This window comes from Acinetobacter sp. ANC_7635 (assembly GCF_056779945.1).
In genome coordinates this window covers 1-115,343 of sequence record NZ_JBWYIS010000009.1, presented here as the reverse complement: position 1 = coordinate 115,343, position 115,343 = coordinate 1, and the positions used below count along the sequence as shown (strand labels likewise).

Annotated in this window: 102 protein-coding genes, 1 tRNA gene and 1 pseudogene (1 of these 104 running past the window's edge); 38 read left to right on the top strand and 66 right to left on the bottom strand. The window is 38.0% G+C overall.

The annotated features are described in order from the left end of the window. The 3 genes from fba to AC1M89_RS10820 all read right to left on the bottom strand — a co-directional run. Positions 1–919: the 5' portion of a class II fructose-bisphosphate aldolase gene (fba, locus tag AC1M89_RS10830; protein ID WP_481614214.1), read on the bottom strand. 119 nt of this gene lie to the left of the window's left edge; 919 of the gene's 1,038 nt are visible here — the first part of the coding sequence; its start codon is at positions 917–919; its stop codon lies off the left edge, out of view. A gap of 132 nt (positions 920–1,051) precedes the next feature. After that, positions 1,052–1,300: a hypothetical protein gene (locus AC1M89_RS10825; RefSeq protein ID WP_481592481.1), complete on the bottom strand. Its 249-nt coding sequence runs from the start codon at positions 1,298–1,300 to the stop codon at positions 1,052–1,054. 120 nt (positions 1,301–1,420) lie between these two features. Beyond that, positions 1,421–2,608, bottom strand: coding sequence for a phosphoglycerate kinase (locus AC1M89_RS10820; RefSeq protein WP_035269172.1), 1,188 nt, complete (start codon positions 2,606–2,608; stop codon positions 1,421–1,423). A gap of 138 nt (positions 2,609–2,746) precedes the next feature. On the opposite strand from AC1M89_RS10820, the gene AC1M89_RS10815 reads away from it, so the two are divergent. From AC1M89_RS10815 to AC1M89_RS10795, 5 genes are all read left to right on the top strand, one after another. Beyond that, on the top strand, positions 2,747–3,130 hold the full coding sequence (locus AC1M89_RS10815; protein ID WP_035269188.1) for a DUF2237 family protein: 384 nt from the start codon (positions 2,747–2,749) through the stop codon (positions 3,128–3,130). Next, positions 3,130–3,741 (top strand): Maf family protein, encoded by a 612-nt coding sequence (locus tag AC1M89_RS10810; protein WP_481592480.1) that lies wholly within the window; start codon positions 3,130–3,132, stop codon positions 3,739–3,741. Before AC1M89_RS10815 ends, AC1M89_RS10810 begins: the two co-directional genes overlap by 1 nt. Positions 3,742–4,233: 492 nt before the next feature. Further along, positions 4,234–4,698, top strand: coding sequence for a hypothetical protein (locus AC1M89_RS10805; protein ID WP_481614213.1), 465 nt, complete (start codon positions 4,234–4,236; stop codon positions 4,696–4,698). Positions 4,699–4,932: 234 nt separating this feature from the next. Continuing rightward, the gene (locus tag AC1M89_RS10800; protein WP_481614212.1) at positions 4,933–6,099 is read left to right on the top strand and encodes a ribosomal protein uL16 3-hydroxylase; all 1,167 of its coding nucleotides are present in this window, start codon (positions 4,933–4,935) and stop codon (positions 6,097–6,099) included. A 110-nt stretch (positions 6,100–6,209) separates the two neighbouring features. Continuing rightward, positions 6,210–7,880, top strand: coding sequence for an FMN-binding glutamate synthase family protein (locus AC1M89_RS10795; RefSeq protein WP_481614211.1), 1,671 nt, complete (start codon positions 6,210–6,212; stop codon positions 7,878–7,880). Between the two features lie 36 nt (positions 7,881–7,916). Here AC1M89_RS10795 and AC1M89_RS10790 read toward each other — a convergent pair whose 3' ends face one another. The 4 genes from AC1M89_RS10790 to AC1M89_RS10775 are packed head-to-tail and all read right to left on the bottom strand — an operon-like array spanning position 7,917 to position 11,654. After that, complete coding sequence (locus tag AC1M89_RS10790; RefSeq protein ID WP_481614210.1) at positions 7,917–8,945, bottom strand: alpha/beta hydrolase; 1,029 nt, start codon at positions 8,943–8,945, stop codon at positions 7,917–7,919. Continuing rightward, a complete protein-coding gene (locus AC1M89_RS10785; protein ID WP_481589292.1) occupies positions 8,945–10,075 on the bottom strand; it encodes a YdcF family protein in 1,131 nt (376 codons plus the stop codon). Before AC1M89_RS10785 ends, AC1M89_RS10790 begins: the two co-directional genes overlap by 1 nt. A 10-nt stretch (positions 10,076–10,085) precedes the next feature. Continuing rightward, on the bottom strand, positions 10,086–11,120 hold the full coding sequence (gene murB, locus AC1M89_RS10780) for a UDP-N-acetylmuramate dehydrogenase (protein ID WP_481592122.1): 1,035 nt from the start codon (positions 11,118–11,120) through the stop codon (positions 10,086–10,088). A gap of 12 nt (positions 11,121–11,132) precedes the next feature. After that, positions 11,133–11,654 (bottom strand): low molecular weight protein-tyrosine-phosphatase, encoded by a 522-nt coding sequence (locus tag AC1M89_RS10775; RefSeq protein WP_481592115.1) that lies wholly within the window; start codon positions 11,652–11,654, stop codon positions 11,133–11,135. Positions 11,655–11,767: 113 nt separating this feature from the next. Here AC1M89_RS10775 and AC1M89_RS10770 point away from each other — a divergent pair, with 113 nt between their 5' ends. Further along, on the top strand, positions 11,768–12,928 hold the full coding sequence (locus tag AC1M89_RS10770) for an iron-containing alcohol dehydrogenase (RefSeq protein WP_481614209.1): 1,161 nt from the start codon (positions 11,768–11,770) through the stop codon (positions 12,926–12,928). Between the two features lie 37 nt (positions 12,929–12,965). Then, entirely contained in the window at positions 12,966–13,409 is a 444-nt protein-coding gene (locus AC1M89_RS10765; protein ID WP_481597809.1) for an acyl-CoA thioesterase, read from the top strand. On the opposite strand, the gene dnaX is transcribed toward AC1M89_RS10765, so the two are convergent. The 7 genes from dnaX to AC1M89_RS10730 all read right to left on the bottom strand — a co-directional run bounded on the left by dnaX (position 13,406) and on the right by AC1M89_RS10730 (position 22,344). Beyond that, positions 13,406–15,532: a DNA polymerase III subunit gamma/tau gene (dnaX, locus tag AC1M89_RS10760; RefSeq protein ID WP_481614208.1), complete on the bottom strand. Its 2,127-nt coding sequence runs from the start codon at positions 15,530–15,532 to the stop codon at positions 13,406–13,408. The genes AC1M89_RS10765 and dnaX overlap by 4 nt on opposite strands. 118 nt (positions 15,533–15,650) lie before the next feature. Next, positions 15,651–16,109 carry a copper resistance protein NlpE N-terminal domain-containing protein gene (locus AC1M89_RS10755; RefSeq protein WP_481614207.1) on the bottom strand — a complete coding sequence of 153 codons (459 nt, stop codon included), beginning with the start codon at positions 16,107–16,109 and terminating at the stop codon, positions 15,651–15,653. Positions 16,110–16,169: 60 nt separating this feature from the next. Further along, complete coding sequence (gene cpaB / locus AC1M89_RS10750) at positions 16,170–16,787, bottom strand: metalloprotease secretion chaperone CpaB (protein ID WP_481596369.1); 618 nt, start codon at positions 16,785–16,787, stop codon at positions 16,170–16,172. A 3-nt stretch (positions 16,788–16,790) separates the two neighbouring features. After that, entirely contained in the window at positions 16,791–18,521 is a 1,731-nt protein-coding gene (gene cpaA, locus AC1M89_RS10745; protein ID WP_481614206.1) for a metalloendopeptidase CpaA, read from the bottom strand. A 108-nt stretch (positions 18,522–18,629) separates the two neighbouring features. Beyond that, positions 18,630–19,889: a serine hydrolase domain-containing protein gene (locus tag AC1M89_RS10740; RefSeq protein WP_481609142.1), complete on the bottom strand. Its 1,260-nt coding sequence runs from the start codon at positions 19,887–19,889 to the stop codon at positions 18,630–18,632. 68 nt (positions 19,890–19,957) lie between these two features. Beyond that, positions 19,958–20,812 (bottom strand): MaoC family dehydratase, encoded by an 855-nt coding sequence (locus tag AC1M89_RS10735; RefSeq protein WP_481609124.1) that lies wholly within the window; start codon positions 20,810–20,812, stop codon positions 19,958–19,960. 140 nt (positions 20,813–20,952) lie between these two features. Beyond that, positions 20,953–22,344 (bottom strand): 3-oxoacyl-ACP reductase, encoded by a 1,392-nt coding sequence (locus tag AC1M89_RS10730; protein ID WP_035266061.1) that lies wholly within the window; start codon positions 22,342–22,344, stop codon positions 20,953–20,955. A gap of 240 nt (positions 22,345–22,584) precedes the next feature. Here AC1M89_RS10730 and AC1M89_RS10725 point away from each other — a divergent pair, with 240 nt between their 5' ends. Further along, positions 22,585–24,114 carry an acetyl-CoA C-acetyltransferase gene (locus AC1M89_RS10725; RefSeq protein ID WP_481614205.1) on the top strand — a complete coding sequence of 510 codons (1,530 nt, stop codon included), beginning with the start codon at positions 22,585–22,587 and terminating at the stop codon, positions 24,112–24,114. Between the two features lie 53 nt (positions 24,115–24,167). On the opposite strand, the gene aceI is transcribed toward AC1M89_RS10725, so the two are convergent. Further along, positions 24,168–24,599: a chlorhexidine efflux PACE transporter AceI gene (aceI, locus tag AC1M89_RS10720; protein WP_092767850.1), complete on the bottom strand. Its 432-nt coding sequence runs from the start codon at positions 24,597–24,599 to the stop codon at positions 24,168–24,170. Positions 24,600–24,696: 97 nt separating this feature from the next. Here aceI and aceR point away from each other — a divergent pair, with 97 nt between their 5' ends. The 4 genes from aceR (at position 24,697) to AC1M89_RS10700 (ending at position 28,612) form a co-directional block, all read left to right on the top strand. Continuing rightward, a complete protein-coding gene (aceR, locus tag AC1M89_RS10715) occupies positions 24,697–25,581 on the top strand; it encodes an HTH-type transcriptional regulator AceR (protein WP_092767852.1) in 885 nt (294 codons plus the stop codon). 94 nt (positions 25,582–25,675) lie between these two features. Then, complete coding sequence (tal, locus tag AC1M89_RS10710) at positions 25,676–26,662, top strand: transaldolase (protein ID WP_481587645.1); 987 nt, start codon at positions 25,676–25,678, stop codon at positions 26,660–26,662. 67 nt (positions 26,663–26,729) lie between these two features. Beyond that, entirely contained in the window at positions 26,730–27,380 is a 651-nt protein-coding gene (gene leuE / locus AC1M89_RS10705; RefSeq protein ID WP_481587646.1) for a leucine efflux protein LeuE, read from the top strand. 53 nt (positions 27,381–27,433) lie between these two features. Beyond that, complete coding sequence (locus AC1M89_RS10700; protein WP_481609141.1) at positions 27,434–28,612, top strand: benzoate/H(+) symporter BenE family transporter; 1,179 nt, start codon at positions 27,434–27,436, stop codon at positions 28,610–28,612. Between the two features lie 19 nt (positions 28,613–28,631). On the opposite strand, the gene map is transcribed toward AC1M89_RS10700, so the two are convergent. Then, a complete protein-coding gene (gene map / locus AC1M89_RS10695) occupies positions 28,632–29,426 on the bottom strand; it encodes a type I methionyl aminopeptidase (protein ID WP_481597802.1) in 795 nt (264 codons plus the stop codon). A gap of 344 nt (positions 29,427–29,770) precedes the next feature. On the opposite strand from map, the gene brnQ reads away from it, so the two are divergent. Continuing rightward, positions 29,771–31,063, top strand: a complete 1,293-nt coding sequence (gene brnQ, locus AC1M89_RS10690) for a branched-chain amino acid transport system II carrier protein (RefSeq protein ID WP_481609123.1) — start codon at positions 29,771–29,773, stop codon at positions 31,061–31,063. A gap of 420 nt (positions 31,064–31,483) precedes the next feature. Then, on the top strand, positions 31,484–31,735 hold the full coding sequence (locus AC1M89_RS10685) for a hypothetical protein (protein ID WP_035266079.1): 252 nt from the start codon (positions 31,484–31,486) through the stop codon (positions 31,733–31,735). A 91-nt stretch (positions 31,736–31,826) separates the two neighbouring features. Here AC1M89_RS10685 and AC1M89_RS10680 read toward each other — a convergent pair whose 3' ends face one another. Both AC1M89_RS10680 and AC1M89_RS10675 read right to left on the bottom strand, forming a co-directional pair. Continuing rightward, the gene (locus AC1M89_RS10680) at positions 31,827–32,282 is read right to left on the bottom strand and encodes a hypothetical protein (protein WP_416224324.1); all 456 of its coding nucleotides are present in this window, start codon (positions 32,280–32,282) and stop codon (positions 31,827–31,829) included. Positions 32,283–32,426: 144 nt separating this feature from the next. Next, positions 32,427–33,959, bottom strand: a complete 1,533-nt coding sequence (locus tag AC1M89_RS10675) for a TerC family protein (protein ID WP_092767773.1) — start codon at positions 33,957–33,959, stop codon at positions 32,427–32,429. A gap of 556 nt (positions 33,960–34,515) precedes the next feature. Here AC1M89_RS10675 and AC1M89_RS10670 point away from each other — a divergent pair. After that, positions 34,516–34,980, top strand: a complete 465-nt coding sequence (locus AC1M89_RS10670) for a MarR family winged helix-turn-helix transcriptional regulator (protein WP_035266085.1) — start codon at positions 34,516–34,518, stop codon at positions 34,978–34,980. Positions 34,981–34,997: 17 nt separating this feature from the next. On the opposite strand, the gene AC1M89_RS10665 is transcribed toward AC1M89_RS10670, so the two are convergent. The 5 genes from AC1M89_RS10665 to AC1M89_RS10645 form a co-directional block, all read right to left on the bottom strand. Further along, entirely contained in the window at positions 34,998–35,663 is a 666-nt protein-coding gene (locus AC1M89_RS10665; RefSeq protein ID WP_481592103.1) for an SOS response-associated peptidase, read from the bottom strand. Between the two features lie 59 nt (positions 35,664–35,722). After that, positions 35,723–37,171 (bottom strand): aldehyde dehydrogenase family protein, encoded by a 1,449-nt coding sequence (locus tag AC1M89_RS10660; RefSeq protein WP_481596380.1) that lies wholly within the window; start codon positions 37,169–37,171, stop codon positions 35,723–35,725. Between the two features lie 91 nt (positions 37,172–37,262). Continuing rightward, positions 37,263–39,425 (bottom strand): malate synthase G, encoded by a 2,163-nt coding sequence (locus AC1M89_RS10655; RefSeq protein ID WP_481614204.1) that lies wholly within the window; start codon positions 39,423–39,425, stop codon positions 37,263–37,265. Positions 39,426–39,779: 354 nt separating this feature from the next. Beyond that, the gene (zapE, locus tag AC1M89_RS10650; protein ID WP_481587652.1) at positions 39,780–40,922 is read right to left on the bottom strand and encodes a cell division protein ZapE; all 1,143 of its coding nucleotides are present in this window, start codon (positions 40,920–40,922) and stop codon (positions 39,780–39,782) included. A gap of 100 nt (positions 40,923–41,022) precedes the next feature. Next, the gene (locus AC1M89_RS10645; RefSeq protein ID WP_481592100.1) at positions 41,023–42,033 is read right to left on the bottom strand and encodes an AraC family transcriptional regulator; all 1,011 of its coding nucleotides are present in this window, start codon (positions 42,031–42,033) and stop codon (positions 41,023–41,025) included. A gap of 155 nt (positions 42,034–42,188) precedes the next feature. Between AC1M89_RS10645 and AC1M89_RS10640 the strand changes: the two genes are divergently transcribed. Next, positions 42,189–43,709: a flavin-containing monooxygenase gene (locus tag AC1M89_RS10640; protein WP_481609121.1), complete on the top strand. Its 1,521-nt coding sequence runs from the start codon at positions 42,189–42,191 to the stop codon at positions 43,707–43,709. A 38-nt stretch (positions 43,710–43,747) separates the two neighbouring features. Here AC1M89_RS10640 and AC1M89_RS10635 read toward each other — a convergent pair whose 3' ends face one another. Continuing rightward, entirely contained in the window at positions 43,748–44,230 is a 483-nt protein-coding gene (locus AC1M89_RS10635; RefSeq protein WP_035266096.1) for a glutathione peroxidase, read from the bottom strand. Then, positions 44,227–44,646 carry a peptide-methionine (R)-S-oxide reductase MsrB gene (gene msrB / locus AC1M89_RS10630; protein ID WP_035266138.1) on the bottom strand — a complete coding sequence of 140 codons (420 nt, stop codon included), beginning with the start codon at positions 44,644–44,646 and terminating at the stop codon, positions 44,227–44,229. Before msrB ends, AC1M89_RS10635 begins: the two co-directional genes overlap by 4 nt. 151 nt (positions 44,647–44,797) lie before the next feature. Here msrB and AC1M89_RS10625 point away from each other — a divergent pair, with 151 nt between their 5' ends. The 11 genes from AC1M89_RS10625 (at position 44,798) to AC1M89_RS10575 (ending at position 60,488) form a co-directional block, all read left to right on the top strand. After that, the gene (locus AC1M89_RS10625) at positions 44,798–46,033 is read left to right on the top strand and encodes a pyridoxal phosphate-dependent aminotransferase (protein WP_481609120.1); all 1,236 of its coding nucleotides are present in this window, start codon (positions 44,798–44,800) and stop codon (positions 46,031–46,033) included. Positions 46,034–46,219: 186 nt separating this feature from the next. Beyond that, complete coding sequence (locus tag AC1M89_RS10620) at positions 46,220–47,278, top strand: type II asparaginase (RefSeq protein WP_481609119.1); 1,059 nt, start codon at positions 46,220–46,222, stop codon at positions 47,276–47,278. Between the two features lie 173 nt (positions 47,279–47,451). After that, positions 47,452–51,030 (top strand): DNA polymerase III subunit alpha, encoded by a 3,579-nt coding sequence (dnaE, locus tag AC1M89_RS10615; protein WP_481614203.1) that lies wholly within the window; start codon positions 47,452–47,454, stop codon positions 51,028–51,030. Positions 51,031–51,043: 13 nt separating this feature from the next. Next, positions 51,044–51,886 (top strand): RNA methyltransferase, encoded by an 843-nt coding sequence (locus AC1M89_RS10610; protein ID WP_092767753.1) that lies wholly within the window; start codon positions 51,044–51,046, stop codon positions 51,884–51,886. Beyond that, complete coding sequence (gene cysE, locus AC1M89_RS10605) at positions 51,879–52,691, top strand: serine O-acetyltransferase (protein ID WP_035266113.1); 813 nt, start codon at positions 51,879–51,881, stop codon at positions 52,689–52,691. Before AC1M89_RS10610 ends, cysE begins: the two co-directional genes overlap by 8 nt. Positions 52,692–52,801: 110 nt before the next feature. Then, the gene (locus tag AC1M89_RS10600; protein WP_481597795.1) at positions 52,802–53,719 is read left to right on the top strand and encodes an ABUW_2363 family tetratricopeptide repeat lipoprotein; all 918 of its coding nucleotides are present in this window, start codon (positions 52,802–52,804) and stop codon (positions 53,717–53,719) included. 116 nt (positions 53,720–53,835) lie between these two features. Further along, positions 53,836–55,839: an esterase/lipase family protein gene (locus AC1M89_RS10595; RefSeq protein ID WP_481614225.1), complete on the top strand. Its 2,004-nt coding sequence runs from the start codon at positions 53,836–53,838 to the stop codon at positions 55,837–55,839. A 230-nt stretch (positions 55,840–56,069) separates the two neighbouring features. Next, positions 56,070–57,506, top strand: a complete 1,437-nt coding sequence (gene antA, locus AC1M89_RS10590; RefSeq protein ID WP_035266117.1) for an anthranilate 1,2-dioxygenase large subunit — start codon at positions 56,070–56,072, stop codon at positions 57,504–57,506. Between the two features lie 2 nt (positions 57,507–57,508). Further along, on the top strand, positions 57,509–58,000 hold the full coding sequence (antB, locus tag AC1M89_RS10585; RefSeq protein WP_035266119.1) for an anthranilate 1,2-dioxygenase small subunit: 492 nt from the start codon (positions 57,509–57,511) through the stop codon (positions 57,998–58,000). 11 nt (positions 58,001–58,011) lie between these two features. After that, on the top strand, positions 58,012–59,046 hold the full coding sequence (gene antC / locus AC1M89_RS10580) for an anthranilate 1,2-dioxygenase electron transfer component AntC (RefSeq protein WP_481614202.1): 1,035 nt from the start codon (positions 58,012–58,014) through the stop codon (positions 59,044–59,046). 98 nt (positions 59,047–59,144) lie between these two features. Beyond that, a complete protein-coding gene (locus tag AC1M89_RS10575) occupies positions 59,145–60,488 on the top strand; it encodes an MFS transporter (RefSeq protein WP_092767747.1) in 1,344 nt (447 codons plus the stop codon). A gap of 44 nt (positions 60,489–60,532) precedes the next feature. Here AC1M89_RS10575 and AC1M89_RS10570 read toward each other — a convergent pair whose 3' ends face one another. Next, entirely contained in the window at positions 60,533–61,513 is a 981-nt protein-coding gene (locus tag AC1M89_RS10570; RefSeq protein WP_481614201.1) for an AraC family transcriptional regulator, read from the bottom strand. A gap of 458 nt (positions 61,514–61,971) precedes the next feature. Between AC1M89_RS10570 and AC1M89_RS10565 the strand changes: the two genes are divergently transcribed. Then, complete coding sequence (locus AC1M89_RS10565; protein ID WP_092767742.1) at positions 61,972–63,009, top strand: AraC family transcriptional regulator; 1,038 nt, start codon at positions 61,972–61,974, stop codon at positions 63,007–63,009. A 48-nt stretch (positions 63,010–63,057) separates the two neighbouring features. Here AC1M89_RS10565 and AC1M89_RS10560 read toward each other — a convergent pair whose 3' ends face one another. From AC1M89_RS10560 to AC1M89_RS10540, 5 genes are read right to left on the bottom strand one after another with little or no spacing between them, the layout of a single operon-like run. Continuing rightward, a complete protein-coding gene (locus tag AC1M89_RS10560) occupies positions 63,058–64,002 on the bottom strand; it encodes a SphA family protein (RefSeq protein ID WP_481614200.1) in 945 nt (314 codons plus the stop codon). A gap of 53 nt (positions 64,003–64,055) precedes the next feature. Then, positions 64,056–64,580, bottom strand: coding sequence for a flavin reductase family protein (locus tag AC1M89_RS10555; protein ID WP_481609115.1), 525 nt, complete (start codon positions 64,578–64,580; stop codon positions 64,056–64,058). Between the two features lie 19 nt (positions 64,581–64,599). Next, complete coding sequence (locus AC1M89_RS10550) at positions 64,600–65,838, bottom strand: styrene monooxygenase/indole monooxygenase family protein (RefSeq protein ID WP_481609114.1); 1,239 nt, start codon at positions 65,836–65,838, stop codon at positions 64,600–64,602. 21 nt (positions 65,839–65,859) lie between these two features. Beyond that, the gene (locus tag AC1M89_RS10545; RefSeq protein ID WP_092767734.1) at positions 65,860–66,645 is read right to left on the bottom strand and encodes an SDR family oxidoreductase; all 786 of its coding nucleotides are present in this window, start codon (positions 66,643–66,645) and stop codon (positions 65,860–65,862) included. Positions 66,646–66,666: 21 nt separating this feature from the next. Then, complete coding sequence (locus tag AC1M89_RS10540) at positions 66,667–67,917, bottom strand: dienelactone hydrolase family protein (protein WP_481609113.1); 1,251 nt, start codon at positions 67,915–67,917, stop codon at positions 66,667–66,669. A 298-nt stretch (positions 67,918–68,215) separates the two neighbouring features. Between AC1M89_RS10540 and mutS the strand changes: the two genes are divergently transcribed. From mutS to AC1M89_RS10520, 4 genes are all read left to right on the top strand, one after another. After that, positions 68,216–70,867 carry a DNA mismatch repair protein MutS gene (mutS, locus tag AC1M89_RS10535; protein ID WP_481614199.1) on the top strand — a complete coding sequence of 884 codons (2,652 nt, stop codon included), beginning with the start codon at positions 68,216–68,218 and terminating at the stop codon, positions 70,865–70,867. A gap of 235 nt (positions 70,868–71,102) precedes the next feature. Further along, positions 71,103–71,426 carry a ferredoxin FdxA gene (gene fdxA, locus AC1M89_RS10530; RefSeq protein WP_035266386.1) on the top strand — a complete coding sequence of 108 codons (324 nt, stop codon included), beginning with the start codon at positions 71,103–71,105 and terminating at the stop codon, positions 71,424–71,426. A 131-nt stretch (positions 71,427–71,557) separates the two neighbouring features. Next, a complete protein-coding gene (locus tag AC1M89_RS10525) occupies positions 71,558–72,277 on the top strand; it encodes a D-Ala-D-Ala carboxypeptidase family metallohydrolase (protein WP_035266384.1) in 720 nt (239 codons plus the stop codon). Positions 72,278–72,413: 136 nt separating this feature from the next. Next, positions 72,414–73,079, top strand: coding sequence for an O-methyltransferase (locus AC1M89_RS10520; protein WP_035266381.1), 666 nt, complete (start codon positions 72,414–72,416; stop codon positions 73,077–73,079). Positions 73,080–73,358: 279 nt separating this feature from the next. Here the strand turns inward: AC1M89_RS10520 and AC1M89_RS10515 are convergent, their stop codons facing one another. From AC1M89_RS10515 to AC1M89_RS10465, 11 genes are all read right to left on the bottom strand, one after another. Continuing rightward, positions 73,359–74,201: a universal stress protein gene (locus AC1M89_RS10515; RefSeq protein WP_035266378.1), complete on the bottom strand. Its 843-nt coding sequence runs from the start codon at positions 74,199–74,201 to the stop codon at positions 73,359–73,361. A 110-nt stretch (positions 74,202–74,311) separates the two neighbouring features. Beyond that, positions 74,312–74,929, bottom strand: coding sequence for a DapH/DapD/GlmU-related protein (locus AC1M89_RS10510; RefSeq protein WP_092767727.1), 618 nt, complete (start codon positions 74,927–74,929; stop codon positions 74,312–74,314). Continuing rightward, positions 74,916–75,518, bottom strand: coding sequence for an IMPACT family protein (locus AC1M89_RS10505; RefSeq protein WP_481614198.1), 603 nt, complete (start codon positions 75,516–75,518; stop codon positions 74,916–74,918). The genes AC1M89_RS10510 and AC1M89_RS10505 overlap by 14 nt, the downstream gene beginning before the upstream one ends. Before the next feature lie 109 nt (positions 75,519–75,627). Continuing rightward, positions 75,628–76,815: an HlyD family type I secretion periplasmic adaptor subunit gene (locus AC1M89_RS10500; protein WP_035266373.1), complete on the bottom strand. Its 1,188-nt coding sequence runs from the start codon at positions 76,813–76,815 to the stop codon at positions 75,628–75,630. Beyond that, the gene (locus AC1M89_RS10495) at positions 76,812–78,947 is read right to left on the bottom strand and encodes a type I secretion system permease/ATPase (protein WP_092767723.1); all 2,136 of its coding nucleotides are present in this window, start codon (positions 78,945–78,947) and stop codon (positions 76,812–76,814) included. The genes AC1M89_RS10500 and AC1M89_RS10495 overlap by 4 nt, the downstream gene beginning before the upstream one ends. Then, positions 78,944–80,350: a TolC family outer membrane protein gene (locus tag AC1M89_RS10490; RefSeq protein ID WP_481596411.1), complete on the bottom strand. Its 1,407-nt coding sequence runs from the start codon at positions 80,348–80,350 to the stop codon at positions 78,944–78,946. Before AC1M89_RS10490 ends, AC1M89_RS10495 begins: the two co-directional genes overlap by 4 nt. 1,425 nt (positions 80,351–81,775) lie before the next feature. After that, entirely contained in the window at positions 81,776–82,522 is a 747-nt protein-coding gene (gene lptB, locus AC1M89_RS10485) for an LPS export ABC transporter ATP-binding protein (RefSeq protein ID WP_481592089.1), read from the bottom strand. Then, positions 82,522–83,052 carry a lipopolysaccharide transport periplasmic protein LptA gene (lptA, locus tag AC1M89_RS10480; protein WP_373683313.1) on the bottom strand — a complete coding sequence of 177 codons (531 nt, stop codon included), beginning with the start codon at positions 83,050–83,052 and terminating at the stop codon, positions 82,522–82,524. Before lptA ends, lptB begins: the two co-directional genes overlap by 1 nt. Before the next feature lie 25 nt (positions 83,053–83,077). Further along, a complete protein-coding gene (gene lptC / locus AC1M89_RS10475; RefSeq protein WP_481609110.1) occupies positions 83,078–83,623 on the bottom strand; it encodes an LPS export ABC transporter periplasmic protein LptC in 546 nt (181 codons plus the stop codon). A gap of 39 nt (positions 83,624–83,662) precedes the next feature. Further along, entirely contained in the window at positions 83,663–84,202 is a 540-nt protein-coding gene (locus AC1M89_RS10470) for a KdsC family phosphatase (protein WP_481587672.1), read from the bottom strand. A 3-nt stretch (positions 84,203–84,205) separates the two neighbouring features. Then, positions 84,206–85,198, bottom strand: coding sequence for a KpsF/GutQ family sugar-phosphate isomerase (locus AC1M89_RS10465; RefSeq protein ID WP_481587673.1), 993 nt, complete (start codon positions 85,196–85,198; stop codon positions 84,206–84,208). Between the two features lie 195 nt (positions 85,199–85,393). On the opposite strand from AC1M89_RS10465, the gene cysS reads away from it, so the two are divergent. From cysS to AC1M89_RS10450, 3 genes are all read left to right on the top strand, one after another. Beyond that, on the top strand, positions 85,394–86,815 hold the full coding sequence (gene cysS / locus AC1M89_RS10460) for a cysteine--tRNA ligase (protein ID WP_481614197.1): 1,422 nt from the start codon (positions 85,394–85,396) through the stop codon (positions 86,813–86,815). Between the two features lie 64 nt (positions 86,816–86,879). Then, positions 86,880–86,955 (top strand) — tRNA-Gly (locus AC1M89_RS10455). Between the two features lie 228 nt (positions 86,956–87,183). Beyond that, positions 87,184–87,876, top strand: a complete 693-nt coding sequence (locus AC1M89_RS10450) for a cupin domain-containing protein (protein ID WP_481609108.1) — start codon at positions 87,184–87,186, stop codon at positions 87,874–87,876. A gap of 13 nt (positions 87,877–87,889) precedes the next feature. Here the strand turns inward: AC1M89_RS10450 and AC1M89_RS10445 are convergent, their stop codons facing one another. Beyond that, the gene (locus AC1M89_RS10445) at positions 87,890–88,966 is read right to left on the bottom strand and encodes a nitrilase-related carbon-nitrogen hydrolase (protein ID WP_481609107.1); all 1,077 of its coding nucleotides are present in this window, start codon (positions 88,964–88,966) and stop codon (positions 87,890–87,892) included. 98 nt (positions 88,967–89,064) lie between these two features. Continuing rightward, positions 89,065–89,514: a MarR family winged helix-turn-helix transcriptional regulator gene (locus AC1M89_RS10440; protein WP_179999575.1), complete on the bottom strand. Its 450-nt coding sequence runs from the start codon at positions 89,512–89,514 to the stop codon at positions 89,065–89,067. 173 nt (positions 89,515–89,687) lie between these two features. Here AC1M89_RS10440 and AC1M89_RS10435 point away from each other — a divergent pair, with 173 nt between their 5' ends. Further along, entirely contained in the window at positions 89,688–91,049 is a 1,362-nt protein-coding gene (locus AC1M89_RS10435) for a spinster family MFS transporter (protein WP_481609106.1), read from the top strand. Positions 91,050–91,653: 604 nt separating this feature from the next. Here the strand turns inward: AC1M89_RS10435 and AC1M89_RS10430 are convergent. From AC1M89_RS10430 to AC1M89_RS10350, 17 genes are all read right to left on the bottom strand, one after another. Further along, positions 91,654–92,640: a TauD/TfdA family dioxygenase gene (locus AC1M89_RS10430; RefSeq protein ID WP_481611785.1), complete on the bottom strand. Its 987-nt coding sequence runs from the start codon at positions 92,638–92,640 to the stop codon at positions 91,654–91,656. Between the two features lie 17 nt (positions 92,641–92,657). Next, positions 92,658–93,401 carry a class II aldolase/adducin family protein gene (locus AC1M89_RS10425; RefSeq protein WP_228143120.1) on the bottom strand — a complete coding sequence of 248 codons (744 nt, stop codon included), beginning with the start codon at positions 93,399–93,401 and terminating at the stop codon, positions 92,658–92,660. Beyond that, positions 93,391–94,392, bottom strand: coding sequence for a ketopantoate reductase family protein (locus AC1M89_RS10420; protein ID WP_481587678.1), 1,002 nt, complete (start codon positions 94,390–94,392; stop codon positions 93,391–93,393). Before AC1M89_RS10420 ends, AC1M89_RS10425 begins: the two co-directional genes overlap by 11 nt. 38 nt (positions 94,393–94,430) lie before the next feature. Then, on the bottom strand, positions 94,431–95,204 hold the full coding sequence (locus AC1M89_RS10415; protein WP_481614196.1) for an ABC transporter ATP-binding protein: 774 nt from the start codon (positions 95,202–95,204) through the stop codon (positions 94,431–94,433). After that, positions 95,201–97,003 carry a branched-chain amino acid ABC transporter ATP-binding protein/permease gene (locus AC1M89_RS10410; RefSeq protein WP_481614195.1) on the bottom strand — a complete coding sequence of 601 codons (1,803 nt, stop codon included), beginning with the start codon at positions 97,001–97,003 and terminating at the stop codon, positions 95,201–95,203. The genes AC1M89_RS10415 and AC1M89_RS10410 overlap by 4 nt, the downstream gene beginning before the upstream one ends. Continuing rightward, the gene (locus AC1M89_RS10405; protein ID WP_481597782.1) at positions 97,000–98,037 is read right to left on the bottom strand and encodes a branched-chain amino acid ABC transporter permease; all 1,038 of its coding nucleotides are present in this window, start codon (positions 98,035–98,037) and stop codon (positions 97,000–97,002) included. The genes AC1M89_RS10410 and AC1M89_RS10405 overlap by 4 nt, the downstream gene beginning before the upstream one ends. An 85-nt stretch (positions 98,038–98,122) precedes the next feature. After that, positions 98,123–99,265, bottom strand: a complete 1,143-nt coding sequence (locus AC1M89_RS10400; RefSeq protein ID WP_481597781.1) for an ABC transporter substrate-binding protein — start codon at positions 99,263–99,265, stop codon at positions 98,123–98,125. A 35-nt stretch (positions 99,266–99,300) separates the two neighbouring features. Continuing rightward, complete coding sequence (locus tag AC1M89_RS10395; RefSeq protein WP_481587681.1) at positions 99,301–100,536, bottom strand: OprD family outer membrane porin; 1,236 nt, start codon at positions 100,534–100,536, stop codon at positions 99,301–99,303. Positions 100,537–100,762: 226 nt separating this feature from the next. Continuing rightward, on the bottom strand, positions 100,763–101,725 hold the full coding sequence (locus AC1M89_RS10390; protein ID WP_481590753.1) for a p-hydroxyphenylacetate 3-hydroxylase reductase component: 963 nt from the start codon (positions 101,723–101,725) through the stop codon (positions 100,763–100,765). Between the two features lie 49 nt (positions 101,726–101,774). Beyond that, positions 101,775–102,728, bottom strand: coding sequence for a PDR/VanB family oxidoreductase (locus AC1M89_RS10385; protein ID WP_481614194.1), 954 nt, complete (start codon positions 102,726–102,728; stop codon positions 101,775–101,777). A 30-nt stretch (positions 102,729–102,758) separates the two neighbouring features. Beyond that, positions 102,759–103,496: an SDR family NAD(P)-dependent oxidoreductase gene (locus AC1M89_RS10380; protein WP_092767689.1), complete on the bottom strand. Its 738-nt coding sequence runs from the start codon at positions 103,494–103,496 to the stop codon at positions 102,759–102,761. Between the two features lie 9 nt (positions 103,497–103,505). After that, entirely contained in the window at positions 103,506–103,991 is a 486-nt protein-coding gene (locus AC1M89_RS10375) for an aromatic-ring-hydroxylating dioxygenase subunit beta (protein ID WP_092767687.1), read from the bottom strand. Between the two features lie 10 nt (positions 103,992–104,001). Further along, a complete protein-coding gene (locus tag AC1M89_RS10370) occupies positions 104,002–105,279 on the bottom strand; it encodes an aromatic ring-hydroxylating oxygenase subunit alpha (protein ID WP_035266339.1) in 1,278 nt (425 codons plus the stop codon). Positions 105,280–105,309: 30 nt separating this feature from the next. Continuing rightward, positions 105,310–105,846, bottom strand: a complete 537-nt coding sequence (locus tag AC1M89_RS10365; RefSeq protein WP_481614193.1) for a nuclear transport factor 2 family protein — start codon at positions 105,844–105,846, stop codon at positions 105,310–105,312. A gap of 10 nt (positions 105,847–105,856) precedes the next feature. After that, complete coding sequence (locus tag AC1M89_RS10360) at positions 105,857–106,216, bottom strand: hypothetical protein (RefSeq protein ID WP_035266405.1); 360 nt, start codon at positions 106,214–106,216, stop codon at positions 105,857–105,859. Positions 106,217–106,240: 24 nt separating this feature from the next. Then, the gene (locus AC1M89_RS10355) at positions 106,241–107,398 is read right to left on the bottom strand and encodes an acyl-CoA dehydrogenase family protein (protein WP_092767682.1); all 1,158 of its coding nucleotides are present in this window, start codon (positions 107,396–107,398) and stop codon (positions 106,241–106,243) included. After that, positions 107,395–108,528, bottom strand: coding sequence for an amidase (locus tag AC1M89_RS10350; protein ID WP_481614192.1), 1,134 nt, complete (start codon positions 108,526–108,528; stop codon positions 107,395–107,397). Before AC1M89_RS10350 ends, AC1M89_RS10355 begins: the two co-directional genes overlap by 4 nt. Before the next feature lie 138 nt (positions 108,529–108,666). Here AC1M89_RS10350 and AC1M89_RS10345 point away from each other — a divergent pair, with 138 nt between their 5' ends. Continuing rightward, a complete protein-coding gene (locus tag AC1M89_RS10345) occupies positions 108,667–109,134 on the top strand; it encodes a MarR family winged helix-turn-helix transcriptional regulator (protein ID WP_092767678.1) in 468 nt (155 codons plus the stop codon). Between the two features lie 30 nt (positions 109,135–109,164). On the opposite strand, the gene AC1M89_RS10340 is transcribed toward AC1M89_RS10345, so the two are convergent. The 5 genes from AC1M89_RS10340 to AC1M89_RS10320 all read right to left on the bottom strand — a co-directional run bounded on the left by AC1M89_RS10340 (position 109,165) and on the right by AC1M89_RS10320 (position 114,781). Then, positions 109,165–110,151 (bottom strand): 3-hydroxybutyryl-CoA dehydrogenase, encoded by a 987-nt coding sequence (locus AC1M89_RS10340; protein ID WP_481609139.1) that lies wholly within the window; start codon positions 110,149–110,151, stop codon positions 109,165–109,167. Beyond that, positions 110,142–111,257 (bottom strand): NAD/NADP octopine/nopaline dehydrogenase family protein, encoded by a 1,116-nt coding sequence (locus AC1M89_RS10335; protein WP_481614191.1) that lies wholly within the window; start codon positions 111,255–111,257, stop codon positions 110,142–110,144. Before AC1M89_RS10335 ends, AC1M89_RS10340 begins: the two co-directional genes overlap by 10 nt. 88 nt (positions 111,258–111,345) lie before the next feature. Then, the gene (locus AC1M89_RS10330) at positions 111,346–112,338 is read right to left on the bottom strand and encodes a helix-turn-helix transcriptional regulator (protein ID WP_481587688.1); all 993 of its coding nucleotides are present in this window, start codon (positions 112,336–112,338) and stop codon (positions 111,346–111,348) included. Positions 112,339–112,374: 36 nt separating this feature from the next. Beyond that, positions 112,375–113,721: a spinster family MFS transporter gene (locus tag AC1M89_RS10325; RefSeq protein ID WP_481609099.1), complete on the bottom strand. Its 1,347-nt coding sequence runs from the start codon at positions 113,719–113,721 to the stop codon at positions 112,375–112,377. A 169-nt stretch (positions 113,722–113,890) separates the two neighbouring features. Further along, on the bottom strand, positions 113,891–114,781 hold the full coding sequence (locus AC1M89_RS10320) for a LysR family transcriptional regulator (protein WP_035266330.1): 891 nt from the start codon (positions 114,779–114,781) through the stop codon (positions 113,891–113,893). A gap of 114 nt (positions 114,782–114,895) precedes the next feature. Between AC1M89_RS10320 and AC1M89_RS10315 the strand changes: the two are divergent. Further along, positions 114,896–115,343: pseudogene (locus tag AC1M89_RS10315) on the top strand (muconate/chloromuconate family cycloisomerase); the annotation flags it as partial.

Here is a 115,343-nt window from a genome sequence, read left to right as displayed (position 1 = left end):
GAGCAAAGAATTTACGTGGATCAAATTCGCTTGGTTTTTCAGCCATCATACGACGCATAGCACCTGTTGAAGCTAAACGTAAGTCAGTGTCGATATTGATTTTACGTACACCGTGTTTAATTGCTTCAACCAACTGCTCAACAGGAACACCGTAAGTTTCTTTGATATCACCACCGTATTGGTTAATAATCGCTAACCATTCTTGTGGTACTGAACTTGAACCATGCATTACAAGATGAGTATTTGGAAGTGCAGCGTGGATCTCTTTAATACGATCAATCGCTAAAATATCACCTGTAGGTGGACGCGTAAATTTATAAGCGCCGTGTGAAGTACCAACCGCAATTGCTAACGCATCAACGTTAGTATCAGCGACAAATTGAGTCGCTTCCTCAACCGAAGTAAGGAGTTGTGAATGATCTAGAACGCCTTCAGCGCCAACACCATCCTCTTCACCAGCCAAACCAGTTTCAAGGCTACCTAGGCAACCAATCTCACCTTCTACAGATACACCACACGCATGTGCCATTTGAACAACACGACGAGTTACATCTACGTTGTAATCATAAGTTGTTGGTGTTTTACCATCTGCACCTAATGAACCATCCATCATTACAGATGAAAAGCCCAATTGGATTGAGCGTTGGCAAACGTCAGGATCAGTACCATGGTCTTGGTGCATCACAACTGGAATGTGTGGCCATTCTTCGATTGCAGCCAAAATAAGATGGCGTAAGAATGGAGCACCAGCATATTTACGAGCACCAGCAGATGCTTGAACAATAACAGGTGAATTTGTTTCATCTGCGGCTAACATAATCGCGCGCATTTGTTCTAAGTTGTTTACGTTAAACGCTGGTACGCCGTAACTATGTTCTGCGGCGTGATCCAAGAGCTGGCGCATTGAAATAAGAGCCATAATTTCCTCCCAGGTAATGCTCCATATTCTAACCTGACCTGTGTTTCAATTCAGCAACAATTGACAGTATTTCATAAAAAATCCCTGCAATTGCAGGGAGATTTTCAATTTAATACTTATTGAAGTAGAAAATCACTCCGCCGTTGCTTGATCAGCAGGTGCATTTGCAACTTCTTCAGGAACATCAGTATTATTTTCATCTTGTAATGGCTGATCAATAGCATCGATAGCCGCTTGTTGTTCAGCACTAATATCTGATGCTTCAACAGCAACTTCTGATGTTGATGTTTGATCTGCCGCTGGTGCACTTTCTTGTTTAGAACAAGCCGTCATTGCAAGAGTAGCAGTCAATAGTGCAATTACGCCTAATTGTAATTTCATGATGTTATTCCGCATGATAAATCAGATTATGATCATAATATTTCAAAATTATTTCATTTTCATGACGAAAATTAGTCATAAAAAAAGACCTTCTTAGAAGGTCTTTTTTCTTAAATCCAATTAAGCGCGTTCAAGTAGAACAGCGACTGCTGGTAATGTCTTGCCTTCTACAAATTCAAGGAAAGCACCCCCACCCGTTGAGATATAACCAATTTTGTCAGCAACTTCATACTTATCAATCGCAGCTAAAGTATCACCACCACCGGCAATAGAGAAACCTTCAGATTCTGCAATCGCTAAAGATAGCGCTTTCGTGCCCTCACCAAATTGATCAACCTCAAATACGCCTACTGGACCATTCCAAAGAATTGTTTTTGAAGTTTTTAAAATTTCAGCAAACGCTTGAGCTGTTTCTGGACCAACATCAAGAATCATGTCATTGTCAGCAACATCTTCAACTTTTTTCACTACGGCTTTTGCTGCCGCTAATGAGCCAAGGAAGTCATCAAAGTTAATTTCTGATGCGTCAGCAACAACAACATCTGTTGGCAATGGAACCGATACTTTCGCAGCAATTGCTTTAGCTGTATCGATTAAATCATTTTCACAAAGTGATTTACCAACGTTATAGCCCGCAGCTGCTAAGAATGTATTCGCAATACCGCCACCGACAATGAGCTGATCACAAATATCTGATAACGATGTTAAAACATCAAGTTTAGTCGATACTTTTGAACCCGCTACGATAGCAACCATTGGTTTTTCAGGCGTCTGAAGCGCACGACCGAGTGCGTCTAATTCAGCGGCAAGTAATGGACCTGCTGCTGCAACTTTAGCAAGACGAGCCACACCTTCTGTCGATGCTTCTGCACGATGTGCAGTACCAAATGCATCCATCACAAACACATCACAAAGTGCTGCATATTTTGCTGCTAACTCTGGATTATTTTTCTTTTCGCCTGTGTTAAAGCGACAGTTTTCAAGTAACACAACTTGGCCTGGCGCAACTTCAACACCATCCAAATATTCAGTGAGTAATTTAACTTCTTGACCCAATGCTTCAGTTAAGTAGGCAGCAACAGGTGCAAGTGATTGTTCAGCTTTAGGCTCACCTTCAACTGGACGACCAAGGTGAGAATAAACCATTACTGCTGCGCCTTTTTCAAGAGCGGCTTTAATTGTTGGCAATGCAGCGCGTAAACGTGCATCACTCGTAATCACACCATTTTTAACAGGAACGTTTAAGTCTTCACGGATCAGAACACGTTTACCTGCTAAATCGAGGTCAGTCATACGCTGAAAGTTCATGTATAGCTCACTTTATAGATATTAAAACCGCATAGATTCTAAATGATTATGGTAAAAAAGGTGAGTAAAATTTCAGAAAAGCTGTAGAAATCTTTAGATTTGATTATGATAGATGGAGTCGAACCATAAAGTGTTACTATGTCTATCCATCCAGATCCAAGTATTAATCGTTTAAATGTTTTCGGCGAACCGCTCGCCAGTTGTTGTTTTGATCCTATCACAGGATATTTCAGAAATGGTTTTTGCCACACTGCGCCGTCTGATTTAGGTCAACATACAGTCTGTGCCGAAATGACGTCAGAATTCTTAAGTTTCTCGCAACGAATTGGGAATGATTTGACAACACCACTACCCGAAGTTGGTTTTCCTGGTTTAAAGCCTGGTGATTTCTGGTGTATTTGTGTGACGCGCTGGGTTGAAGCTTATCAGAATGATATGGCCCCGAATTTAAAACTTCAGGCTTGTCATCAATCAGTACTTGCTTATGTCCCGATCGACATTTTAATGGAATTCTCAGTGTAATGAATCATCATGTTGCTTCAACGTCAGCAAGAATTATTTTAGCTTCTGGCAGTCAGACACGTAAGGAACTACTTAATCGATTACATATCGATTTTGAACAAATATCACCCGATATCGATGAGACTCCGCGTGGGGAAAGCCATGCCGATGATCTTGCCTATCGACTTGCATATGAAAAAGCAAAATATTTTGCTGAGAAAGATCCAGATGCGATCGTTATTGGTTCTGATCAGGTGGCTTGGCGTGAAGGCGCACCTGATATATTTATTGGAAAACCTTTATCTCCTGAAAAAGCAATCAAACAACTTCAAGCAAATTCAGGAAAAATTGTTTATTTCAGTACAGCTTTGAGTGTTCAACACGCTTCATCTGGGTTTGAAGAAACCATTGTTGAACATTATAAGGTCAAATTTAGGCATTTGAATCTGGAAGAAATTCAGCGTTATGTCGCACTTGAACAACCTTTACAGTGTGCTGGAAGTTTCAAATGCGAAAGTTTGGGCATCAGCTTATTTGAAGAAATGATTGGGCAAGACCAAACCACGTTGATGGGCATGCCGATGATTCAATTGTGTAAAATTTTACGTGAATTGAAAATTCTAGTGCCTTGATACGTTGCATATTAATAAATAAGACCGAGTTCAATAACTCGGTTTTTTTGGAATTATTTGTTACTAGCAACTGATGAATGAAATAAATACCCTATTTTTAGCTCAAATAATTACAACTGAGCTAAATTAATTTATATACACAAAGCTGTGGAAAATTGATCGATAAGCGATCTCAAAACATAGAAATTGTAAAAAAGTTCAAATGATCATATTTGGGTTGTTCATTTCAAGTTAAGAATATGAATTACATGAACAAGTTAAGAAACTTTGTATAACATCCATTATCTTAGTTTAAGTTATCATTGTTAAAGTTTTTTTCAATTTTGGATACTATCTTTAGGGGGATACATATGCATGATAACTTCTGGAATAGATTTCTACATATAGAAAAAAAACTAAAAGAATTTAGTACTCACGTAGATTTTGACATTAGAAACAATGAAACTTTTTCTATAGAAATAATGAATTTGTATCTTACAATTTGTTCAGAAATTGAAGCAATTTTTTAAAGCTTGTACATCTAATATTGGTAATTCATTCAACTTTAGAGATTTTCGTGAATACTATAAAGATGAAACACAACTACAAAGTCTATCTCTCTTAAAGTCTAACGTAAAAATTAAATATACATCTTTAAAATTCACTCCATTTGATAAAATAGATAGCGATGAAACAATTTTATGGTGGAATCACCATAATAAAATTAAGCATGATCGTGAAATTAATAGAAATCTCGCGAACTTAAAAAATCTATTAGACTCATCTAGCGCACTTTTTTTACTTAACTTAGTCCACAGATTTGTAGTTCAAGAAAAAATATACCTTATACCCCCTCCTGAAATTTTCGAAACAAAAGACTTCTTGGTCAGCATTCATTCTTCAGGAGGTGGGCTTATATATGCATCCAAAGCCTGTATAAATAGTTTTGGTGTTGAAAGCCCTTTTGATGATGATTAGTTTAGTTAATATTTGATTCAATAAATCTGCCTCATTTAACATAATGGCTTTTATACGATATGAAATTCCCTCAAAGTGTAAATTAATTATTTCTTTAAAACAGCTATATTCATTTTTTTTCATATTCATTTGTCTCATCCATAAGCAAGAAAACATGCGCTTTTAAAGCCGTGTCACTTGCAGAACTTGCATCGTTCAAGGGACAATAAGCCAAACTAAATTGTAGTCCTTATTATGTCCCAAACTTTAGACGTTCTCGGCGGTATTAGCGCTGAACAATTCCTTACGGAATATTGGCAAAAAAAACCGCTCCTCGTTCGTAATGCAGTTCCTGAAATTGTGGGTTTACTTGAACCCAATGATGTTATGGAGCTTGCACTCGATGAAAACGTGACTGCACGTTTGATCAAACAAAAAGATCGTGACCCTAATCAATGGAATGTGAAGTCATCGCCACTGCTCAAAGCAGACTTCCAAAAAATGCCAAAATTATGGACACTACTCGTTCAAGCGGTCGATCACTATTCGTTTGATCTTGCTGAGTTATGGAAAAAATTTCCTTTTATTCCTCAATGGCGTCGTGAAGATATTATGGTGTCTTACGCACCACAAGGTGGTTCTGTCGGTAAACACTTCGATTTTTATGATGTATTTTTAGTTCAAGGTTACGGACATCGCCGTTGGCAATTAGGCCAAATGTGTGATGAACAGACAGCACTCGTTGCAGGTCAGCCTTTAAAACTTTTGCAAGAAATGGAAGTTCATTTTGATGAAGTTTTGGCGCCAGGAGATTTACTATATGTCCCACCTGGTCTTTCTCATTATGGCGTAGCTGAAGATGAGTGTTTAACCTATTCTTTCGGTTTCCGCATGCCAAATATCTCAGACATGATGGATAGTCTTGGTGATTCTTTTTCAGAACAAGAGCAACTGAAAAAACCATTATTAGATATCACACGCTCTGTCAGCACTGCTGTCGGCGAAATTTCAGATCATGAGCTTAGCTATTTGCGCGAACAACTTTTAGCTCAACTGCAAAAACCTGAGATGCTAAATGAAGCCATCATGTGTCTCGCTTCGCAACCTGGTTATCCTAACAATATTCCAGAAAATGACGAAATTGGAACAGGTGATTTAGAAGAAGCACTTGAAGAAGGTTATTTATTAAAAATCGAACCTGCTTCACGTTTGCTTTATAGCAACTTCAATGATGAACTTAACTTTTGGGCAAATGGAGAACGCTTATGCATCTCCGAAGAATTTAAACCCCATTTAAAACGTATCGCTGATGGTGAAATGATCGCTTTGGATGAAAATTTATTTGATCAACACATTCTTGAAGATCTCGCGGAACTCTTGAATAATTCGATCATTATGTTGCTTCCTTCGGAAGAAAACTAAACCCATAAATATAAATTGTTAGCTTACATCTGTAAGCTAACAATTCACTACTTGTCTGATTCCATAGAAGTTCGTATGGTAATTGCAGTAAAGAACGATGGAAAATAAAAATGGCAAGTCCTGCTCAAGCAATAAGACATAAATTACTGAACACTTTTTTTTCAAGGCATTCTGTATGGTTCGCATGTATTATCATCGCCCTGAGTATTACATGGCTTAGGCTATTTTACAGCCCCCATTATCTTTATTATTTTCTATCCGACAGTGTCATTAATATTATTTGGCTACTGACCAGTTTACTCAGTGTCTTAGGCCTATATGATGTACTTCAAAATAAACATTCGATTTTAAAGAACTACCCAATCATGGGGCATTTTCGCTTCTTATTTGAAGATTTCAGACCCGAAATTCGTCAATATTTTATTGAATCAGACCAAGACGCTTTACCCTTTTCAAGAATGCAACGTAGCTTAGTTTATCAGCGTGCAAAGAATGAAAATGCTGATAAGCCTTTTGGTTCAATTATTGATGTATATCAAGATGACTATCGTTTCATTACTCACTCTCTTGCACCGAAACTCCCAGCTGATACCAGCACCTTCCGTATTAAAGTGGGTAATGATCAGTGCGCTCAACCTTATAGTGCATCAATCATGAATATCTCAGCAATGAGTTTTGGGAGTTTAAGTGCTAATGCAATACGCGCACTTAATCTCGGTGCCCACATGGGTCAGTTCTATCATGATACTGGCGAAGGAAGCCTAAGCCCCTACCATCTTGAAAATAATGGAGATATTGTTTGGCAAATCGCCAGTGGATATTTTGGTTGTCGAACTGAAGACGGTCTATTTGATCCTGAAAAATTTAAAGCTCAAGCCAAACATCCCAATATCAAAATGATTGAGCTAAAACTGTCTCAAGGTGCAAAACCAGGTCACGGCGGTATTTTACCCAAACATAAGATTACAGAAGAAATTTCGAAGATTCGTGGTGTTCCTCGTGATCGCGATTGTATTTCCCCGCCAAGCCACCCTAGCTTTAATACACCGATTGAAATGATGCATTTTATTCAAAAGTTACGTGAACTATCAGGTGGTAAACCTGTTGGATTCAAATTATGTATCGGACAGCCTTGGCAATTTATGAGTATTGTCAAAGCGATGCTTGAAACCAATATTGTTCCTGATTTTATCGTCGTAGATGGATCAGAAGGTGGAACCGGTGCTGCACCGATTGAATTTAGCGATAATATCGGAACACCACTGCGTGAAGCGCTCTTGTTTGCACACAATACCTTAGTAGGTGCTGGATTAAGAGATAAAGTAAAAATTGGTGCAAGTGGTAAAATCATCAGTGCTTTTGATATTGCAAGTACCTTTGCCTTGGGTGCAGATTGGGTGAATTCAGCTCGTGGATTTATGTTTGCTGTCGGTTGTATCCAAGCTCAAAGTTGCCATACCAATCAGTGTCCTGTTGGGGTAGCAACACAAGATGCTGAGCGCCAAAAAGCAGTACATGTACCAACGAAAGCAGAACGTGTTTATAATTTCCACAAAAACACATTACATGCACTAGCAGAAATGATAGCAGCTGCAGGTTTAAATCATCCGAGTGAAATTAAAGCTCATCATCTCGCGCAACGTATAAATGATCGTGAAATCAAAAATTATGCTCAATTACATTTTTGGTTAGAATCAGGTCAATTATTAAACTGTAAAGATAAAGACGAAGAAAATTTCTATTTCAGAATGTGGAATTTGGCAGATGCCAGCAAATTCTAGTTTCATCAAAAAGGTGCTGAAATCAGCACCTTTATTTTAAAAGTATCCTTTATGACTTTGCGCATGTAAGAATGCTGGGATTAAACCCGTTAATGCTGCCCGTATATCCGCACGCTCATTGATCAACTGATGAGATCCCTCCTCTAACATGAGCAAGATCTGAAGGCGAAACTTTCTGCGAATAAATTCGATATTATAACGCCAGTCTACGGTTTGATCTTGGGCACCTTGAGCGAGCCAAACTGGAATTCGGCATGCAGGTCGATTTTCCATTTCCAACATCCACTTTGACATTGCTAATATCCAATCCATCCCCATCATGCGCGGTTGTAGTGGATCTTTTAGACGTACAAATCTTAAAAATTCAGGATTGTGATTATTGCGTTTAAAATGTCTTGGAACTTCACGTTTGATACGGCGAATGATGCCCAAGCCTACTGGATTATGCCACCATGCTGTTTTTGCAGGTCTGACTAATGGCGACAAGAGTAATACGCGTTCTACAATTGGATTTTTACGTTGTTCAGCAAACTCCAACAAATGATGCATCCAAATTGCACCACCAGTACTCTGTCCGATACCTAGCCATGGTTTAGGCAATTGATCAGCTTGTTTTACATATTGGTGAACCGCATGGAGTACTTGCTGATAATGATCAAAGTTCTGAATGCTGGCAGCATTGCCATCACTTAACCCATGTCCAGGCAAGTCATAAGTTAAAACACTAAACCCTTGATCCAGCAATTCACCAATAATTGGTTGGTAAATCCCACTGTGTTCCAAATAGCCATGCAATAAGAATACAGTACCTTTCACCTGCTCTATGCGAGGTTGATACACCTGTACATGAAGTTTGAACAAAGGCATTTTGATATAACCCTGCCAATAATTCGCTTCAAGACGATCAAGTGCGTAAAGATGACGATAAGCTTGAATCTCTTTCGAAGGAGAATAAGGTCGATTTAAGTTTAAAGGTTCCAACTTTAATGGTGTTTGTTCTCGATTCGGAATGGGTAAATCGAGTTGTTTCAACACATTTGGATTCAGAAATGGAATATCAGACATTATGGCACCTCCCGACAACCGCTAGAGCCAAACATTACATCTCTGATCGTGGCAAGTAATTCATAATTTGCACGACGACTGTGATCGTAATTTAATTGGCTAGGACGCCATGTTGTCAGCATTGTAGGCATGGGCGCTTCAACAGGAATTGTTTTGATACCGTTCAAAGCAAAAAGACGTCGTGTACGTGTCATATGATAACGATCGGTAATCAAAATCACTGTCGGCGCTCCTCCTTTTTTTTGTAATAATAATGAACTAAAGCGTGTATTCTCACAGGTATTCATGCTGCGTTGCTCTAATAGATTCGCTTCTACCCCACGCGATGCTAACCACGCTTGCATGTACGGTGCTTCAACACCACTCAACACAATAGGTAAATCCGTTTGCTTCTCAATCTCAAGTGTTTTTTCTAGTCTAGAGCGTGTGTAATCATTAACTACGATATCAATTTTATTATCCCCTAGCGTCAACCCACCACCCAACACAACTATCGCATAAGGTTTATCTTTCTGATTTGATAAAGTTTTATTTTCATTCTGAATCAACGCGATATCTTTATAGATTTGCGGATCTAATGTTTGAACCTCATCTTCTTCTAAGGGATGATTTCTAAGGAAAAATTCATATTTTTCCATTAAAGCCAAGCGCTGATTTTTTTCTTCATTGATGGATGAATTTGTTGAATCAGTTTGGCTTATGGCAACATCACTGGCTAAATCAGGCTGATCAATTGCGAAGACAACATCCTCTTTAGTTTCATTCTTTGTATTTATATCTGTAAGCAATTCATCTTTAATTTTTTGTTTTAATAACACATAGCGAGTTTGAATTTCAGCAAGCTGTTCAGCCCCTTGATCATTCAATTGTTCTTCAATAAGTTTGAGATAAGCTTGTCTTGCAATCCACAGCCTTGAACCAGGCTCCAAATCCTCCTTATCAGTTAACGCTGCCATTTGCTGGCTCTTGGCCGCAATTTCGTCAACTTTGATAGGGACAAATGCGTGAAGTGATTTCACAACAAGTGCTGAATAAAATGGTGTATACCAGAAAACCATGAGACAGCCCAAAAGTGCGAATATGATCGCCATCATACGCACCGTTGCCACCATCCAATGTTTTCTAGACATACTGTCCTTTTTAAACCAAATGAGATTGAATAGAACCTTTTTGATCGAACAAAACAGGCTCAGGTTCTAATAAAATACCAAACTTATTTAACACATCTTGCTGCACAGAGCGATAGGTTGCCTGCACATCTGTGAGAGATGCATCGGCGTAATTGACTAAAACTAAAGCCTGTCGATCAAACATTCCCACTTTTCCTAATTTTTTTCCTTTCCAGCCTGATTGGTCAATCAACCAACCTGCTGCAACTTTTACAGAACCATCTGCTTGAGGATAGTGTGGAATCGTGGGATGAAGCTGTAAAACTTCCTCAAATTTCGTTTTAATTAAAATCGGATTTTTAAAAAAGCTCCCTGCATTTGGATATTCTGCAGGATCTGGGAGTTTACTTTGACGAATTTTGATCACTTGTTGCTGTAAATTATATGGCGTAATGTCATCGCCCATCGCAGCTTTTAAATCTCCATAATTCATTTTGAGTTGTGGCTGTTTAAGTAATTTAAAGATGACCGCAGTAATAACAAACCGCTCAGGCTGATCTTTAAAAATGCTGTGTCGATATGAAAAATGACAATCACTCGCTTGGATTTGAACAATTTCATTTTTAGTACGATCAAAAGCCTCTACAAATTCAATAAATTCACCGACTTCAACGCCATAGGCACCAATGTTCTGAACAGGTGCAGCACCCACCCACCCTGGAATCAATGCGAGATTTTGCAATCCATAGAAACCTTGCTCTGTTGTCCAAAGCACGAACTCATGCCAGTGACGTCCAGCACCTACTCGAATTGTTACATTGGTATCATCTTCAGCAAGCAGGACAAGATCATCTAAATGTAATTGAACTACCAAAGCATCTAGATGCTCAGGGAGCAGCATATTACTCCCCCCTGAAAGTATCATCATGTTTAATTGAGCTTGCTCAGCAAATTCAATTGCTTCACGCAAATCTTGAAGAGATCGAACAATACAATAATGAGATGCAACAGCATTTAAATTCAACGTATTGAAAGACTGGAGTTGTATATTGGTTTGAATATCAATCATATTTTTATCTTACTCAACGTTTGACTGCTGCAACATTGGTTTTAAGTAACTAATCCATGCTTTACTGTTCGACTCACATTGATCTAAGACCAACTCAAAGCCATCATCTCCACCATAGTAAGGATCAGGTACTGGTTGATTTAAATATGAAGGATCTTTGGCACTCATGAGCTCTATTTTTGCTCGCAGTTCATGGTTTTGAAATATTTGCGCTGCTTCAACTTGCAGTTTCTGAATATTGACTAGATTTTCATGATCCATCGCCAAGATTAAATCAAATTCCTTAAAGTCTTCAATACGAATCTGTCTCGCACGTAATGAAGATAAATCATATCCTCGTTTCAATGCGTGCTTTTGACTTCTATAATCAGGCGCTTTGTTTGGGTGATAATTACTGGTTCCAGCTGAATCAACTTGAATATTTAATTTTTCTAAATCCGCAAAGTGTTTCATTACCACTTCTGCTGTTGGGGAACGACAAATATTTCCTAAACATACACATAAAATTTTGTATGGCATTTTCGTCGTCATCTTCGCCTCAAAAATACATATACTTTCGCAGTGCATATGTTAAGTTATTTAAGGAGTGAATCCTATAGAACTGTAAAACAATAATCTTATTTAAAGCGCAAAAAGGATGTGTGATGAGCCAATTTCAATTTCAAACTGTCGGGAATATTATTTCTGGTTTAGGGAGTATTCAACAGCTTGGCTCAATTTTAAAACAACATCGATTTAATAAAGTTCTTCTCGTCACAGATCAAGGGATGATTGATCACCACCTCCACCAACCTATTCTTCACATTTTCAACGCTACTGGGACTGAGTTCAGTATTTTTTCCGATGTCGTTGCAGACCCTCCAGAAGATGTCATCTTAAATGCAGTAGATGAAGCAAAACGTTTACAGATTGATGCAGTCATTGGTTTTGGCGGTGGTAGCTCCTTAGACGTGGCAAAAATTATTGCCGTACTTGCGCACCCCAATCAAACCCAAACGATTTCTGAGTTATATGGCGTCAATCAAGCTCAATCGCCACGATTACCACTCATCTTAGTGCCTACAACTGCAGGTACGGGTTCTGAAGTTACACCAATCTCTATTGTCACTACAGGCAAAACAACAAAAACAGGAATTGTTTCACCCGTTCTGTATGCGGATACTGCCATTTTAGATGCAACTTTTACTCAAGGTCTTCCGGCTCACATCACTGCAGCAACAGGAATTGATGCAATGGTGCATGCAATTGAAGCCTACACCTCAAAACTAAAGAAAAATTTCTATTCTGATTTGCTCGCTAAACAAGCATTGGATTTATTGAATCAAAATTTAAAACTTGTTCTAGAGCAACCCCAAAACCTAGAAGCGCGCCAAAAAATGCTCTTAGGCTCTATGTTGGCTGGACAAGCATTTGCAAATGCTCCTGTTGGAGCGGTTCATGCGCTTGCCTATCCTTTGGGCGGGCATTATCACTTATCGCATGGTCATACCAATGCAATCGTGCTTGTTGAAACACTGAAATTCAATGCACCTCAAGCGAAGAAATACTATGCTGAACTGATGCAATGGATTGACCCATATAGCAAAGGCAATACTGATGGCTTATGTGATTTATTTATTGATCATATGGAAAGGCATGTTAGCCAGAGTGGGTTGAGCTTAAAACTTAATGAGCTAGGTGTACAAGAATCAGATTTAGAGATGTTAGCTAATGATGCGATGCAACAAACGCGCCTCTTACAAAACAATCCTAGAGCTCTAAGCTATGCTGATGCTTTAAGCATCTACCAAGCAATTTATCATTAAATGACTCGAAATCTTTAATCAACTTTCTGAATAAAATATGACAACTATTTCAAAAAAAACTAGAGCAGACTATCAATTCTTTTTTCCCATCCAAACCCGTTGGGCTGATAATGACGTGTATGGGCATGTCAATAACGTCACTTATTACAGCTACTTTGACACCGCCGCAAATGCGCTACTTATTCAACACGCACTATTTGACTTTAAAACTTCGCCTATCATTGGACTCGTTATTGAATCAAAATGTACATATTTTTCTGAACTATCCTACCCCGAAGTGATTGATGTTGCTGTCGCTATCGAAAAGATTGGACGATCTTCAGTGACGTATAGCATTTCAATATTTAAGAAAAATCAATCAGAGCCTGCTGCTCAAGGTTATTTTGTGCATGTATTTGTCGACCGTGACTCTCGTAAAAGTATTGAATTACCAAACTCAATACGCGAAGCCTTAACTACGTTTATGACGAAATCAACTTAAGACTTAAGCTGAATATTATGTAGCTCACCGCCGAAAATTTTTAACAAGTCTTCCACGACGGGTTCTTGATGAATCAATTCTTCAGCACGTCGATATGCCTTTTGCTTACGCTTTTCCTGCAGATCGAAAGGCGTCTCACCGTTTGGTTCGTTGTATTTTACGATTAATTGAGATTTTGAAAATGATTGCTTGAGTGCTGCTTCTAAACTCGGAATGAGTGAGTGCAATAAAGCTTCGTATTTTGCAGGGATATAGAATTCACATGTCCCATCAATTTGACCTTGCATAAGACCTTGTTGTGCTAATTCTTGTACCGCAGGTGTTAATGGACTATTTCTGAACCAATATTCCCACTTTTGAGTATCCCATTCACCTACCAATTCGACAGGCTCAAGTTTAAGAATATCTTGAGGCATTAAACCTTTTAAGCCAACATCTGTGACAACAATTTTATTCTCATCGGGTAGATCTAGACTTGGGAAATGAGAGCCATTCGATGTTCCTTCTTCTTGAACTGACAATTCAGCACTTTCAGCAGAAAGTTCATTTGGTTTAGGCTCTAAAAAGAAAATATTGTCTTGATCAACAATTGAAGATTCAACAGGTTCTGAATTAAAGCTTGCTCCAAATGAAGTCAGCTCAATCTCCCCACTGCCTACCACAGAGTTGGTTAAATTCTCTTGTTTCACCTCAACAGATACAGACTGACCGACATCATCCGCATGATTTAATTCTGTTGAATGTAAGCTTTCAGATTCAGATTTTTCAGGATGAACTGACTCCGTAGGAAAAGCCTCATCATCAGATGCCATCATCTGCTGAAACAAGATTAGATCCGTATTTTCCTCATCATTTACATCACGACTATGCTGAATCGAACTCGTATTATTCTCAGGCGAACTGATTTTCGATCCTGCTTCTTGATGATCTGCCGGTATAGATTCTGAATTCTCTGTCGAAATCTGATTGAAATTTTCAGCTTCTTTTAAGACATTTGATTGTTCTGGAGGTGCTTGAGTGGTCAGCTGCTCATTATTCGCCATCGGGCGGAATGCCAACAACCTGAGCACACACATTTCAAAGCCTTGCTCTTGAGTCACTGCAATTTGTAATTCAGCACGACCTTTACATGCAATTTGATAATACAATTGTAGATCTTGAGCAGAAATCATGCTCGAAAGCTGCATAATTTTCTGATTAATCTCAGCACTATATTTTAAACTCAAGTCTGGTAAGTATTGGAGTAAAGCCAACTCATGTAAAGTTGAAATGAGTTGATCCAACACCAAAGAAACATCAAGTGCTTGTTGACGGAATTGGAGTAATAAAGCACTGACTTTAGCACGTTGATTTTGATGTATCGCCAAAATAAGGTCGAAAATAATCGTGCGATCAATCAAACCCAGCATTTCTTTCACATCTTGGTGGTGAATCGCACCTTGCCCATATGCAATTGCTTGATCTGTTAGCGACAGTGCATCACGTAAAGAACCTTGTGCTGACTCAGCGATCTGCCAAATCGCATCAGCTTCCGCATTAATTGATTCTTTAGTTAAAATTTGTGTGAGATGTGAAGTGATTTCATCAACCGCCAATGGGCGTAAAGTAAATTGCAAACAACGTGAAATAACCGTAATTGGAAGTTTTTGAGGATCTGTCGTCGCAAATAAAAATTTGACATGTTCAGGCGGTTCTTCAAGTGTCTTGAGTAAAGCATTGAAAGAATGTGTGGACAGCATGTGTACTTCATCAATGAGATACACTTTAAAACGACCTTGCGTTGGTGCATAAGGTACGTTATCCAATAATTCTCGTGTATCCTCAACTTTGGTTCGGGAGGCTGCGTCAATTTCAATTAAGTCTATAAATCGACCTTCATTGACTGCGGTACACGTTGGGCATACTTCACACGGTGTAGATGTTACACCTGTTTCACAGTTCAGACATTTAGCAAGAATCCTTGCAATCGTTGTTTTACCAACGCCACGCGTCCCCGTAAAAAGATAAGCATGATGCAGTCGACCACGCTCTAAAGCACTGGTTAATGCACGCGACACATGGTTTTGACCAACCAATTCTAAAAAATTACGTGGACGATATTTACGCGCAAGAACCTGATACATGAATGCTCCCTAATTACAGGACTAAGCATACTGTTTTTTTTGGCAAGAGTGAATGCGTTACAGATCATTCATACATTCAAAAAGCAATTTAAATCCAACTCTTTTTTCTTGGGAAAATTTAACCTGTTAAATTCAAACTAAAATCATCGAAATTTTCGTATTCCTCACCAGTCCCATCGATACGAATTTCGAGCATTTTGTTGACCAAATCGACAAGAATGATATTTCTGGTTGGGACACCGTTTAATTGAATCAAAGACTTTTCAGTATTAATGAATTTGAACTGACCTTTGATTTCTTCTGCTTGGTTATGACCGCTTAGACTTAATCGTGATAATACATACGTTTGGTCTGCGTTAAGTTGTAAATCAACAGCCATACCAGGACAATCCTCACAACGCGAAAAACACCCCATACATGGCGTAGTACCTTGAAACAAACCAATATATTGAGGTGTTACTTGATTTTTTATTGAATCATTCTGCTTCAAGAGTTGATTTGATTGCGTGGACTGATCGCAAGAAGCCATATGAATCGACGAGATCAAAACGAATGGGATGACAGTACTACGGCGCATAATCACAAATCAATTTTAACAATTTTGTGAAAATTACCATATCTCAAGTCTGCATATGAATCAATGCGTATGTTGGTGCACGTGAACCCCATCATCATGTAAAACTTGATCAGGGTAAGCGAGTCCAATCCCTTTGATTACTTCAGCAAAATATGACCCTTTATCTGTATAAACTTTAATAATTGCATATTGATCTTCAATACTTTGAGTAATCGTAAAATAGTTTAGATCAGCAGGATAATCCTCAAATTGCCCCTTATATCGCACAATTCCATCCTCAACTTGTTCAATCTCAGTAATTTCAGCCACACGGTTGATACCAAATTGCAAAAGTTTCAAGGGAAATTTACTGCCCTCTTTCATGCTCGCCACTTGATCAGGACTAAACTTAAATAAATAACCCGAGTCAGCCCGATGCTGAAAACTTTCTGGAAGAATCATATGCCGTTCAACATTTTGTTCTAGTACAGGCATAAGCTCAGGCATCAGATGAGAACTCGATGATTCATTCTTATTTTCAAGCCGTTCGTCATGAGCATTAACATTTTGACCCAGTTCATTTTCAACTTGATGCTGCTGTAAGCTTGCAGATGATTTGTCTTTTTCGGGTTTTAGATATAACGTAAATGTAGCAGTCACAAAAACTGCTACACCCAATAAAATATAAATTACTTTCATACGTTATTTGAATAGCGACACTGCTTTAGCATTTTTATTAATCATAGTGACAGCATCACGATCATTCGTACCCCCTAATTGGTATCCATACTTTGGATGGAATAAATCTGGGCTTGAGAAATAAGAGATACTATTACCTCCCATAATCGTACCACCCAATGGATGCTCCAAACCACGTGCTGGTCCAGCGGTATCATCATGATTCACCCCCATATTATGACCGAATTCATGACGTAAAACCGTGATTCCACAGTTAATACTTCCACTACCGATCATATAATTAGAGTTAGGGTTTTCAAGCAAGTAAGCTAAACCACAGCCTTCTTCATCACCTTCATAATATACAGCATCAGCTTTTAAGCGATTACGCTCATTCTGAATAACTTTGTCCACACGACCAATATCAAGGACATTGTTTAATGTTTTAGAACCTGGTGTTTTATATTGCAGATAACCAACGTTGCGCAGATAAAACTTGGCATTTGAATTCTCTGCAGACACATTGGTTAGATCAAAGCCTTCAATCAACCTCATTTTCGCTGCATTTGCACCTAATTTCTCTGCAACAGCAGTACTACTCACCAAAAGCATGTCAATGGTTGCACTATCAGCTTGCCATCCTTGAGATGTATAGACAAAACGTTGCGTTTCACCAGTTTGAATCGTTTGTCGTAAATTATTGGATGCCTGAATTGTGCTGCTCCACGCCGCTCCAGAACTTATGATTATCTTGTCATTGATTTGAGCGCGATCAGGTAAATTAATTACTGATTGCCAATTTCCATTTGCCAACTTAACACGTGTCACTGGTTGTTTAGGATCAGGAACTTTTTGATTATTTAAATCTTTCGCTTGTATCACACGTTCTGGTGCAGAAACTAAAATCCACTTCGCTAATTCTTTTACAAACATAAATTCATATCGTTCACCTCTATTTAGTTTTAAAGTTGCTGAGGTATTGATATTCTGATTTGAAATAGTAGCTTCCCATGTTGCAGTCGACTTCACGATCACACGATCACGGTCATATGCTGAACTTGGTAATGTGAATTGTGACACCCAGTTTCCATCACCAAAAATAATTTCAGTTAAAGGGCTATCGGTTTTATTTAACTGAGTTCCCACTGAACTAACATTTAGTTGTCTGGGCTTGATATATTCAGGCACCCATTTTTTTAGATTTTGATTAAATACAAACCAATAGCGATCTCCTTTTTTTAAATTAAAATTACTCGAAAAAAGAAGATTTGTTGTATCAATTGATGAATCCCTGCCTGCATCAGATTCAATCAACATTACCGTATTGTTAGCAACATCGCTCGGCAATACTATTTTCTTTGCCCAAGCGCCATCTTTTAGATGAACTCGCTGTATTGTTTGTTGATTAGATATAATATTTTGTACACTTGAATTATCTAAAATGACACTGGGTGTACTGTTGATTCGCCATTTTTTTAAAGATTCACTATAAATAAAGTCGAATGTGTTTCCTTTATTGATTTGAATTGATTCAAGGGGAATATCAATATTGGAAGTATCTAGATATGCAGCATATCCCGCCGATGAGGAAATTCTAATCTTGTCATTATTTTTTGGATTGTTTGGCAGATAGATTTGTTTCGTCCAATTTCCATCACGCAATTTAAATTCTAATTCAGCATAACCGCTCGGAATCTGCCCGCTTTGCTGATTTTGGTTTGGTGTAAGTACTGTACTTGCCACAACACCACTCATCAAACAACCCATTAGTAAAAAGGTAATTTTTTTATTCATCATGTCACTATTTGTTTATTTTAGTTAAAGTTAGTATACATTATAAATACAAATTCTCCTTTGTAAATGTTAAAACCATCCCTTTTTACCATTATTAATGTGATCCACACATCTTAATGCCTCTTGCGATAAACTCCACAAACGATAATCCCCTGTAATTGACCCAACAGGATAATTATGGGTATAGGCAAAGCTTAATTTTCTTTCAGGATCACACCAAGCCCCTGATCCGTTGTAGCCCATATGACCAAATCCATTTTTTGCACTTTTACCCAGCGTGATAACTCTGTGATAACCCAAACGCCAATGCATAGGTATTGGCATCACCTTGTCTCGATCATAGCTTTGAATTTGCGAAAGTTGTTTGAATACAAGTGGCTTGATAAATTGTCTTGATTCGAACTGACCATAGTGCGCCATCATGGCATAGATTTTCGCTAAACTTCTGGCTGTAAAGACACCATTAGCAGCAGGAATGGGTTGAGTCAGAACACGATCATCAAAAAAGCTAAACCCCTTCATTCCCTTTGGAATCATTGCATCTATAAAATCATCAGGATGTTGACCAGAATATTGAATGATACGATCCGAAAATGAAACTTTCTGTTTTTTCTTCTTTTGTTGTGCAACTTGAGTAGTTGATGACTTTTTTTCAATATTTGTTTTTTCTAGAGGTTTGGCTATTCTTGAAAGTTGATCCTGAGGGACACCAAAATAGGCACCATCTAATTGAAGTGGTTCTACTAAATATTGATTCATCAGCTCAGAAAGATTTTGCTGAGTCGCTTTTTCAATCAGCCCTCCTAATAACCAGCCATACGTAAGTGCTTGATATGCATAATTTGAATTGGGTTTAAAACGTGGTGTCGCGCTAGCCATCACATTGAGCATGTGATCCCAGTCTGCCATTTCAGATGCTTGAGCAATGACATTTCTAACATCATATAAACCACTACGGTGACTCAATACGTCAGCCAAAGTAATCTCAGATTTTCCATGTTCAGCAAATTCTGGCCAATAATCAGCTATGGGTTGACGATAATCTAATTTCCCTTCACTCACTAGAATATGCGACAAAGTCGCTAAGATCCCTTTTCCGGTGGAATAGCACATCGCCATCGTGTCTTCTGACCACTCTTCACTCGAAGACTTTTTTCCAACATAAATATCAACCACTTTTTCTTGACCATAATATACAGCCAATGATGCACCACCTTGTTCAGTACGAGAGTCTTGTAAACGACTAAATAAATGTGCCAAATCTGCAAACTGATGGTGAACGATACCCTTATAATTATGTGTGTCAGCGTAAATTAAATCTTTTAGAATTTTCATCTTCTATCCTTGATTTATAGTTATAAAAAAGCCTAACAAACATGTTAGGCCTAGAGCATCTATTAAAGTGGTTTCACAACACCAGAAACATGAGGTTTTTGTGATTTTGCATTACGAACTAACAAATATGTCGCTTGATCTCGCTCACCCGTTAAAAATTCAACCTCAGATGGTAAAAACATAGGCAACTTAAAATAAACATCAGCATCATAAGCATCCGGTAAACTAATACTTGCTAATGCTTTAGCTTTACTCCACATGCCATGCGCAATCGCTTGTTTAAAACCAAATGCTTTTGCTGTAACTGCATGAATATGAATGAGGTTAAAATCACCTGAAACGAGCGCATAGCGACGACCCGTGTTTTCAGCGACTTTCCAATTACCCTGTGATTTAAATTCAGGCAACTGATCTTCTTTCGCCTTTGAAGAGGATGAAGTATTTGTTTTTTTACGAGAAAGATAGGTTGTTAAACCCTCCATCACCACATCATTACCTACTTTCGCAGTGGTAATGAAGTCAAATTGCAAACCTTTGTCATGTGGTTTTAACTCACCAAATTTGCATGATAGCGTGATGGTTTCATTCACTCCAATTTTGCGATACTGCTTAACTTGATTACGAATATGAACTAAACCCAGCAAAGCAAATGGGAAAGGTTCTTGTGTCATCATTTGCATCTGCAAACTTTGAGAAATGACTGCCAAGTAAGTCGATGGTACATATCCATTATTCTTATAACCACAAATTTCGTTATAAGATTTTAGATGGTCATGATCAACACGATATTCATCAACGATGTAATCCACTTGTGGCAGTGTCTTTTCGCCTTTCGGTTTTTTAAAAATTAAACCTTTAATGACTTTAGGATAAGCTAAATAAGCTTTTGGCAATTGACTAAAGTGACGTGTTTTCATGTTAAAAATTCCCATTTATCTTTATAAAAAACTTAAAGTTTGCAGCTCAACAAAACGATCATAACAAATCATACGAGCAATAAAGAGAGCAATGCCTGAACATTACTCTCTTTCATTTAACAATCTATGACCACTAAAGCTTAAGCACCTAATAAACTTTGACCGCACACACGTACAATGTTTCCATTCAGCCCCGTTGAAGCAGATGAAGCAAATAATGCGATTGTTTCAGCCACATCAACTGGTTGACCACCTTGACTCATCGAATTCATACGGCGACCCGCTTCACGAATTGCGAATGGAATCGCTGCTGTCATTTGAGTTTCAATAAATCCAGGAGCAACAGCATTAATCGTTACACCATTTTTCAAAATTGGTGCTGTAAATTTCACTAAACCAATCACACCAGCTTTAGAAGCTGCGTAGTTCGTTTGACCGAGGTTACCCGCAATACCTGAAATCGAAGATACGCAAACGATGCGACCATTTTCATTGATGCCTTCATTAGACAACAAATAGTCATTCACACGCTCAATCGCAGATAAGTTAATGTTAATCACAAGATCCCAAAGCTCTGGCTTCATATTAGCAAGCGTTTTATCACGTGTAATACCGGCATTATGGACAATCACATCTAGCCCGCCTTGAGCAGCCGCTGCAGCTTTGATTTTTTCTCCAGCATCTGGTGCAGTGATATCAATCGCTAAAGTCGATCCACCAATTTCACTCGCAACACGATCAAGATCTGCTTGTTGTTGTGGTACATCTAAGCAAATGACATGAGCACCATCACGCGACAAAACATGCGCAATCGCTTCACCAATACCACGACTTGCACCTGTGACCACTGCAGTTTTGCCCGCAAGTGGTTTAGTCCAATCAACATCAACAACATTTGCTTTTGAAACACGAATGACTTGACCTGATACATACGCTGAGCGCGGAGAAAGTACAAAACGAAGTGTAGATTCAAGATTTAAAGCAGCATCTTGATCTACATAAACCAATTGTGCAGCAATACCTTTCTTAAATTCTTTACCTACAGATTTCACGAATCCTTCTAATGCACGTTGAGCAATCGCTTGTTTCACTGTAGGTGCTGATTCTGGTGTCAAGCCAACGACGACTACACGACCTGAAGTTTGAATTTGGCGAGCAATTGGATTAAAGAATTTATACAATTCAATTAACTGTTCAGAGTCCTGAATACCCGAAGCATCAAACACAACTGCTTTGAATTTCGACTCTTTATCGCCTTCATTAAACGCACCTAAGTTCAACCCTACTTTAGCTGCAGCTTGTTGTAACTCAGCATTGTTTCCCGCATAGCTGTTGGCATGAATATTACTCAGAACTTGCGCAATTTCACCATTAAAAAGACTTTTAGACGCAGAACCGAATAAAACAGCGCCTTGAACAACAGGCGTTGCTGATTCAAAGCGATCTAAGTGAATTGGAGATGGTAAACCTAAATTTTTGATGACAAATTTACCAATTGGAGATTTTGCAAAAGCTTGATATTGGTCAGTCATGAATATGATCTCTCGATAGAATAATTTTTTGAAGGATCTATGGTGTAGATGAAGTTCAGTTCAAACTCTGATACTTAGTAAATTAATCGATCCCTGCGTTTCAGTTAAATAATACTTGAGTTACTCTATGTATGTCTTGACCTGAAAGCATTGCTAAATGTCATTTTAGTCAATACGACCTCTTAGCGATTATGCTAATGTAGCACTCAAGAATATCCCAAATATGCTTGGAAAAGCCTTATGAGCAAAACAACTCAAGAAAATCCAACAACTGAGAATTCTGCGAAAGCTACTGTGTCAAATACATCAAAAGCTCGTTCAAATACGAGTAGTGGTAATGCAAACAGTGCCAACAACGCAAATACTCAAAAAGCGACTCGCCCTCGTACGTCGACGACTCGCAAAAAAACAGCAGCAACAAATAAAACTAAAGCTGAAAATCAAACTTCAGCAACTACGACTCAATCTTCCGCTGAACAGGAAAAAACTATGACTCAAAATACTGTACGCCGTGTTGCAATTATCGGTGGTAATCGTATTCCTTTCGCACGTTCTAATGGTGCTTATTTCACAGCTACAAATACGGATATGCTTACAGCAGCATTGAATGGTCTAGTTGAGCGTTTTAATCTTCAAGGTCAACGTCTGGGTGAAGTTGTTGCTGGTGCTGTACTGAAGCACAGCCGTGATTTCAATATGACGCGTGAATGTGTGTTAAGCACAGAGCTTGCACCTGAAACTCCAGCTTACGATATCCAACAAGCTTGTGGTACTGGGCTTCAAGCCGCTTTCCTCGTAGCGAACAAAATTGCACTTGGTCAAATTGAGGTGGGTATTGCAGGTGGTGTGGATACCACTTCAGATGCTCCTATCGCATTTGGTGATGGATTACGTAAAGCCCTCTTAGAACTCAACGTTGCAAAAACAGGTAAAGATCGTCTTAAAGCGTTAACTAAAATTAACGTAAAAGATTTGCTAGATGCTCCTAAAAATGGTGAACCTCGTACTGGCTTATCTATGGGCGATCACCAAGCGATCACAACACTTGAGTGGGGCATTTCTCGTGAAGCTCAAGATGAACTTGCTGCATCGTCTCATCAGAAAATGGCTGCAGCTTATGAAGCAGGATTCTTTGACGATTTAATGACGCCATTCCTTGGCCTTGAGCGCGACAACAACTTACGTCCTGATTCAACTGTAGAAAAGCTTGCAAAACTTAAGCCAGCGTTTGGTAAAGGTGATGCTCGTACAATGACTGCTGGTAACTCTACTCCACTTACCGATGGTGCTTCTTGTGTATTATTAGCATCAGAAGAATGGGCTAAAGCAAATGGTCACGAAATTTTAGCGTATTTAAGTTTCTCTGAAACTGCTGCTGTAGATTTCATTGGTAAAAAAGAAGGTTTGTTAATGGCTCCTGCTTACGCAGTTCCACGTATGCTCGAGCGTGCTAATTTAAAACTTCAAGATTTTGACTACTATGAAATTCATGAAGCATTTGCATCTCAAGTTCTTTCTACATTAAAAGCTTGGGAAGATCCTAAATTCTGTAAAGAACGTCTAGGCTTAGATGCGCCTTTAGGTTCAATTGATCGTGCGAAGTTAAACGTTAAAGGCTCTTCGTTGGCTGCGGGTCACCCATTTGCCGCAACGGGTGGTCGTATTATCGCAACTGCTGCAAAAATTTTAAATGAAAAAGGTTCAGGTCGTGTACTTGTGTCGATCTGTGCTGCAGGTGGTCAAGGTGTAACGGCAATTATTGAAAAATAATTTCTATAACAACAAAAAAGCATCTCAATAGAGATGCTTTTTTATTTTGAGTTTTAGTGATTTAAAGCCTCAGGTGCATAACCCAGTTTAGCTTCGATCCCATCATAGAACCATTGAAATATAAAGGTGTACACCAGAATACTAAGCGTCAAAGCTAAGTCGACGATAAAAGCTTGTATGAGCGTCATATCCATCATATATGCAACAATTGGAATGGTCACTAACATCAAGCCACCTTCAAATCCTAGCGCATGCAATATACGAACTTTTACAGTACGCTTCCACTGATTGCGCGCTTCAATTTTTTCGAAATAATGATTGAAAATCATATTCCAGATCACTGAAAGTACAGCCATAATCACACCTAATGAACCTGCAATTTCCAGTGGAACTTCAAAAATAAAACTCAAAGAAATTGCGATGATCACCAATAGAATGATTTCATAGCTTATTGCGTGAATAATTCTTCTCTTTGAAAAAAACATGCGTTCACTCATCAACATTGTTATTCATGAGCGCATTTTATTTTCATAATATTGAATGATCGAGTTAGAATCTATCATAATTTTTGAAATAATAAACATGAATATTAATCAAGAACAATTGGTCGTTTTTAAAACGGTGATGGAAACAGGTTCTTTTTCCGCAGCCGCACGTCAGTTAGGCAAGGTCCCCTCTGCTGTCAGTATGGCGATTTCCAATTTAGAGATTGATCTGAATCTTCAACTGTTTGAAAGAGTAGGACGTGAACCACAGCCAACACTTCAAGCCAAAGTTTTGTATGAACGTACTAATCATTTATTGATTGAAATGAATCAATGGAAACAACATGCATTTGGTTTGAGTAGCGGTATCGAAACCGAATTAAATATTGTGGTGGTATCTGAGTTACTGCATAGTAGATGGACTGATTATATTGTTTTATTAGAACAACAATTTCCTCAACTACAAATCAATATATTCAGCGCACCACAAGAAGATGCTCAACAAATGATTTTAACGGGTAAAGCACATTTAGCGTTGATGTTTGAGCGTGAACATATTGAGGCGAATGAACAATTTGTGGAATTAATGAAAGAAAGTTTAATTCCAGTTGCATCTGTTCATCATCCGCTGTGCCAAAATCAAAAAGTGAGCTATGAAGAAATTTTTCAAAGTCGTCAGATTGTAGTCGCTAGTCGCGATCGGAACATTAAGCCTGAATTACTCTTCTCCAAAGATGCATGGCGTACAGACAATCACCATTCTGCATGTAGACTAATTTCACAAGGACTTGGATGGGGAGTATTACCCACTGAAATGCTTATCGAACAACCAACATTAAAGAAAAAACTTAAAGTTCTACGATTTTCAGATTTCACCCCAAAATTTGATTATTTTATCGATCTGGTTTGGAGTAAAGAGCAACCATTGGGCAAAGCTGCTCAATTTTTAATTCATCACATCAGAAATAAAAGAAAAATGTAGGAAAATAACTTGATTTAAAACTTTTGTAGCATGTTTCAAAATAATCATGTGTTATAAAGATGGTATAAGTAATGAAACAAAGAATTAGATCGCAATGACTGAAACAGCTTTATCTCAATTAAAAAACTTCACTACAATTGTTGCAGACACAGGTGACTTAAACGCTATAAAAAAATTTAAGCCATTGGATGCTACCACTAACCCTTCACTCATCACGGCAGCAGCTTCATTCCCTGAAAACAAAGAACTGATTGAAGCTGCATTTGATCAAGCAAAGTCAGAGGGTTATCAGTCAGATGAGTTAATCGATAGAACAATTGATATCCTGACTGTCAAATTAGGTGTGGAAATTCTAAAAGTAGTTGAAGGTCGAGTATCAACAGAAGTTGATGCAGCACTTTCATACGATACAGCCGCGACAATTGCTAAAGCTAAAGAATTACTCGCTCTCTATGCGACTTATGGTGTTGATCAAAACCGAATTTTAATTAAAATCGCCTCAACATGGGAAGGTATTCAAGCTGCTAAGGTTCTTGAAGCAGAAGGCATTCATTGCAACTTAACTTTGTTGTTTGGCTTACATCAAGCAAAAGCATGTGCGGATGCTCAGGTCACATTAATTTCACCATTTGTAGGTCGTATTCTCGATTGGTATAAAAAAGCTGAAAATGTGGATCACTATCCAATTGAACAAGATCCTGGTGTGCAATCCGTTAAACAAATTTACGAGTTCTACAAACAAAATCAGGTGAAAACTGAAGTTATGGGCGCAAGCTTTCGTAGCATAGAACAGGTTCTCGGACTTGCTGGATGCGACCTCTTAACTGTATCACCGAATTTACTTGACGAATTGGCTCAAGATCATCGCCAAGTTGAAGTTCAGTTAAATGCAAATGCACACAGCTCAAATATCGAATCACTTAGTCCAATCACTGAAATAGATTTTAAAGCGCAAATTCAGAAAGATCTTATGGCATCGCAATTATTGCAAGGCGGTATAGATGGCTTTATTAAGGCAAGAGATCAACTCAGCTCTCTGTTAAAACAATCATTTGGCATAGATGCTGATATAAAAGCTTAATTGCACCTATCCATCATTCTTTCAATCGAGCTCTTAGGAGCTCGATTATTTTTTAAGAGATAAATGAGTGTTTGGTATAACTGATCTTCCAACCTATTTAATAGGTACATTACTTATTATTTTATTACCTGGACCTAACTCTCTCTATGTCATGTCTATTGCGACTCGCTTTGGCATAAAAGTGGGCTATCAAGGTGCTTTCGGTATTTTGTGTGGAGATAGCATCCTTATTTTGCTAACTGTCTTAGGTGCCGCAACATTATTGCATCAATTTCCCTGGATTTTTTTCGCCCTAAAAATTATTGGTGCTTTATATCTTAGTTATTTAGGTATCCGTTTAATATATGCAGCCTATTTAACTTGGAAACGTCCAAGTAAAGATCAAGCTAATGTTTCTATTGTACAAAAACAAGAAAAATTTCATCCTTTTCGTACCGCATTACTCATTAGTCTGATTAACCCAAAGGCAATACTGTTCTTTTTATCGTTTTTTGTTCAATTTGTAGATCCAGCTTATCCTTATCCAGCCCAAAGCTTTTTAATGCTTGCTGTAATTTTACAATTAATGAGTATAGCCTACTTAAGTATGTTGATCTTCACAGGTATCAAAATTTCAAATTACTTCAACACGCATTATAAATTAGCAGCTGCTTCTGTTGCCGCTATTGGTATTTTATTTGGATTGTTTGGGATCAAACTTGCGACATCAACAATGTAATCTTAACTTCACAGAATCATTAGGGAAATAATATAAAAATGCTCATAGACGTGATAACAAGAATAAAAAAAGATTTAAGTCTACCTGCTGTTTTCGCTGGCTTTATTACATTTTTAATTGGCATTAGCGTTTCATCTGTACTGGTTATTCAAGCTGGACAAGTATTAGGTGCAAATCAAGCACAGATTAGCTCATGGTTTTGGGCACTGGGTTTGAGTATAGGATTATCAGGACTGATCTTAAGCTGGAAGTTTAAATATCCAGTTGCAACATCATGGTCAACAGCAGGACTAGCACTGATTATCGCTACAGGCTCAGGATACAATTTGAATGAGGCGATAGGGGCATTTTTAATATGCGGAATTATGACTGCTGTATTGGGCTTTTTTGGAATATTTCAAAGAATTCTTGAATTTTTACCGCAATCTCTTACAAGCGCCATGTTAGCTGGAGTGTTATTAAAATTTGGCATTTCATTATTTACGGTCATGCAAGACCAATTGATCTATGTTTTAATCTTGATCAGTACATATTTTATAAGTAAAAAAGCATTACCTCGTCACTCCATTGTCATTACATTGTTAGCTTGCATTATCGCCACACCTTTTTTCTTTGAATATACAGCAACCAAAATTCACTACGGAATGACGTATCCAGTATGGATTCAGCCTGAATTTCACTGGTCAAGTATTCTGGGTTTAGCTATTCCCCTCTTGATCATCAATATGGCTTCACAATATTTACCTGGTTTAGCAATGATCAGATCCTATGGTTACAAACCTCATGTCAACCAATTAGTAAGTTGGACAGGAATTGCTCAAGCAATATTCGCTCCGTTCGGGGCATTTTCAACCAATATCGCAGCAATTAGTGCAGCTGTGAGCCTTGATGAACAAGTTCATCAAGACCCTGCTAAACGCTATATTGCAGGTATGGCTTGTGGAGTGTTCTATATCTTTATGGGCATTTTTGCAGCGACACTAACGGGATTATTACTGTCATTCCCTAGAGAAATGATCACCACTTTGGCGGCGATCGCACTTTTTGCAACGATTGGACATAACATCAGTATCGCATTTAAAGAAGATTTAGATCGTGATGCTGCTTTAATCACTTTTTTAATGTCTGCATCTGGAGTTCAGTTTGTGGGCATTGGATCTGCTTTTTGGGGATTGGTTATTGGATTTATTATTTATCATTTGATGCGTATACAAATTAAAAAGCCTATTTAAAAAAATAGGCTTTTGGGAATTAAATTACAGGATATTCACCCGTACCTTCAGGCCAAGGTGTCAATAATTCATATCCTTCATCAGTCACAGCAACCATATGTTCCCATTGTGCAGACCAAGATTTATCTGCTGTAACTACTGTCCATCCGTCTTTTAATTCTTTAACTTTGGCTTTGCCTGCATTCACCATAGGCTCAATGGTAAACACCATTCCTTTTCTTAATACTAATCCCTGACCAGGCTGTCCGTAATGCAATACATTCGGTTGCTCATGGTAGGTTTTTCCAATACCGTGACCACAATATTCACGTACAATCGTAAAACCTTCGCGTTGCGCAACTTGTTGAATAGCATGACCCACGTCACCTAGTGTCGCGCCAGGTTTAACCGTTTTAATACCTGCAAGCATCGCTTCATAAGTCGTATCGACTAATTTTTTTGCTTCAGGTTTAATTGTACCTACATAGTACATTCGACTGGTATCACCAAAATAACCATCCTTGATGATTGCAACATCAATATTAATGATGTCTCCATCCTCTAAGATAATATTGGAAGCAGGGATACCATGACATACAACTTCATTTTTCGAAATACAGGTTGTTTTTGTATATCCGTAATAACCCACATTTGCTGGCGTCACCTTGAGTGTATTGACGATGTAATCATTACAGATATCATCAAGATACGCAGTACTCACACCTGGCTTCACATAATCACCAATCATTGCAAGCACTTGTGCCGCAAGCCGACCCGATATTCTTAGTTTTTCAATATCTTGTTCAGTTTTAATGGTGACAGCTGTTGCCTTCATGATGAACCCCTTTTTAATTCAGGATTCATTATAGGACTTTCATTTGTCGATCACAAACGCTATAGACTATCTGTAACTTAATCATTTTCGACTATTATTTAACCATTCAGTACATTATTTTATTTTGCGAATCAAGATCTATGCTCTGCTTAATTTCAATTCAATAAATAAATTTATTTTATTAGTTTTATAAATACATAGACTTAATTTAACTCATAATTTCCCATCCAATAAAATTATTCGCTTCTTGCTTTTTTACTATTCCATTCGATGGATGACCGCCCTCCCTATTTACTGACATTTGCTCTAAAATCGCTTTCTTTTTTCTTGAACCGATCTCCCTTATGACCAATTTGCGTACACGGGACATTATTGCCTTAGGTTTTATGACCTTTGCACTATTTATCGGTGCAGGCAATATTATCTTCCCACCTATTGTTGCTCAACAAGCGGGTGAACATGTTTGGTTAGCTGCTTTTGGCTTCTTAATTACTGCTGTTGGCCTTCCTGTTATCACGATCATTGCGCTATCGCGTGTTGAAGGCTCTATTCAACTTTTAAGCTCTCCACTGGGTAAGATTGCAAGTTTAATCTTAACCGTAGCATGCTATCTTGCTGTTGGACCACTTTTCGCGACACCTCGGACAGCTACAGTTTCTTTTGAAATTGGTTTTTCGAGTTATTTTGGAACGTCTTCATCGACCTTGTTGATCTACAGTGCAATTTATTTTGCATTTGTAACTTTAATCTCACTTTATCCGAATAAAATTTTGGATACTGTCGGCTATGTTTTATCTCCACTCAAAATTCTCTCTTTGATCATTTTAGGTGGTAGTGCCTTTTTAGTTTCTGCAGATTATATCCCTGCACCCATTGGAAATTATATCAATAGTCCTGTTTCAGAAGGATTTGTTAATGGTTATTTAACCATGGACACTTTAGGAGCTTTAGTATTTGGTATTGTCATTATTAATGCGATACGTTCACGTGGTGTAAATGATCAAAAGTTAATTACCAAATATGCAGTGATCGCAAGTTTAATTTCAGGTATTGGCCTTACACTGGTTTACATTAGCCTATTTAAACTTGGACTGAGTAGTCACGAGGCTGCACCTAACGCTGCAAATGGTGCCATTATTCTCCATGGCTATGTTCAGCATGCCTTTGGTGACTTTGGCTCATATTTTCTAGGTGCGATGATTTTTATCGCATGCATGGTTACGGCAATTGGTTTGACTTGTGCATGTGCAGAATATTTCTCACAAATCACGAAGATTACTTACAAAAAATGGGTTTTCATTCTTGTTGGTTTCTCATTTGTCATTTCCAACTTAGGTTTAACCAAGTTAATCGCCTTCTCTGTACCTGTATTAAGTGCAATCTACCCACCAGCGATTGTGGTGATCATGATGGGATTTATGTGGAAGTTCTTTAATTCCGCTCCACGCGTCATTGCGCCTGTTACGGCGGTTGCTTTCATATTCGGTATTATTGATGGACTTAAGGTTGCAGAATTAGATCATTTCTTGCCAGCATTTATGAACAATCTACCATTGGCTGAACAAAATTTAGCATGGTTGATTCCTTCTTTAGTTGTATTTGTCATTGTCTACATACTGGATAGACTGAAGAAGTAAATTCAGGTGATTTATCAATAAATATTGTTTTACCCAAGCCGTATTTGTTCTGTAATCAATAATTGTCTCGTTTATCCAACAGACTATTATTGCTTACCCACCTTAACTTTGACCTCATCAGTCTGATTTGGAATGACTTTTGCTACTATTTATTTGTTTTGCAAGATGCTAAAAAGTAAATAGATTAAAGAATTACAAGAAACTCTATTCATCTCATCACGATTTATCGAAATAATTCTAGCACTTAGCTCACGTAGTATCTTAATTTCAAATATTTCGACTTTTGTCATATTAATGTCATAATTTATTTACATAATAGAGTGTTAAAAACTTGCTTTATTCTTCAATCCCCTGTACAAGTATGTAAACAAAGTCGACTAAATCATTCAGATTTGTCATGAATTATCAGGAGGGATGGAGATGTTATCATTACATTTCAACAAGCAAGTCTTCATTAATACTCTTAAAGCAAACAACAATGCTGTCGTTTTTTTAAGCACAATGTTTGCTCTCATGCTGACACTTGTTGTGCAAGGTACAATTCAAGGCACGTTGAAGCTTGAATATTTTGCTTATGCACTTGCTGCGACGCTAGCATTTTACGTGTGGGCCTTTATTGACACGAAATATCGTACTCAAAAGCTTTCTGATCAAGAAGCACATTTAGACTAAGAGATGGATGCCAAAGCATCCATCTTAAAGTCAATGTCATCATTTAAAGCACTCTATCAAAATAACAAGTTTTTCAATTCTGCTCTACTTATTAGAATAACCCAACATATAAACCATAAAGCAAACCTAAGGTCGCCCCAACCTCACCTACGACCAATAGTACCATCGCACCTCTCATGAGCAATTTTGGTAATTCAATACGCCCTAATTGATGTGGTTCTTTGAACTGATTTGTCGTATCTTTCAATAAGCCATGCAAAATATAACTTAAAATTGAAAATGCAAAAAAGAAAATATTAATCAAAATAAAGAGCAAATTTGTCGATTCATTCAACGCTGAAAAATATGCCATAACCGCTAGAATTAACGTTGCAGGTGCATATAGCAAACTACTCCTATGCGCAATATCAACATAATAATGTGCTCGAGCTTGTTTAGATAAGCTGATTTGCACATACTTCCATACACCAGTAAGCATACCGGTCAATAAAAAAATACCACTAAAAAAAATAGCAAGTCTTACCGATAATTCCATTTGATCGATCATGATCTGACATTCCTTCGCTATAAAACAGATTGCAATATGTTTAGCATCTTATCTCATATTTCATACTACGACTTCGCTAACTCCATACCTTATATAGAAATTTAAGCAAAAAAAAGCTCCAATAAGGAGCTTTTTTATTAGAGTTTAAAGCGTGATTTTAACGGTTTTAATTCGATTATCTTCCATTTCTAGAATTTCGAAATTAACCCCTTGGTGTTCAATCAACATACCAACTTCAACCGCCCCACTCGTTTTATCTAAAATCAGTCCTGCAACACTAAAGTAACCTGAGTCTTCTTGCACCAGATCTAAATCTAATATATCGAGCGCCAGCTCTAATTGATATAAATCTAACATACCAGACGCCTTCCAAGTGGTATCATCGATTTTAACCAATTCAAGCTGTTCATCAGCATCTGGGAATTCACCAGCAATTGCTTCAAAAACATCTAATGGTGAGATTAAGCCTTGAATATTGCCATATTCATTTGTAACAAGTACCAATGAACCTTTAGAAGTTCTTAATGTATTAATTGCATCAATCACTTTCATTTTTTCATAAATGAAAATAGGACGGACACGTTTCATCAAATCTTTTAGTTGATCTGGATCATCTAATGCATCAATCAATTCTTTTGCACGTACAATCGTGATGACTTTATCCAATTGTCCACGACAAACTGGGAAAAGACTATGAGGTACAGCTAATACCTGTTCACGAATTGCTTCGGCATCGTCCTCAATATTAACCCAAGAAATTTGATTTCGAGGTGTCATAATTGAAGCAACTGAACGTTCAGCAAGTGATAGCACACCACCAACCATATAACGCTCTTCATCACCAAAAGCTTGTTGAATTTCTTCAACTTCTTTGGATGTTGCAATATCGGCATCCAATTTACTGCCCATCAATTTCAAAATTGAATCTGCAGTTCGATGACGTAACGGGATCTTCGCTTGATTTTTTTCAAGATTACGATTCGAAAATTGATTGAATGCTTCAATTAGAATTGCAACACCAATACCTGAATAAATATAACCTTTAGGGATATGGAATCCAAAACCTTCAGCGATTAGACTTACACCGATCAATAACAAGAAACTTAAACAAAGGATAACCACCGTAGGATGACGGTTAACAAACGTAGTTAACGGTTTTGATGCAATTAACATGACAACCATAGCCACAATCATCGCAGCCATCATCACGTAAATATTATCCACCATACCAATCGCAGTGATCACTGAGTCGAGTGAAAATACCGCATCAAGCACGACGATCTGAGCCACAACTGCAGCAAAACCAGCGTATACGACATTGTTATTCGTTTTAATCTCGGGTTTACCCTCCATTTTTTCATGGAGTTCATTGACAGCCTTATACACAAGGAATAGACCACCAAACAGTAATATCAAATCCCGACCTGAGAATGTTTTTCCAAAAATTTCAATCAATGGTTGAGTTAAAGTCACTAACCACGAGATCGCAAAAAGTAGACCTAGACGCATTAATAATGCGAGGGATAAACCGATTACACGGGCTTTATCACGTTGTTCTGGAGGAAGTTTTTCTGCAAGTATCGCAATAAATACTAAGTTATCAATACCTAAAACGATTTCAAGAATAATAAGGGTAATTAACCCTATCCAAATGCCAGGATCCAATAAAAATTCCATATTAGATCTCCTGGTTCTTATTATTTAAGATAATGTAAGAAGCTAAATTAGGCCAACACGGCGACGGGTCCATATATAAAGTTACCTTTTCAGAAATGATGAAACTATTATGCATAAGAATTTTATTTTGTAATTACTTTTTTTATGTTCAAAACAATTTTTTATGTAAATTTAGATCATATCTTTAGTCGTAATTGCCATCCTTGAATAGTCTTTGACATTTTCGACACAAAAAAAAATATCAGTGCCAAGTTATAGTTCCTATATTTTTCAATAGAATTTGGTCAGCGTGGAATTGACATAAAGATATAATCATGAAGATCAGAATAGCTGTATTTTTCGAATCTTCTGTTTTGATACACATAAAGATATTTACAGATCATTGAAATATGTTTTATAAAACTGAAGTCAATAGGTGTCATACCTTTTGTCTGATTTAAGGTAAGCGCTTGAACATAAGTTGATTATTTGAACATAGTTCTTTTAATATAGGTTATGCTTCATGTAATATTTAAATTAATAAAAACAATTAAGTTACACTGACAAGGACGTAGCGATGTCAAAAAAATATGCAAAATTTTTACCTTCATCTGAAAATTTTGAACTCGAAAATTTTCCATTCTATTGGATCACTCAAGTCCATTCTCAGTATGTACTGAATGTTGACCATGTGCTCAAAAAGTATGGCGTTGATAATTCTCGTCGACGTTTGCTTGTCGCATTGTCTACTAAACCAGATGCAAGTGTTTCAGAACTCTCTGACATGATTGTGTCAAAAATGTCGACGACTACAAAAATCGTTTACCGTTTAAAAGATGAAGGAATGGTTGACACTTACTCGTGTGAAAACGATGCCCGTATTACGCGTGTGGTACTAACACCAAAAGGTTTAGAAATGACAAAAAAAATTAATGACCTGATGAGTGTGGTTCTTGAACAAACATTTGAGGGATTAACCCCACTTCAAATTGAAAAACTAATGGAAAGCTTAAAGCATATTTTCAAAAATTTAGCGCATTAATTTTCCTAAACTTTAGATTAAAGCCCATCATCAAACATATTGAGTTGGGCTGTATTGTTCTGCCGTGGTTTTGGACAATAAAAACATTCAAATTCCCCTACTGGAAAGCCTTCAACAAAGTTCTGAATGTCGGGGGATTTTAAACTCAACCACTGATCTAATTTATGGTGCGGAATAATAATTACTGACCGTTTAACATCTCCAGGCTCATGAAAATCCTTCATCATTTCGTGATGAATAGCATCCATGGTAATCATCGTTGCTGAACGATAAATAATTTGATCAATTTTCGTGATTTCATACAACGCTGCGATAAAAAATGCCTGACCATCTTTTCTTCTCACACCCCATCGTTGCGGTCGTCCATTAATATATTTTGCTTCATAAAACTCAGTGACTGGAATTACACCAAATTTACATTTTTCAAATGCTTCTTGAAAACTTCTTTTTTCGCTTAATGTTTCATTGCGTGCATTATAGGTTTTCTTCGCTATTTCTGTATCAGTTGCCCATTTTGGTATAAAACCAAAATTAACTAACCTCCACTCGTAGCTATGATCAGATTTAAATAATAACGGGGTTTCGTAGCTTGGATAAACCTCTTCCACATATTCAAATGAAATATGTGGAAGTTCTAATGCTTGGATTTGATGCGCTTGTATTGGCTTAAAGTTGGCACACATAGCATAATTTTCAATACTATAAAAAACTTAGGCTATTATAGCCGATCCAATTCAGTTCATTATGATGATATTGGTACTGTCATCCAGTGTGTACGCGTGAATTCATCCATAATCCAATGCCCATTAAAGCGCCCTAATCCAGAGTTCTTTTCTCCACCGAATGGTGCATTAGCATGGTCCGCGACACTTATATCATTAATATGTGTCATTCCAATATCGAGTTTTGAAGCGATTTCTACTCCGCGCTCAATATCAGATGTACATACAGCACCAGATAAACCAAACGGTGTGTCATTGGCGATTTTTATTGCATGTGCTTCATCATCTGCTCTGATGATCGGCAGAATTGGTCCGAAGCTCTCCTCTTGAGCAATTGCATATGTCGGCAATACATCGATAAACACATGAGGTGAAACCAAATTATTCTCAATACCCCCAGCATAGACCAACTTAGCACCTTCTATTTGAGCCTGATCAATGATTCGTTGATGCTGTTTCACTTGTGTATTATTAATAATAGGTCCTATAAGCGTCTCATCAAGATTAGGATCACCCACAGGAATATCTTTGACTTTGTTTAAAAGCTTTTCAACATATTCATTGTGAATCGATTGATCTACGATGACACGATTAGTGCTCATACAGATTTGACCTTGGTGAAGGAAGCGCCCCTTGATCGTCAAATCGACTGCCAAATCTAAATCTGCATCTTTAAGAATTAATAATGGCGCATTCCCCCCAAGCTCTAAAGCAAGTCGTTTGATTCTAGAGCTGGCCATCGCTTTAGCACCAACATTTTGTCCTACTTCTGTAGAGCCAGTGAATGAAATCATCTTCGGGATAGGATGCTCGACAAAATAATCCCCTATTTCACTACCACTACCCACAATGACATTCAGTACACCAGCGGGCACACCCGCCTCTTCAAACAATTTCCCTAATAATGTTCCACCTGTAACAGGTGTGTCACTCGCAGGTTTTAGTACCACTGTATTTCCACATGCGATTGCGCAAACAACCGATCGCATTGACAAATGAAATGGAAAATTCCAAGGGCTAATGACAGCAATAACACCCAACGCTTTGCGTTGATAAAAACTTTTTCTCGCAGGATCTTTACTTTCTAGCTGAACAGTTTGGATTTGATCAGGAAAAGTGAATGATTCTGAGATAATACCAAGCGCAGCACCTACTTCAATATTTGCCTTGAGACGCGTACTTCCAGACTCGGTAATCAGCCAATCTATAATTTCGTCTTTACGTAATTGTATGATGTCATGCAGCTTCTGAATGATTTTCTTGCGATCTATAGCAGAGGTAATTAAGCCAAGATCAAATGCTTGTTGTGCTGCAGAAAAAGCGAGATCAACATCAGACTGATTCGCCGCTTGAATTTGGTGTATTTCTTTTAAATCAAATGGATTAAAATTTTGTATGACACGCTCTGAAGAGCCTTTTAACCAAGAACCGTTAATATACTGTTGATTTAAATTTGAATATCGCGTCATTTTATGTCCCTCTACATGCCACTTTTTACCCAATGGTCAACTATTTTACACAATCGTAAAAAAAGCCTCCGGAGAGGCTTTTTTATTTTAATTAGTCACCAGTATAACCTTTAAGCTTCAAGCGGTAAGCATGAAGTAATGGTTCTGTATAACCTGATGGTTGTTCAGCACCTTTAAACACTAAATCATATGCTGCTTGGTAAGCATAACCGTCAAACCCAGGCGCCATTGGTGTGTACGCTGGATCGTTCGCATTTTGCTCATCTACAATTTTAGCCATACGTTGCATTACTTCTTCAACTTGCTCTTTAGTCACGATACCGTGACGTAACCAGTTAGCAACGTGTTGAGATGAAATACGTAAAGTTGCACGGTCTTCCATCAAACCAACGTTGTTGATGTCTGGAACTTTAGAACAACCAACACCCAAATCAACCCAACGAACAACATAACCAAGAATACCCTGAAGGTTATTTTCTAACTCTTTGGTTTTCTCTTCATCAGTCCAATTCGTATCAGTCGCTAATGGTGGAGTTAATAAATCATCTAAAGGTAATGCTTCAGTTTTTAACAACTCTTGTTGACGCGCTGAAACATTACATTGGTGATAGTGAATCGCATGAATTACAGCACCAGATGGTGATGGAACCCAAGCACAGCTCGCACCAGCTTCAGGATGCTCAATTTTGGTTTTATACATATCTAAAAGCATATCTGGTTTAGGCCACATGCCTTTACCAATTTGTGCTTTGCCACGTAAGCCTGCTTGTAAACCAACCATCACGTTACGGTTTTCATATGCAGGGAACCAAATTTGAGATTTAACTTCACCCTTACGAACGAATGGACCTGCTTCCATAAAGGTATGGATTTCGTCACCTGTACGGTCCATGAATCCTGTGTTAATGAAGATGGTACGATCTTTCGCTTGAGCAATACAGTTTTTCAAGTTTACAGAAGTACGGCGCTCTTCATCCATGATCCCGATTTTAAGCGTTTTTGCTGGCAAACCTAGAGCTTGTTCTGCACGCTCAAATAGTTCAACTGCAAATGCAACTTCTTCAGGGCCATGCATCTTAGGTTTAACGATATACATAGAACCTTTACGAGAGTTCTTGATTTCATTTTGACCTTTGATGTCAGCAAACGTTAATAACGGTGTGATCAATGCATCCATGATACCTTCATAGATTTCTTGACCATCCACTAGGATCGCCGGGTTCGTCATCAAATGACCAACGTTACGAAGAAGCATCAATGAACGACCGTGTAAAGTTGTTTCGCCACCGATCAGATTTTTGTGGGTACGGTCTTTGTTTAAAGCACGAGTAATGGTTTTACCATTTTTCTCGATTTTCTCTTCCAAAGTACCCTTCATCAAACCTAACCAGTTACGGTAGCCTTCAACTTTTTCTTCAGCATCAACCGCAGCAATTGAGTCTTCCAAATCTTGGATCGTTGTTACCGCAGATTCTAAAACAAGATCTTTTACGCCAGCAGCATCCGTTTGACCAATTGGGCTTGTCGCATCGATTTCAATGATGACATGCAAACCATTATTTAATAAAACGATTTCTGTCGGCGCAGACTCTTCACCATTAAAACCTACAAATTGAGCTTCTTTAGCCAAATTTGTTGTGCTGCCATCTTTAAGCGTTACCACTAATTTTTTTGCTTCAACAGCGTATTTCGTAGCATCCGCATGTGATCCATTTGCTAAAGGGAAAGTTTCATTTAAGAAATTTTTAGCAAAAGCGATAACTTTTTCGCCACGAATAGGGTTATACCCCTTACCTTTTTCCGCACCGCCCTCTTCCGAGATGACATCGAAACCATACAATGCGTCATATAAAGAGCCCCAACGAGCATTTGCAGCGTTCAAGCAGTAACGTGCATTACGTACAGGCACAACCAATTGTGCACCCGCCAATAGTGCGATTTCTTCATCTACATTTTCAGTTGTAATTTGAAAATCTTCTACTTCTGGTAATAAGTAGCCAATTTCTGTCAGGAAAGCTTTGTAAGCTCCTAATTCAAATTTATTATTGCGGTGCCATTCATCAATTTTCGCTTGAATGTCATCACGCTTAGCCAAGAGTGCTTTATTTTTTGGGCTAAGATCAACAACGACTTGTTCAAAGTTTTTCCAGTAAGTTTCACTGTCTAAACCAGAACCTGGTAGTGCTTCATTTTCGATGAAATCGTAGAGTTCTTTAGCAATCGCTAACTTGCCTTTCTGAATACGTGCAGTCATTGTCTTTCCTGATATTGCTACTTTTTATACAAGAGAATCTAGTATACCCATTTATAAATTGCTGAATAGTAATATCACATTGCTAAATAGTGATCATTTATTATAGACACCAATCAGATGAGACTTTTGATCTATTACTTATTGAGTCGTTTTAATTCAACAATCTAATTACAGTGTATAAAGTTTTATAAAGGTAGAAATTAGACTTAAGTGCCAATTTCCATCAAATCTGATTTAATTTAAACCAATATGTCTATTTTCTCTACGCTTTTAAGCGACGATTTCAAATTTATTCCACTCCAAATAAAAAAACCCAAACATCATCTGTTTGGGTTCGTTTTTGAATTTTCACATTTATTCTGCAGGCATATCAATTTGTCGATGCGCAGATTGTAAATAGTCATCTGATTGCATTTCGAGTAAGCGTGAACGTGTGCGTTCGATTTCAAACGCTAATTTTTCGCCACTATATATATCAATGATACTGGCATGTGAGGTTAGTAATAATTTAACACCACGATCATAGAACTCATCGACTAAATAAATGAATCGGCGTGTTCCTTCTGATAAATAATCATTCAGATCGGGAACATTACTGACTAGGACAGTGTTATAAGTGTTCGCAATTTCGATAAAGTCCGCAGGACTTCGTGGCTTCATACAGAGTTCAGAAAACTCACACCATAATACATCTTCAGTATGACCAATTGTATCGACATTACGTCCATTAATGATGATCGGTTCTTCACTCACATTTTGAGCACTGGTTAATGCTGAAAAACGTTGTGCCATCCATACCTGATTATCATGGCTTAAAGGTGATTTGAACAACTGCGCTTGTTTCAGTACACGCAAACGATAGTCAACACCTGCATCCACATTCAAAATGACACAATTCTTTTTTACCATTTCAATCGTTGGAATAAAGCGGTCGCGATGAATACCGTTCTTGTATAAACCATCTGGTGCAATGTTTGATGTCGCAACAAGTGTAATTCCACGAACAAATAGCTTTTGGAATAAATCACTTAAAATCATCGCATCCGTGACATTTGATACAAAGAATTCATCAAAACAGATCACAACCGCATCTTTGTAAATTTGATCAGCAACGATGTCGAGTGGATTTTGCTGTCCTGAATTTTTATTTAACTCTTTATGCACATATTGCATAAAATGATGGAAATGCATACGCGTCTTACGACGGAATGGTATCGCATCATAAAACTGGTCCATCAACCAAGTTTTTCCACGCCCAACACCACCCCACATATAAACACCCTTCGGGGCTGTTTGACGGCGAAAACGTCGAAACGCTTTTTTAGAAGCTTTATATCGTAAGATCAGTTCTTCCCAAACACGATTAAGTTCATGTACAGCTTGAGCTTGAGCATCATCAGGCATAAATTGTCCTGACGAAATTGCGTGAGCATAACGTTCTGCAGGTGATTGCGGAGTGTGACTTAAACTATTTTGCGAAGAATGAGAATGGAACATAGATATTGATTACTTTTTTAGGCCGTCGGAAGTATAACGAATATTTAAAAAAATGATAAATAACACTTTGGCATATACCATTTGAGCATACATGCTGAGGTTATTTCCCATACTGTCGTGGACTTTGTCCAAACCATCTTTTAAAAGCATGGTTAAATGCTGCAGGTTCTGAATATCCAAGCATTTCAGCTATTACTTCGATTGAATACTCTTTGTACTCAATTAATCGAAGCGCTTTCTCTCGAATGAGTTGCTCCCGTATTTGCTTATAGCTTGTATCCAGTTGGTTAAGCTGATGTCGCAAAGTACGCTCTGGAATATTCAATGCTTGAGCAGTTTCTGCCATTGTTGGAATCTGCCCCGTTTGTAAATCCAAATAATCGTGAATTCTTTGAATCAACTGGTGTTGATTCAATTGTTGTGCATTCAATCTTTCGATTTCAGCATTACATCTTTGTTGATGGACATTAAATGTGATTTGATCAGCTGAAGGCAACTTCAATTCTAAAATTTCAGCATCAAAAATCAGTCGAAATTTCTCTTGTTCAAACCGAACTTGTTCACCGAAATAATTCAAATACTTGTTCAAAAAAATGGATTCTTTCGGTCGTGAAAACGGCAATTCAATCTGCACTTCAGGAAAGGGCAATCCTATCATTTTGTAGATATCTTGCACGAATTTAACCGTACCTGAAATTTCACATTGAGCCCTGAACTCATCAACTTCACTTTGTAAATTGAGTGGCTCATAACATAAAGCCGCATAGACACTCGTCTGCTCTAATGTAAGCCTACCCGATAAATGGGTAAGTGCTTGATAGCGTATTCCATTTGTGAGAGCCGCACCGACATTCGAGCTTGTGACCAACAGCATGAGAAGCGGACCATAGCCTGCGAGCGCATAATGTTGACCGACATCCAAACCAAGCAGCGGGTTAACCCCTTTAGCAATAATTCTTTGAATGATTTGTTCTAATTCAGGTTGAATCGTTGAACTCGGATCTAAGGCATCCGCCTTTAAACCGACAGCTTCCAATCTTTCGTCCACATTTATTCCGACCTGTCGCATGCCCTGTATGAGATACAACAAACCGAGAATCGACCTTTTCATAAAACAGAATTTTAAAATTAAAGTTGCATATGTTTTACCCTAAAAAAAAGGGAAAGAATATTGCCGAAAATATCAATATTAAATGTCAATGAAATCATGTCAGTTTCAGTCCAGACTGCTTATGATAGCTTCAAATAATATAAACGAGTATTAAAATGGAAGTTACATCAGATCAGCTAGATACAAATTCAGTCGACTTAATTGAAACGCAACTCATCAAGAAAAATACTAAAATTGCGATTATCGGCGCCGGATTTGGAGGATTAGCCACAGCTATTCAACTTCTTAAACGCGGTATCAAAGATTTTGTTATTCTTGAAAAAGCTACAGATGTAGGTGGTACTTGGCGTGAAAATCAATACCCGGGTGCTGCATGTGATGTGCAGTCTCATATGTATTCATTATCTTTTGCACCTAAATCTGATTGGACAAAACGATATGCTGAAGCACCTGAAATTTTTCAATATATTCAAGATCTTATTCAAGAATATGATTTAAAAAAATTTATTCAATTTGATACCGAAGTCATTTCGACACGCTTCGATGAGCAAGCTCATGCGTGGGAAATCTCCATCAAGAATCAAAGTGCTCTACGCAGTCAATTCCTTATTTTTGCCTCTGGTCCATTGCATATTCCTCAAATTCCAAAGATTAAAGGTATCGAAAAATTTAAAGGCGAAGTATTCCACTCATCATCTTGGAATCATGCTTATGACCTGAATGGTAAACGTGTAGCCAGTATCGGCACAGGTGGAAGTGCAATTCAATATATTCCTGAGATTGCACCAAAAACCAAACAGTTATACGTGTTTCAAAGAACTGCTGCATGGGTAATACCGCGCGATGAACGTGCTTATAATGCTTTAGACAAAAAACTGTTTGCCCAATACGACTGGTTTAGAAAATTGCATCGAGCGCGCTTGTATTGGTCAAATGAATCACGCGTAGTTCCGATTGTAAAACCTCAAATGATGCGACTGGGTCAAAAACTTGCAGAAGCTTTTATTCGCTTCCAAGTCAAAGATAAAGAAATAGCAAAAAAATTGACACCAGATTACACCATGGGGTGTAAAAGAATTTTGGTATCAAATCGATATTTCCCAACATTTAATCGCAAGAATGTAGAGCTCGTGACGGACAGCATCCAAGAAATTACTGAAAATGCGATTGTTACCAAAGATGGGCAAGTACGAGAAATAGATTGCTTAATTTACGGTACTGGTTTTATTACTGATCCACGAATTTATTTAAAAGATTTTAAATGTTATGGTGAAAATGGTATTGAGTTGAAAGAAGCATGGAAAGAGGGTGCTGAAAGCTACTATGGAATTTCTACCAAAGGATTTCCAAATCTCTTTCAACTTTTAGGCCCGAATACTGTTTTAGGTCATAACTCTGTAATTTTTATGATCGAATCTCAAGTGAATTACATTCTACAACTGATTGAAGCTGTAGAAAAATCCAAAACCAAAGCAATCGTGGTCAAAGATGTAGTCCAAGAAGAATTCAACCGTAAAATCCAAGAAAAATTTGCAGGCACAGTTTGGCAATCTGGCTGTGTGAGTTGGTATCAGCAAGAAGGCGGAAAGAATTTTTCACTTTGGCCGAGTTATACATGGAAGTATTGGCTAGAAACCAAAAATGCAAATCTAGCCGATTACCGTTTCTTTAATTAAATGAATAAAAAAAATCAGCTCAATTGAGCTGATTTTTTTTACTGAGCCAGCGCTTTTTGAATATCATCTTCAATGCTTTCTGGTTTAGTTGTAGGTGCATATCGATTAAGCACTTTGCCATCTTTTCCAATCAAAAATTTGGTAAAGTTCCACTTAATTCCACTTCCTAAAATGCCTTTGCTGTTGTTGGTGAGATACCGAAAAATCACATGGGCTTCAGGACCTTTTACATCCACTTTAGCGAACATCGGAAAGGATACACCGTAATTTCTCTGGCAAAAACTACCAATTTCTTCGTGCGTACCCGGATCTTGCCCACCAAATTGATTACACGGAAATCCTAATACCTCAAAACCTTGATCTTTATACTTTTCATACAGCGCTTCCAACCCTGCAAATTGTGGCGTAAATCCACATTTGCTGGCTGTGTTGACTATCAATAGCACTTTACCTTCATAGTCCGAAAATTGCTTATTTTCCCCTTCTAGCAATTCTGCCTCAAATTGATAAATATTGGTCATGGATAGGTTTCCTCATCATTTTTTTCTTGGGTTTTTAATTCTAATGAAGCTGAGTTTACACAATAGCGAAGACCTGTAGGTTCAGGTCCATCCTCAAAAACATGACCTAGATGTGCGTCACAATGATGACAAACAATCTCAGTACGAATCATGCCATGTGAGTGATCGTCATGTTCTTCAATGACTGTTTGGTTGATTGGACGATAAAAACTAGGCCATCCACAACCACTGTCATATTTGGTTTCTGAAGTAAATAAAGGTTCGCCACAGCAACGACAAACATAAGTTCCTTCTTGTTTGGTATTCCAATATCGCCCTGTGAAAGCAGGCTCAGTTCCCTTTTGACGGGTAATGCGATACTCCTCTGGTGATAACTCTCTTTGCCATTCTCGGTCTGTTTTATTGAGTTTTCCCATGATTAACTCCTTTAAATCTTTGACATTCAATGTCATGCTTCAGTACCTTCATATTTACGCTAGAGCTTGAAAAATTTCTAGCTAAATTTCTACATAGATTGTGATATTTAGTAATCTATTTTTATTCACTCAAAAATAATTGGATGGGAATATGTCCGTTTTAGGTAACACTACTCCACGCGAAATTAAGAAATCGTCTAAGCTCGAGCATGTATGCTATGACATTCGTGGACCTGTGTTACGCGCCGCCAACGAAATGGAAGAAGCCGGACATAAGATAATTAAACTCAATATCGGCAACCCAGCGCCCTTCGGTTTTGAAGCACCTCAAGAAATTATCAATGATGTTGCGTTGAATTTACCAAATGCAATCGGCTATACAGACTCAAAAGGGATTTTCCCTGCCCGCAAAGCGGTTTGTCAGTATTATCAACAAAAAGGTATTTTCAATATGCATGTCAATGATGTGTATATTGGGAATGGTGTTTCTGAGCTGATTGTAATGGCTATGCAAGGCCTGTTAGATGACGGCGATGAAATGCTGGTGCCAATGCCAGATTATCCATTATGGACTGCTGCCGTTAATCTTTCTGGTGGCACAGCAATTCATTATAAATGTGATGAAGAAGATAATTGGTATCCTGATATTCAGGATATGGAAAACAAAATTACGCCTAATACTCGTGGGATCGTGATTATCAATCCGAACAACCCAACGGGTGCTGTTTATCCACGCCATGTCTTAGAAAAAATTGTCGCTCTTGCAAAAAAATATGACCTGATTTTATTTGCTGATGAGATCTACGATAAGATCGTTTACGATGGAATCGAACATGTATCGGTCGCTGCCCTTGCGGGTAATCAACTGTGTATTTCATTTAACGGATTATCTAAATCCTATCGAATCGCTGGATACCGTTCAGGCTGGATGGCAATTACGGGTGATAAGACACGTGCGGCAGATTATATTGAAGGTCTAGATATGCTCGCGTCAATGCGCCTGTGTGCTAACCATCAAGCTCAATACGCTATTCAAACTGCATTGGGTGGCTACCAGTCTATCAACGATTTAATTCGTCCAGGTGGTCGTTTGTATGAGCAACGCAATATTGCTTGGCAAATGTTGAATGAAATCCCAGGTGTAAGCTGCGTTAAACCTGAAGGTGCAATGTATTGTTTCCCTAAACTTGATCCTGAAATTTATCCTATTCAGGATGATGAACAGTTTATGCTTGACTTCCTCAAATCAGAAAAAGTTTTATTGGTTCAAGGTACAGGATTCAACTGGCCTACCCCTGATCATTTCCGTGTGGTGTTCTTACCTGCCGAAAATGAATTACGTGAAGCAATCAATCGTTTAGGAAGATTCTTAGCAAAAATGCGTTAATTCGGTCGTTTTATGTGAATGATGTATTTAAAACCCCCAGATTTCAATCTGGGGGTTTTATATTTAATATTTTGATTATTTCATGATATTAATTTCATTTTGATTATATACAAACACCCTTCTTTTCCTTTATCGTGATTAAGCATTATCCATGCACAATACTATAAAAAACATTTAGGAAAAAAGATGAAAAAGACGCTAACCGCACTGACTCTATCGATTGGCTTGTTATTACCCCTAGCGAGCTTTGCTAAAAATAACGTTGTCGTCGTTGCAACTGGGGGAACGATTGCTGGTGCTGGTGCTAGTTCAACCAACAGCGCCACTTACACTGCCGCAAAAGTTCCAGTAGATGACTTACTGAATGCCGTCCCTCAAATTAAAGATTTAGCCAATGTGAGTGGCGTACAAGCAATGCAAGTTGCTTCTGAAAGTATTACGGACAAAGAATTACTTTCCCTTGCCCGCCAAGTCAATGATTTGGTTAAAAAGTCAGATGTAAATGGTGTTGTGATTACACATGGCACAGATACTTTAGAAGAAACCGCTTTTTTTCTTAATCTAGTCGTACAAACGGAAAAACCTATTGTTGTTGTCGGCTCAATGCGCCCATCGACGGCTTTATCTGCGGATGGCCCACTAAATTTATATAGTGCAGTTGCTCTGGCAGCAGACCCGAGTGCAAAAAATAAAGGGGTGTTCGTCCTTATGAACGATAGTATTTTTGCAGCTCGAGATGTGACTAAAGGCATTAATATTCATACTAATGCCTTTGTAAGCCAATGGGGAGCTTTAGGGACGTTAGTAGAATCTAAACCTTATTGGTTCCGAAGTTCTGTTAAGCGATTTAATCAGCGGTCAGAATTTAATATCGAGAATATTAAGGGTGATACACTCCCATTAGTTCAAATTGTCTATGGCTCTGGCAACATGATTCATGATGCTTATCAAGCGTATGCCAAGGCTGGGGTTAAAGCCATTGTCCATGCAGGTACAGGAAACGGCTCAGTCGCGAAAAATATTGTTCCCACGCTGAATCAACTTCAGCAAAGTGGTATACAAATTGTACGTTCTTCACGAGTGCCACAAGGATTCGTTCTCCGTAATGCCGAACAGCCAGATGACAAATATGGTTGGGTAGTTGCACATGACTTCAACCCTCAAAAAGCTAAAATTTTAACCGCGCTTGCTTTAACCAAAACCAAAGATGCAAAAGAAATACAACGCATGTTCTGGGAATATTAAGCCCAATTTTCATGTTATAAAAAAGTGCCGAATGGCACTTTTTTTGATTGATATAAAATCGCCTTTATTCAAATCGAAGATAATTTGTGCGAATCATATAAAATATCGTGGATTCTCAGCTCTAAATCACTTTGCATGATAAAATACGCTCTGCTCTTGTAAAGGACTCATCTATGCAGTTTGTTCATCTCGGTGTTCATACAGAATTTTCTATTACTGAATCAATCGTACGTATACCTGATCTAATGAAGTCTGCTGTACAGGATTCTATGCCTGCACTCGCGATGACAGATTTATCGAACTTACATGCAGCAGTGAAGTTTTATACCTCGTGTCTTAAAAAAGGGATTAAACCTATTTTAGGAAGTGTGATTCGTTTGAATGATGAATCACATCGTATGACTTTACTGGCGATGAATAATGAGGGTTGGCGTAGTTTAACTGAAGTAGTATCGCGCGGCTTTATTGAAGGACAACAACTCAGTATCCCGTGTGTAAAAAAAGAATGGGTGTTAGAACAAGCGCCGGGCATGATTGCACTTTTAGGGATTAAAAGTGATGTTGGAGAAATGCTGTGTTCAAGTAGCCCTGAAAAAGCTGAACCCTTACTTGAAGCTTGGATAGAAAAATTTGGCAATCGTGTCTATTTAGCACTCACGCGCACCAATCGCCCACAAGAAGAAGATTTTATTATTGAAGCTGTTAAATTAGCCGCAAAATATCAAATCGGTGTTGTCGCTCATAATGATGTTCATTTTATTAGAGAAGAAGACTTTGAAGCCCATGAAGCGCGCGTCTGCATCGCAGATGGCTATGTTTTAGGTGATAATCGTCGTCCACGTACTTACAGCCCTGAGCAATATTTCAAAACAACAGCGCAAATGGTGGAGTTATTTGCTGATATCCCCAGTGCTATTCAAAATACAGTTGAAATTGCTAAACGCTGTAATGTGACACTTCGCTTAGGTAAATACTTTTTACCTGACTATCCAATTCCTGAAGGTCATACAATTGATACCTTCTTTGCCCATTTGTCTAAAGAAGGATTAGAAGAACGTCTTAATCACCTCTATCCTGTGGAGAAACGTGGAGAAGACTGGCCTGAAATTCGCAAAGAATATGACGATCGATTAGATTTCGAAATCAAGATCATTAACTCGATGGGATTCCCAGGTTACTTCTTGATTGTCATGGACTTCATTCAGTGGTCCAAGAACAATGGCGTACCTGTAGGCCCGGGCCGTGGTTCAGGTGCAGGCTCATTAGTTGCATACAGTTTAAAAATTACAGATTTAGATCCACTACCATACGGACTTCTTTTCGAACGTTTCTTAAACCCTGAACGTGTTTCGATGCCAGACTTTGACGTGGATTTCTGTATCGCAGGTCGTGATCGTGTAATTGATTATGTAGCACGAACTTATGGGCGTGACGCTGTATCTCAAATTGCAACATTTGGTACGATGGCAGCGAAAGGTGCAATTCGAGATGTTGCACGAGTTTTAGGTAAGTCTTACGGCTTAGCAGATCGTATTTCTAAAATGATCCCGACTAAACCTTTAGGTTTAAGTTTGGAAGAATCTTTAGAAGCAGAACCACAACTTAAAGATATTGTAACCAACCCATCCAACCCAGATTATGAAGATGCATCAGAAATCTGGGAAATGGCGCTTAAACTTGAAGGAATAACGCGTAACACTGGTAAGCACGCAGGTGGTGTTGTAATCGCACCGACCAAGATTACGGACTTCTCAGCTGTACTGTGTGACGAAGATGGTACCGGTCGTGTTGCTCAATTTGATAAAGACGATGTTGAGGCGGCAGGACTTGTTAAATTTGACTTCTTGGGGTTGCGAAATCTTACTGTAATTGAAGATGCTATTCAGCACATTAACCAACGATTAAAGTTTGATATACCTCTAAAGATTGAGAATATTCCGCTAAATGACAAAGCTGCATATTCGATATTTGCCGAAGCAAATACCACTGCGGTATTCCAATTTGAATCCGTGGGCATGAAAAAAATGCTCAAGGAAGCACGCCCAAGTAAATTTGAAGAAATTATTGCCTTCGTTTCATTGTACCGCCCGGGTCCAATGGATCTAATTCCAGACTTTATTCACCGGATGCATGGTGGAGAGTTCGAATACTTACATCCCCTATTAGAAGGTGTATTAGAACCAACATACGGGATTATGGTATATCAAGAACAGGTCATGCAAGCAGCACAGTATTGTGCAGGATATAGTCTAGGTGGTGCGGACTTACTTCGTCGTGCGATGGGTAAAAAGAAACCTGAAGAGATGGTTAAACAACGCCAAATCTTTATTGAAGGTGCTGCAAAAAAAGATATCGATGAGCAAACGGCGAACCATATCTTTGACTATATGGAAAAATTTGCAGGCTATGGTTTCAACAAATCACATGCTGCAGCCTATGCATTGGTGGCTTATCAGACGGCTTGGTTAAAAGCACACTATCCTTCTGAGTTTATGTCCGCTGTACTGACTTCGGAAATGCAAAACACAGACAGTATTGTATTTTTGATTGATGACTGTCGTAACAATGGTCTCGATGTGTTACCACCTTCCGTCAATATGTCGATTTATCAATTCCATGCAATTGATGAAAAAACCATTGTATATGGTCTAGGTGCAATCAAGGGTGTTGGTGAAGCAGCAATGCAATCCGTGATTGATTCACGTAAGCAACTTGGACCTTATAAAGATTTATTTGATTTCTGCCATCGCATTGATCTGAAGAAAATCAATAAACGTACACTTGAAGCTTTGATTCGCTCAGGTGCATTAGATTGTCTCGGGCTTGAACGCGCGACTTTAATGGCTCAATTGCCTGAAGCGGTACAAGCAGCCGAACAAGCTCGTTCAAACCGCGAAACTGGCATTATGGATTTATTTGGTGAAGTTGAAGAAGTTCAACGTAAACCTACTAAACCTGTAAAACCTTGGTCTGATGAAGTCCGTTTAAAAGGTGAAAAAGACACCTTAGGTTTATATTTAACAGGACACCCGATCGATGTGTATCGCCCCGAGTTAAAAGCGTTTATTTCTAACAAAATTAATGAGCTGACTCCAACACGTCGTGGAGTAACTACTGTATTTGCCGGCTTGGTTGTGGATGTCGCAAATTTCCCTAACCGCATGATGATCACACTCGATGATGGTACTGCTCGAATCGAAGTCTCAGCAAATCATGAACGCTTCCAACGTTTTAAAGACGTTATTGTGAATGAAAGAGTGATCGTGATTGAAGGTGAAATTTATGAACGTGAAGGCTTCGACCGTCCGATGGGACGCCTTACTAAGGCGTTTACATTAAACGAAATTCGTCAAAAACGTGCGAATCACATCCTCATCAAATTACGACCTGAGCATATTCAGCCAAATCTTGGTCAAGAGCTTTCACAGATCATTCAACCATTTTGTAATGTAGATATGTGTCAGCATGTGCCATTACAAGTACAACTCGACTTTCCATATGCAACGGCTGATTTTCATTTACCACCGCAATGGAATGTCGCACCACTCGATGACTTATTGTTCAAACTGCGCGACTATTTTGGTAAAGAGGCCTTACATGTGGAGTATCATGTTAAATCAAAAGCTGCACGTTCCCTCGCCGTAGAACCAAAATCAGAACCAGTCGTCACATCACATGCCTCTCCACCTGACCAGATCAGTATGGATGAAGCAATGGATCAATACATGACGGAAGTCAGTCAATACTCTTAATTTTGGAAGATTTATGAATTTAATTGATAATGCTGCTGTCTCAGCGCATTTGTCTCATGTGCGTATTGTCATGGTGAATACTACCCTGCCTGCGAATATCGGTAGCGCACTTAGAGCAATGAAAACCATGGGGCTTTCAAAATTGGTTTTAGTTGCACCTAAAACTTATCCTCATCCTGATATTGATGCACTTGCAGCCGGTGCAACCGATTTAATTGATCAAATTCAGATTGTAGAAACGCTTGAAGAAGCCATCGCAGATTGTCATTTAGTCTTTGGTACAAGTGCTCGTAGCCGAACTATTCCATGGCCTTTATTAGATGCTCGACCTGCTGCTGATAAATCGATGCAAGCGGTGATCAAAGAACAACAAGAAATTGCCGTAATATTTGGGCGCGAAGATCGCGGATTAACCAATGAAGAGTTGGCCTTGGCGAATTACCATGTGACCATCCCTGTGAATACAGACTATGGGGTACTCAATGTCGCTCAAGCCATTCAAATTATTTGCTATGAAATGCGAATGGCGACCACGGCTCTCATGGAACAAGTTGAAGATCCTCAAGCAGTTATGAAAGTGACTGATGAAGATTCTATGCATTGGGATGAGCCGTTGGTAACACATCAACAGATGGAACAATTTTATCCTCATTTTGAAAAAATGTTGCACGAAATCGAGTTTTTAGACCCAGAAAACCCACGATTATTGCCTTTACGCTTGCGTCGCTTATTCGGACGTATACAATTAGATCGTATGGAGTACCATCTTCTTAGAGGTATTTTCAGTCGTGTTCAGGCATTGAACAATGGCACATGGAAAAAGTCAGATTCTAAAGAGAAATCAAAAGATGCTTAAACAGCTTAAAGAAGATATTCAAGCTGTGTTCGCCCGCGATCCTGCCGCGCGCAACACATTTGAAGTTTTAACCACTTATCCCGGAATTCACGCACTGATTATGCATCGTGTTGCGCATGAGCTTTGGAAAAAAGAGTGTAAAACTTCTGCCCGCATGCTGTCTTCTTTTAGTCGTTTCGCAACTGGTATCGAAATTCACCCAGGTGCCAAAATTGGCAAACGTTTTTTTATAGATCACGGTATGGGTGTGGTCATTGGGGAAACAGCTGAAATTGGTGATGATGTGACGCTCTATCATGGCGTGACATTAGGTGGCACCACTTGGAATAAAGGCAAACGTCACCCAACTTTAGAAGATGGTGTAGTCGTTGGCGCAGGTGCGAAAATTTTGGGACCATTCACCGTGCATAAGAATGCGAAAGTAGGCTCAAATGCTGTGGTCACTAAAGAAGTCCCTGAAGGTGCTACTGCCGTAGGTAACCCAGCGCGATTTATTATCAAAAATCAGCAAAAAGATTTGGACAAAGAATCTGAACGACGCAATTATGCAGAAAGCATCGGTTTTCAGCCTTATGCGACAACCCAAGATCAATCAGATCCTATGTTAGAAGGTATGCGGGTATTGTTGGATCGTATACAGCACAATGAAAAGCGCATGAACACTCTATGTCAGCGACTTTCATTACTTGATCCAACATTTAATAACGCACAAAGTAATGGACAACCATTTAGCGCTGAAGAGTTAAAAATCATTGACGAAGTTCGTCGTGAGTGCGAAGCTCAAACTGCACAATCAAAAGCTTAATGTATAAGTTTGACTAAGTTAGGTGAATCTGAGTTGCATGTTGTTTCGACTTTTCATAGACTCAGATACAACCTGAACTAGAATTTAAAAACATAATATTGGAAGAAAATATGACGATTAAGCCCCTCATTGCCACCATGATCGCTGTTTCATTATTGAGTGCTTGTAGCTCTCCAGCAGTAAAAAAACAATCTAAAACAAACGATCCAATCGTCTTTTCTGAGCCTGATTTAAGTGCGCCATTTTATGCATTAAATCCTTTTAATTATAGCCAACCACCAGTATTCGAGCTTGAACTAAAAAAAGCTGCTGCTGCACCACTTCAAAAACTTGAGGTGACTGATCCTAATAATCCAAACAGAAAGATGATCCTCGACCAAAACAAATTAATCGTACCGACTGTGAATAGTTCACAACGTGCGATGAAATACACGGTTTTAGCGGGTCAAAATGAAATCGATATTACAGAAATTGATGACTTCCTCCAGATGGTTGAAGGTAAAGCACGTCACTATCCTCCTCGCTTTACAGATCGTCAAGAACGTCGCGGTTTTGAAGCTAAATTACGTGAAGTTTCAGCTCAACTAGATACTTTAGCAGCGAAAGATAACGCGTCATTCGATATCCTAATTCGTGCATTTAAAGCAAGTATATTGGGTCGTAACCTCGATCTTGGTTCTGCTTATACCACTAAATCATTAAAATATGCACAACAAATCCTGAAGATCAACAAAGAAGATGCTGAAGCGAACTTCTGGTTTGGTTTCTCTTTGTCTGAAGGTGGTGGTCAAAAAGAAGCTATTCCATATATCGATAAGGCCATCAAGGCAGGTGTTCAAGAAGCTTATCTCGTAGCTGTTAATAACTACCTCGCATTGAATCAAAAGAAAAATGCAATCACAACTTTAAAAAATTACAAAGTGAAATATCCTGAAGAAACTGAAGTTGCTGACCGCTTAATTCAAGAAATTGAGAAACAAGGTCGTTACAATGTTTGGCAAATTTTAAACAATCCAGCGAAATCATAATCTTATTTCATAAAAAAATAGACTGATCATTCAGTCTATTTTTTTTGGAGCTTATTTTTATATCCAAAAAAATAACGTATGCTCAGCGTTAATGATTCATGCTGACAGTTGAAAATATGTTTATGATGAACAATAAATACATTGGCGCCCTACTGCTCGCAACACCACTATTTATGACAGGTTGCCAAGTCGTCAGTGTAAAAAATCAAGCGCTTAATGTCTCGATCGCGAATGAACGAGATAGCATATTAACGCGTAAAAAAATGAGTGAAGCGAGTCTGAATGTTCTCTCAATGACAGGCAGTGAGGCTGAAAGTTGTTCTAATGATCCCGATAAATGTGTATCTGATCTAAAAAAAATTAAACAAATTCAAGATGAACAACTTTATTCAACTGCAAGTGAAGCATATTTGACACGGGCATTAGCCCTCAGTAATTCTTCTGCTTGTAATACCAGTTTAATTAATAAATATCAGTCAGAAGAAAAGAAAAAAATTCATCAAGAAAACTATAGTCAATGTCTTGACCAACAGTTAGCAATGCTTGATAAAAGTATTCGTTATAGTTATGCCTATCTATTCAAGACAAAACGCCAACCAAGCGACCGTATTTTCGATAATAGACAAGTTCAAATACGAGATTTCTACAATCAAGCCTTGGCGAAAATGGTGATGACCTACGGTATGCGCTATACGGGTGAAAAAGTTCCCAAACAAATAAAAATTGGTGAAAGCATTTATACCATCAACTATGACCATTACCCTCAGATTGCTAATCAAAAATTAGATAGCCTGCTTTCAAGCTACAATCTCAATTTTAGTGGCTTGCGTTCGATTAACCGTCGGGATGGTTTCGGTGCGGAATTTGTCGCAACGCTTCCAGCGCCAGAGCGAAATAGCGATTCAGGTAAATATATTGTAGATCCATTAAATCACGCTTATAAAAATGGTCGTAATCCTAACATTCATCCGCCACGTTATCTTTCAGTCACGATGACCGCTGAGCCTGCGCGTCAAAGTAATGTAGAGAATATTCTGAATGACCCGCATTTCACCCTGAATATTTATGATCCTTATGGATTAGATCAATTAAATGTAGGTGGAAAAGTTTATCCTTTAGCTGCGAATTACTCTGCACCTTATGGTTTGTGGCTTGCCGAAAATAACTTAGGTGCTGCTGCATATTTGAGTTTGATTGATCGTGACAATACAATCACAATGCCCCATCTCTTTATGCTCGAACCCTATAATCCAAACAAAAAAATTATTGTTTTGGTGCATGGACTTGCAAGCAGTCCAGAAGCTTGGATTGCATTAACCAATGACATTATGGGAGATAATGTTCTAAGAGAGCATTATCAAGTTTGGCAAGTATTTTACTCAACCAATATGCCAATTTTAGAAAGTCGCTTTCAGGTGAATGCGATCATTCAACAAGCATTTAATTCACTTGATCAATCTACGGCGTCAGCTAAAGATGCAGTTCTGATTGGACATAGTATGGGTGGTATTATTTCAAGATTATTGGTGAGCCAAGCTGATTTAACACAACCTGCATTGTCTCAATTAAAAAATTCTCAAATTAGCCGTTTTAAGAATGAACCGTTATTTAAAGCTCGTTTACAAATCAAACCTGTGCCACAATTTAATCGTGCTATTTTCTTAGCAGCACCGCACAGAGGCACAGATTATGCTGATCGTTGGTTTACACGAGCTGCGCGTAAAGTGATCAAATTGCCAGGTGCATTTTTGGGTGCATTTGCTGAATCGCTCTCAGATAAAGATATTAATATTAAACATTTTGTCAAAGACTTAGGTCATGGATTGATTCAAAATGGTCCGAGTGATCTGAGTCACAACTCTCCTTTCACCAAATTAACCTCACCTGTGACGCCAATTAAAGGATTTAAATTTCACTCCATCATGGGGAATGTGACTGAGAGTAAAGATCCTACTGTTATGTCAGATGGGATCGTGCCTTATCAGAGTGCGCATCTTAAAGGGGCACAATCTGAGATTATTATCAAAGGTGGTCACTCAATTCAGGAAACGCCTGAAGCTGTGTTGGAATTAAGACGAATCCTAAGACTTCATTTGACAGAGCTTGGAATTGCCAAATGACGATTTCCTTTAGCTTTTATCAGCCGATGTATCAAAGATGCATCGGCTTTTTGTTTTTATAGTCCCAAAGGACGACTTTTGAATCCCACTCATATTTTTAACTACCTTCTCTATAAAATATTTGAGAAAAAATGGATAACGATTAGAACAAACTGGATAGCCTGACTCCGTTAATCACTGTTCAATAGATTCAAAGATAAATGAAATCAAGTGATATAAGGAGTTAGACCATGGGATCTCGTAGCAGCATCGAATGGCATGATTTTATTGAAGGATGTATCGATTTTCGACCAGAGGATGGCGTCTATCGTATCGCACGTGACATGTTTACTGAACCAGAACTTTTTGATCTAGAAATGGAAATGATCTTTGAAAAGGTATGGATCTACGCGTGTCATGAAAGTGAAATTCCAAAACCAAATGACTTTGTCACTGTTCAAATTGGTCGCCAACCGCTCATCATTAACCGTGATGGTCAAGGTAATTTAAATGCAATGGTCAATGCCTGCGAGCACCGTGGTGCTACATTGACCCGAGTTGCTAAAGGTAATCAATCCACATTTACCTGCCCGTTCCATGCTTGGTGTTACAAATCGGATGGTCGCCTCGTAAAAGTTAAAGCTCCTGGTGAGTATTGTGATGACTTTGATAAATCTTCACGAGGTCTAAAAAAAGCACGTATTGCAAGTTATAAAGGATTTGTCTTCGTTAGTTTAGATACAACAGCTACAGACACCTTAGAAGATTATTTAGGTGATACACGTGTTTTCCTTGATCTTATGGTTGAACAATCACCTACAGGTGAATTAGAAGTTTTACCGGGTAAATCAGCATATACCTTTGCTGGAAACTGGAAGCTACAAAATGAAAATGGTGTAGATGGCTACCACGTAAGTACTGTTCACTATAACTATGTCTCTACAGTTCAATATCGTCAGCAACTGAATGCACAAAAAGGGACAGGACCAAAGGACACACTTGATTACAGTAAATTAGGTGCTGGTGATGACACAACTGATGATGGTTGGTTCTCATTTAAAAATGGTCATAACGTTTTGTTTAGTGACATGCCTAACCCAACTGTACGTCCTGGTTACGCAACTGTGATGCCATATCTGGTTGAAAAATATGGTCAAAAACGTGCTGAATGGGCAATGCATCGTCTCAGAAACTTGAACTTATACCCAAGCCTTTTCTTTATGGATCAAATCAGTTCGCAACTTCGTATTATTCGTCCAGTTGCGTGGAATAAAACTGAAGTCATTAGCCAGTGTATTGGTGTTAAAGGTGAGTCGGCTGAAGCACGTCGTAACCGTATTCGTCAATTCGAAGATTTCTTCAACGTATCGGGCTTAGGCACACCTGACGATTTAGTCGAATTCCGTGAACAACAGCGTGGTTTCCAAGCTCGTTTAGAACGCTGGAGTGACATTTCGCGCGGTTATCACAAGTGGAATTATGGCGACAGCCCGAATGCTCAAACATTAGGGATCAAACCAGTCATCACGGGTACTGAAATCACTCAAGAAGGTTTATATGTCAATCAACACCAAGTTTGGCGCGATCTCATGTTAAAAGGCTTAAAAAATAAAGCACTTAAACTCACTGAAGATACTTCTGAACCACACGAATGCCCTGCATCACAAGCGACAACTGAGGAGGCTTAATCATGACACAAGCTCTTGTACATCAAGTTTCTCAATTTTTATATGAAAAATCTGCGCTTTGTGACAACTATGAATGGGACGCATATCTAGAACTCTATGACGAAGACAGCGAATACCACATTCCACAATGGATTAGTGACCATGAATACGTCACTGATCCAAACCAAGGGCTTTCATATATCTATTATGAAAATCGTGCTGGCCTTGAAGATCGCGTATTCCGTATAGGAACTGGTAAAGCTGCATCAGCTACGCCCCTTCCGCGTCTCATGCATGCGATTCACAACATCCGTGTAAAAACACTTGAAGACGGATTATTAGAAGTTAAAGCGGGTTGGTCGACATTCTATAACCGCCAAGGTTTAGAAGGCTATTTTTACGGGCATGTCACTTATATCCTTCGTCAACATGAAGACACTTTCCGCATTCGTAAACAGCACACCATTTTGTTGAATGACAAAATTGATTCTGTGCTCGACTTCTATCACGTTTAAGGAGTAAAAGAATGAGTCATTCTGTTGCACTCAACTTTGCAGATGGTAAAACGTTCTTTATCTCTGTGAATAATGATGAGCTTTTACTTGATGCTGCGTTCCGTCAAGGTATCACATTGCCTTTAGACTGCCGTGAAGGCGTTTGCGCAACCTGTCAAGGGCAATGTGAAAGTGGCAATTACACTCAAGATTATGTCGATGAAGAAGCATTAACCGAACGTGATCTGGCAGAGCGTAAAATTTTAGCTTGTCAAACACGAGTGCAATCGAATGCTGCATTCTATTTCGATCATGACTCAAGTTTCTGTAATGCTGGTGAAACACTTCAACTCGAAACCAAAGTGACTCACGTAGAATTAGTCTCTGAAACTACGGCAATCATTCATGTAGATGCCAGTCAACATACGCAGAAAATTAATTATTTACCGGGTCAATATGCTCGATTAAAAATTCCTGGTGCAAATGATTGGCGTTCTTATTCCTTTGCCAATTTACCCAATGAAGGTAATCAATTACAGTTTTTAATTCGCTTACTCCCGCAAGGTCTCATGAGTGACTATCTGCGAGATCGAGCAAAAGTTGGGGATACAATTTTACTCGAAGCACCTTTAGGAAGTTTTTATCTTCGCGAAGTGGAAAAAGAAAAGCCATTAGTCTTTGTCGCAGGAGGTACTGGATTGTCAGCATTTTTAGGAATGCTAGATCAAATTGTGAAACAACCTCAAATTCCACCAGTACAACTATATTATGGTGTAAACAAAGAGCAAGATTTGTGTGAACAAGAAAGGTTAAAAGCATACTCAGCTAAGATTCCACACTTTGAGTATCATCCCGTAATCGGACAACCTTCTAATGATTGGACTGGAAAAAAAGGATTTATCCACGAACATTTAGATCAATCGCAATTAAGCGAATCAGCATTCGATATGTATTTGTGTGGTCCGCCACCAATGATCGATGCTGTCAAAAATTGGTTAGCTGATCACCAGATAGACAACGGACGTGTTTACAGTGAGAAGTTTATTCAAAGTCATAGCTCAAGATAATTAAATGAGCTGATGACAATCACTAAGGACTATCGTTAATATTCTTTGCAAACGATAGTCCTTTTTTGTTCTAACGTTTGAATATATGGAAATTTTAAATGCAAAAAATAATTGTAAATGACGTTATTGATCGGGAAAAAATGTCCCCTTTACAATGGACAGTTTTCTTTCTGGGGTTTTTGGTTTTTTTCTGTGATGGATTAGACACTGGCATCTTAGGCTTTATTGCACCAGCATTGTTAGATGATTGGGGGATTTCAAAACCAGATCTAGCACCTGTGCTCAGTGCGGCCTTAGTAGGCATGTCGATCGGCGCCATTATCTCAGGACCATTATCAGATAAATTTGGACGCAAGGGTGTCATCGTAATGACGACTTTGTTGTTTTCAATTTTCACCATCATGTGTGGATTTGCTTCTAACACACAAGAACTTATGATCTATCGTTTTATTACAGGGGTCGGACTTGGTGCGGCTATGCCGAATATCAGCACAATGGTATCCGAATACATGCCTCTAAAACGTAAAGCATTCCTGACCGGATTAGCAGGTTGCGGATTTATGTTAGGGATCTCAAGTGGCGGTGTCTTATCTGCGTTCTTATTAGAGAATCAAGGGTGGGCAAATGTCATTATTATTGGCGGTGTAATCCCACTCATTGTATTGGTATTTTTGATTACCAAGTTACCTGAATCACCTCAATACCTCATCAAACAAAATCGTCAAGAAAAAGCAAAACCAATTCTTGAGAAGATTCACGGTCAAACATTTGATCAAAGTACTGTATTTGTTCTACCTGAAGCAGAAGTATTAGATCCTAAACAAAGCCCTGTTAAAATTTTGTTTAGCAAATACTTTTGGGGTTCGGCAATGCTTTGGCTGTGTTGCTTTACCAGCCTAATGGTGTTTTATCTGTTAACCAGCTGGATGCCAACTATTCTTAAAACCGCTGGATTTACAACAGAGCAGTTTAGTTTAATTGCAGCGATTTTCCCATTCGGCGGTGTAATAGGTGCATGCTTTATGGGGTGGTATATGGATAAAGTTAATCCAAATACTGTGATTAAATATTCTTATCTCGCAGCATTTGTATTGTTCTTCGTTGCAGCATTCGTAAGCCAAAGTATTGTTTTACTCGGTATTGCAATTTTCTTAATTGGCGCATTATTAGTGGGTGCTCAATCATCACTACTTCCATTAACAGCACTGTTCTACCCTTCAGTGTGCCGCGGTGTAGGTGTTTCATGGATGCATGGTATTGGTCGTATCGGTGCGATCTTAGGTGCGTTCTACGGATCACTGATTTTTACTTTTGAATTATCTCTTGCAGGTATTTTCTATGTCCTAGCAATTCCGACATTTATTTCGTTTATTGCGCTCGCATTAAAAGGACTAAAACAACCTGAATCAGCCAATACTGCAACTGCAGAGGTAACGCAGTAATCTCAACTCAGTCATTAAAAAGCCCCAATCAAGGGGCTTTTTTTTTAAACCATTATTTTAAGTGTTTCACTCGGGAGAACCCCATATTTGGCTTTGTATTCTTGAGAAAATCGTCCTAAATGTCTGAATCCCCAGTCATAAGCCAATCTCGAAATGGAAATATTTGCATTGTTCTGCAGCAAAGCATGATGAATCTGTTCAAGTCTATAGTTTTTTAAATAATCCATAGGACTCATATGCAGCGCTTGTTGAAACTCACGGTATAAAGTCGATTTTGAAGTTCCCGATATCATGACTAAATCTGATGCATCCAACTCTTGATCAGCAAAACGATGGATAAACTCTCTGACCACCATGACTGGCTTCGGAAGCTGATACTCTTGGAGCGATCTTAATTCATTGGAATAATTATTCTGCTGGGTTAAAAGCAAAGCCTTAATCAAAAAACTTTCATAATCTTGAGAAAGCAGATTTAAACCATCAAAACGAGAATAATCTTGCCTGAGCGATAAACATTGTTGAATATTATTCCACCACAATCTTAGGAAGTTATCTTCACTAAATGGCATATCTGGCTCAAAAATCACCCGCTCTTTAACAGGTTTAGAAAGCAAATTGGAAAGTACAGATTTGACACTTTCTTCAGGAATCACCACTTGAAATTTTTTACAATTACGGTGAATGATGAGTTCTTGCTGATCCTGACTAGAAACAATGATTCCATTATTACTATGTGATAAATGAGTTTCTCCATTCATACGCAATGTTTGCTGTCCATGAATAGGCAAACTGATACTGTATGCACCTAGCTGCTGAATTTGAATAGATACATCTGTGCCATAACTGATACAGCCAATTGCCATTTTTTTAATCGGCAAGCGTATACCTGAATAATGAAAATCAAGCTGATCTTTACGAGCAGTTTCTAATTGATGTGAACCACAAATAAGGCTCATTAATCGTTGAGCAACATTCAATTCACGCGATGCGTGACTAAGATCCTTATGTTGGCTGAGTGTGATCATCCTGTTCACCTAGCTATTTTGAATCATGATAAATACTATAAAACATTTTTAATAATAATGTCGAAATAAAGTCTCTTCGCTTCGACTAAATATTTAAATATATTTTTGAACACAGATTAGTAAATTAAAAAATACTAATTTGGTATCTTATATTACTTAATAGGTATTTTAATTTTTTATTATTTTTCATTAACTTATATTAAAATTACAATGATAAAAAATTCGGTTTTATTTGACATTCAGCGATTATAGAGATAGATTTTTAAATAACGTCCTAAGGATAGGACTGATATAAATAAATGTAATTTTTTCAATTACCACTATAGCTATTAAATTTTAAAATTATTATTTCTGGTCTGAATATTGCTTCATTTATTTATATCGTAAATCTCATTCCATGATATCAATTTAACACTACTGTCATGGTACGGACTACTAATGAGCCAAAAGGATTCACAATGAACCAGCTTCATTCCTCTCAGCTAACTGGGCAAAATTTTAGTAATGAATCAATTTTCAACAGTCAAAACTTGGTCTTCAATCAAGCAGATTTGAGCGAAACTTGTAAAAATGTAGGGCAAATTTTTAAGCCTCATGCTCTAAAAGTGTTAAAATCAGCTAAAAATTTTAGTGCAAGCATGCATCATGTTCAAACTGGGGCTCTTTCTATCAGCCGCTTGGAATATGGCGCAGATGTATTGATCGAACCAGATCAACTTGAAAAGTTTTATCTTATTCAGATTCCTACTCGAGGCTATGCTGAAATTGAATTTGGTCAAGATAAATTTATTTCATACTCAGAAGTAGCGTCAATTATCTCACCTGACCAGTCACTCAGAATGCGCTGGCGTGCTCACTCCCCTCAACTCATTCTCAAAATTTCAAAAGATGATTTTGCACATCATTGTCAGCAACATATCGTGAAATCTGAACAAAAAAATGTAATTTTTAATCCTCGACTTGATTTTACCACCCAATCTGGTGGTTATTTTCTGCAACTTTTAAGAACCATGATGGATGCACTTAAATGTGAGCATCATCCTCTCCACCACCCACTTGCATTTAAGCAGTTTGAATCAAATCTATTTAATGCGCTAATTTATGGACAACCAAATAATGCTTTTTTTAAAGCAAATTCTCATCATGAGAAAAAATTAGCGCCCTACTTTATCAAACGTGCTGAAGCATACATTCACCACCACTTACATGAACCACTCAACATAGAAGTCTTGGCTGAACAATCAGGTGTAAGTGCACGAACACTCTTTGCAGGATTCAAAAACCATTTTGGCATTACCCCTATGGCATATTTACGTGAGCTTCGTTTTGAACAAGCTCATCTTGAACTGATGAATAATGAACATGCCACGGTCACTGATGTTGCATTTAAGTGGGGCTTTACTCATTTAGGTCGTTTTTCACAAGAGTACAAACGTCGTTATGGCGAGCTGCCATCATCAACGCGTAAGATTACACAAAATTCACTCTTCTCTTAATTTTATGTCTGTCAATAAAAAAGCCTGTGAAATCACAGGCTTATTTGATTAGAAGTGATGAATGTATCGAATTTGAAATCGATCGCCTTCAGTTCTATTTTTTGCATCATGCTCGAAATATGCATTTGCGATGACATGATTTTTTGGCGAGTGACTATACATAAGTCCAGGTCCAACTGCCCACACACTTTCTTTGCGACCATCGACTTTTACACCATCAACTTTAGTATCGGTAAGCTGTTTTAAATAGTACCCACTTAAACCCAATCGAATCTGATCATGTACAGCATATTCAGATGCTAGGTTAATGTGTACTGCTTGCCCCGCTTGGATGTCATCAGCAGCACCAAAACCATAAGTTGGATCATCATTTTTAAAATTATACAAATAATGAGCGCGTGTCGAAGCTGTCCATTTCGGATTAAACCAATACGTTGCAGCCCAATATGGATTGAAGGAAAATGCATTATTACCCGGATTAATATCACGGTTTTGCTGATATTCCCCTGTTGGCAAATTTAGCTGAAATTCAATTCGATGAACAAATTTTGGTCCCTGTTCAGCCATGACTGGATCAAACTGGAGAAATGGACCAATCATCAAATCTCCAAATCCACTTTGAGCTTTTAAGGCTTGATTATTTAAACCATCGTCAACACTGATTTTACTTAAATAAGGGATAAGTAAATTCAGACCTAGACTTGAATGAGCAGTCGGTTTATAGGTCGACATGTAACTTAATTGCTCGACAATCACTTGATAATTTAAATCTGTTTTGGGCAGCGGAAGCCTTTGTCCACTCGCATCTCTCAACTTATCACTGTCATAATGTTGAAAATACGTTTGCGAATACCAACCAGGTCCAGCTGGTAGTACACCATCTAGAAAGCTGGTCATACCCAAATTCACAGTCGGTAAATCATAAGCAAGAACATGTGATGAGTTTGCTGTAGTAAACAAGGTTAAAGCACTTAATATAATTTTATTTTTCATGTGTATTTCCCATAAAAAACCACGATTATTCATCGTGGTTTTTAAAGCAATGATTAAAGGTCTGGATGGCACGCTGCAACTTGGTAACGACCAGCATGAAATACTAAGGGCTCACCAGCAGTTTGTTGATATTTTTGAATTTCACCGATAAAAATCAAGTGATCGCCACCTTCGTATTGCTGTACATTTTTACAAACAAGTGTAGCAAGTGCTTCGTTCAGTAATGGAACACCTGTATCACATTCACCATGATCAACTGTGGCAAACTTATCTTGTGCACCACGGGCAAAATGGGTAGAAAGCTGATGCTGCTCCTTCGTTAACATATGAACTGCAAAGTGCTCAGCTGCAACAAAATCAGGCAAACTTGGTGCTGTTTTCGACAAGCTCCACAACACAAGCGGTGGATCTAATGACAACGAAGAAAATGAATTGGCTGTCATACCCACTTTTCGTCCATCGGTTCCACGTGTGGTGATTACGGTAACACCTGTGGCAAACTGACCAAGAAGATTGCGAATCTCGCGAGGATTACTGACGTCAATCTCTTGCAGATTAATTTTATCTAATACATCCATTTTTAACACCTCAGTTCCATCAAGCCACTTGAGAAACTTGATCTGATTCTAATAATTCTTTCGCTGCGTTTTCGTCAAACCACCACGGTGAAAAGTTACGTGGATCATCAAAATTATTAACGATCTGAGAAGCTAAATTGTGATTTTGAGAGGCTGCACCCAGTAGCTCAACAACATGAGGTCGAGGTGGAACCAATAAACTATTTGTCCAGCTCACGACTTTTTCAGCATATGACCAATATTTCTCAAACGTTGACTCCATCCAATCTTCAGTAAACGGTTGATTACCGTGTGCTAAGATCGCATCGAAATAAACCTTGCTACACTTAGCTGCATTATTTGATCCTTGACCTGTGATTGGATCATTCACCACCAATGCATCTGCCATTCCAAATATTTTTTTACCAGAAGCCAATGTCATGACAGGTTTACGTACCGTTGGTGGGAAACGTCCTGCTAAATATCCGCCATGATCTGTCAGCGTTACGTCTTGACAACGCTCATATTCCCACGGCAAATGTTGTTTCAGAATTTCTAAGCTTTTATTTAAATGTTCTTCTGGTGTTTTAACTTCAGCCCAGCAATCCATAGGACCATTAGGAATCCCTTCAAAAACCATAATGTCACATGGACCATTTACTGTAAGCGCAGGAAAACAAAAATACTCACCCACCCCAGGAATAATATTAAAGCTCACTCTCGAGTATGGCGAAATTGGCTTCATTCCATTCACATAAGTCAAAGCCAATGCACGCTGAGGTTTGTCAAAAGTACTTCGTTCTGCGTCACGTACAAACTCTTTAACCACTTCACCTTTACCCGCAGCCAAGAGCACTAATTCATACTCGTCAGCCAAATGTTCTAATTCGTTTAGACCAACGTCTTGGAGAACAAACTTGCCTCCACGGCGCTGAAACTCTTCAAGCCAATAAGGCATCTTGACACGTTGATCAACAGATTGAGCATAACGCTCTAATCGCGCACTCCATTTAAATGCTCTTTCACCACTTGCTGGATCAACCAAAGCAAAACTAATACCTTCTACCGCTGGACAATGCTCTTCCCAAAAATTTAATCCTAAATCACGCTCAGTCTGTAACGCAGTATGGAACATACATTGACTAGACATGACTTTACCTTGACGAATCTCATCAGGAGTTTTATTCGACAAAATCGTGATGTCATATCCCTTATCAAGCAGTCCTAATCCAAGTTGAAGTCCTGACTGACCTGCACCAACAATTGCAATTTTTCTCATCTTTATTCTCCAATATTTAATTTATTCTGCTAAACGTGGTATTGCGGGTTGATTCGTTTCAGGCCCCATGACTGAATACCCACCATCTACCGCATAATCTGCGCCAGTCACAAAACTTGCAGCATCCGACAATAAAAAGGTCACTACATTTGCCACTTCTGCCGGATTACCCAAACGTCCCAAGAGATGATAATCACTTGCTACAGCATCAGCTTTCGCACGATTTTGTCCACTCACTTCAGAAATCACTCTCGACCAAGTCCAACCTGGTGAAACTGAGTTGACACGGATACCATCTGGCGCAAAATCCATTGCCATCGATTTGGTCAGTTGTAAAATTGCTGCTTTGGACACTGGATATAACCAACGTCCCGTTTGAGCACATTGCGCTGAAATCGAGGTGAAATTCACCACTGACCCTTTATTTTTTTGCAAATCTTCATATACGGCACGCGTTAGCTCAACAATAGACACCAAATTGATATCTAATGCTTTTAACCAATCTGATCGTGGTGATTTGAAACCATCATCAAGATAGGTACATGCCAAGTTCACTAAATAACTGACTTCACCTAGATGATTTCTAATGCTATTCACCGCTTCCTGAATTGCGATGTCTGAAGTTAGATCAGTTTGTATAAACATCACTTCATAAGGATGTTGCGCAGCTATGGTTTTTCCGTAATCATCAATGTCTAAAATGGCAACTTTAGCCCCTAAATTCACGAGACTTTGAACCACAGCCTGTCCAATCAACGTTGATCCACCACTGACAATGGCAACTTTATCTTTAATATTTAATTCCATTTTTTGCCCCATTTATTTTGATTATTCGATTGGCTTACCAACACTCGACTCCCAACTTGGCATCAAGCCATTTGAAGGAATATCTTCATCTAAAAGTTTTTTCGCTGTTTCTACACCTGCAACAGGCAATCCTTCTGGATTAAGTAGTCCGATTTGGACAAGTACAGAAGCTTGATCCCAATAAATATGTTCATGACAAAGTTTTGGACCTCTAAACTGAATGACCCCTAACATCGGAATTTCGACATATTTTCCAGTCGGTTTTACACCTGGTAATAACCAATCAATTTCAGTGTCGTGAGTGAAACTCATGATGAATTCATCCACAACCTGAGTAGATCCCACGGTTCTTGAAATTGAGGTGATTTTCATATCTTGAGGATTTTGATGTACAAAATGATATCGATAGAATCGCGCTAACTGGCTATATCCCACACCACCTGTCAATGTTGGAATATGATTCACATATGGTTGAGCGACCATCGTTGCCATGGTTGCTGGTACATCGCGCGTGTCGAACTCATGTCTAATATGCTCTTCCCACAATGCAACTAAGTCATAGTGAGGGCCAACCGTTTCATGTAATGCTGTTACGGTACGTTCATGGGCGAATCGCGCCGATGGTTTGTGATAATGATCGCTGTTCGGTCGTGCAAATGCGTGATCAACACCTTCATAAACATAGGCATGAATATGTTTAAATTGTGCGCATGCTTCAGTAATTTGATTTCGCGCTTCAGCTGGACAGAATTGATCAAGTTCAGCCATGTGTAGCACAAGCTTACCCTTCACATTCGAGAGTTCATCGAGCGCTTTTTCAATGCCTACACCGTAGTAAGCAACCGAACACGCTAAGTTATCAATACGGCATGCAGCCAAATATGCAAGTTTTCCACCAAGACAATATCCAACCACTGACTGACCCGTAGTCGTGTCACACGCATCTAAAGTCGTTAAAAAATCTAAACTTTCACGAATATCATTTACACCCTGATCTTCATCATATTGTTGATAAAGTTGAAAAGCTTTTTCAAAATCCTCAGGTGTATAACCTAAATCAATGTTTGGTGCAGTACGCCAAAATAGATCAGGGACTAAAACGGTATAGCCTTCCTCTGCGAGAATGTCAGCTTTTGCTCGCATCGCTGCATTGATACCAAATATTTCATGACACAATACAATCCCTGGACCTTTCTTCGCTTCTGGGACTGCCAAATACCCTGAATAGCGATTCCCTGATTTGGTAGTGATCTCAATCGTTTGACCTGTCATTTTTTCTTCCCTAAGACATCGAATATGATCTGATCATGAAATGAAATGCGATAACAAACTGTCCAAAAGATGCGGAGACTATCCAGAGACTGCTGATTCTTTACACAAAGAATTTGCATAAATGGATATCGAATTTAATTATTCAATGAACGAAATTGAGTCGTTGGTTATAATATTGGTTCGACTCATTTATCTTTTGCTAAAAATAGATCTTATAATCGATTTACGCATTTTTTCTCATGCTAAGCTTGAGCAGTACTTCTTCGTTTCAAAATTTAACTACAGGTTTTTTTCAAAGATGACTTTAGATCAATCCAATATCGATCTTTCAACATTGACGCCAATGATGCAGCAATATATGACGGTGAAATTACAGCACCCGCATTCGTTAATGTTCTATCGTATGGGTGATTTCTACGAGTTATTTTTTGACGATGCGCATAAAGCCGCCAAAATTTTAGGGATTACGTTAACCCACCGTGGTAAAGCGAATGGACAACCGATACCAATGGCTGGAGTTCCGTATCATGCAGCAGAAGGATACTTAGCGCGTTTAGTTAAAAAAGGTGAAACCGTTGTTATTTGTGAACAACTTGGGGAAGTCACTGGTAAAGGACCTGTCGAACGTGGTGTAGTCAGAATTATTACACCGGGTACATTGACAGACGACGCATTGCTGAATGCCCATCAGAGTTCAAATTTAGTATCCATCTGTATTAAATCTGATGAAATTGGTATCGCCCTATTAGATCTCAGTGCAGGTATTTTTAAAGTCCAACAACAAAGTTTTCAAGCTGAACAACTTCCTCTGGAACTTGCGCGTCTTATGCCAAGTGAACTTTTGATTGATGAGGATTTCAAGCATCCAGAAGTGGTTGAACAGATTAAGCAAATTCTTGATTGTCCCGTTACAAAACGCCCAAACGTAGACTTCAATCTGAATAATGCGCAAAAAACTTTATGTGATCAATTCGCCGTAAGTACTTTATCTGGTTTTGGAATTGAACATCTTGAGTTGGCGAAAGCAGCTGCGGCAGCTTTAATTCATTATGCCAAAGATACCCAAAAGACGGCATTGCCACATATTCGTTCAATTCGACTTGAACAAAGCTCCGACTTTATTGCACTTGATCCTGTGACGCGACGAAATCTAGAGATTATTGATCCTTTGTTTGAGCATGGCACTTCATTATTTGATTTAACCAACCAATGCCAAACGGCTATGGGTAGCCGACTGCTTAGTCGAACGTTAATGCAACCGATTCGTGATACTGCGTTGTTGGATCAGCGTCTAGATGCGATACAAACAATACTCTCTGGCTATCATGAATCTCCGATTCGTCTGGTATTAAAAGAAATCAGTGATATCGAACGCGTACTCAGCCGTGTGGCATTAGGAAGTGCGCGACCACGTGATTTAGTGCAACTACGTCAAGCCTGTGCTCAGATTCCGTATTTACGCCATGCATTAGCACCGATGACCTCAACACCGCAATCCGCTTTAATCAATCAATTGAATGAGGAATTGGGTGACTTTAATGGTTTACATCATCGCCTCATGTCAGCCATTGTGGAAAACCCACCTGTTCTACTCAGAGATGGTAATGTCATTGCAAATGGTTTTGATCATGAATTGGATGAACTTCGTCAAATACGTGATCATGCAGGACAATTTTTAATTGATTTAGAAATCAAAGAAAGAGAAACAACAGGTATAAACACACTAAAAATCGGTTATAACCGAGTGAGTGGCTACTATATTGAATTAACCAGAGCGCAAGCAGAACAAGCTCCTGCACATTATATTCGTCGTCAAACATTAAAAAATGCTGAACGTTATATCACCCCTGAATTGAAGTCTTTCGAAGATAAAGTGCTTTCAAGCGAATCACGTGCATTGGCTCGTGAAAAACTTTTGTTTGAAATGTTATTGGATGAATTACGTCAAGATATCGCCAATCTTCAAATGATGGCGAGCGCTATTGCTCAACTGGATGTTCTTACAAACTTTGCACATCTATCAAGATTATATAATTGGAATCGTCCGGAATTTAGCCCTGAAATTGGAATATACATTCAAGCAGGACGCCATCCCGTTGTTGAATCACTGATTAAAACGCCTTACACCCCAAATGATACTTATCTAGATATGCAGCATCGTATGTCGATTATCACAGGCCCAAATATGGGTGGTAAATCTACATTCATGCGTCAGACGGCGTTAATTACGCTATTGGCATATTGCGGTAGTTTCGTTCCAGCGAAATCTGCAAAATTGGGACCTATTGATCGGATCTTTACGCGTATCGGTTCAGCAGACGATCTTTCTTCTGGCAAATCTACATTTATGGTGGAAATGACGGAAACTTCTCAAATTTTACATCATGCCACTCAACAATCTTTGGTATTGATGGACGAAGTAGGTCGTGGCACAAGCACTTATGATGGTTTGTCATTAGCTTGGGCTTGTGTTCTTGATTTGACGCATCGCATTAAATGTTTATGTCTTTTTGCAACGCACTATTTTGAATTAACAGAATTAGGCATGGATCCGTGTATTGATAATTATCATGTCACTGCGCAAGAAGTGAATGGTCATCTCATCTTATTGCATAAGGTTCAAAAAGGTCCTGCAAGTCAAAGTCATGGTTTACAGGTCGCTAAACTAGCAGGTATTCCTCAAAACGTGATTAAAGAGGCTCAAGCTAAACTTAAAAAACTGGAGAAACTCCAACTGCAAACCCAACCTGTGCAAAAAGATTTGTTCTCTCAAGATTTATTTTCAAATAGTAACCCTGTAGAAAAAATTATTGAAGTTGAAAAAGTGGTTGAAATTCGTAAACCTTCTCAAGTTGAACAACTTCTTTCAGAAATTATTGTAGATGACTTAAGTCCAAGACAGGCTTTAGACCAACTCTACCAACTCAAACAATTACTCCAAAAATCTTAGTTCAAGCACACTCAATCAATAAGCCAGCGATCTGCTGGCTTTTTTTAATCATGATTTTTGAAATCAGAGGCAGAATGCCTGAGAATTTGCAAATTAGTGCGATCTCATCATAAATATTACTGATTTAGTAGCATCCCCTATATTAAATATCAAGAAAAGGAATTGTTAGTTTCGTTCAATTTGCCTAAAATACAGCATTCGTTATTAGAACCATATTTTTTAGGTAGCTGACGCCATGACCTTTGTTGTCACTGAAAATTGTATTAAATGTAAGTATCAAGACTGCGTAGAAGTTTGCCCAGTTGACTGTTTCTATGAAGGTCCAAACTTTCTAGTCATTAATCCAGATGAGTGTATTGACTGCGCGTTATGTGAGCCTGAATGCCCTGCAAATGCCATTTTCTCGGAAGATGAACTGCCTGAAGGTCAAGAAGTCTTTATCGAACTCAATGCTGAACTTGCAGAAAAATGGCCAAATATTACTCAGATTGGTGATCAGCCAGCTGACCGTGAAGAATGGAATGGCAAACCAAACAAATTGCAATATTTAGAAAAATAATCCAATGAGAGATCAGCTTCGGCTGATCTTTTTTATACCCAATTGGTACATTTATTTGCAATTTATACGCATTCTTGATAATCAATTAGCATAAAATAGAAACTTATTTGCTTTAGTAAAATTTATTTATAATGAAATTAATTTTGAAGGGCTTGTGCTCAATCAGTGCAATATCGTTGATATTGATTGGATGTACGTCCTCCCCTCAAAAAGGACGAACAATCGTCACCAATGATGGTCAACGCATATATATTCCACAAGAAAAAATAACCTATGAACGTCCAGCGCGACCAAAAGTCATGCCGAATTCTTATCGTGTTTGGCTGATGCAAGGTAATAACCAAGCTCAAGCACGAGAATATGAACAATACTTAGAACGTAATAATGTTGGCAATATTATCCCAAGTTTTGAACTCTTTAAATCAGCACGTGCTTGGCAGAAATGTGGTAAATCTGAATATATGGTTCCAAACCGTGAGCTATGGTCGAATCAGCTACCAACACTGAAAGTATTTAAATATCTCGTTGCAGCAAGGATTTTAACTGATTTTGAGGTTACATCTGTATATCGTGACCTTCCATTAAATCAGTGTGCTGGTGGCGCAGGTTCGTCTCGACACTTGTATAACTCAGCCATTGATTTCAGAATCGGTCCTGAATTTCCTCAGGCTGAAGATTATGCATTCATCGAAAATTCTAAATTTAAATTGTGCCAATTTTGGCAAAATTATGGTCAAAGCTTAAATATGGGCTTAGGTTTGTATGCGACTGGTCAAATACATATTGATACTCAAGGTTACCGAACTTGGGGACCCGATCTGACTCGAAATACATCTTTATGCCATTACTAATTTTAGATGATCACATTTAATTAAGAGGTCTTTGACCTCTTTTTTTTTGACTGATTTTTCAGCATCAAAGCATCAGAAATTTGCACATTCACTCGAAACGATTACAATGCACTGAACTCCCTACAGGTACTCAGTTATGCAACAACAATGGTCAGATATTGATGCTTATATTGAATCTCATCTGATGCCAGAAGATCCAATTTTAACTCAGACTCTACAAAATACAGCTGATAAGGGTTTTCCTGACCATCTAGCAGTTGCTGCTAACCAAGGCATGTTATTACAAATGTTGATTCAAATGAATCAGTGTAAGCGTGTGTTAGAGCTTGGAACCTTTGCGGCTTATAGCACCATGTGGCTAGCAAGAGCTCTTCCTGAGGATGGATATATTCTCACGATCGAGGGTCGTGATACACATGCAGCACTCGGTCAAGAAAATATCGACAATGCGAAATTAAAGCAAACGGTTGAATTAAAAGTTGGTCGCGCTGCGGATATTCTCAAATCTTTACCTGAAAATTTTGAGCCATTTGACTTTATATTTATTGATGCTGATAAACAAAGTTACCCAGAGTATTTAGAACTATCACTTAAATTTTCACGCTCAGGTACCATTATTTTTTTAGATAATGTGATTCGCGCTGGTGATATTTTGGATGAAAAAAATGTCAAACCAAGCATCGAAGGTATTCGTGAAATGTACCGCCTTATGCAGAATCATCCTCGACTATTGTCGAGTACAGCATTACAAACCGTCGGCAGTAAAGGACATGATGGTTTTGCACTGGCGATTGTCAAATAAATCTTAATACTAGTCATTAGTATCACTTAAAGGAGTATTCATCAATTTGAATACTCCTTTTTTTTGCACTAAAGCCCTGAAAAAGTTATCCCCGATTCCTGTTTGTATTCCTGTGGATAAAAATAAAATATTATGGCAAACACCTGATTTTCATAAGCTTTAATCAAAAGATTATAAAATAATCAAACCATAAAACCCTACTGTTCTAAAAATTTATCCACCTTCTACCAGTAAAGTTGAACCAATATTTATCAAGTAAAATTAATCAAAATTGATTGATCATTTAGCAACCAACAATGGAACGACTGAATTTCTAAATATATTGGTCGTAATACTGCCCAAGAAAAATTGTTTTACTTTACTGCGACTATAAGCACCTAGCACAATTAATTGAATTTGATGTTGTTGCTGATAATCTAAAATATTCTCAGCGACATCTCCAAAACGGTATTCAACAACCACATCCAATCCAGCTTCACGTAAATACTGAGCTGGGATATCAAGAATTTCGGGATGATCACCCACATAAAGCAAATGACACTGAAGTGTTCTTAATAAATCACTTTTAGCAACACGATGCATCATTTCTTTACAAGTCTGAGAATCTTCATAGGCGAAAATAAAACGTGTTGGTGGCTTAAAGGTTTCACCAACAGTTAAAACCGTACAACGAGCACCACGAATAAAATTCTCTACATTACTCCCTAAGCTTTTGTGTTTTTCCGCGGAGCGCTCACCTACTCGACCAATAATCGCAATATCATTTTCATTTAAAACATTGAAACTCTGTTCGAGGAAATCGCCTTTTTCTTGAATTTTTATCGGCGTAATACCATATTTTTCTTCAATCACTTCTGAAATATGTGAAAGAAGATTATTACTATAATCTAAAGCTAATTCACTTTGTTTTTGTTCTAATTCTGCGAGTTCTTTTAAGAGCATCGCATTACTTTCAAATCCAATCACACCACTAATTTCACCCAGATGATAACTTGCAGGATAGTAATCTAAAACCTGTAAAAGGACTAACTCACGTTTAGTTCGATCCGCAATCCAGGCTGCTGCTTCAGCTAAGGCATGAATACATGGGGATGAATCAATACACGCAATTACACGGTTCATGATTGCCTCACTTTGACATGATGTCTGATTGTTCTTTTCTTTAAACTATCATAGCTTTCGGGCAAATGAACATGGTTTATGTAATTTAATCCAATCTTTCGCGTTACGAATTATTCACGCATTCGTATAAATTGAGCTGGATTCCCTGCAACAACTTCTCTTGCCTGAATATCCTTAGTAACCATACTATTCATACCTACAATCACCTGTTCATGTATGGTCACGCCATCTTTAATGCCCACATGCGCCCCTAACCAAACATCACGATGAATCTCAATGCCTTTTGAGCGTACTGCTTGCTGGTAAATAGGTTGATCTAAACTCATGCCATGGTCAAATGCATAAAGATGACAATAAGCTGCGATCCGTACTTGGTCATGAATCTTAATCCCAACGCGTCCACCATCTAAAATACAATGATGATTAACGGCGACTTCAGACCCAATTTCTAAAGGACCATGCAAGGTACAATCCGCGGCAATAAAAGTATTATCTCCAATAATGATCTTCCGACCACGCTCAGCAAAAATATGGGCTAAAGGGGAAATGAAACAATTTTCTCCAATTTCAACAGTCTCCATGTCCATTAAATAGGCTTGATAATCTTTTTGCCAAGCTTCAGCCCATTCACGATGCTTTGCCTTGAGTGACCAATATAACCAAGGCATGTAATTCAAACGATGTTTATGTTGTTCTCGATACTTGAGTAAAGGATCATGTTCCGTCACGTTCGACATCCTCTATATTCAATTGTTCACGTCCACGAGTAACATCTTGGATTTTCAGTTTAAACGGCTCAATTTCATGAATTTGCATACGTGCAGTAATCAATACTCCAGAGTCAACATATTCTTCAATATATTCAATTTTTTGTTGATTTAGCTCGTATTGAAAAATCGACCACTCATTAAATTGGCATTTAAAATTTACAGTTTTCTTTTCGATGAGTTCAATTTTTTCGACCTGTAATAAGCATTGCCCTGCTACACCTCCGTATGCTCGTACCAAGCCTCCAGTTCCGAGTTTGATACCACCATACCAGCGGTTTACCAATACAATAATATTAGTGAGCTCATTCCCTTCAATCGTTGCAAGTATGGGTCTTCCAGCTGTTCCTGAAGGTTCTCCATCATCATTAAAACGGACTTGATGCCCAATTTTCCATGCCCAGCATTGATGGGTCGTCGAGGCATCAAAATACTGGTTTAAAAACTCTTTTACATCCTGTTCATTTTCCACAGGTGCGGTGATCGCCTGAAAACGGCTTTTCTTAATATCTTCTTCATAGATATAAATCTGAGCAAGAGTAAATGGCATGGTAAATTACAAAGGTTGAACTCAAATACATTATGCGTGATTCAATCATATTAAAAAACCCAATCAAAACATCATTGATTGGGTTTTAAACAGACTGAAAAAATAGAGATTATCGTTCGCGTAACGCTTCTTTCGCCTTATTGAATGGTTTCAACAGGTATTCAAGAATCGTTTTTTGACCTGTCTTAATATCAACCGTTGATACCATACCCGGCGTGATTGGGAAAGCTTGCCCAGCTTTGTTATAAAGCTTGTCTGAATCAGTACGAATATACACACGATAATAGAATTGATCTTGTTTAACTTCATCACGTAACGTATCAGGAGAAATAACTGTTACCTCTCCTTTCAAGCCACCGTAGATTGAATAATCGTAAGCAGTGATTTTAACTAAAGCTTCCTGTCCAGGATGAATAAATGCAATATCACGCGGTGAAATTCGCGCCTCAATTAAAAGTTGTTCATCTAAAGGGACAATGGTCATCAACTTACCATTCTGAGGAATAACACCACCCAAAGTCATCACATCAATTTCTTTTACCACACCGCGGACTGGTGCTTTAAAGATTGTACGATTCAGACTATCAGATTTACCTTTGATCACTTGTTGTTGAGTTTCGACATCAGTGCTCGCCTTAGATAACTCTTCGCGTGCCTGCACATAGTACTGGTTACGAATATCGTTAATTTGGTTGGTCAATTCATTTGCTTGACGTTTTAAACGTAAAACTTCAACTTCACTCGCAGCACCTTTGGCAACAAGCGGTTCTGTCATTCTCAATTCTTGCTGAACTAACGTAAGTGCTTGCGTTAAGCCAGCAATAGATTCTTCCATATTGGCACGTCTAGAACGATAAAGCTGAGTTTCTTCAGCAACCAATTTTGGAATTTTTTGAACTGATTCTGGAAATACCAGTGGACCACCATTCACTTCCGCACGTAAACGCGCAGCTGTTGCTTGAGATGATAGTAGTAATGATTCTGATTCACCCACATTTGAAGCAAATCTTGTCGGATCAAGTTGAGCAAGGGTTTGCCCTTTTTCAACAATATCACCTTCTTTAACTTCAAGTTTGGTTAGAATCCCGCCCTCTAAAGATTGAATCACTTGTTCCTTAGAAGTTGGAACCACTTTACCTGTACCATTAGAAACTTCTTCAAGTTTGAAAATAGCTGCCCAAATAATGAGTGCAAGCAAACCCAGACCAATAATCCAAATCGTAATACTGACCTTCGGTAATGGTGGCTCTAACTGAGACACTTTTAATGAACGTTGTTGTTTTAATTCTTCGCTCATGATTTAGCCCCTGAATTTGCTTGTTGCTGGCCAGAATTATTTAAAATTTGATCACGTGGGCCATCCATAACGATACGACCATCATTCACCACAATAATACGATCCACTAACTCTAATACTGCACGGCGGTGGGTTGCCACAACCAATGTGCGATGTCCAAGCCAGTTCTTCATATGATCAATTAATTGTTTTTCAGATACATCATCAATCGCAGCTGTAGGCTCATCTAACAACAGAATATTTGGCTGACAAATGAGGAGTCTTGACAATAAAAGTGCCTGACGTTGTCCACCTGAGAAGCCTACACCACCTTCTAAAATAATATGATCTAGTCCCTCCTTCTTTTCTTGAATGAAGTTGAGTGCACCGGTTACTGCAAGTGCTTTTAATAAATCATCATCTGTAGCTAATGGTGCACCTAACGTTAAGTTTTCTCTGACTGTACCAAAGAATAGGTGCGCATTTTGATTCAACAAACCTACGTCACGACGAACGTCCGATGGATCTAACAAGGTAATATCAATATTATCTAATTGAACCTTACCTTGAACTGCAGTTTGCATACCTGAAAGTAATTGAAGAATGGTCGATTTACCTGCACCGTTACGCCCAAGAATCGCAATTTTTTCACCTGGTTTAATTTCAAGTTTAGGAATAACGATACTTGGTTTAGGATCTTCTTCGCCGTATTTAAAGACCACACCATTTAATTCATAATGACCATCGAGTACTGATCGCTGAATCAATTGTGAACGCTCAGGATGGTCAACCTGTTTACTCATTAATTCATCAAGACTTTCTTTCGCTGTTTTAGCTTGCTGATAACGACCAAGAACACCTGTAACCTGTGCAATTGGCGCTAACATACGTGATGATAGAATCGAACATGCCACCAACGCACCGGTGGTCATTTCTCCATCCATTACCGCAAAACAACCCACCAACACCACAATTGCAAAAGTCAACCCCTGTAATTTTTGAGTCCAAAGATTCAATACGCCTACAATTTTACGTTGTTTCATGCTGATAGAAGCTGAAACATCATTCATGTGATTCCACTGATTTTGAAAGCGAGACTCTGCACGTAGCAGTTTAATATCTTCAATACCTTGAACGGCTTCAACGAGAATCGCATTTCGTATTGATGACTCACGCATACCCTCTTTAGCCAATTGCGCTAATTTTTTTTGCGCCAAAAGCCCTGGAATAATCATCAGCGGTACAACCACCAAAATTACCCAGAAAAGATTGCCACCAATAAGCCAAAAAATACCAAGAAACAGGAAGAAGAATGGTAAATCAGCAAAGGCGGTAATTGTTGTAGATGTTACAAGCTCACGCACACCTTCTAATTCACGAATTTGTGAAATAAACGTTCCCGTGGATTTAGAGCGTTCACTATTTTTAATACGTAAAGCATGACCAAAGACCCGATCCGAGACTCTTAAATCCGCACGCTTACCAATCATATCTGAAAGAATTAATCGTGAGTATTTCAATGCGAATTCAAAGATTGCAGCAAGTAATACACCACCTGCCAGTACCCACAAGGTTGGAATAGATTGAGCTGGAATAACGCGGTCATACACATTCATCGAGAATACGATTGTCGCGAGTGCTAATACGTTTGCAAGCAATGATGCAAACATAATATCGATATAGCGTTTCCAATCGCGTAATACAATTTCCCAAAACCAGTTTTTTTCATATGGTTTAATGTATTCGTCAATACGCGCATCAGGCACTGAGGTTTCTGGTCTTAAAATATAGACTGAGTCGATGACATCTAACAATGTATCTACTGAAAATGTCTGTGCTAACCCTTCATCACCGCTCAGTTGAACACTTGCATTACCTTGTGCATCTGCACGATCAATGACGCCAACTTGCCCATCTTTAAATCCGACCAATACCGGTAAACGCCACGGATTTAAAATATCGGGGCTAAAATCCACTTTACGGACATGTAAACCTACTTGGCGTGTCATAATTGCCAAGATGTCATCGACTGACTGGTTCTGATTCCAGTTTAGTTCTAAGCGAATACGTTCAGCAGAGGTTTCAATTCGATAATGACGTGCAACCGTCAGGACACCTTGTAACCATGGTTGATAATTTATTCTTGTATTCATGGTTTCAATTCTACCCCTTGAATGGTCAAATTATTAAGTTGATATACATCGCGGCTCTTACCAGAAGCGGCAATATATTGAACTAAGTTTTCATAAATATCATAACGTGCCGTTTCAATATCTGAATTTGAACGGTGAATCGCTTGCTCAGCATTTAAAAGATCAACAGCTGTACGAGTGCCAAGTTTATATTGTTCTTGATATAACTCTTTTGTTCTGACTGATGTCGCTTGTTGATCAATTAATACTTTCATTTGTCGCTGTTTATTTTCAACTTGTTCTTGAGCACGACGAATTTCATCAATTGTTTCTAAATAAACTGCATTTACTTTTGCTTTAGCAGCTTCTTCTGCAAACGATGCCGCACGACTGCGTGAACTAATTGCACCACCTTGGAAGAAAGTACTATTTGCTTCAAGCATAATAGAACTATCTGTTCCATCGTCTTGATTGTTATTCGGATTACGTCCGTTGACTGCTTGACTCAATGTACCTTTAACATTTAACGTAGGATAACGACTCAATTGAGTTTGTTTTTTTTCCAATTCTGCAACATCAACTTCTGCTTTGGCAGCCATCATTTTCGGAATTTCGTTAAACTTTGGCTCTGAATAAATATCTGAAGCCTTAATTAAACTCTCAGGTATCTCCCAGTTATATTTTGATATATCTGTTCCCATCAAAGTTCTAAGACGTTGTTTAAATACATTGAGCTGTGTTTCTTGCAGAATTAAATTTGATTGTGCAGATTCATAATATGATTGCGCTTGGATTGGATCGGCCTGACTGCTGATACCTGCCTCTGCACGTAAATTAGCAATTTCTCGGATTCGTGATATACCAGCAATTTGCTCACGTGCAATACGTGTAATTTCTTCATATCGCTTAATATTCACGATGGCAGAAGCCACTTCAAGAGCAATTTGGTCAATTGTGACAAGAACTTGAGCTTGGCTAAACTGCAACTTGGCTTCTTCTGTACTAACTAGTGATTTTTGTTTACCAAAGTCAAAAAGTAGTTGCGTCGCATTGACATTAAATAATTGACGCCCTCTTTCTCCTGAAGTCATATCTCCAGTTGAAACACCTGCACTCAACTGTGGGTAATAACCGGCTTTAGCAACATCAATAAATGCATTTTGTGATGCGAGTGAAGAAACACTTTGTGTCACTTCAGGATGTCTCGCTACTGCGATCTTAATCGCATCGTATAAGCTTAACGTTTGTTTATCAGCCGTCCCATTCACAAGTGGCATCATAGATACTGGAGCACTTGGCGAAGCTTGTGTCGTGATCACAGGCAATTGTTCGACCTGTTTAGGATCAAAGCTAAAATCACTCAGTTCATTTAACTTAACTTGTCTAAAGTCATCATCAGCTTTAGGTTTAAAAAACTGATCCATATTTGATTTTAATGCAGTTAAGCTGAATTTTTTCTTTGCTTGCGGTTCAGCATTCACCGTATTGTATTTTAGTTCAGAGACGACTTGATCAGCTTTAGGCTTAATATTTACAACTGGCTTAATCGACTGCGATTGTTCAGATATTTTCGCTTTCTGCTCTATTGGTTTTGAATAAACAATTGTAGGTTTATTTACAGCCAAAGCACTAGTCGGTTGCTGAACGATCAAGTTTGGACGCTCAATTACATTCTGTGTTTCTAACTTATTATGAGAACCTGATTTAAAAGGCCAAAAAGCTTTGGCTTTAGATACAAGACTTTGAGGATGTTCAACTTTCGCTACAGTTGAAGGTGGAGCTTGTAGCAAGTTGTTTTGGCTGTTAATTTGTTGATCATTAACAATCTTCGGTTTTGGTGTACTAGACACTTTCAATGAAGTTTCACTCACCGTTTTTTGTAAAGTCGGTGTCAAAACTTTTGTATTTGAAACATTGCCAGTAGCTTGGTGATGACCCTCATCCAACTTAGTTTTATCTTTGCCTATATTCCCAATAAATGTAAAGAGTTTACTTTTTGGTTTTTCTGTTTTGTCTTCTGAAACCGATGTTTCATTTTCTAGTAATTTTGCGTGTTGCGCGTCAATTAAAGATTCTGTTAGTTGATTTTGGATCTTTGGTTTAAGCGGTTTTAAAACCTGACGAGTGTCTTTAGTAGCGGGTTGTACAGTAGATGAAATAGTAGGTTTTAGAACATTTGGCGCTGAAGCCTCTTCAATAACCTGCTTTACCTTTGGCAGCAATATTTTTGGTTCAGATGCCGCTTTTTCACGCTTAACAAATGCAAAGAAAGATTTCTTTTGAGTCTTTTCCTTCGACTCATTCTGAGACTGCGAATTAGATAAAGGTATAGTGTTAACTTGAGCAATTTCATTTTCGACTATGTCGTCTAAATCAGGAACTTGTTCAATAACTTTAGGAACAAGAACCTGTTCTTTCACTTGCTCTTTCGAGATTTTGGATTTCGATTGGAATAATTTAAAACGTGGCTTTTCAAGCTGTTCAGGTATATCTTCAACAGTCTTTTTTTCCAAACTAAAGTTGATTTTTGGTTTTTGTAATTCTGCTGATAGTGCACGTTGGGTATCGTCAATTGCTAGAGGAGCGATTGCATCTTCAGCATGTACTTGTGTCGTACATAAACTGATCGCAAACAGCGTGATATACCCCATATCCTTCTGACTTAATTGATGTTTAGCCACTTGTAATCTCTATTAAAAAGTGTGAACTACGTCACATAAAATCAATCGTATTCTACAATGATTTTTATATTATTTCTGCGTCAATTGTAAACTTACGATTTGTTTGAGTTAATTTACAGTCTAAATATCTATAAAACAACATTATTTTATAGATATCACACTATTTTTTTAAACTGTGAAATCATCACCTAAATAAACTTTACGGACAGTTTCATCCATAAGTACTTGATCTGGTGTTCCTTCCGCAATGACAGATCCTTCGCTGACAATATAAGCATGCTCACAAATCGCGAGCGTTTCGCGAACGTTATGGTCTGTAATGAGCACACCGATACCACGTTCTTTTAAATTGCGAATGATATCTTTGATATCACCTACAGAAATTGGATCTACCCCAGCAAAAGGCTCATCAAGGAGCATAAACTTAGGATCGGCGGCTAATGCTCGAGCGATTTCAGCACGGCGACGTTCCCCCCCTGACACACTCATCCCCAAAGAATCTTTAATATGTGTAATTTTAAAGTCTTCTAATAACTCTTGAAGTCTCTCTTTACGTTGTTGCTTATTAAGATCCTTCCGCGTTTCAAGAATCGCCATAATATTATCTGAAATACTCAATTTACGAAAAATTGAAGCCTCTTGTGGCAAATAACCAATTCCATGACGAGCACGCTCATGCATTGCAAGGTCCGAAAGATCAAGATTATCTAAGTGAATTTCACCTTTATCCATTCGAACCAGTCCGACTACCATGTAAAAGCTTGTCGTTTTTCCCGCCCCGTTCGGTCCAAGCAAACCAACAATTTGACCACTCTGCATGCTAAATGAAACATCTTTCACCACCCAGCGTTTACTATAAACTTTGGCAAGATGTTTAATTTTTAATGTTTGGATTGGTGATTCATTGACACTCATTAATCACGTACTCCAGAGAATGATTTTGAGGCAGAAGGTGGAATGATAATTTGTACACGACCTTTCGAACTGCCTGTGCCACTACTGCCACCGCCTACAACTTCGATATCACCCTTATTCATACTGTAACGCAAAGTGTTCCCACGAATACTTGCGCCATCTTGATACAAGTATGCATTACCCGACAAAGTAATAATGCCTGTATCAGCGTTATATACAATTTTAGAGGCTTCACCGCGTGCAATGCCACGTTTAGACTCTAATTGCTGTTGGAATTTTGCAGGGGAACCTGACGCATTTACTGAGCTAATTTGACGATTGGCATTGAGATTAGCAACTATAGAGGCTGCATTTAACTTGAAAGTACCTTGTTCAACAGAAACATTCCCCACATAGGTCGTTATACCTGTTTTGTCATTATAGGTCGCACGATCAGCTAAAAGCATGATGGGTTGATTACGATCACTTGGCAATGCAAATGCCATAACAGAAATAGAACTGAGTGCCACCATTGCTATTGCTTTAAGCATTTTTGAACCTGATAAATAAGAAGGTTTAGTTTGGTGCATACTTTCCTCGAATATTTTTAAAATCGTACTGACCTTCATTCAAATCTGCTTCTAAGCCTTGGCTGACAAAATCTGCATTTGGTGTTTGTACAGTAACTTGCTCAGATGTTTCAAGCTTTCTTGTTTTTGGATATCCTGTAAGCGCATCGGTTCGAAAAACCATTTTGCCCATTTCTCCTTGCTTGGTTGCAACAACATCTCCAGATAACACAATCTTCTCATTGTCATTGAAACCATGTGCTTGTTTAGCATAAAACGTAGCGTCTTCTACATTATTAGTAAACATGCTGGCATTTAAATTCTGCAAGCTTGATGTTTTCTGTTTCATATCTTGGTTCAGCTCATCCACTCTAGCCTTAACATAAAGCATGCCTTTTTCATCAGTTTGCAAAAGATTAATATTCTTTGCTGAATATGTCATCGATTGAGCGGATGAACCCTCTAATTTTTTCCCTTTACCGCTGTAATAATAATAGCCACCACTTATAGCAGCGACAATAACAGCAGTAATGTATAAAACTTTAGTATCCATAAATCATCAACTATATTCAGCGTTCATATCAACTGCATATTAATGCGTTACAGCCAAATATTTTTCAAGAAGTTCATGGTAAACCCCTTTTGACAACAATAACATGTCACAAATTTCACGCACAGCGCCACGACCACCATAAGCTTGGGTTACAAGGTCTGCACGACGACGAACTTCAACATGACCATTTGGCACTGTTACTTTCATTCCCGCAATCGCAAAAGCTGATAAATCTGGCCAATCATCCCCCATATACAAGCAATCTTCTGGTTTTAAACCCAGTTGCGTACAAGCTTGCTGTAAGGCAGTCCCTTTGTCTTCACGCCCCTGATAAACTAAGTCTACACCTAGATCATTCATACGCTTTGCCACAATATTGCTTTGGCGACCGGTAATAATGACAACTTTAATTCCAGCTTGCTGAACAAGTTTCATCCCAAGTCCATCACGAATATCAAATGACTTAATTTCATCACCTGAGTTCGTCAACGTTACAAAACCATCACTTAGAATACCATCCACATCCAAAACCAACGCTTCGATATGTCGTGCTTGTTCTAACAATACATAAGATGCCATGAATTAATTTACCCCAGCTTGAATTAAATCGTGCATGCTAATCACACCAATCACTTGTTTGGCATCATTGACTACTACAAATTGATTGATTTTTTTAGCATTCATTTGCTCTAGCGCTTCAACCGCTCTTGCTTCTTGTGAAATGGTTAGAGGATTTTCAATCATAACCTTTGATACAGCAAGATTAACATCAAAACCTTGTTGCTTATCAATGAGACGTCGCAAGTCACCATCCGTAAATATACCTAACAGAACATCATTTTCATCCACAATTGTGGTTAATCCGAGACGTTTGTTTGATATTTCGTATAAAACTTTATTCATTGGTGTATCTGGTGAAACTTTTGGTAAAGAGTCACCCACGTGCATCAGATGTTTAACATGCAACAGTAATCGCTTACCGAGTGCACCAGCTGGATGCGACATGGCAAAATCATTTGCAGTAAATCCACGCGCTTCAAGTAAAGCAACAGCCAAAGCATCACCTAAAGCTAAAGTCGCTGTCGTGCTTGAAGTTGGTGCCAAACCTAATGGGCATGCCTCTTGAATATGACCAAGTGTAAGCGCAACATCAGCGTTCTGTGGCATTGGTCCACGGTCATCACCTGAAATTGTTATCAATGGCACACCCAAATGTTTGATGAGTGGCATTAACATCATGATTTCATCACTTTTACCAGAGTTTGAAATCGCGATCAGCACATCTCCACGCACTAACATCCCGAGATCACCATGACCAGCTTCACCTGGATGCATAAAGAAAGACGGAGTTCCTGTTGATGCAAATGTTGCAGCCATTTTTCGACCGATATGACCAGATTTCCCCATACCAGTGACCACTAAACGACCTTGACACTGTAGGATAATTTGACATGCTTGGGAAAAACGATCATCAATCTGACTGGATAGTACCGATAAAGCTTGACGCTCAATCTCTAAGGTTTCTTTTGCAACCTTTTGAAAATCAATTGGATATGTAGTATTTTCAGAATTCAAATCTGGGCACCTTGAGGCTGGATTCAGCCACAATTTCAATCATTAAATTATTCTTCATATATTAACATAAGCATGCAAGTATCTTTTTCTTAAATGTATAAATTTCATTTGCATAGATTTTTTACGCATAAAACTTTGTGAAAGATAAGCCTTAGGTTAAGATGAACCACCATTTTTTTAGCTTTTTGAAGACCTATGCAACCATTTGTTCTATATAACTCAGAGCAACGAAAAAAAGTTGAGTTTGTACCACGCAAAGCAGGACATATTGATATGTATGTCTGTGGGATGACAGTTTACGACTACTGTCATATTGGTCATGCTCGGGTTATGGTTGCATTTGACTATATTATTCGTTTTCTTCGTAGCCAAGGTTGGAAAGTTAAATATATTCGCAATATTACTGACATTGATGACAAAATCATTGCACGTGCAAATGAAAATGGTGAAAGCATTACAGCACTCACTGATCGCTTTATTCAGGCAATGAATGAAGATGCTGCTAATTTAGGATGCTTGGCACCTGATGAAGCACCTCGTGCGACAGAGTATATCGATCAAATGCAAAATATGATTGGTATTTTGGTCAATAATGGCACTGCATATCCTGCGTCAAACGGTGATGTGTACTTCGAAGTTGAAAAATTTAAAAAATACGGGCGTCTATCTGGTCGTAAACTCAAAGACATGCAAGCAGGTGCTTCCGAACGAGTCGATGTTGAAGTTGAAAAGAAACATCCTTTCGATTTTGTGCTATGGAAGCATGCAAAAGAAAATGAACCTTCTTGGAAATCTCCTTGGGGGAATGGTCGTCCAGGTTGGCATATTGAATGTTCAGCAATGTCTACATGTTGCCTTGGTAATCATTTTGATATTCATGGTGGTGGGTCTGACTTGACCTTCCCCCATCACGAAAATGAAATCGCACAAAGTGAAGCTGCAACTGGCGAACAATATGTAAACTATTGGATGCACGTAGGCTTTATCAATGTCGATGGTGAAAAAATGTCTAAATCTTTAGGCAATTTTTTCACGATTCGCGATGTCATGGAAAAATTCCATCCTGAAGTTATTCGTTACTTTATCGTTTCATCACACTATCGTAGCCCTGTGAATTTTTCTGATACTGCGCTTAAAGAAGCTAAAAACACATTAAGTCGTTTTTATCATTCATTTAAAGCATATCAACAGATATATGGTGCCGAAATTAATTCGCAATACGATGAAGCACTCGTTGAAAAGTTTAATGCAGCAATGCGGGATGATTTCAACACATCAGAAGCGATTGCCGTACTTTTTGAAATCAATAAAGAATTAAATCGTGCCGTAAAAGACGAAATTGCTGAACAGGCGGCCATATATTATGCCACCTTGCGCCATCTGACCAATATCTTAGGTCTTGTTCAACATAATGTTGATGAATTCCTAAAATCAGATATTGGTCAAGAAAGCTTATCTTTGAGTAATGATGAAATTGAAGATCTCATTCAACAACGCAAAGATGCCAAGAAAGAGAAAAACTTTGCACGTGCAGATGAGATTCGCCAAAATCTTCTTGATCAAGGCATTGTACTTGAAGATACGCGTCAAGGAACTTTATGGCGGCGTGCTGATTAATTCATCAATTAAATTTTGGAAGTGTTGACAGGGTGTGCAAAATCACTATAATTCACACCATATTGCGGGAATAGCTCAGTTGGTAGAGCACAACCTTGCCAAGGTTGGGGTCGCGAGTTCGAGTCTCGTTTCCCGCTCCAAAATTTTAAAAGCTTCATTCGAAAGATTGAGGCTTTTTTTTATTGACTTAGATTCTCAAATAAAGTCGACCTAGATTAAATTATTCGAAAGAGAAAAGAGAAGCTAGCCGACCAAAGTCAAAGTTGCTCCACACCCCATCACTCTCGAACTTGAACAGGTTTTCATCTTAAATTCACGCTTTTTTTGATAATATTAATCACTTTAATGCTCTTTTTTAGGCTAAAAGCATGAGATTAAATGCTGACTTCTCTCAACCTGTAATAATTACTCCAGAGGATTATCAATGGATTCAATCCCCAAGAGGCGAAGTTAAACGAATGATGTTTGATCGTGTTGGCTTAGAACAAGCAAGAGCAACCAGCCTAGTTGAGTTCCCTTCAAATTCTCAGTTCCCAGAGCATCAACACCCCTTCGGTGAAGAAGTTCTAGTGTTAAAAGGGACTTTTACTGAAGATGATCATCAGCACTATCCATCTGGATGGTATATGCGAAATCCTCACCTTTCTAAACATATTGTCTCGAGCTTAGATGGATGTCTGATCTTGGTGAAACTCATGCAAATGTCTGAAGAAGAAAAATTAGCTACCCGAATTGATACTCGTGACGAGCGAAACTGGACCTATTTTAACAACAGAAAGATTTGCCAACTATTTCAATCTGAGTATGAAGACACCTTTCTCGAAAAACTCGAAAGCCAACAGGTTTTAGAATCAACACATCATAACGGTATTGAAATTTTCATTATCGAAGGTGAATTGGTGATGAATGAACGAAATTATTCAGCTGGTTCGTGGATGAGGTTTCCGACTCAACATCGTATTGAATTCAAAGCAGGTGCTTCTGGCGCTTTGATTTATGTAAAAAAAGATCATTTAAAAAATATATACCCAAAAAAACCCAATACATTATTGGGTTTTTAAGCTAGTGCATTGATTAAGATTCATCATATGCGCTTTTTTTCCAGACACCCATATCAATAAGCTTCTGAATTTGCTTATCAATCACTTCCGCTTTATATTCGTCGTGATGTCCCTGTTTTTGCTGCAAATACAAATTTTTAGGATATATATTATTTTTATAAATTAATTGTGCGCATTCTGCACGTATATCTTTCATCCAATTGGTCACCTGAGCGTGTGTACGATGATAACGAAGTGCCTCTATATCAACTACACCAGTCACATAGGTAGATCCATTGGTATCATGCTGTTTACCCACTATTTTACCTTTATGGTCCACAATCATAGAAAGACCACCACCACAATCGATCGGTGCTAATGTATTTTCATCAAGATACATCCCCCCAATATTAGGTGCTACTACGTACATATTATTTTCTAAAGCACGAGCACGATTGGAGATTTCAAATACATCATTTTCAGTAAATGAAGCTGGTAAAGATGCACGATAGACGACTTCAGCACCATTCATCGCTAGGCCTCGACCATTTTCTGGAAAATTACCTTCCATTGCCATCATTATGCCCAATCGACCAATTTCCGTATCAACTACTGGCCAAAATGATTGAAGCTCTTCGCCATATTTTTTTACCCACTCATCATACAAATCATGAGGTGATGCTGAACGCTCGCATGGCAATAAAGCAGACATTTTGTGGTGTTTTAAAATAATTTCGCCTTGAGGATTTATAATAAATCCGACATTAAACATAATGCCTGGCCAATCCTCATTTTTAGCTTTGGCTTGCGCCATGATAAAAACATTATGTTTTTTAGCTAACTTACCTAAACGATCTGTTTCAGGGCCTGGTATATCGATCGCACCATCATCTAAGAATTCTTGAATATCAACATCGAGTGCTTCATCGTTGAAGCCCTGTAATGCTCCCTCTGGGAGAACCAACAGTCTTACTGGAATATCTAAAGAACTCAACCATAATGCACCGGATGTAAGTTCCTCTAAATGAGAGATATTTTTCATAATATCTGCTCTACAACTTGTGCCCCATATTGTTGGAACTAATCCTACTACACCATAAGGTTTGATCATTTTGTTTTCCTCTAAATCCATTCAGTTTTTTTAATGTACTTAAAAATTATCAGTGTGCTGATAATTATGCAAGTTCAAAAACCAAAAAATTTAGAAAATTATTCTTCATTAATTTTTTTCATCCATTTCCTGACGATTCTTATTTCACTTTCACTAAAACCATCGACTAAAGAATCTTCTAAACGATCAATAGCATCACCACAATCTTCCATAAGTTTTTTCCCTAAATCTGATATCTCAATTAATTGAATTTTCTTATTCGTAGAATGAGAAGTTTTGTAGAGAATATTTTGTTTTTCTAATTTTGAGATCATCAAATTTACTGTTTGTGGTGTTAATGAAGCAAAACGTGCTATTTCCGCATTTGTGAAACCTGGGTAAGTCAAAATAATTTTCAAAATTGTGAACTGTGGTGGAGTGATTGAATATTCAGCAAGTACACGCTCCATTTTTAAACGATATACATGGGATGTCTTTCTTAATAAAAATCCAAGGTAACCCGATTCATTATCAAATATTTCAGGTGAATTCGTATTTTTTTTAAACATACCTATTGCCCTTTTATAAAATCATAAATATTATCAGTATACTGATAAAAAGTATTTGAGTTTAACTTTGCATTATATATGACTAATGCTGCTTAAATTTGAATACCCAGTCACAGTTCAGCTACAAAAATAATGGAATAAAAATCAAACCCTTAAGGATATAGGACACAAAAATGCAGAATACTCTAAATGCTGAAGAACCCGCTTCGGTCAAAAAAAATACGAGATACGCTTGGTACGTAGTCACACTATGTATGTTGGCTTATATATTTTCTTATATTGATCGACAAATTTTAGTCTTGATGATTGAACCCATCAAAGCAGATTTAAATTTAACTGATACTCAGTTTAGTCTATTGCACGGTTTAGCTTTTTCCCTATTTTACGCATTTATGGGATTGCCAATCGCTTATTTAGCAGACCGATTTTCCCGACCAAAAATTATTGCAATTGGCATTATTTTTTGGAGCTTAGCAACAGCGGCTTGTGGTCTAAGTAAAAACTTCATTCAACTTTTTCTGTCAAGAATGGGGATTGGCATTGGTGAAGCAGCATTATCACCCGCAGCATATTCCATGTTTAGTGATATGTTCAGTAAAGACAAATTAGGTAAAGCCGTTGGTATTTACTCCATTGGTTCTTTTATCGGTGGAGGGATGGCTTTTCTCGTTGGTGGCTATGTGATCAGCTTATTAAAAGATGCAACGTTTATTGATGTTCCTCTACTCGGCATGATAAAGGCTTGGCAAGTTGCCTTTATTCTTGTTGGATTGCCAGGCGTTTTTATTGGTCTTTTATTTATTTTAACAGTAAGAAATCCGCAACGAACAGGACAAAAACTCGATGCCTCAGGTAATGTCGTAAAAGTTAAATTTACGGATTCGTTTAAATTCTTAAAAAAGCATAGTAAGACATTTACTTGTCACTACATGGGCTTCACATTCTATGCAATGGCATTGTTTTGTGTCATGAGCTGGTCACCTGCATTTTATATGCGTAACTTTGGTCTCAGTCCTGTTGAAACAGGTTATATGTTAGGAACGATTCTACTTATCGCAAACACATCTGGCGTTTTCTTTGCAGGCTGGTTAACTGACTATCTGACAAGTAAAGGTCGACGTGATGCTGCAATGTATGCTGGTTATTTAGGTGGTTTAGGAATTATCTTACCGATTATTAGCTATACATTAGTAGACTCACTGTGGTTATCTGTTGCTATTTTTACAGTGGCTATGTTCTTTGCATCTTTCCCAATGCCAACCTCAACAGCAGCTATGCAAATTTTAGCTCCAAATCAATTACGAGCTCAAATTTCTGCAATTTTCTTGTTAATCAGTAGCTTAATTGGTTTAGGTATTGGAACAACTTTAGTCGCATTAATTACCGATAAAGTATTCGGGGATACCAACATGGTGGGTTATTCAATTTCAATCGTAGGTGGATTCTCAGCGTTATTGACTATTATTTTACTTAAAACAGGATGTAAACATTTTGTGAAAAGTCTAGATGTAGAAAAAGATGAAATGGTCAGATAAGAAGTGATTTGTGCAAAATTACATAAAGCATTTTCTAAAATCTAAGCTCATATTTAGTTTATTTTAGAAAAAGAACTCGAACATCTGTTCGAGTTCTTTTTTCTCAACTGAGAATCAATAATGATTAAACTAATCAAAGGTAGAAAAAAATAATCAAAGTCTACTTGTTGCAAGCCAAAGCCGCATTATGATGAATACCCATGTCCGATGCCCGATTAAATAAAGATAAACGAAGTATTCCCTGTCAGGTCTAGGCTTTCAACATTTTTCGTTTGAAGAGCAGATTATTCTCCCTACTTGAATAGAAATCACTCTCAAATTTACTAAAATGCGTTCAGGACTGCTGAATGAGGAAAACTCACTTCCAGAAGCTGATTTAACTTAACTCATTCAAAGTGTGAATATTGTTAGACGATATAATGCCGAACCATATAGCGCGTTAACAAAAAAAGAATATTATTTAGGTGATCAATCAGATGAGTGCGTAATTATTATTTTTACTCATCTCAAAATCAGATTCAGTCTTATAACTTTTGAGTAATCGCAAAAAAAAGACTCGGCCTTAAAAGTCCGAGTCAGGTTGTAGTCAAATATTGAGCATTTTTTAAGAAAGATTTACTTTTTGAATACCATTTCTACCTGGGAAATCCTTGGCTAAAGATCGGGCATTAGGCATTTTCAACCATAATCTTAATAATTTTCTTCGCTTTGAGATGTCTTCATCATCTATAAATGATGATCGTGAATGCATTACACAATAGTTATTACAGAACTGCATATCACCCGGTTCAAGCATCATATCTAGTCTGAGATCAGGATCTTGTATGTATTGATCGAAAATATCAAGCGCATCGACTTGAACTCTGGATAAAGGGATTCCTTTTCGCTCATGTCCTAGTTCAATATATGCTCTTAAGTATCGACAACTTAATTTATTGTCATAAAAGCTAAATATAGGCGTGAGTGTTGGTTCTGAGTCACCAAGATGATCACAATAAGTCGGATGATAATAATAACCTAGATATTCAGGATAATTTTCTAAAATTCTATTGTAGACTGTGGCAGCACTGACAAGACTACTTAATCCTCCACTCATTGCTTTTCTAATTGATAGCAATCCAACTACGTCAGATAAGTCAGTGTGGTAAGGGAGATATGCGTTTGTTTCATAAACTCGCGTTGATTTGTTGTTAAGATCACCAACGTTTTCTACTTTACCCAATAAATCGCCTTTAGGATTTTGGGTAACGGGTTGACCCATATACATGCCAATTAAATAGTAAATAATCGCCAATTGGCGTTCACTAAATTTAGAGACATCTAAACCTTTTAATAGAAAGAAACCATATCCATTCTCAAGCTCATCGGCATATTTTTTAAATTCAGATAAAACTTGTGAATTATTAATCGTTAAATGCGTGTTATTCAATTGATCAATTTCTAGATCTTGTTGTTCTATAAATTGCAAATTTTGGCTTAATTCATGAAGCATTTCTTCGCTTAAATAATAAATCCAATCTGTCTGATTTTTTAGGTCTTTGCCCACCCATGCCGACTTATGACTGATTTTTTCTTTTAATATCGTATTCATCTCAATCTATCCCTGAACTAGTGTTTGTTTTCCTGCATTTTTCGAACCATCGCATTAAAAAACTTATCAGCGAAAGCACTTTCTTGAATTAACATTTGAGTTAAGTCTGCACACTTCTGTTTTACGATATGATCTAATTCAACATCGTCACCACGCATTGAATCCGCTTGGCATTGTATTTCTGCGGCTCGTTGAACTGTCCAGAGTAGGAAAAAAGCTTTTTCAATCGTACTCTCTCCCACAGCTACACCATGATTTCTAAGTACCAGAATGTGATGATCACCTAAACTTTTGATCATTCTTTGTTTTTCTTCTTCGAATAGGGTAATGCCTTCAAAGGCATGATAGCCTACCCGACCATATAACTGCGCACCATAAAAATTGTCATTTTTAAAGCCATCTTTCTTTTGTGCAATGGCACTGATTGGTGTGGTATGTGTATGTATTAAACATCGAATATCATCACGAGCACCATGAACAGCACTATGTAAAGCAAATCCTGCAGGATTGGCATCATATTCAGAATGAATCACTTTATTGCCGTTTAAATCAACTTTTAATAAATTTTCGGGTGTGATTTCCGTATAGTTCAAGCCGAAAGGATTTACTAAATAATAGTGTTCAGCTCCTGGTAAGCGCGCTGAGACATGATTAAAAATTGTTTCCGTCCAACCAAAATAATCAATAAGGTGATAACAATTCGCTAATTTAACTCTGAGCGCCCATTCAGCTTCAGACACATTCAATACATTATTTTTCATCTTCATTATTCCTTGTTCTGGCTTGTTCGCTTAAATAGACCGTTAATTCATATATAAGTTTGGATGTCGGCATCGGACATTCATAAGCATCTGCCAATTCAAATACAGCTTCTGCAATGGGTGCTAACTCTAAAGGGCGATGATTTTTGTAGTCATGCCACATTGATGTATATGTTTCCCCCATCTCTGAACCCAATTTTAAAAATGTGTTTGGGTCGATATTGATACGAGCGCCATAGCAAGCCGCAACAGCTCGAACTTCATATAAAATTTGTTGCGTAATTCGAGTTAAATTGTGATCAGAATAAATTTTACTTAGCGGAGCATCAGCCACAACCGATAATGGATTGGAGCTCAAGTTAGCCATAACCTTGGTCCAAATTTGATCTCGGATGTTCTCTACGGGTCGTGCTTCGATACTTGTATTTTCAAACAATTCTACAAGCGCATGTAATCGTTCAGTCATTTGATGACTTGGCTCACCAAAGATCAACAAATATGGATTGTCTGATTTGACCTCATTTCCATTGACACTTTGCGCTGTAATAAATACGACAGCGCCAATTAAATGTTCTAATGGAAAATGGTCATTTAAAACGCCCTGTTGATCTAAACAATTTATGCTTGAATGTTCAGAGTTATTCTCTAAACCGTAAAAATACCAAAAGGGTATGCCATTCATTAACGGCACGATGACTGTCGCGTTATGCATATAACGCTTCAGCTGAGTTGAGATTTCGTATAAAGCGTTAAACTTGGTTGCTATAAATATGAAATCCTGTTTTTCAATGCATTCTTCAGTATCCACAATTCGAGATGGATGTACTTGAAATTCACCCAGTACATCTTTTAAATGAATCCCTTTTTGCTTTAGCGTTTCGACTTTTTCCCCTCGCGCTAGAACAGTGACTTGGTGTCCTGCTAGCGTTAATCTAGCAGCAACTACACAGCCTATGGCTCCAGCACCATATACCAAAATTTTTTTTGACATCCATTCAAATCCCTGAAAATCGTATGATTTGTTATGTTCTATATAGCTAATACGTCTTGATGCTTACTATTAATTCCTAAGTAACTTTCGATGATTCTTGGATCTTCAACTAAATCAGAGCCCCTTCCTTCCATTGATAGTTCTCCCATTTCAAGGACATAAGCATAATCTGCAAGTTTTAAAGCAGCTCTGGCATTCTGCTCAACTAACAAGATAGACACGCCATGTCCTCTTAATTGGTCAATGACCTTAAAAATTTCTCGAGTGATGAGTGGTGCTAATCCCAAACTCGGCTCATCAAGCATCAACAATTTAGGTTTAGCCATGAGTGCACGACCCACTGCAAGCATTTGTCGTTCACCACCAGAAAGTGTTCCTGCTTGCTGAGATCGTCTTTCTTTCAAACGAGGAAAAATGTCATACACTTCATCTAAAGTGCTCAAAATCTCTTTGTCTCTTTGGCGATAGCGTTGAAAAGCGCCAAGCATAAGATTGTCTTCAATAGACATTGTTCCAAATAACTCCCGTTTTTCAGGCACTAATCCGAGCCCACGAATCACCATTTGCTCAACCTGTGGACATTGCTCCACATGCCCATCGAAATCGACGTTTCCTTTAGAACCCAGCACCCCCATAATTGCAGACAATAAAGTTGTTTTACCCGCACCATTTGGACCAACAACAGAAACAATTTGGCCTTGATTAACACGCATATTAAAATTTGAAAGCGCTTCGACTTTTCCGTAAGCCACACTCAAATTATTTACTTCTAGCAGAGGCGTGCCCTCTTGATTTCCAAGCATTGTGATCATGCAGCACCTCCTAAATAAGCTTCCAATACAGCTTCATTTTTTTGAATTTCTTCTGGTAATCCTTCAGCAATTTTTTGACCGAACTCCATGACCACAATTCGGTCTGCGAGATTCATGACAAAGTCCATATCATGCTCGACCAAGAGAATTGCCATACCTTCAGCACGTAATTTAGATAGAAGTTCAGCTAAGGCTTGTTTCTCTTTAAATCTTAATCCTGCTGCGGGCTCATCAAGTAGTAATAAGCTTGGGTTCGCACATAAAGCACGTGCAATTTCTAAAATACGTTGCTGCCCGAGTGCTAAACTGCCAGCTTCGACATACAAATATTCTCCAAGCCCTACACGTTCTAGTTGATATTTAGCCTCATTGAGAAGTTCATTTTCTTCAACTCGATCAAGAAGTAACATGGATGAGATGACACTTTTTTCTCCGCGCAAATGTGCACCTATGGCTGTATTTTCTAATACAGTCATTTCAGGCAATATTTTTACGTGTTGGAATGTGCGACTTAATCCTAATTTGGCAATTTCTCTGGATGGTATGCCATTTATTTTTTTACCTTTAAATAAAACTTCACCACTCGTTGGAACATCTACACCTGATATTTGATTGAACATGGTACTTTTACCAGCACCATTCGGACCAATTAAAGCGAGAACCTCTCCAGCGTGAATTTTCAGATTCATTTCATTGTTCGCAACCAAGCCACCAAATTTTTTCGTGATGTTCATCGCATCTAATATCAATTCACCCTTGTTGATTTGATTTTCTACTTTGTCCATTTGAGGAATGGGGTGGATTGAAGGATATAAATCTACAGGCTTATATTTATTTGGGATCAACTTAGTAATAAATGACCAAATCCCTGATGGTGCTTTTTGCATCAATACAACAATGATTAATCCAAATACGATTGTTTCATAATGACCTTGTCCGCCAAAAATAATAGGCAAAGCATCTTGCAACCATTGACGTACCATGGTGAATATGCCTGCACCTAATATTGCACCCCAAATACTACCGACACCGCCTAACAACGCCATAAACAAGTAGTCGATACCCATTTGGAGTCCAAAAGGTGTCGGGTTAATAAAAGTTTGCGTGTGTGCATAAAGCCACCCTGAAATTGATGCAAAAATTGCAGCAATCACAAAGATGATCATTTTTGCTCTAAACGTATTTACTCCCATAGACTCAGCCATTACTTGTCCGCCTTTCAAAGCACGGATTGCTCGACCCTCTCGAGAATTTAAAAGATTTTTTGTCAAAATAATGGCAATGAATACAATGAGCCAAATGAGGTAGAACATTTTGTTGCCATTATCAAAGGCAAATCCTGCGATAGAAATAGAGGGAATATTCGAAATTCCAGAATGCCCACCTAAAGTTTCAATGGTGGAAAAGAAATAATAAAGTGAAATGCCCCAAGCGATCGTACCTAAAGGCAGATAATGCCCTGAAAGTTTAAGTGTTAAGCCACCCACCAAAATCGCAGATGCGACTGTGATAACTATTCCGAGCAGAAGTCCAAACCAAGGATTTCCACCTGTCCATGCGAGGAAACTTGGTAATTGTTCAGTCACAGTTAAGTAAGCAGTTGCGTATGCGCCAATTCCCACTAAGGCTGCTTGACCAAATGTAGTCATGCCTCCAACGCCTGTCACCAATACAAGACCCAACACGACTAATGCATTTAGACCAATATAGTTCAATAAAGTGACTTGATAGGTCGGTAAAAAAAATGGGCTGATGAATACAATAAGCGCAAATATAAAGAAATAAGTTTTTGATTTCATTCTTCATCCTCCTCAACATGACGAGTTGTGAGCGATTTCCAAAGTAAGAAAGGAATAATTAATGTAAAGACGATGATTTCTTTGTAATCACTTGCCCAAAACATCGAGAAAGACTCAATAACACCAACAATCACGGCACCAATTGCTGCGACTGGGAAGCTGATTAGTCCTCCAATGATTGCCCCTACAAATCCCTTCAGACTTAAAATAAATCCTGAGTCGTAATACAGGGTTGTGATCGGTGCAATTAAAATGCCTGATAAGGTTCCGATAAATGTAGCTAAAACAAAAGTCAGTTTGCCCGCAAAGATTGGAGAAATACCCATGAGCTGTGCACCGATTCGATTGACAGCGGTTGCATGCAAAGCCTTGCCATAGAGTGTTTTTTCAAAGAAATACCAAAGCACTAAAATCATCACAAAGAATGAAGCGATAATGATCAAAGTTTGACTACTTAAAACAAGAGTTCCAATCTCAAAGCTTTTGTCACTAAACGGTTGTGTTTGAGCACCATTTGGACCGAATATCACGAGTCCTAAACCGACTAATGCCACATGAACCGCTATCGACACTATCAATAAGACTAAAGGTTTGGCTGCCACTAAAGGTTGAAAAAAAGTGCGATACATTTGAGGACCAAGCGGTGTAATCACAGCCAAAGTCAATAAAACTTGAATTGGCATTGGAAGCGTCGCTAAAGGTAGTGTGTACATCGCGATAACGATCAAAGAAATATAAATTATTGATGCAATAAAAATTTTGATATTAAATATTTGATTTTTAAAAAATTTAGCGTATAAATCCAGACTTGTATTGACAATAAAAAACGCAACGACCAGCCAAACTATTAAGCTTGGAATACCTGCTTGAATGGATGCCAAAGTCAATGCACCAAACACAGCAAATTCACCCAATGGAATAAGTAATATCCGAGTGACAGTAAAAACTAAAATGATACAAAGCGCTAATAATGCATAAATAGCACCACTGGTAATACCATCCTGCCCCAAAATTAACGCGATATTTAAATCCATAACATCTTCCTACCCTTTTTTGAGGATGAATTTACCTAGAGCGATATATGCATATCGCTCTGAGTTCATTTATGAAAAGCTAAATTTACTTCAGTAGTTTCCACTGACCATTTTTAACAATGATCATTTCACGCCCACGCTTGTCAAATCCACTATGATCAGATGGGCTCATGTTATACACGCCTTGAGTTCCTGCGACTTCTTTTGTAGATTCCAATGCATCACGTAGAGCTTCACGGAATTGCACGGTGCCAGGCTTTGCTTTTTTCAAAGCAGTCGGTACAGCTTTTTCAAGCAAAAGACCTGCGTCATACACATTTGCCCCGAAGGTTGCAGGTGTTTGTTTATATTTTGCTTTATAATCATTGATATATTTAGTAGCAATTTTCTTAGAAGGATGTGTATTAGATACTTCATTTAAAACAAGCATTAAACTGGCAGCTAAAATCGTATTTTCTACTTTCTTGCCACCCATTTTTAAATATTGATCTAAAGCCGCACCATGCGTTTGATAAATTTGCCCTCGATAGCCTCGATCATATAAAGCAGTTTGTGGAGGCACTGCTGAACTGCCTGGTGCTGCAACTAGAATTGCCTGTGGTTTTTTACTTATGAGTTTTAACGCTTGACCAGTTAGAGAGGTGTCTTGACGTTGAAATGATTCTTGAGCAACGATTTTAATCCCATTTTTCTTTGCTAAATTCGCTAAGACTTTTCCCCAGTTTTCTCCGTACGGATCAGCAGTACCGATAAATCCTAGAGTTGTAATTTTTCGCTTCACCATATCTTGCACAAGCGCTTCTGCGATGATTTCATCATTCTGAGTGGTCTTAAACACCCATTTTTTTTGATCCGTCATTGGCATGACTATCGTAGAAGTTCCAACCGGTGCAAGAAGAGGTACTTTCGCTTTAGCAATCGTCCCAATCACAGCAGAAGCATTTGGTGAACCAGAAGGACCAATGATTGCATCAACTTTGTTTTCTTTAATTAGTTTCTCGACAGCTTTGACAGATGCTGTAGGATCACTCGCATCATCAAGAGAAATATATCGAACGTTCTCATTACCAATCTTTTTAGGTAATAAAGCAACTGTATTTTTTTGTGGTATACCTACCATTGCTACAGGTCCGGATGATGATGTCACAACTCCAATCGTGATATCAGCTTGAGCATAAGTGGCAATTGCGATTAAGCTTGTTGATAATAATAATTTTTTAAACATCATATAATCTCCAGTTTGTCCATTAACTGTTTATGTAATTAGAATTTATAGCTATATGTAGTAATGATTCGATTTTCAACAAAATCATTACCATTGGTTGTTCCTGCACCATATTTAGTAGTCGTGTCGATATACCTCCATTCTATACCCAACCCTTTAAAAGACCCTTCTGGAACGGTGTAGCCGACAATGAAATTAGCTTCAGTTTCTTTATTATCTGGTAGGCCATTACGCTCTATGTTCGTACCATATAAATAACGCAAAGTCGTTCTTAAACCCGGCAAACCAACATTTTTAAAGTCATAAGAATAAAGTGCATGATAAGTAAGTTCTTCAGGTTTGATGAAACCTAAAGTTGACCAAGTATGTAGGAAAGGTTGAGGAGCGAATCCATCAAATGTTGGAAAATTGGTATCCCCGGAATTTTTTTGAACACCTGCAGCAAAACTATGTGAGCCATTTTGAATGTTGGCCTGAACGCCAAATGTTTTGCTATCTATGTTTCCATAGTATTTGTCACCAGCTTCACTGTTATGGAAATAACGTGCATCTAATTTGATTTTAGAGTCGCCAATTTGAGTGTTATATGCTGCATTTAAATAATGTTGGTTATAAATATCTTCCAGCTGACCAAACCAGTAAGAGCCTGAAATTTTAGGGCTAAAATTATAGTCTAAACCAACATAACTTAAACCATTACTTTCTATTCTTGCTTTACCTGGTGCAAACAAGCTTAGTTTTTCAAACTCATCATCATTACGCGCATTAATATGCGTGATTCGTCCAGCAGACAGTTTTAAATCTTGAATGGCTTTGGTTTCAAATGCCGCACCAGCATATGTTGTCACCAACTGACGTGAATCATCAATAAATGCAACAGGTGTTTTTGGCGAAAGTTCCCCAACTAATAGCTCAGAATCTTTATATTTCAGCTTTAAGGTTGCACCAAATTTATTATAACTACGTTCTTGCTCATTTTTTATGGGATCAAATGGTAAGATCGAATCAGACCTTTCAGCATTATGATTTGATAATCTTAGTGCGTAACTTGAAGTCACGTCAAAACCCACCTGAATGGGTGTATTGGTATAACCTGAACTAAACTTTAGACCTAATGCTTGTGACCAACTACCAACATCAGGCTGTGTTGTGTTATTTCGATCAATAAAGAAATTTCTTAAATTTATTGTCGTTTGACTATCTTTTACCAAGTCCGCATAAACTGCTGTATTACAGCAAATTGCTAGTATTGCAAATGTAGGTAACTTTTTCACTCAACTTCCCCTTAGTTTTTTACTGATTTTCTCACTCAACCCTGTTTAATTTTTTCTATTCAGCTATATGAAATTTCATATATTCAACCCAATTCTTTTCCAATTCCATAGAAAATTCAATTTTCTTTTAAGTATATTTATATACCTTAATTAATAATTAAATCCCTTTTAAATCTTCATAGATTGAAAAAAAGGCCAAATGATCTAACATTTAGCCCAATTTGATTTAATGAATACCCGCAATATCTTTTAGAATGGTGATAAAGGTATTCTTTTCTTGGTCACTGTATTTTGCAAATACTTCATTTTGATGCTCATCAGCTATATCAAATAAATAATGTGCGGTTTTTTTACCTTTATCCGTTAATTGGTAGAATTCTTCTGTTTCGACTAGTAGCTCATCCTTCTTAAGGATTTCCGCTGCTCTTTCTATTTCTCGCATAGGCATTGCTATATCACGTGGTAAATCATCTTTGCATGAACTTGCACCACTGCCTAGCACTAAAAGCATTCGAGCTTCACTCGTTCTAAAACCTGTGACTAATTGCTTTGGGATGTAATCATTTTGATAAAACTTGAATGCTCGACTCATGAGATAGGCAACATTATTATATAAGTTACCTTGATATAGTTGACCCAAATCATCAGTTTGGACTGGATTTGAATCTTTAATTCTTAACATTGGGTGTGGTGTTACTGCTGAGTACGCACCCTGGTGATATACTAATGGACTACGACCTTCATCTTGAAAATTAACGACCTTTCCAATAATAATCCAGTGATCCCCGCCTTCTACAATTTGAAATAATTCACATTCAAAAACAGCAGAGCAATTTTCCAGAACTGGAGCATTACCTAAACCCAAACGGTAGTTTGCTCCTTCGAATTTATCAATATTGCGTTTAGCAAATTTATTCGATACCTCGATTTGTGATCCAGATAAAATATTGACTGCAAAATGACTAGAGTTTTTAAAAACTTCAAAACTGGTCGATTTTTTATCAATACTCCACAAGATTAAAGGTGGGTCTAATGAAACTGAGTTAAAACTATTGGCAGTTACACCCACTTTTTCACCTTGCGCATTTTGCGCTGTAATAATAGTAACCCCAGTTGCAAAATTACCGAGTGCTCTGCGGAATTTCATCGGATCAATAGCTTGTTCTTCCGATTTTTGATAACTATTCATTCCCTTCTCCTGAATCCCAAAATGACCTTCCATGATGGCAATTCAACTATTAAATATCTAAAACTAATCTCGGTGTTTTTGATCGAGAACAACACACTAAAATCTGCTCATTACTTTCTTTTTCTTCGTCAGTAAAGTAGACGTCTCGATGATCGGGTTCGCCTTCAAGCACATCACACATACACGTTCCACAAACGCCCTGTTCGCACGATAACTCGACTTTAATCCCTTCTCGCGCTAAAGCTTGCAGAATAGTTTCCTCTGGAGCTACTTGAATCGTTTTACCACTTTGTTGTGCAACAACTTCAAAACTAGCGCCACCTAAATCAATATCTACCTGAAAATATTCTTTATGTAATTGATCGGAACTAAAACCCTTAGACTCAGCAAGATTAATAATCCAATCCATAAATCCATTAGGACCACAGGTATATAAATGTGAATCTTTGGCAATATCTTTCATTGCGTGATCAAAAAATTCACGATGATTTGCACCATCATCTTTAAAATGGAAAGTTGTATAACTCGCTAAGGGACCTTGCTTGATTTCATCTACAAATGCAGCAGTTTGTTTAGAGGCTGCACAATAATGCAATTCAAATGACTTATTCTTATTCAATAAATCATAAGCCATGGTAATTAACGGTGTAATCCCAATACCACCACCAACTAAAACGCTGTGAGATGCATCTAACAATGGGAACAAATTTTTAGGATGGCTGACTTGTAGTTGCATCCCTTCAAAGATGTCATTAAACGCCGACAGTGACCCCCCTCTTGATGCTTCGTCTTTTAAGATCCCTAGTCGAAAAACACCTTTTAAGCTAGGATCTTGACATAGAGAATACTGACGGATTAACCCATTAGGCAGGAATAGATCAATATGTGATCCAGCTTCGATTTCAGGTAATGGAAACTCAGTTGCTGAAATTAAATCTAAGACAACAACATTTTCCGCTTCTACTGATCTTTTATTGACAATTACGGAGTATTTTTCGTTCATAGTTTTCCCCCTTTATGACTAAGCAAATGCTTAGCGCATAAATAGTCCTCCGTTAATATCCCATGTTGCTCCTGTCACAAAAGCTGCTTGTGGGGATGCTAACAAAGCACAAGTTTCAGCGATAAAACTCATACTGCCTAAAGCCTTGACAGGAATGTTATTGATAAACGCTTCCATTTTTTCATCTGAAACAACGCTGTGTACTATTGGAGACTCCATTGGTCCTGGTGCTACGGCATTTACCGTCACACCTTTAGCGGCAAATTCTTTTGCAAAAATTTTAGTCAAAGTTACGATTGCCCCTTTTGAAGCTGCATAATGCGCTCCCGTTGCAGTACCACCATTCTGACCAGCCAATGAAGCCATGTTGATAATTCGACCAAAGCCTTTAGATGCCATATATTGACCAATAATTTGGCATGACTGAAAGGTTCCTCGTTGGTTGACTTGTGTCACCCAATCAAAATCACTAGCAGTGATTTCAAGGACAGGAGTTGCTTTAGTTACTGTGGCGTTATTGATTAAAACATCCAACTTGTTGAAATGAGTTTCAATCCAACTCACTGCTTCTCTAAAGTCCTGCTCTACTGATATATCCAGTTTTAAGGGATACATTTGCGATGGATACTGACTCGCAGCTTTAGCACTTTCCGCTTTTTCTAAGGTACTTGCAGTTAAAATAACTTGATGCCCTTGTTCAGCAAAATATTCAGCAATCACATTACCTAAACCAGAGGCAGCACCAGTAACCAAAACAACTTGTGACATGGTCACCTCCTATAGAATGTAACTGATACCAGCTAAGGTATCTGTCGAATTGACTAGATTGATAATTTTACGGTCTATTTTGAGTTCGCCATTCTCTTGACGTATTAGCTCATAAATCACATCAGCAGTGTAATGACGTAAATTTTCTTTGCGGAACTCTCTTAAATTTTGTGCACAGCGTAAAATTATCTTGTGATCAGTTTCTTCAATAATTCGCACACGTGACAGGCTACGAACAGTATTGGCCTTGGGAGCTGTCGAGATTGCTTCACCATTTTCTAAACGCTCTACACGTAATTGACGCATGTGGTGATTGTCATATGCATAGTTCAAATGGTTTTCGTAATCTGTCAATGATGGATCAATTGGAATGATGTATTTGCCATTTTCATTCCATAAATTTAACCATGCTTGATACTCTGAATGATCTAACATGTCAGCTTCAGCCCAAATGAATGCTGTTACTTCGTTCAAAAGATTTAAATTAATTTTCATGCTCTTCCCCTTAAGCCGTCATCAACTTTTTCCATTGTTGGTAAGCGCCACGCATGCCTGTTTCAGCACTCACGTCACTCTTCAGACCATCTTCAGTTTTGACTTCTCCTGGTAAACCACGGTTCAACATGATCCAAAGATCATTGCCCGCATTTGCACCATGCTGTACACGCTCCCAAGCTTCCGCATCATCTGGCGTACCAAAACCGAAAGGACCTTGGAAATGTTCATGTAGACGTAGGCGATATTGGTTGGCAATTTGTGGTCCACCATCCATCGTAATCACTGAGTGATGAATTTCAGTTTTATCTACCGCTAATGGTTGCATTACACGGAAGAACGCCATAGAACATGCAATGTTAGGGAAAATATTTAAGTTAAAGCCCGAACCACCGACAGCACGGCAAATTCGACGAACTTCCAGTTCCTCATGACCTTCTTCACGTAGCGCTTGGGCAAGTTCTTCAAAACGCTCTTGGATTGGTCGCTCCATCAACTCTTCATCAAGATCTACCAGTTCTGGAATCATCACCATCACGCTGTGACCATTTCCTAGATCTTCAACATAGCCTGGTTGATTTTCAAAGTTGAAAAGCTCTTCTGTTTTTTCGTCTACAGAACTTAAGAATGATTTATGAACCAATGGGAAATGATACGCGTCAGTTGTATTTTCCAACTGAATCTTCCAGTTACCTGGGAATGTAAAACGATGTTCACCTAATACTTTGACTGGATAACCTGCGCCTTGCTTCATGAATAGATCAATCCACTTTTTCGCAGCACCTAAAAAGTCTTCTAATGGCTCAATATCGTCTTTGAAGGTCGCAAAGATCATGCCGTTATATTCTTCTACACGTAGGCTGATCAGTGGAAATTCAGATTTATCTAAACATTCGCCATAACTTTCAGGTGAAGGAACGCCACGCAATGTACCATCTAAAGCGTAACTCCAACCATGATATGGACATACAAAGCTATTTGTTTTGCCTTTTTTATGCTCACAAACTGTAGCAGCACGATGGCGACAGCGGTTGAGTAAAACGTGAACTTTTTTCTTACGATCTCGTACAGCCACTACAGGTTGTTTACCAATATTAATCGTTTTATAACTACCAGCATCTGGAATTTCACTTGCATGAGCAACCCAAACCCAAGTGCTGTAGAAAATTTTTTCCATTTCATCTTCAAAGATTTGTGCATCTTTATATAAAGAGGTATGCACTCGGTCACTTTGAACTAATTCATTGTAATCAATTTCAATATTTTGAACTGGTATTGCACTATTCATCATGTATTCCCTTATAACTGTTTATGCAACTCAACCGACTAAATTTGATTGCGGTACTGGTAACTCATCATCACTGGTCCAATGCGTTACTGGTCGACTGAAAATATTTTCTGTTTGGAAGTGTTTGATTTTCCAAATGCCATTATTTTGTTGCTTAAAACGGATTGTCAGTTTGGCTGCATTCAAGTGGCTTGCACCCGTTTTGAAAGTTGATGTTTGCAACATCAACCAGTGACCAACAGCCACATCACCATCAATATAAATTTGTTCAGAATTCACAAAATGTGCATTCATAACAAAATGCGAGTCCTTCAGCGTGTATGTTTTAAACATGTCATATACTGCCTGCCAAGACTCAAGCCGACCAAATGACTGGGCGTATTTTTTCCCTACCCCCTCCCAAATACACTCACGATCAAATAAATCCATCAGCGCTTCTAAATTTGTGTTTTGATTAAGTTCATCACAAATTTCCATATAGCGATTTAGGCAATTACGAATTTGATTCTGCGCTTCCAACTGTTGAAGACGTTGAAGAATGCTTTTGAGTTCATTAGAGTCGACCATATCGATATCCTTATCGTTGAATAATTAATTCACGACCAACTCTTGCTTCAACTTTGCAATACTTCCAAAGTTTATATGGACCTTCTCCGACCACAGTCGTACGGAATAAATTACATGCAGCATGAACTGTTTCAATATCAGGTACATCAGCCAATAAATAGGTTGTCCAAGGCCAACCCGTACTTGCACCTACCATGCTTTGATCATCATCTAAGTTGCCGTATACATGAACGCCAGGTAAATCATGGATACCATTCCACATTTCACCAAATGCTGCCCATACTGCCTTTGCTTCTGCTGGCTCTGCATCAAAGAAGTTTTGGTTAATCCCCATACAGAACAATACGCGTAATGATTTTTTAGCTTCCATTTCGATTTCCTTCTTTTCGGTCATTTATAAATATCCAGGTGTCGGATTAAGCCCAAAGCTCATCGCACCAGCATTTTGTAAAGTTGCATCACCCATAAATGCATGCTGTGTCACGACATTCGTGTCATTCACAAAGCGACTAAATGGATGGTTGGTATAAATGGCAGTCATCCCAGCTAACATTTGCATTTTGCGTGTGACCTTTGCACAGACTCTTGCAGCATGTGTACAAGATAGACGCATATCACTAATTAAATGTGGCGCAGGTTTTCGCCCGTTGAGTACTTCTTCCCATACAATATCCATGGTGTTGTAGAACCATGTTCTTGCAGCTAGGAACTCAGCTTCAGCTTTCGCAAATTCGTACTGAGTGATAGGTCGATTAGCAATTTCTGCACCTCCAGTAATCGATGACTTACCTGGAGCTAATTTTCTAAATTCTTCCAATGACGCCGAGGCTACGCCAATTCCGACTACGGTGAGGACTTGAGTCGCCAAAGAGAGGGATGGATATTTGAAAAATGGTTCGCTGAGTTTAGATGGCTCACCCCGAACAAAAGTCCAATGCTCAGGTACAAGTACATTATCGACAATGAGATCGTGACTACCTGTGCCTTTTAAACCTACTGTATCCCACGTCATTTCAATTTGTGCTTTATGCGCTGGTAAAACAGCCATACGTGGTAAGCCATGAGATTCATTATCTTTGATCGGGGCAATGCCTACACCAACGATATCTGCACCTTTACAACCACTTGAGAATTTCCAACGGCCTTTTACAACTAAACCCTCATTGGTCACTTGAGCAGCTTGCGGTGGAAAAATTCCACCAGCAAAAACGATATCTGGACCATTTTTATAAAGTTCGGAAAGTGTCTCTTCAGGTAAACTCCCAAGATAAGCTGGGCTCATACCAAAACTTGCAACCCAACCTACTGATCCATCTGCTTTGGAGAGCCTTTCAATAAGTTCACAAAACGTACGCGGTGAAACCTCATCACCACCGAAACGTTTAGGAACTAAAGCACGATATACCCCAATTGATTTCAGTTTTTGAATAATGTCTTGACTCACGTATGCTTGTTCGTCAAATTCACCTGAACACGCTCGCTGTCTAATCTCTTGACATAATTCTTCAAGATCAATCAAGCTCTCTGTTTGATCTTTGGCTAAATTGCTCATTTGCCACCTCCTTGTGAATGCTTCGTAATATCGACAATGTGTTGTGCAATAGCACACAATTTTTCATCTTCACCATGCTTAGCAATTAATTGCATACCGACAGGTAAGCCATTTGATGTTTCATATGGAATCGTAAGCGCTGGATGGCCCGATAGATTGAATGGTCGCACGAGCTTAGTTAAATTGAGGAAAGCAACAGTATTTTCAGCTTCGTCTAATTTAGGTGGAAATTGAGGTAGTGTCGGCAGTATCAAAACATCAACTTTGTTGAGTAAATCATTGATCTGCTCTGTGAATTGAGTTCTTATTAATTCAGCATTTTCTACATCTTTTTGAGTGGTTTCAGATGCTTTTAATAAACGCTGCTGAACATCATTGGCTAGAAGTCCAGTTTGAGTAAGATCATGATATGCACCCCAAGTTTCGTAATTAATGATCGACATACCTGCTTGATATGCTTCATCAATATTGTCTATGAATAGATTTTTTTGAGGTAAATCAATTTTTGTTAACTCAGCATCTAAGACACGCCAAATTTCAGATTCCGCTTCGACACGTAATATTCCTAATTGAATCTGTTGTAGATCGATTTGGATTTCTTTAAATGTAGGATCAATGATCTGCATAGCAAGAATCAGATTGTTAATATCTGATGCGAATGGTCCGACGCAGTCTAAAGTGGTATCTTTTGGCCAAACACCATCACGACTTACACGACCAAATGAAGGTTTTAATCCATACACTCCACAGCAAGCGGCTGGCATACGAATTGAGCCACCTGTATCCGTACCAATACTGAAGTCCGCTATATCTGCCGCAATAGCTGCAGCCGAACCACTGGAAGAGCCTCCAGGAATAAGTTGCGGATATTTAACATTTAAAGGTGTTCCGAAGTTTTTGTTTATTCCAGTTATACCGAATGCGAGTTCATGAAGATGAGTTTTTCCAATAATTTTGCAATCACTGCTGAGTATATTTTTTATAATTTCAGCATGTGAAAATGCAGGGCATGCTCCACTGCGCGCCTGAGTTCCAAGTGTCGTCACTTCATTTTGTATATCAATTGAGTCTTTAACCACGACTCTAATTTTTCCATCTCCTAAAGAGAGACTTCTAGATATAATATTCAATTCACTTTTCCATGTATTTTTATACTCAACATCAATATCTGAAAAATTAATGTATTTGTCAAGTTATTTTGAAATAAAATAATCTTTGTCTTTTTTCTTGTATAATCAATTATATTTTTTTAAGTTTAATTGCTGCTCATGTTAAAAAATTTTGAAAATTATTTGCCAAATAACGATCCCAAAAGTTTGGAAAATTTTCCATTTTTTTGGATATCTCAAGTTAATGGTAAGTATTCCCAATTGATTGATAAATCTTTAAAAAAAATAGGTCTCGATAATACAAAAAGAAAAATCATTTTGAGTACAAATGCTCTCGGTGAAGCCAATATCACTGAAATAGCAAATTTAGCAACAATCAAATTAACAACTGCAACTAAGGCAATCTATAGATTAGTCGAAGAAGGGATAGTTGAAGTTTTCTCATCCCCTCATGATGAAAGGATTTCTATGGTGAAGCTCACTGAAAAAGGATATGGTCTTGTGGATGAAATTAATCAGATCAATCGTGTTACTTTAGCTGGTATATTAAATTCTTTTGATGAACAAGAACTTGAGTCACTAAATTTACAATTAAAGAAAATATTCAATTTAATGCCAAATAGGTAAAAAGACTAAAATCTTTTTACCTACTAACGCTTATTTCATAATTTCATATTGTGGAATAAGCTGATTAAATCGCAAATTTTCAGCGAATTTTGATATGACATTTAGTTTATATTGATAAATATCCATACTTTCATATTTGTAAAAACCTGATAGTTCTCTAATGCCATTTCTATTTTCGCGCATATTTTTTTTGATAATATCAGGGGCTTTGTAACGCTCACCAAGTTCTTCTCTCAAATACTCTGAAGCATGATACAGAATATCTCCTCCTCCCCAATCGATAAACTCTAACATTCCTAACACTGAAAAACGCAAACCAAAACCTGTACGAATCGCTTTATCAATATCCTCAGCACTTGCTACGTGTTCTTCAACCATTCTCGCTGCTTCATTCATTGCTAATGCTTGAATTCTTGGAACAATGTATCCAGCAACTGCATTACAAATCACTGGGACTTTACCAATTGCCTCAAGTAATGTTTTTAGTTTTTCTACTGCTATATCAGCAGTATGCTCCGATCGGCTTAGCTCAACTAAAGGCATTAAATACCCAGGATTAAGCCAATGCGCATTAACAATACGTTCTGGATGAGAAATTAATTTTGCTATATCAGTGACCAAAAAGGTCGAAGTCGTTGATGCTACAATACAGTTTTTAGAAATTAAGGGTTCTAACCACCGAAAACAATGTTGTTTATGGGTCATTATTTCAGGTACACCTTCAATAATTAATTCACAATTTTTCCAATCAATAGTTTGATTATCTTTGAAATAGAAATGAATTCTTTCTTTTAATACTTTACATTGATCATTCACTAACATCCCGATATGTTCTAAGAGATGCAACTCTTGTTCGAGGCTGTCATTCCATTTTTGCAGAAATTCATTTTTTTCTGCTGGGTTTCGATCTTTTACATCTACAAGTGCAATCTCAATTCCTGCATATGCGAATGCGATCGCAATCGCATTACCCATTCTGCCTGCACCTACAATAATAATATTTTTAATCATGCAGATTTCTCTCCGGAGTTCAACAGGTGTTTTAATTGTTGCTGTGTTAAATCAAATAACCCTAAATTTTCAAGAGTGCGACCCTCACTATACAAATCCCTACCAGTAATTGATGATGCGATATTCAGAAGCCCTTCAGCAATCGGCGTTTTGACTCCAACATACTTACCAACCGATACAATAAATGACAGGCCTAATCGTGTGTCTTCGAGCATATACCTATGGGAATGTAAATCTATTTTCTCGCGCCAATCGCCACTGTCAGTCAACTTACCATGTGCCCCCCTACCATACATCCACTCATCTCCTTCACCCTCTTTATTGTAGTGATCTGCGAGTGGGAAATGCTGTTTCGAGTATCCCAATGCTTCACGAATATTCATTCGCTCTTGATCTAATAAGCTCGTTACTCTCCTCACTGAAGGTTGAGTACCTTCATTATGAATATCCCATACATCAAAATGTTCTAAAGGTGCAGCATTGAGCATAATTAATGGAGGATGAATAATGGGTCCTGCATTCATTAAAGCTCCACTCAAAGCATCCTCTATAGACTCGATGCTGTCATAAGCTTGCTTTAATACTCTAATAGCATGATCTTTTAATTTTGCTGGATAGACCCCAGTAGGCAATCTCGTCGCATATACACTAATCACGATAGAATTCGGACTATGTTTTCTTACTAAATATGGCAACGTACCCGTTTCTGCAAAAGCCACGTCAGACTTATTCCCAACTTTAAGCATTGCTTGAGCAAATAGGTATGTTCCAAAAGTACCTGGTGGTAAAAATACGACTTGACCAGATGTTAAGTAGGGTGCTATTTCAATCGATAAATCTTCATGGCTTGTTGCGGGTAAAGGAATAATAATCAATTCAGCGTTTTCAATAGCTTTGGATAAATCAGTTTCAAGTTGAATTTTTTGATGTTCATCCCCAACAGATACTGTTCTAGTGCCACGAAAGTCTTTTACAGTAAGCTCACCATATTTCGCTAATTCTTTTAGTGAATCTCGATCTCTTCGCCATAATTTAACTTCGTGATTTTTTTCCGCCATTTCCACTGCTGATGCATAACATCCATGTCCACCGCCGAGAACTGTGATTTTCATTTTCTTCCCTTACATATTTATTGTGTATTGTGATAGTAGGAAAGATTCTTCTTTTTGCTCGCGTCAAAAAGCGGTACTGCTATTCGAATTACGAATTTATTTCTATTAATTTGTTTTGTTTCACGGTTTCTGAAGGCGTGCATCCATAACGTTTTTTATAAAGCCGAGTAAAGTGTCCAAAGCTTCTTACACCATGAGCATTGAAGATATCAATTATAGGCTGATCAACCTGAGTGTGTTTAAGTTCTTGATGAACTCGGTCCAATTTGATTGATGTCATGAAACTGAGAGGCGTTTGGTTCAAATAGGTATTAAATCCCTTTTGAAGCGTTCTTACCGAGACTTTTACAAGCCTCGCAACTTCCTCAATCGAGATTGCTTCCATATAATGTTGCTCAATCAAATGAGCTGCATTTTTGATATAACTTGGGATGAGTTGATATTTTTTATCTGCGATTCGTTCACTGAAATTATGTGGAATTTTGATCAGTAATAACTCAGTCAAATATGAACTAAAGCTATCAGAAATTTGCCACCAGTTTTCAATATTTGAATATGCAAAGCATAAGTAGTTCAGTGTTTCTAAAATTGAAATTCTTTCTTCAGATGTATAGGAAATGCCACTATCGAAAATAAGATTTTTTTGAGGGATATACCCCAACAAGCGATATAAAACAGTGTTGATCAACTCATGATCAATTTTTAATATGATATTTCTACATTTGGCTTGGAGTTCAATTCTATTTTCAAAATGAGGATGAGAAACTGTAAGTAATCCAGGACGTTGTTGATAAGTTGAATGATCATATTTGACTTTACATTCCCCTTCCAAATTAAATCTAAACAGATAACTTTGACACTCAGCACCAAAACTAATTTGAACTGGAGCATTGTAACTTAATTCAAATAGTGCAACTTGACCAAATGAAAACCCACTTAATTTTACTTCTAAAGATTCATCATTCAATACTTCAAATTGATGAGGGCACAAGTATTGTCCTATCACATCTTTAATCTGAAAATAATCTTTTGAAGACAATAAGTTGAATTTCTTTAAAAGTTTCAGATTCGATAAATACATGATAGGTGTACCCTCATTATTTTATTCAGACATGATTTATTTAGACTCAACTTGCAAACTATTTTCGAAGGATTTACAACCCACTTTCAATAATACAAAGCACAATACGCATGATATTGCACCAACGATAGATATCGATGAACCGACCATTAAAGGATTTTCAAAAATACGATCCGTAATTAAAGCCACTAATGTGGTACCAATACCTAAAGCAATCAAATTACTGATGAGTAAAAAGATAGATGAGATTTGGGCACGTAATTGATTTGGCGAAAGCATTTGCATTGCTGTTGTTGAGATCGGCATTGGGAAAGAAGCGAAAAACATTGCAACAACCAACAATGTAACTGATAGCCATAATTCATTAACTTGTGAAAACAAAATCATTGGAATAATCAGACCTACGATTCCAATCACACCCACAAACATAGGCGAATCTTTTCTGCCTTTTTGAATAAAATAATCATTCATCCAACCAGCCGCAAATACACCTAAAGTATTTGAAATCAGTAACACGGCACCCAACATATAGCCCACTTCAGTAGCTGTCATATTGTAATGTCGTATGTAAAATGCAGGTGTCCAGCTAATTAAGCAAAACAATGCCATGGCATAAAAAGTAAATCCCAAATAATGACATGTAAATGTTTTTTTATGCTTTTTCAGGAATTTAAAAGTATCACTAAGCTTCACTTTTACTACGTTCCCCTGCGCATCGACCATTTGCCCTTTACGCTTAGGATCTTTAACAGTTAAAAGTACCAATATGCCAATAATGACTCCTGGTAAACCCACTAAAATAAACGCTACTTGCCATGCCTTTAACATTCCCAATAAGGGTACAGCGATAAGAGACATGTCCTTGAGTAATCCAATGACAAAACCACCTACTAAGAATGCGATTCCTCCACCAACAAAAGAACCAATCGAATAAATAGCGACAGCTCGACCCAATTTATCTTTTGCAAACATATCACTAAACATTGAATAGGCTGCAGGTGACAAAGCAGCTTCACCAATTCCTACTCCCATTCTGCTCAAAAACAACTGGATAAAGTTCTTACTTAAACCACATAAAGCTGTTGCAATGCTCCAAAATACAATCCCGGCAGCAATTAATTTTGGTCTTGAGAATCGATCTGCGATATAAGCCAGCGGCAGACCCATGAATGCATAAAATAAAGAAAAAGCTAGTCCATGGAGTAGACTAAATTGCGTGTCTGTTAAATTCAAATCTGCTTTTATCGGTTCAATCATCAAAGCCAAAATTTGACGATCGATAAAAGAAAATATATATGCAACCATGCAAAGTATTACAACATACCAAGCATAAATATCCTTCTTTTTTGCATCATTGCTCTTTAACTCGGAAATTTTTCCCATCGAAATCATCCTAAATATTTTATAGATCAGCGCTATCCCTATGACAAATCCATGCCAATTTATGCTGATTTATAAAATAAATATCATTTTTAACACTATTATTCTATTTATTTTTCCATTAAATATTACATATAAATAGGTATTTTATATTAATCTAATCTAAAAAAAATTAGTTCATGCTCTTCAATTCGTCTAGATAATCTAATATTTGTTTGATGTATTCATTATTATCGATACTTCTATAGGCAACTGTAATTGGACTTTCAGCCTCATTATCTAGAATTGGTATAAATTTCAAATTTTTCATACCTATAGAGCATGCACTCTTTGGAATAATACACCCCCCCTCACCAGATGACACCATCCCCAATGCCATATGGATTTCTCTCGTCTCGATCAGATTTTGGGGTATTAAGTCAAGTTCAGAGAATATTCCTTGAACAAAAGTTGAGAAGTTTGGTTTAGGAGTATTTGGATATATATAAATATGTTCGTTGACCAATTGTGATAAATGTACTTCCTTAACATTTTGGGTCACTAATGTATGATCTTTGTGCACTGCTAAAAAAAGTTGCTCTCTTTCGATCACTATTCTTTTTATTGAAGGATCACTAATTCCTAATCGACCAAACCCAATATCAATTTTTCCCAATTTCAAAGCTTCTACCTGGTCCCTGGTTCCGCATTCCACTAATTCAACTTTTATATTTGCAATATGCTTTCTTAAATAATCAATGATCTCAGGTAATTTCCAATAAAAAAGCGAACCAACATATCCAATTCGTACCGTTGTATCTGTCACTTTATATCGATTTACCATCGATTTAGCATGTGCTGTTAAGGTCAGTATCTGTACAGCATATTGGTAAAAAAATTCTCCAACTTCAGTTGTTTTAATCGGTCTCATGCCTCTTTCAAATAATACGACACCTAACTCTGACTCTAAGTTTTTGATTTGTCGAGTAAGTGGTGGTTGTGCAATACATAACTTTTCAGCAGCTTTTGTAATACTTTTTTCTTCGACCACCGTAGCAAAATACTTTAATGTTCTTAATTCCATTGAAATTTCCTTAATCCATACTTTTTTAGTATTTTAATATACTACCTAACCTCTATTTTCAATACTTTATTTCAAATAAGGTATTTAGCATATATTAATGGAATATATTGCTGCATGTACAAAAATATTGAAACCTTGCTCGTTGAAATCCCGACGATCCGCCCACACAAGATGGCGGTCGCAACGATGCAAACTCAAACCTTAGTCCTCATTAAAATCGAAACTTCGGATGGTTTCATTGGTTGGGGCGAAGCAACCACCATCGGTGGCTTAGGCTATGGCGAAGAAAGCCCTGAAAGTATCAAAACCAATATCGATACTTATTTTGCTCCACTACTCAAAACTTTTACTGATCTCAACGTTGCTCAAATTATGCAAGTGTTGAAGAAGAATATTAATGGCAACCGTTTTGCAAAATGTGCCATTCAAACTGCTTTACTCGATATTCAAGCTCAACGTTTAGGCTTGCCTCTGTCTGAAGTGTTAGGTGGCCGTCTGCGTGACAGCGTCCCTGTACTTTGGGTGTTGGCTTCTGGTGATACAGATAAAGATATCGCTGAAG

What these genes read in the sequence shown, in the direction of transcription:
- AC1M89_RS10825 (WP_481592481.1), bottom strand. Translation starts at nt 1,300, where the DNA reads ATGAAATTACAATTAGGCGTAATTGCACTATTGACTGCTACTCTTGCA.
- AC1M89_RS10820 (WP_035269172.1), bottom strand. Translation starts at nt 2,608, where the DNA reads ATGAACTTTCAGCGTATGACTGACCTCGATTTAGCAGGTAAACGTGTT.
- AC1M89_RS10815 (WP_035269188.1), top strand. Translation starts at nt 2,747, where the DNA reads ATGTCTATCCATCCAGATCCAAGTATTAATCGTTTAAATGTTTTCGGC.
- AC1M89_RS10810 (WP_481592480.1), top strand. Translation starts at nt 3,130, where the DNA reads ATGAATCATCATGTTGCTTCAACGTCAGCAAGAATTATTTTAGCTTCT.
- AC1M89_RS10800 (WP_481614212.1), top strand. Translation starts at nt 4,933, where the DNA reads ATGTCCCAAACTTTAGACGTTCTCGGCGGTATTAGCGCTGAACAATTC.
- AC1M89_RS10795 (WP_481614211.1), top strand. Translation starts at nt 6,210, where the DNA reads ATGGCAAGTCCTGCTCAAGCAATAAGACATAAATTACTGAACACTTTT.
- AC1M89_RS10790 (WP_481614210.1), bottom strand. Translation starts at nt 8,945, where the DNA reads ATGTCTGATATTCCATTTCTGAATCCAAATGTGTTGAAACAACTCGAT.
- AC1M89_RS10785 (WP_481589292.1), bottom strand. Translation starts at nt 10,075, where the DNA reads ATGTCTAGAAAACATTGGATGGTGGCAACGGTGCGTATGATGGCGATC.
- AC1M89_RS10775 (WP_481592115.1), bottom strand. Translation starts at nt 11,654, where the DNA reads ATGACGACGAAAATGCCATACAAAATTTTATGTGTATGTTTAGGAAAT.
- AC1M89_RS10770 (WP_481614209.1), top strand. Translation starts at nt 11,768, where the DNA reads ATGAGCCAATTTCAATTTCAAACTGTCGGGAATATTATTTCTGGTTTA.
- AC1M89_RS10765 (WP_481597809.1), top strand. Translation starts at nt 12,966, where the DNA reads ATGACAACTATTTCAAAAAAAACTAGAGCAGACTATCAATTCTTTTTT.
- dnaX (WP_481614208.1), bottom strand. Translation starts at nt 15,532, where the DNA reads ATGTATCAGGTTCTTGCGCGTAAATATCGTCCACGTAATTTTTTAGAA.
- AC1M89_RS10755 (WP_481614207.1), bottom strand. Translation starts at nt 16,109, where the DNA reads ATGCGCCGTAGTACTGTCATCCCATTCGTTTTGATCTCGTCGATTCAT.
- cpaB (WP_481596369.1), bottom strand. Translation starts at nt 16,787, where the DNA reads ATGAAAGTAATTTATATTTTATTGGGTGTAGCAGTTTTTGTGACTGCT.
- cpaA (WP_481614206.1), bottom strand. Translation starts at nt 18,521, where the DNA reads ATGAGTGGTGTTGTGGCAAGTACAGTACTTACACCAAACCAAAATCAG.
- AC1M89_RS10735 (WP_481609124.1), bottom strand. Translation starts at nt 20,812, where the DNA reads ATGAAAACACGTCACTTTAGTCAATTGCCAAAAGCTTATTTAGCTTAT.
- AC1M89_RS10730 (WP_035266061.1), bottom strand. Translation starts at nt 22,344, where the DNA reads ATGACTGACCAATATCAAGCTTTTGCAAAATCTCCAATTGGTAAATTT.
- AC1M89_RS10725 (WP_481614205.1), top strand. Translation starts at nt 22,585, where the DNA reads ATGAGCAAAACAACTCAAGAAAATCCAACAACTGAGAATTCTGCGAAA.
- aceI (WP_092767850.1), bottom strand. Translation starts at nt 24,599, where the DNA reads ATGTTTTTTTCAAAGAGAAGAATTATTCACGCAATAAGCTATGAAATC.
- aceR (WP_092767852.1), top strand. Translation starts at nt 24,697, where the DNA reads ATGAATATTAATCAAGAACAATTGGTCGTTTTTAAAACGGTGATGGAA.
- tal (WP_481587645.1), top strand. Translation starts at nt 25,676, where the DNA reads ATGACTGAAACAGCTTTATCTCAATTAAAAAACTTCACTACAATTGTT.
- map (WP_481597802.1), bottom strand. Translation starts at nt 29,426, where the DNA reads ATGAAGGCAACAGCTGTCACCATTAAAACTGAACAAGATATTGAAAAA.
- brnQ (WP_481609123.1), top strand. Translation starts at nt 29,771, where the DNA reads ATGACCAATTTGCGTACACGGGACATTATTGCCTTAGGTTTTATGACC.
- AC1M89_RS10685 (WP_035266079.1), top strand. Translation starts at nt 31,484, where the DNA reads ATGTTATCATTACATTTCAACAAGCAAGTCTTCATTAATACTCTTAAA.
- AC1M89_RS10680 (WP_416224324.1), bottom strand. Translation starts at nt 32,282, where the DNA reads ATGATCGATCAAATGGAATTATCGGTAAGACTTGCTATTTTTTTTAGT.
- AC1M89_RS10675 (WP_092767773.1), bottom strand. Translation starts at nt 33,959, where the DNA reads ATGGAATTTTTATTGGATCCTGGCATTTGGATAGGGTTAATTACCCTT.
- AC1M89_RS10670 (WP_035266085.1), top strand. Translation starts at nt 34,516, where the DNA reads ATGTCAAAAAAATATGCAAAATTTTTACCTTCATCTGAAAATTTTGAA.
- AC1M89_RS10665 (WP_481592103.1), bottom strand. Translation starts at nt 35,663, where the DNA reads ATGTGTGCCAACTTTAAGCCAATACAAGCGCATCAAATCCAAGCATTA.
- AC1M89_RS10660 (WP_481596380.1), bottom strand. Translation starts at nt 37,171, where the DNA reads ATGACGCGATATTCAAATTTAAATCAACAGTATATTAACGGTTCTTGG.
- AC1M89_RS10655 (WP_481614204.1), bottom strand. Translation starts at nt 39,425, where the DNA reads ATGACTGCACGTATTCAGAAAGGCAAGTTAGCGATTGCTAAAGAACTC.
- zapE (WP_481587652.1), bottom strand. Translation starts at nt 40,922, where the DNA reads ATGTTCCATTCTCATTCTTCGCAAAATAGTTTAAGTCACACTCCGCAA.
- AC1M89_RS10645 (WP_481592100.1), bottom strand. Translation starts at nt 42,033, where the DNA reads ATGAAAAGGTCGATTCTCGGTTTGTTGTATCTCATACAGGGCATGCGA.
- AC1M89_RS10640 (WP_481609121.1), top strand. Translation starts at nt 42,189, where the DNA reads ATGGAAGTTACATCAGATCAGCTAGATACAAATTCAGTCGACTTAATT.
- AC1M89_RS10635 (WP_035266096.1), bottom strand. Translation starts at nt 44,230, where the DNA reads ATGACCAATATTTATCAATTTGAGGCAGAATTGCTAGAAGGGGAAAAT.
- msrB (WP_035266138.1), bottom strand. Translation starts at nt 44,646, where the DNA reads ATGGGAAAACTCAATAAAACAGACCGAGAATGGCAAAGAGAGTTATCA.
- AC1M89_RS10625 (WP_481609120.1), top strand. Translation starts at nt 44,798, where the DNA reads ATGTCCGTTTTAGGTAACACTACTCCACGCGAAATTAAGAAATCGTCT.
- AC1M89_RS10620 (WP_481609119.1), top strand. Translation starts at nt 46,220, where the DNA reads ATGAAAAAGACGCTAACCGCACTGACTCTATCGATTGGCTTGTTATTA.
- dnaE (WP_481614203.1), top strand. Translation starts at nt 47,452, where the DNA reads ATGCAGTTTGTTCATCTCGGTGTTCATACAGAATTTTCTATTACTGAA.
- AC1M89_RS10610 (WP_092767753.1), top strand. Translation starts at nt 51,044, where the DNA reads ATGAATTTAATTGATAATGCTGCTGTCTCAGCGCATTTGTCTCATGTG.
- cysE (WP_035266113.1), top strand. Translation starts at nt 51,879, where the DNA reads ATGCTTAAACAGCTTAAAGAAGATATTCAAGCTGTGTTCGCCCGCGAT.
- AC1M89_RS10600 (WP_481597795.1), top strand. Translation starts at nt 52,802, where the DNA reads ATGACGATTAAGCCCCTCATTGCCACCATGATCGCTGTTTCATTATTG.
- AC1M89_RS10595 (WP_481614225.1), top strand. Translation starts at nt 53,836, where the DNA reads ATGTTTATGATGAACAATAAATACATTGGCGCCCTACTGCTCGCAACA.
- antA (WP_035266117.1), top strand. Translation starts at nt 56,070, where the DNA reads ATGGGATCTCGTAGCAGCATCGAATGGCATGATTTTATTGAAGGATGT.
- antB (WP_035266119.1), top strand. Translation starts at nt 57,509, where the DNA reads ATGACACAAGCTCTTGTACATCAAGTTTCTCAATTTTTATATGAAAAA.
- antC (WP_481614202.1), top strand. Translation starts at nt 58,012, where the DNA reads ATGAGTCATTCTGTTGCACTCAACTTTGCAGATGGTAAAACGTTCTTT.
- AC1M89_RS10575 (WP_092767747.1), top strand. Translation starts at nt 59,145, where the DNA reads ATGCAAAAAATAATTGTAAATGACGTTATTGATCGGGAAAAAATGTCC.
- AC1M89_RS10570 (WP_481614201.1), bottom strand. Translation starts at nt 61,513, where the DNA reads ATGATCACACTCAGCCAACATAAGGATCTTAGTCACGCATCGCGTGAA.
- AC1M89_RS10565 (WP_092767742.1), top strand. Translation starts at nt 61,972, where the DNA reads ATGAACCAGCTTCATTCCTCTCAGCTAACTGGGCAAAATTTTAGTAAT.
- AC1M89_RS10560 (WP_481614200.1), bottom strand. Translation starts at nt 64,002, where the DNA reads ATGAAAAATAAAATTATATTAAGTGCTTTAACCTTGTTTACTACAGCA.
- AC1M89_RS10555 (WP_481609115.1), bottom strand. Translation starts at nt 64,580, where the DNA reads ATGGATGTATTAGATAAAATTAATCTGCAAGAGATTGACGTCAGTAAT.
- AC1M89_RS10550 (WP_481609114.1), bottom strand. Translation starts at nt 65,838, where the DNA reads ATGAGAAAAATTGCAATTGTTGGTGCAGGTCAGTCAGGACTTCAACTT.
- AC1M89_RS10545 (WP_092767734.1), bottom strand. Translation starts at nt 66,645, where the DNA reads ATGGAATTAAATATTAAAGATAAAGTTGCCATTGTCAGTGGTGGATCA.
- AC1M89_RS10540 (WP_481609113.1), bottom strand. Translation starts at nt 67,917, where the DNA reads ATGACAGGTCAAACGATTGAGATCACTACCAAATCAGGGAATCGCTAT.
- mutS (WP_481614199.1), top strand. Translation starts at nt 68,216, where the DNA reads ATGACTTTAGATCAATCCAATATCGATCTTTCAACATTGACGCCAATG.
- fdxA (WP_035266386.1), top strand. Translation starts at nt 71,103, where the DNA reads ATGACCTTTGTTGTCACTGAAAATTGTATTAAATGTAAGTATCAAGAC.
- AC1M89_RS10525 (WP_035266384.1), top strand. Translation starts at nt 71,558, where the DNA reads ATGAAATTAATTTTGAAGGGCTTGTGCTCAATCAGTGCAATATCGTTG.
- AC1M89_RS10520 (WP_035266381.1), top strand. Translation starts at nt 72,414, where the DNA reads ATGCAACAACAATGGTCAGATATTGATGCTTATATTGAATCTCATCTG.
- AC1M89_RS10515 (WP_035266378.1), bottom strand. Translation starts at nt 74,201, where the DNA reads ATGAACCGTGTAATTGCGTGTATTGATTCATCCCCATGTATTCATGCC.
- AC1M89_RS10505 (WP_481614198.1), bottom strand. Translation starts at nt 75,518, where the DNA reads ATGCCATTTACTCTTGCTCAGATTTATATCTATGAAGAAGATATTAAG.
- AC1M89_RS10500 (WP_035266373.1), bottom strand. Translation starts at nt 76,815, where the DNA reads ATGAGCGAAGAATTAAAACAACAACGTTCATTAAAAGTGTCTCAGTTA.
- AC1M89_RS10495 (WP_092767723.1), bottom strand. Translation starts at nt 78,947, where the DNA reads ATGAATACAAGAATAAATTATCAACCATGGTTACAAGGTGTCCTGACG.
- AC1M89_RS10490 (WP_481596411.1), bottom strand. Translation starts at nt 80,350, where the DNA reads ATGGATCAGTTTTTTAAACCTAAAGCTGATGATGACTTTAGACAAGTT.
- lptB (WP_481592089.1), bottom strand. Translation starts at nt 82,522, where the DNA reads ATGAGTGTCAATGAATCACCAATCCAAACATTAAAAATTAAACATCTT.
- lptA (WP_373683313.1), bottom strand. Translation starts at nt 83,052, where the DNA reads ATGCTTAAAGCAATAGCAATGGTGGCACTCAGTTCTATTTCTGTTATG.
- lptC (WP_481609110.1), bottom strand. Translation starts at nt 83,623, where the DNA reads ATGGATACTAAAGTTTTATACATTACTGCTGTTATTGTCGCTGCTATA.
- AC1M89_RS10470 (WP_481587672.1), bottom strand. Translation starts at nt 84,202, where the DNA reads ATGGCATCTTATGTATTGTTAGAACAAGCACGACATATCGAAGCGTTG.
- cysS (WP_481614197.1), top strand. Translation starts at nt 85,394, where the DNA reads ATGCAACCATTTGTTCTATATAACTCAGAGCAACGAAAAAAAGTTGAG.
- AC1M89_RS10450 (WP_481609108.1), top strand. Translation starts at nt 87,184, where the DNA reads ATGAGATTAAATGCTGACTTCTCTCAACCTGTAATAATTACTCCAGAG.
- AC1M89_RS10445 (WP_481609107.1), bottom strand. Translation starts at nt 88,966, where the DNA reads ATGATCAAACCTTATGGTGTAGTAGGATTAGTTCCAACAATATGGGGC.
- AC1M89_RS10440 (WP_179999575.1), bottom strand. Translation starts at nt 89,514, where the DNA reads ATGTTTAAAAAAAATACGAATTCACCTGAAATATTTGATAATGAATCG.
- AC1M89_RS10435 (WP_481609106.1), top strand. Translation starts at nt 89,688, where the DNA reads ATGCAGAATACTCTAAATGCTGAAGAACCCGCTTCGGTCAAAAAAAAT.
- AC1M89_RS10430 (WP_481611785.1), bottom strand. Translation starts at nt 92,640, where the DNA reads ATGAATACGATATTAAAAGAAAAAATCAGTCATAAGTCGGCATGGGTG.
- AC1M89_RS10425 (WP_228143120.1), bottom strand. Translation starts at nt 93,401, where the DNA reads ATGAAAAATAATGTATTGAATGTGTCTGAAGCTGAATGGGCGCTCAGA.
- AC1M89_RS10420 (WP_481587678.1), bottom strand. Translation starts at nt 94,392, where the DNA reads ATGTCAAAAAAAATTTTGGTATATGGTGCTGGAGCCATAGGCTGTGTA.
- AC1M89_RS10415 (WP_481614196.1), bottom strand. Translation starts at nt 95,204, where the DNA reads ATGATCACAATGCTTGGAAATCAAGAGGGCACGCCTCTGCTAGAAGTA.
- AC1M89_RS10410 (WP_481614195.1), bottom strand. Translation starts at nt 97,003, where the DNA reads ATGAAATCAAAAACTTATTTCTTTATATTTGCGCTTATTGTATTCATC.
- AC1M89_RS10405 (WP_481597782.1), bottom strand. Translation starts at nt 98,037, where the DNA reads ATGGATTTAAATATCGCGTTAATTTTGGGGCAGGATGGTATTACCAGT.
- AC1M89_RS10400 (WP_481597781.1), bottom strand. Translation starts at nt 99,265, where the DNA reads ATGATGTTTAAAAAATTATTATTATCAACAAGCTTAATCGCAATTGCC.
- AC1M89_RS10390 (WP_481590753.1), bottom strand. Translation starts at nt 101,725, where the DNA reads ATGAATAGTTATCAAAAATCGGAAGAACAAGCTATTGATCCGATGAAA.
- AC1M89_RS10385 (WP_481614194.1), bottom strand. Translation starts at nt 102,728, where the DNA reads ATGAACGAAAAATACTCCGTAATTGTCAATAAAAGATCAGTAGAAGCG.
- AC1M89_RS10380 (WP_092767689.1), bottom strand. Translation starts at nt 103,496, where the DNA reads ATGTCACAAGTTGTTTTGGTTACTGGTGCTGCCTCTGGTTTAGGTAAT.
- AC1M89_RS10375 (WP_092767687.1), bottom strand. Translation starts at nt 103,991, where the DNA reads ATGAAAATTAATTTAAATCTTTTGAACGAAGTAACAGCATTCATTTGG.
- AC1M89_RS10370 (WP_035266339.1), bottom strand. Translation starts at nt 105,279, where the DNA reads ATGAATAGTGCAATACCAGTTCAAAATATTGAAATTGATTACAATGAA.
- AC1M89_RS10365 (WP_481614193.1), bottom strand. Translation starts at nt 105,846, where the DNA reads ATGGTCGACTCTAATGAACTCAAAAGCATTCTTCAACGTCTTCAACAG.
- AC1M89_RS10360 (WP_035266405.1), bottom strand. Translation starts at nt 106,216, where the DNA reads ATGGAAGCTAAAAAATCATTACGCGTATTGTTCTGTATGGGGATTAAC.
- AC1M89_RS10355 (WP_092767682.1), bottom strand. Translation starts at nt 107,398, where the DNA reads ATGAGCAATTTAGCCAAAGATCAAACAGAGAGCTTGATTGATCTTGAA.
- AC1M89_RS10345 (WP_092767678.1), top strand. Translation starts at nt 108,667, where the DNA reads ATGTTAAAAAATTTTGAAAATTATTTGCCAAATAACGATCCCAAAAGT.
- AC1M89_RS10335 (WP_481614191.1), bottom strand. Translation starts at nt 111,257, where the DNA reads ATGAAAATCACAGTTCTCGGCGGTGGACATGGATGTTATGCATCAGCA.
- AC1M89_RS10330 (WP_481587688.1), bottom strand. Translation starts at nt 112,338, where the DNA reads ATGTATTTATCGAATCTGAAACTTTTAAAGAAATTCAACTTATTGTCT.
- AC1M89_RS10325 (WP_481609099.1), bottom strand. Translation starts at nt 113,721, where the DNA reads ATGGGAAAAATTTCCGAGTTAAAGAGCAATGATGCAAAAAAGAAGGAT.
- AC1M89_RS10320 (WP_035266330.1), bottom strand. Translation starts at nt 114,781, where the DNA reads ATGGAATTAAGAACATTAAAGTATTTTGCTACGGTGGTCGAAGAAAAA.